Source organism: Lysinibacillus sp. NPDC093190, from assembly GCF_050280425.1.
In the GTDB taxonomy this organism is placed as follows: Bacteria; Bacillota; Bacilli; order Bacillales_A; family Planococcaceae; genus Lysinibacillus.
Map to the genome: position 1 here is coordinate 115,343 of NZ_JBNNVG010000001.1, position 115,343 is coordinate 230,685.

Genomic DNA, 115,343 nt, shown 5'->3' on the forward strand with positions numbered 1-115,343 from the left:
TAAAGTATGGCTTTTCTGCAAATCAACCAATTCACATGACATACCTTTTAACAAAATGACATCCAACTTTTTAGTTTTATCGAAACACTTTCAGGAATTATCGCCCAACTTTTTAAATTTATCGATAAACTTTCACGTTTTATCACCCAACTTTTAATTTTTATCGACATCCACCTTCAAAAGAGAAAAAAAGGATTCATACACAAGACTGTGTGTGAATCCTTTTACTTTATTATGTTGCTAGGAACGTAAAATAGCCTGGAACAAAAATCATCCTCATTTAAAGAGCTACAACAATCATAAAAGTTTCCTTGATATTTTTCAGGGTCTAAAAAATTAATTATGTTCGAATGTGTAAGGAAAAGATGTATTTTGTCAAAACATTTTAATGAATTGATGCGATTGTTTGACAATATTTGTGGGTGTAACATGCTAACTTTGTAAGTAGGAGGCGGCTGTTATGTATGGAGAATGGCTGGTGCTCATTAATACACTTTTTAATCTAGCGATACTCAAGTTTACGGCAAAAGTAACAGGGATTTTTGTAAAGAACACGAGATTATTAATGAGTTCTATTTGTAGTAGTTTTGTAGCTGTAATAGGTGGTCAAATGCTGTTGACGACGGTACTGAGCTTTATCTTACTAATCGGGATAGCTTTTCGCTTCAAGATTCGAAGCTTTCAAAAACAAGGACCGATCGTTTTAACAGCAACAATCATTATTGGTGGATTATTAACAGCATTACAACCGTATTTAAAGAATCTTTCTGTTGTCCATTTTATAATTATTTGCCTACTATTAGCTGTTGGTAATCTTGTTGCTTTTTATAAGCAATGGGGGTTTGTAAAGCTTGAGCGGTTAAGTGGTCAGTTTGTGTTTGCTACGACGTTAAAAATCTTTGATGTAAAGATACCACTCTCTGCATTTGTAGATACGGGGAATCAAGCGATTGAGCCACTATCAGGAAAACCAGTTCACTTTGTCTCTTATGCAGCATTACGCCCACATTTACCTGCAGCATTTTGCAAATCATTGTTAGAATGGCAAGAAACTGATCCGTATAATGTATCCATGTTTTCAGAAGATTATCAGCGTTATATTCGATTTATTCATGTCAATACAGTGCAACAGCAATCGGTTGTACTAGGTTTCCGCTTTGATGAGTGGCATATAAAGGGGGAGCACTCACAAGTGAAAACGAATGAATATATCGTTTTAACAAAAAAGGCTAAAAATTTTCCACATAGCACAGCAGCAATTTTACATTTTTCAGCGCTTTCAAATAACTCATAGAGGGGGAGAACTATTGCTTCTTAGGCTACTTGCTAGCTTGAAAAAATTTTGGAGTAAGTTTCGGAGTCGTGAAACGTACTATATAGGGGGAAATGATTCATTGCCAGTGCCATTAAGTCGAGAAGAAGAAGTTACAGTCATTGCATCCTTTATGAATGGTGATTTACGAGCTAGAGATACACTAATTGAACGTAATTTACGTCTTGTTGTTTATATTGCTAGACGTTTTGATAATACGGGAACGCCGATTGAGGATTTAATAAGTATTGGCTCTATCGGTTTAATTAAGGCGATTGAAACGTTCAATACTGATAAAAATATTAAACTTGCCACATACGCATCACGTTGTATTGAAAATGAGATTTTGATGCATTTACGTAAAACAAGTCGCATGAAGGGTGAAGTTTCATTAGATGAACCATTAAACTCCGATGCTGATGGAAACGAATTGTTATTGTCTGATATTTTAGGAACTGAAGAGCATATTATTTTAGACAATGTAGAGAAGAAAATTGAGCGTCAACATATGTTTCATGCCATTAATTTACTAGGTGCGCGTGAACGATATATTATGGAATGTCGTTTTGGTCTCAATGGAAAAATTGAAATGACTCAGAAAGAAGTTGCTGATCATTTAGGTATTTCGCAATCATATATTTCCCGATTAGAGAAGAAAATTATTCAAGATTTACGTGAAAATCTGAATCAGCCAATATCTTAGAGAGGGAAATTTACCCTACCTAAAATTGGTCGTAGCTTTTGTGCATATTCTTGTTTCTCTCGGACAAACTGATGTAACGGTTTAGTCAGAGAATAACATCCGGAGGAATCGAATATGCGAACTAAAGTAGATCTTTGCGGCTTAGATACATCGACTTTGCCAATTTTAAAGCACGAGGAAATGAAGGAACTATTCATTCGTTTACAAGCTGGAGAAACTGAGATTAGGGAAGAGCTTGTAATGTGCAATTTAAGGTTAGTGCTTAGTATTGTCGGTAGATTTGCCTACAGGGGTGAGCAGGCAGATGATTTATTTCAGGTAGGCTGTATTGGCCTCATGAAAGCCATTGATCATTTTGATTTGAAGCATAATGTACGATTTTCAACATACGCTGTACCGATGATCATTGGTGAAATTCGTCGCCATCTGCGTGATCATCATGCATTACGTGTTTCTCGTTCTCTAAGAGATATTGCGTATAAGGCGATGCAGGCAAAAGAGCAATGGATAACCGATAATTTACGAGAACCAACGATTGAAGAAATTGCTGAAATGATTGACATGAAAAAGGAAGATGTTTTATTTGCTTTAGATGCCATTCAAGATCCAGTTTCCTTACAGGAGCCCATTTATTCAGACGGTGGAGACGCTGTTTATATGATGGACCAATTACGTGATGATGATGTATCTGAAGATCAATGGGTTGCCTACGTATCGGTAAAGGAAAGTTTGCAAAAGTTAGATGATCGTCAACAAATGATTGTTGCAAAGCGTTTTTATTACGGTGAGACACAAACAGAAATTGCAAAAGAATTGGGGATTTCTCAAGCGCAAATTTCTCGTCTAGAAAAAAATGCAATTGAAACAATGCAGAAAGATTATAAGTAAAAAACAATGCGCATCCGAATTCTCGGTGCGCATTTTATTTATGTCAATTTTTGTGTATGAACCTTTTTTGCTCTTTGGAAGGTGGATGTCGATAAAAATTAAAAGTTGGGTGATAAAACGTGAATGTTTATCGATAAAATTTAAAAGTTGGGCGATAATTCCTGAAAGTGTTCCGATAAAACTAAAAAGTTGGATGTTATTTTTTAAAACGTATGTCATGTGAATTGGTTGATTTCCGTTCCGACTGGACGCCCCCAGGAAAGCGCCCAGTCGGAACGGAAATCAACCACACGTTTTGCCAAAGAGAGATTCCTTAATCATTTCATTTTCATTTAAACAACAATAAACACATAAATATATAGAGAAAACATAGTTTGTTGAGATAAAACGATGTTGAGAGTAATTGATTTAGGGAGGGATAAAATGCGTTTCTCAATGTTACAGCAAAAAGAAGTTATTGAAGCAGGCAATGGACGCTTTTTAGGATTTGTGGTAGATGCAGAGGTATCCAAAGAAACAGGCTATGTAACGGCTTTTATGATTGCAGAGCCCCGTAAATATCTAGGCCTTTTCCGCGGGGAAGAATCTGTTAGGAAAGTGTATATGAAAGATGTACTTGTAGTAGGAAAGGACGTCATTTTAGTAAAAGCTTTATCCTAAAGAGCAAAATTTCTATGCATATTAAGCAATTTTAAAGCGTTGGTGGGGTAAAATGTACTTTCACATAGGTCAGGCTATTCATTGATAATTCAAGCATTGCTTGTTACAATAAAAGAAACTATTGTTGTAAAGTTGGGAAAAACAGTGACGAAAATTTTAACAAATTTGAAGAAAATTAATGATCTTATACTAGAAGCAAAAAAACGTGCAAATCGTGAAGCTGAGAATGTCCAAATTATTGCAGTGACAAAAGAAGTTTCTGTAGAAAGAACACAAGAAGCAATTGATGCGGGGCTTATTCATTTAGGAGAGAACCGTCCTGAAGGCTTAAATCGTAAAATTGAGGCGATTCAAGCTGATGTACATTGGCATTATATCGGATCTTTACAAACACGTAAGGTCAAACAAGTTATTAACAGTATTGATTATTTACATGCATTAGATCGTTTGAGTTTAGCGCAAGAAATTGAAAAAAGAGCAGACAAACCTGTCAAATGTTTTGTACAAGTTAATGTATCAGGCGAAGAATCAAAACATGGTTTATCGATTGATGAAGTCCTGCCTTTTATTGAATCATTAAAGAGTTTTACAAAAATTCAAGTTGTTGGTTTAATGACAATGGCACCAAATACAGATGAAGAAACAATTATTCGCTCTGTTTTTAAGCAATTAAAACAATGTCAACAGCAAATAGCCGAGCAAGGATTCGCACACGCACCTTGTACCGAGTTATCAATGGGCATGTCTAATGACTTTGAAATTGCGGTAGAAGAAGGGGCTACATTTGTTCGAGTTGGAACGGCTCTTGTTGGAAATGAAAGAGGGGAACAGGATGAGCATGAAAAATAAAATTAAAAACTTCTTTTATCTAGAGGAAGAACTAGAAGAAGAAATCACGCAAGCTCCTATTCAACAGCAACAACCCGTACAACAACAGCAACAGATTCAATCAGTGAAGCCTAAAAAAGTTATGAAGGAGCGAAAGGCACCGGTTCAGGAGATTTTTCCGCAGAGTACAACACCTACAAACAACATTGTAAGTTTGCAGGCAGCAATGAATTCAAAAGGTGCAAAAGTTGTATTAGTTGAACCTAGAGTTTATGCCGAAGCTCAGGACATTGCTGAACACTTAAAAAATAAGCGTGCAACGATCGTCAATTTACAACGTATTGAACGAGAGCAAGGAGTACGGATTATTGATTTTTTAAGTGGTACAGTTTATGCACTTAGCGGTGATATTCAAAGAATCGGTAAAGACATTTTCCTATGCACACCTGATAATGTAGAAGTGTCTGGCGAAATTTCGAATTTTATTTTAGACGATAATTAATAGCGAGGATTGTAGTTTATATGACTTTTTTATTTATTTGGCAATATGTGTCAATAGCATTTTATGTTTATTCACTAATGTTAGTAGCATATGTGTTAATGTCTTGGGTGCCTGCTGTTCAAAATTCATCAGTTGGACGTATATTAGCAAAATTATGTGAGCCTTATCTCGGGATTTTTAGAAAATTTATCCCACCAATTGGCATGATTGATATTTCACCTATCGTAGCAATATTTCTCCTTAATTATATTCAAAAAGGGCTTTTTATTGTTATTTTTAAAATATTCGATATGTTTGCTTAAAAGAAATCCTCACGAACGGTGGGGATTTTTTATTTATGGGGAATACTAAATATAAACAATTTAGTGGTGATTCCCAAGAATTCATAAGCATGAGTAGTACTATGTATAAAGTTGATTGGAGTAGAGGCTGGGCGACTCCTTGGGATCAGCAATAGAGGAACGAAGGCTAAAAGCATCACGTCCTGTGATAACGCCTTCGTGACCAACATCGTGTTAGCCCGACGCCCCCCAGGAAAGTGCGCAGCCGGAACGGAAATCAACCCCACTTATTTTTTATAAATCCTTAAAATACCAATGAAATTGTACAAGTAAAAGAGAGATAATAGAGGTGGAGTTACATGGAGCATTTAATACAGCATTTTAGGAAAGATGAACAGCCTTTTATTGAACAGGTTGTGGGCTGGCAGCATGAGGTAGAGGATCGATATGCTCCAAAGCTTACTGATTTTCTAGATCCTCGACAGCGCTTCATTGTTGCATCGATAATTGGACAGTATGACACTTTAAAAATAGCTAGTGCTGGGCTCTTTGAGGATGCAGAAAGACAACGCATGCTTATTTATCCTACTTATTATGAGCCTATGGAGGAAGATTTTCAGCTTACAGTATTTACAATTCAATATCCTGTGAAATTTGTCCAACTACGACATCCAGATGTTCTTGGAGCTTTATTATCTTTAGGATTGGATCGTGGCAAATTCGGTGATATTCGTGTCAATAACTATCTAGTACAATTTGTAGTAGCGAATGAGGTAGCGGAATATGTGCGCTTACATTTAACAGGCATCGGCAAAGTAAAGGTACATGTAGAATCGATTAAAGAGACGGAGCCATTGCTTCAAAACGAGGAAGAGTGGCTAGAAGAGTCTCATACTGTTTCTTCTATGCGTTTAGATGTTATTATTTCCACTGTTTTAAAAATTTCTCGTCAGAAGGCACAAGCATTAATTACAGGTAAAAAGGTACGTATCAATTGGACTGAACGGGATACAGTTGCTTTTGAATTACAAGAAGGGGATATTTTATCTGTACGCGGTAGCGGTCGAATAAAAATTATGATGACTGAAGGCCGTACAAAAAAAGATAAAATTCGTTTACAAATCGGTCGATTGACTCAAAAAAGCTGAAAATCAAGTAAATTTCATTAATTTTTACTGCTAAGTTGTTGGAACAATTGTATAATAGAAAGTACGAATTTACATGTAAAGGAGAGAAGGATCGTATGCCATTATCACCTATTGATATACATAATAAGGAGTTTACTAAATCCTTCAGAGGTTATGCTGAAGATGAAGTAAATGAATTTTTAGATCAAATTATTAAAGACTATGAAATTTTGTTACGTGAAAAAAAGGAAGTAGACAGACAATTAGAAATTTCTTTAGAGCAAGCAAGACATTTTAACTCATTAGAGGAAACGTTACAAAAATCAATTGTTGTTGCACAAGAGGCAGCTGACGAAGTGCGAAGAAATTCCCAAAAAGAGGCTAAACTCATTGTAAAGGAAGCAGAAAAAAATGCTGATCGTATCATCAATGAGGCTTTAACAAAGGCTCGAAAAGTGACAATTGAAATTGATGAGCTGAAAAAGCAATCAAAGGTATTCCGTAATCGTTTTAAAATGCTTGTAGAGGCACAGCTGGATTTATTAAATGCAGACGATTGGGACCATTTGCTACAATATGATATTGACCTTACTGAAATCCAAACATCTGTTGAAGAAGCACAGGAAGCCGATCAAGTTTAATCGCTATTATGTAGACATTGGAACGCAATAAGTGAAGCTTGACGTGATTGTTTGATTTTCATATACTATGGTAATAGTAATTATTTTGAACACATATGCAAACAGGCAGAGACGAAGACAGTATTTGTTAGGCGTAGTTAAGCGATTTGGGGATAGTGTGAGCCCAAACAAGCAAATAACAATGAACATCACTTCGGAGCTAAATAACTGAATGAAGTAAGTTATTTCGTGACGCACAACGTTAACGTGCTTTAAGTGGTAGTACATTTTTGTGCTACAATTAGGGTGGTACCGCGAGTATAAGCTTCTCGTCCCTTTTTGGGATTGAGAGGCTTTTTTATGTTCAAATGGCGGAAGACTTCCGTTTCTATTCGTGTGAAATGGATAAATTCTATGATTGAACTACTTCCGTTATTAAAACGTGTTGATTTTGCTAATAACTAGAACTCGAGGGTGGTGACTCCTCGGGGATTAGCGTCTCATCGGACGCCCCCCAGGAAAGCGCTCAGTTGCAACCCTACGTTATGGTGATAAGCCTAATAACTGTCTTATGTGAATGTGCGCCTAAGTGCATATGTTCTTTGTTTGTAAAATAAAGGAGGAATTGAAAAAATGGTTGAGTATAAAGATACTTTATTAATGCCAAAAACAGATTTCCCAATGCGTGGAAACTTACCGGCAAATGAACCGAAGATGCAAGAAAAATGGAATGAAATGGACATTAATAAATTACAGATGGAGCGTACAGAAGGACGCCCTGAGTATGTGTTACACGATGGCCCTCCATATGCAAATGGTGATATCCATATCGGCCATGCTTTAAATAAAGTGCTGAAAGATATGATTACTCGTCATCGCTCTATGACTGGCTACCATGTAAACTATATTCCGGGTTGGGATACACATGGTTTACCAATTGAGCAAGCACTTACGAACAAAGGTGTAAAGCGCAAAGAAATGTCTGTTGCTGAATTCCGTAAATTATGTGAAGAGTATGCTTACGAGCAAATCGACAACCAACGTACTCAATTCCGCCGTTTAGGTGTTCGTGGTGATTGGGAAAATCCATATATTACATTAAAACCTGAATTTGAAGCACGCCAAATTGAAGTATTCGGAAAGATGGCTGAAAAAGGCTATATTTATAAAGGTTTAAAACCAGTTTACTGGTCTCCATCATCTGAATCTGCACTTGCAGAAGCAGAGATTGAATATAAAGATATTAAATCACCTTCTATTTATGTGAGCTTTGCGATTAAAGATGCTAAAGATGTTGTCCCAGCAGATACTAAAATTATCATTTGGACAACAACTCCTTGGACAATTCCAGCAAACTTAGGGATTTCTGTAAACCCTGAATTTATCTATGTGGTTGTTGCAGTTGCCGATAAAAAATTCATCGTTGCAAAAGAATTATTAGAAACAGTTGCTAACGAACTTGAATGGGAATCGTATGAAGTTGTTCAAGAAGTTAAAGGTGAAGCATTAGATCGAATTGTTGCACAGCATCCATTCTATGACCGTGAATCTCTTGTGATGGTTGGAGAGCACGTAACTGCTGAAGCGGGAACTGGCTGTGTTCATACAGCACCAGGACACGGGGAAGATGACTATCATATTAGTAAGCAGTATGGTCTACCAATTCTTAGCCCTGTTGATAATAGCGGCTGCTATACAGATGAAGCACCTGGTTTTGAAGGTGTATTCTACAATGATGCAAACAAATTAATCACAGAAAAATTAAAAGAAGTAGGCGCATTAGAAAAGCTTAACTTCTTTACACACTCTTATCCACATGACTGGCGTACGAAAAAACCAGTTATTTATCGTGCAACACCACAATGGTTTGCGTCAATAGATGCATTCCGTGATGAGTTACTAGACGCAGTAAAATCAACGACATTTACACCTGCTTGGGGTGAAACTCGTCTTTATAATATGATTCGTGACCGTGGAGACTGGGTAATTTCACGTCAGCGCGCATGGGGTGTGCCAATTCCAATTTTCTATGCTGAAAATGGTGAACCAATTATTACACCAGAAACAATTGCTCATATCTCTGCATTATTCCGTGAACATGGGTCAAATATTTGGTTCCAAAAAACAGCAAAAGAATTATTACCTGAAGGCTTCACACATGCAGGTAGCCCGAACGGTGAATTTACAAAAGAAAACGATATTATGGACGTTTGGTTTGACTCAGGTTCTTCTCACCAAGGTGTGCTAGTAGAACGTGGTATGAAATATCCAGCTGATTTATACTTAGAGGGCTCTGACCAACACCGTGGATGGTTCAACTCATCATTAATTACTTCTGTAGCTATTAATGGCTATGCACCATATAAGGGACTATTAACACATGGTTTCGTGCTAGATGGTGAAGGTCGTAAGATGAGTAAATCTTTAGGGAATGTAATTATCCCGAAAAAGGTTATGGATCAATACGGAGCAGATATTCTTCGTTTATGGGTTGCTTCTGTAGATTATACAGCTGACGTTCGTATTTCAATGGATATGTTGAAGCAAGTATCTGAGGTTTATCGAAAAATCCGTAATACATTCCGTTTCTTACACGGAAATGTAGCTGATTTCGATGCAACGAAAGATCGCGTAGCATATGAGGATCTTCGTGAAATGGATCAGTACGTTTATATGCGCCTACAGGATGTATTAAAAACTGTAAGTGCTGCATATGATCGCTATGATTTCGCAGCTGTTTATCATGCAGTGAATAACTTTGTTGCAGTAGAATTATCTTCATTCTATTTAGATATTGCAAAAGATGTTGTGTACATCGAAGGCCATGACAACAAAGATCGCCGTGCGATGCAAACAGTTATTTATGACACATTAATGACATTAGTAAAAGTAATGTCACCTATTATCCCTCATACAAGTGACGAGATGTGGTCTTACTTACGTGCTCAAGGTGTTGTAGAAGAGGTATCTGTACAATTAACAGACTTCCCAGAGGTAGATGAACATGAAAACTTCGAAAGTCTACGTGCAAAATGGGTGAAAATTATTGATGTTCGTGATGATATTTTAAAAGCATTAGAGGAAGCTCGTAATGCAAAAACAATCGGTAAATCACTTGAAGCGAAAGTGACAGTTTATGCGAAAGAAGATGTGGCGGCATTATTAAATGATGCAAGCATTGATTTTGCACAGCTTTCAATCGTTTCTGCCTTTGAAGTAGCATCAATTGAAGCTGCACCTGCAGATGCTTTAGCTCTAGAACATGCATCGATTATTGTAGAAAAGGCAACAGGTGAAAAATGTGAGCGTTGCTGGTCTATTTCTGAAACAATCGGCTCAAATGAAGCACATCCAACAGTGTGTGCGCGTTGTGCAGAAGTTGTAGAAAAGTATTACGTTTAACTTCTTTCAGCAAAAGTCTTTTGTACCGAAAGCGTAGCGACAGGTACAGTAGTCGCCCACCTCTATAGGTGATGAGATGAATGGGTTTTTTTTAAGTCACTTTTCTGCGGGTGTCCAAACATCCGCTGAAATAGAGGAACTCAGTCTAAGAGCGCCACGTCCTGTGGCAACGACTGAGTGGCCAACTTCGTGCTGCTGCCGCTGCGTTAGCACTACGCTTTCGCGCAAAAAACATCTGTTGGCCTAAAGCCGATTCCGGACGCAATTATGCCTCGGCATAATTGATAAAAGCAAACAGTAATGCAAACTAAAAATAAGAATCTGTATTCTATGTAATTAATAACGCAAGCTCCTGATGATGGGGGCTTGCGTTGTTTACTTTGTCATGAGGTCAGTAGATTCTTTTTTTGTAATGGAGTGACTTTTTCAGTTGAAAGCGACTGATAGAGAGGCCAAGGCGACGGATAGAAGGACGAAAGTGACGGAAAGAAGAGTCAAAGTGACGGAAGAAAACCAGAGCGACGGAAAGAAGAGTCAGAGTGACGGATAGAAGGACGAAAGCGACGGAAAGAAGAGTTAAAGTGACGGATGAAAACCAGAGCGACGGAAAGAAGAGTCAGAGCGACGGATAGAAAGCCGAAAGTGACGGATAAAAAGTCAAAAACAACGGATAGCTCAGCAAACGCCCAAAAGAAAGCGCCGAATCGGAGCAAAAATCACCCCTACATATTGGTGTTGAGCCATATTTTCATGCTATATTAGTTATTCTGAGATGGGCTGTTATGGTAGAATAGGTTAGATGTTGAGCGAACGGAGGAGTGTCTGTGTATAAATATTATGGATTGGCCGCATTCGTGGTTATTTTAGATCAATGGACAAAATGGCTAATTGTGAAAAATATGGAGTTTGGTGAACGAATTTCAGTATGGGATCCGTGGTTTGGGATATTGTCTCATCGCAATAGGGGAGCAGCATGGGGAATGTTAGAAGGACAAATGTGGTTATTTAGCATTGTCACGATAGGCGTTATTTGTGCCATCCTATACTTTTATCATAAAGAAGCTAAGGGTAAACCTATTTTTCAAGTTGGCTTAATGCTTTTATTAGGCGGAGCTGTAGGTAATTTTATTGACCGTATATTTAGAGGTGAAGTGGTCGATTTTGTAAATGTCTTAATTCCAGTAATTAATTATGATTTCCCAATCTTTAATATTGCGGATGCAGCTTTAACATTTGCGGTAGTAATATTAATGATTGGCTTAATCGTTGAAGATAAAAAAGGAAAGAAACAGGTGAAACAATGACGCAAGTATTATATACAATGGAAGAACAACAACAGGGAGAGCGCATTGATAAGGCGCTTTCAAGTGTGCAATCAGAGTGGTCGCGTACACAAATTGGTAATTGGATTACCGAGGGCATTGTCAAAGTAAATGGAGAGACTGTAAAGGCGAAGTATAAGGTAAAAGTGGGAGATATTATAGAAATCGATGTACCTGAAGCAGAGCCATTAGATGTTATTGCGGAAAACTTAGACCTTGATATTGTTTATGAAGATGCAGATGTCCTTGTTGTGAATAAACCGAAGGGCATGGTTGTCCATCCAGCGCCTGGACATATGACAGGTACTCTTGTAAACGGCTTAATGTATCATTGTCAGGATTTGTCAGGCATTAATGGCGTTATGCGTCCGGGAATTGTCCATCGTATTGATAAGGACACATCAGGATTATTGATGGTTGCAAAAAATGATGCAGCTCATGAATCGTTAGTGAATCAGCTAGTCAATAAAACAGTAACACGTAAATATACTGCGCTAGTTCACGGGCATATTGCACATGATAAAGGAACAATTGATGCACCGATTGGACGCGATCAAAAAGATCGTCAAAAACAAGCAGTTGTCGATAAAGGGAAGCATGCAGTAACTCACTTCCAAGTTATCGAACGCTTTGGCGAATTCACTCTTTTAGAATGTCGTTTAGAAACAGGACGAACTCATCAAATTCGTGTGCATATGAATTATATTGGCTACCCTCTTGTTGGTGATCCAAAATATGGTCCGAAAAAGACAATAGACTTTGGTGGACAAGTATTACATGCAGGAATTTTAGGATTCGATCATCCTACATCTGGCGAATATATGCAGTTTGAAGCACCAATTCCTGCTGATTATGAACAATTATTAAATGATTTAAGAAATATGCATTGACGTATAGTAAAAGAAGGTCTATACTAACGAAAGTGAATGAACAACTTAACTAAATATTCACCTTTAATGACAGTCCAGAGAGGCTGAGAAGGTACATGTGAATGTGTTGCAAAAAATTTGTGCTGCAAATTTTTCAACATACTATTTAAACACGTATATAACCCTCTCAGGCCATTCGCCTTGAGAGGTTTTTTTATGGACACATGACCAACAATAAATAAAAGAGAGGAGGAAACTTACATGGCACAAAATGAGCTATTAGATGGCCCATCTATGGCAAGAGCGTTAACACGCATTGCACACGAAATTATTGAACGCAATAAAGGAATCGATGAATGTATTTTAGTTGGTATTAAAACACGAGGTGCCTTTCTTGCAAGACGCCTAGCAGAACAAATTGAAAAAATTGAAGGCAAACCAATCCGTACGGGGGAGCTAGACATCACCCTCTATCGAGATGATTTAACGACAAAGCATGATAATGAACAGGCACATGTTGAGCAAGTAGATATTGATTATGTGGTCGTCAATCAAAAAATTATTTTAGTCGATGATGTACTTTACACAGGGCGTACAGTACGCGCAGCACTTGATGCAGTAATGGATTTAGGGCGACCTGCACAAATTCAACTTGCAGTCCTGATCGATAGAGGCCATAGAGAACTGCCAATAAGAGCTGATTATGTTGGCAAAAATGTACCAACATCTGGAACAGAGCGTATTGTCGTAAATTTACAAGAGGTAGACGGAGAAGATTGTGTCATCATTTTTAAAGAAGACTAACTATAAAGTGAGGAAACATTATGTCAAATGCAGTATTAGATATTAAGGATAAACCGACCCCAGTCCAACTAGTGACATTAAGTTTCCAGCACATGTTTGCCATGTTTGGGTCAACGATCTTAGTTCCTCAGTTGGTAGGTCTTAGTCCAGCGATTGCCCTTTTAACAAGCGGAATTGCTACACTGTTCTTCTTATTAATTACGAAATTTCAGGTACCAGCATATTTAGGTTCATCCTTTGCCTTTATTGCACCGATTTTACTTGTAGCAGGTGGTTTAAATAAAGATGGTTCAAGTGTAAATCCAGGTCATGCGATGATTGGTGCTATGGCAGTCGGGATTACATATGGTATCGTATCCCTTATCATCTGGAAAAGCGGCTATAAATGGATTATGAAAATTTTACCGCCGATTGTAGTAGGACCTGTCATTATGGTAATTGGTCTTGGATTATCAGGGACAGCGGTTAATATGGCGATGAATGTCAATGACAAATATAGCTTTTTACACTTCTCAGCAGCGTTAGTGACATTATTTACAGCTATTATTTTCACGATTTTCTTTAGAGGTATTTTAAGCACAATGCCAATCTTAATTGGCTTAATCGTAGGATATATTTACTCAATGATTATCGGGATTGTAGATTATTCACCAATTGCCGAAGCAAAATTCTTTGCAAAGCCTGAGTTTTTAATCCCAGGTGTTCACTATAACTTTGAAATCACAACAAAACTACTCCTAACAATGGTGCCAATCGTTATCGTAACTATTTCAGAGCATATTGGTCACCAGTTAGTATTAGGTAAAGTTGTTAATCGAGATTATATTAAAGAGCCGGGATTACACCGTTCACTTTTAGGGGATGGAATCGGAACATTTATTAGTGCATTAATCGGTGGTCCACCGAAAACAACTTACGGTGAAAATATTGGAGTTCTTGCTATCACTCGTGTATACAGCGTATACGTTATTGCAGGAGCAGCAGTCGTAGCAATTTTACTATCATTCTTCGGGAAAGCAATGGCAGTTATTGCAACAATTCCAACAGCCGTACTTGGTGGGGTTTCGATTTTACTCTTCGGTATAATTGCAGCAAGTGGATTACGAATGTTAGTTGATAATCATATCGACTTTGGGAATAGTCGTAACTTGGTCATTGCCTCTGTTATTTTAGTCATTGGTATCGGTGGTGCGAAGTTCGTTATTTCAGAATCACTAAGTATCGAAGGTATGGCATTAGCAGCGATTATCGGTGTTCTTTTAAATGCCATCCTACCAGGTAAAAAAGAAGCGAAAATACCAGTACCGTACAATCAAAATAAAGATTCATAGAAGTACCTTTTAATGAATTGTCCAGAGAGGCAAAGAAAGGGAAGTTGTAGACAGGCTAAAAGTAGGAGCGTATCCTGCTGTAGTTTGTCGAGCCTCCTTATGCCTCGTTGATGACATCAACGGGGCTTTTATTTTTACAAAACGTTACAAAACGTTACAAAACGTTACAAAACGTTACAAAACGTTACAAAACGTTACAAAACGTTTATGAAACACACCCTGCGGAGGTTACAATGAAGAACTTATTATCGATGGAACATTTAACAATTGAAGAAATTAACCACATTCTAGATCGTGCGCAAGCTTTTGAGAATGGTGAAGCATCATCGTTATCTCGTCCATACAACGTCGCAAATTTATTTTTTGAACCAAGTACGCGCACGAAGACAAGCTTTGAAATGGCAGAGCGTAAAGTTGGCTGTATCGTTATCCCATTTGACGGTAGCTTTTCGAGCGTCTCTAAAGGGGAGACATTGTACGATACGGTAAAGACGTTAGAAATGATTGGTATGGATGCAGTAGTCATTCGCGCAAAGGAAGATGCCTATTACAATGAACTACTTGAAGGCATCAATGTATCCATTATTAATGGAGGTGACGGCACTGGTCAGCATCCGTCTCAATCATTATTAGATCTTTATACAATCAAAAAAGAGTTTGGTTCTTTTGAAGGGTTAAATGTGACAATCGCTGGAGATATATGCCATAGCCGTGTAGCGAAATCGAATGCCTTAGCGTTACAGCAATTAGGGGCAAATGTTCATTTCCTTTGTCCAGAAGAGTGGGCAGGCAGTTTTGAAGCGCATCATTCTTGGGATGATTTAATCGAAATAAGCGATGTGATTATGTTACTTCGTGTGCAGCATGAACGTCATAAGGTAAATAAAAGCTTCTCAAAAGAGAGCTATCATGAAGAGTACGGTTTAACAATTGAACGTGAGAAACAAATGAAAGAAAAGGCAATTATCATGCATCCAGCACCGGTCAATCGTGATGTAGAAATTGCTTCAGAGCTAGTAGAATGCGAGCGTTCTAGAATTTTCGAGCAGGTTCGTAATGGTGTATATACACGGATGGCTATTGTTGAAACAATTTTAAAGGGGAGAGAGTAACATGACAAAGGTTCTTCAAAATGTACAAATGCTAAATGAACAAGGCGAGCTACAAACAGTAAATATAGCTATGGCGGCTGGCAAAATTACTGCAATAGGTCAAAACGTAAATGTAGCAGGCGCAGAAATAATCGAAGGAAAAGGTTTAGTTGTTGCACCAGGCTTTGTCGATGTTCACACACATTTACGTGAGCCAGGCTTCGAACATAAAGAAACAATTGCTACAGGTTCAGCATCAGCAGCAAAGGGCGGTTTCACAACAATTTGTGCGATGCCAAATACAAAACCAGTGCCAGATTCAGTAGAAAATATGCAGTTGATTAACGGTCTTATTAAAGAAAGTGCAGTTATTCGAGTACTTCCATACGGCTCATTAACAAAAGATATCTCAGGTGAGGTTCGCACAGATATTGCAGAATTAAAAGAACATGGGGCTGTCGCATTTTCAGATGATGGTGTTGGGATCCAGCTTGCATCAACAATGTATGAGCAAATGAAGGAAGCAGCACAGCACGATATGGTAGTTGTCGCACACTGCGAAGATAACTCATTAATTTACGACGGTGTGATGCATGAAGGGAAGCGTAATAAAGAGCTTGGTTTACCAGGAATTCCATCGATTTGTGAATCCGTTCAAATTGCACGTGATGTTCTACTAGCCGAAGCAGCTGGAGCACGCTACCACGTATGTCATGTATCAACGAAGGAATCTGTACGTGCAGTACGTGACGCGAAAGCAGCAGGAATTCGTGTCACTGCAGAAGTTTGCCCACACCATTTATTACTTGAAGAAATGGATATCCCATCGGATGATGCAAACTGGAAAATGAATCCTCCATTACGTGGAGCAGATGATAAAGACTCACTTCACGCAGCTATGCTAGATGGCACAATCGATTGTATCGCTACAGATCATGCTCCACATACAGTAGAAGAAAAATGCTGTGGTATGGTTGGTGTTCCATTTGGCATTGTAGGCTTCGAAACAGCGTTCCCACTGCTTTACACACAGTTTGTAGAAACAGGAAAATGGACGTTAAAACAGTTGATTGACTGGATGACTGTAAAGGCAGCTCAAATTTTTGATTTACCATACGGCACATTAGAAGTTGGTGCTTCGGCAGATATGATCTTAATTGATTTAAATAAAGAGCAAACAATTGATGCAGAGGGCTTTGTATCAAAAGGACGTAATACACCATTCAATGGTTGGGCTGTAAAAGGATGGCCAGTTCTTACAATTTTTGAAGGTAATATCGTATACCAGGAGGCAGAGTAATGAAAAAACGTTTACTTATTTTAGAAGATGGCACAGTATTTACAGGTACAGCGTTCGGTAGTGAGCGAGCTTCACAAGGCGAGGTTGTATTCACAACTGGGATGACAGGTTATCAGGAAACCATTTCAGATCCTTCATTCTACGGACAAATCGTAACGTTAACTTACCCTTTAATCGGTAATTACGGTATTAACCGTGATGATTTTGAATCGATCACACCTGCTATTCGTGGGTTTGTAGTTCGTGAATTAGCAAAAACACCTTCAAACTTCCGTTGTGATTTAACGGTAGATGAGTACTTAACTTCAAAGGATATCCCGGGCATTGAAGGGATCGATACACGAAAATTAACACGCATTATTCGTAGTAAAGGGTCTGTAAAAGCTATTTTAACAGCGGCTGATGAAGAAGTGAATGTGGATGAAATCGTAGCAAAATTACAGGCAACACCAGCGATTACAAACCATGTTCGTGAAGTATCACCGAAAGCAGCTTACCCATCACCAGGTCGTGGCAAACGCGTCGTATTAATTGACTATGGTATGAAGCACGGTATTCTTCGTGAGTTAAACAAACGTGATTGCGATGTGCTTGTAGTCCCTTACAATACTTCGGCAGAAGAAATATTAGCGTGGCATCCAGATGGAATTATGCTGTCAAACGGACCAGGTAACCCTGAAGACGTGGCAGAAGGCATTGAAACCGTACGCGATTTAATCGGAAAAGTGCCAATGTTCGGTATTTGCCTTGGCCACCAAATCTTCTCGCTAGCATGTGGTGCACAAAGCTTCAAATTACCATTCGGTCACCGAGGTGGTAACCATCCGGTAAAAGATTTACGCACTGGTCGTACAGACTTAACATCTCAAAACCATGGTTATGCAATCGATATTGATTCATTAAAAGATACAGATTTAGAAATAACACATATCGCATTAAACGACGGCACTTGTGAAGGTGTACGTCACAAGAAATATCCAATCTTCACGGTGCAATATCACCCAGAAGCATCACCAGGACCAGAGGATTCAAATTACCTATTTGATGAATTTATCGAAATGATGGAAGTAGAAGCAGGGAAGGGGAAACAACATGCCTAAACGTACAGATATTGAAACTATTTTAGTAATCGGATCAGGTCCAATCGTTATCGGACAAGCAGCAGAATTTGACTACGCAGGAACACAAGCTTGTCTTTCTTTAAAAGAAGAAGGCTATCGCGTTATCTTAATAAACTCAAACCCGGCAACAATTATGACAGATACAGAAATTGCCGACAAAGTATATATTGAACCAATTACACTTGAGTTTGTATCACGAATTCTACGTAAAGAGCGTCCAGATGCCATCCTACCAACACTTGGTGGTCAAACTGGTTTAAACATGGCCATTGAATTAGATAAATCAGGAATTCTAGATGAGCTTAGTATTGAAATTCTTGGAACAAAATTAGAAGCGATCCATAAAGCAGAAGACCGCGATCTATTCCGTAATTTAATGTATGAGCTAGGTGCTCCAGTTCCTGAATCAGATATTATTCATAACTTAGACGAAGCGAAAAACTTTGTAGCGAAAATTGGTTACCCAGTAATCGTTCGTCCTGCTTTCACACTTGGTGGTACAGGCGGCGGTATTTGCTACAACGATCAAGATTTAGAGGAGATCGTTACATCTGGTTTAAAATACTCCCCTGTAACACAATGTTTACTAGAAAAATCAATCGCTGGTTATAAAGAAATCGAATATGAAGTAATGCGTGATGCTGCCGACAACGCAATCGTTGTATGTAACATGGAGAACGTTGACCCAGTTGGTATTCATACAGGTGACTCTATCGTAGTGGCACCTACACAAACACTTTCAGATCGAGAAAACCAAATGCTACGTAATATTTCATTAGATATTATCCGAGCATTAAAAATTGAAGGTGGCTGTAACGTACAGTTAGCACTTGATCCATATAGCTTTAATTACTATGTGATTGAAGTAAATCCTCGTGTATCACGTTCATCAGCGTTAGCTTCAAAAGCAACAGGCTATCCAATTGCAAAGCTAGCAGCAAAAATTGCGGTTGGTTTAACATTAGATGAAATCAAAAACCCTGTAACAGGTTCTACGTATGCTTGCTTCGAACCAGCTCTAGACTACATCGTGGCGAAAATTCCACGCTGGCCGTTCGATAAATTCGAATCAGCAAAGCGTAATCTTGGTACACAAATGAAAGCGACTGGTGAAGTAATGGCACTTGGTCGTACATTTGAGGAAGCTATGCTAAAAGCAGTGCGTTCTCTTGAAACAGGTCAAGTTCACTTAGAGCTAAAACATGCAGAAGAAAACTCTGATTCTTGGATTGAAAAACGTATCCGTAAAGCAGGTGACGAGCGTCTATTCTTTATCGGAGAAGCACTGCGTCGTGGTGTAACAATTGAGCAAATCCATGACTGGTCTGCAATTGACTTATTCTTCTTAAATAAATTCAAAAACATCGTAGATATGGAGCAAACACTTGCTGACCATAAAAACGATAAAGATATGTTACGTACAGCAAAACGTCTAGGCTTTGCAGATAAGAAAATTGCTGAACTTTGGGAAACAACACCAGAAGAAGTATATGCATATCGTAAAGAAAATGGCATTATCCCTGTATATAAAATGGTTGATACATGTGCAGCGGAGTTTGAATCTGAAACACCATACTTCTATGGCACATATGAAGATGAAAACGAATCGATTCAATCAGACAAGCCATCAGTTATTGTACTTGGTTCTGGTCCAATCCGCATTGGTCAAGGGGTTGAATTCGACTACGCAACAGTACACTCAGTATGGGCAATTCAAGAAGCGGGCTACGAAGCGATTATTATTAACTCGAATCCAGAGACAGTATCCACTGACTTCTCGATTTCAGATAAATTATACTTCGAGCCATTAACAATCGAAGACGTTATGCATATTATCGACCTTGAGCAACCAATTGGAGTAGTTGTACAATTCGGTGGCCAAACAGCTATTAATCTAGCTGATAAATTAGCTGCCAATGGCGTGAAAATCCTAGGTACATCTCTTGAAGATATCGACCGTGCAGAAAACCGTGACAAATTCGAGCAAGCATTACGCGACTTGAACATACCGCAGCCACTAGGTCAAACAGCTGTATCAGCGGAGGAAGCACTTGCTATTAGTGAACGTCTAGGCTTCCCAGTACTAGTTCGTCCTTCATACGTACTAGGTGGACGCGCAATGGAAATTGTCTACAACGAAGAGGAATTACAACACTATATGGAGAACGCAGTAGAAGCATCTCCGGATCACCCGGTATTAGTAGACCGCTACTTAACAGGTCAAGAAATTGAAGTAGATGCCATTTGTGACGGTGAAAATGTCTTAATTCCAGGTATTATGGAGCATATCGAGCGAGCAGGGGTTCACTCTGGCGACTCTATCTCTGTATACCCGCCACAAAAATTAACACAGGCACAAAAAGATACGTTAGTGGATTATACAACTCGCCTTGCAAAAGGTCTTGGTATCATAGGCTTAATGAACATTCAATATGTAATTTCACAGGGCGAAGTATACGTTATCGAGGTGAACCCTCGTTCATCTCGTACAGTACCGTTCTTAAGTAAAATTACAAACATTCCGATGGCAAATATTGCAACGAAAGCGATTCTTGGTAAATCAATCGTAGAACAAGGCTATCCAACAGGCTTAGCGCCAGAACAAAAAGGTGTCTTCGTGAAAGTGCCAGTATTCTCATTCGCTAAATTACGTCGTGTTGACATTACACTAGGGCCTGAAATGAAATCAACAGGTGAAGTAATGGGGAAAGATGCAACATTAGAAAAAGCACTTTACAAAGGCTTAGTTGCAGCAGGTATGGAAATTCGTACAGAAGGCACAGTATTATTCACTGTGTCCGATAAAGATAAAGAGGAAGCAATTGCACTTGCAAAACGCTTCTCAACAGTAGGCTATCGTATTGTCGCAACTGAAGGTACAGCTAAAGCGTTTGAAGCTGCAGGCGTACGCACAGATATAGTTGGCAAAATCGGTGCAAAAGGTCAAACATTAATCGATTTAATTCAAAACGGTGAGGCACAACTTGTTGTCAACACTTTAACAAAAGGCAAGCAGCCGGCACGTGATGGCTTCAGAATTCGTCGTGAGTCTGTAGAAAATGGCGTACCTTGCTTAACTTCATTAGACACAGCGGAAGCGATGGTCCGAGTTATTGAATCAATGACATTCACAGCAGAACAAATGCCAAAAGCGGAGGTAGTACATTAATATGATTCGTCAAGAGAAAATGACGGTCGTCTCTCAAAAGCAAATTGCGACAAACATTTTCGAATTGACACTTCGTGGAGAACTGGTTCAGGATATGACACCTGGCCAGTTTGTCCATGTAAAGGTGTCAGATTCATTGGAGCCGCTTTTACGTCGACCAATAAGTATTGCAAACATAGATAAAGACAACAACGAATTTACAATGATTTATCGTGCGGAGGGTCGCGGAACAAAAGTGTTAGCGACAAATCGAGAAGGGCAGCTTGTCAATGTTCTTGGTCCAATCGGTAATGGGTTCCCGGTAGAAGCAGTAAAAGAGGGAGGCACAGCCCTACTAGTTGGTGGAGGAATCGGAGTACCTCCTTTACATGAGCTTTCCAAGCAATTGAACGCAAGTGGTGTTAAAACAATTCATGTGCTAGGCTTTCAATCGGAAGATGTATGCTTCTATGAGGAAGAATTCTGTGCCCTTGGAGAAACACATTATGTAACGGTTGATGGCTCTAAAGGAACAAAGGGCTTTGTCACAAATGTTTTAGAGTCACGAGCACCTGAATTCGATGTCTTTTATTCTTGCGGTCCACTACCAATGTTAAAAGCACTTGAAGGCTTTTATCCAGAAAAAGAAGGTTATTTATCATTTGAAGAGCGTATGGGCTGTGGGATCGGTGCTTGTTTCGCATGCGTATGTAAAACAACAGATCAAGTGGCAAAAGACTATGTCAAAGTATGCTCTGACGGTCCAGTTTTCCCGAAAGGTACGGTGGCATTATGAGTCGTTTAACTATCCAATTACCAGGCTTAGATTTAAAAAATCCAATAATGCCTGCTTCCGGCTGCTTTGGCTTTGGACGCGAATATGCACAGCTTTATGATTTATCAAAGCTCGGCGCTATTATGATTAAAGCTACGACTGTGGAAACACGTCCCGGCAATCCAACTCCCCGCGTAGCAGAAACAGCAGCAGGGATGTTGAATGCAATTGGTTTACAAAACCCTGGCATTGAAAAAGTAATGAATGAAGAATTGAAGTTTTTAGAAACATATGATGTGCCAATCATTGCAAATGTTGCTGGTACGGAAACAGAAGATTACGTGGAAGTAGCACGTCGTATTTCAACTGCACCAAATGTTAAAGCATTAGAGCTTAACATTTCTTGTCCGAACGTTAAATGTGGTGGTATTCAATTTGGTACAGACCCTGCAACTGCACGTGAGCTAGTTAAAGCTGTTAAAGCTGTTTCTGAAGTACCTGTATACGTGAAATTGTCGCCTAACGTAACGAATATCGTAGAAATTGCACAAGCTGTTGAAGCAGGTGGTGCAGATGGCATTACAATGATTAATACACTAATCGGTATGCGTTTAGATGAGCGTACAGGTAAACCAGTGATTGCTAATGGTACAGGCGGTTTATCTGGTCCTGCCGTAAAGCCAGTTGCGATTCGTATGGTTTATGAGGTGTATAAGGCTGTCAATATTCCGATTATTGGGATGGGTGGCGTGACTGACGCGCAGGATGTTATAGACTTTATGTCGGCTGGCGCATCTGCAGTTGCTGTTGGAACAGCAAACTTTGTCGATCACTTCGTTTGTCCAAATATTATCGATGAACTACCAGCAAAGCTCGATAAATTAGGAGTAGAGCATATTTCAGAAATTATCGGAAGGAGCCATCGCTCATGAATACAAAACCAATACTTGCACTAGATTTCCCTGGAGAAGCAGAAGTATTTAACTTTCTAAAGCACTTTAATGAGCCTCTTTTCGTGAAAATTGGTATGGAGTTATATATGCAGGAAGGACCGGATATTGTACGCAAGGTAAAAGATCTAGGTCATGATATTTTTCTAGATTTAAAATTACACGATATTCCTAATACAGTTGGCTCTGCTATGAAGGGCTTAGCAAAATTAGGGGTAGATTTAGTTAACGTTCATGCGGCGGGCGGACGTCCAATGATGGAGGCAGCGCTTGAGGGGCTTGAAGCGGGTACTCCGGCAGGACGTGAACGTGCGGCATTAATTGCCGTAACACAGCTGACTTCTACAACAGAAGAGCAAATGCAGGCAGAGCAAAAAATTGCTTTATCTTTACAGGAGTCTGTATTACACTATGCAAGCTTAACAAAACAAGCTGGTTTAAATGGTGTTGTCTGCTCCGTACATGAGGCAAAAGCTATTGCTGAAGCATGCGGTGAAGATTTCTTACGTGTGACACCTGGTATCCGATTAGCAGGTGGCGACGCACACGACCAAAAGCGCATTGCAACACCAGACGGCGCAAAACGTGACGGTTCTTCGTTAATTGTCGTTGGACGTGCCGTTACAGGTGCACAAGATCCAGTAGCAGCATATAAAATCGTAAGTGAATTATGGGAGGCATAAATATGACATTACAAAATGAAATCGCACACGCTATGTTAAAAGTAGGAGCAGTAGAATTAAATCCAACAGAACTATTCACATGGGCATCAGGCATTAAATCCCCAATCTACTGTGATACACGTCTGACAATTTCTGACCCTGTAATTCGTAAGCAATTAGCAAACGGTCTAGCATCTCTTATTAAAGAAAACTTTGGTACAACTGAAATCGTAGCAGGTACAGCAACAGCGGGCATTCCACATGCAGCTTGGGTAAGTGATATTTTAGAATTACCGATGGTTTATGTACGCTCTAAAGCAAAAGAGCATGGCCGTGGTAACCAAATCGAAGGAAAATACGCAGCAGGCCAAAAAGTCGTAGTAGTAGAAGACATCGTTTCTACAGGTGGCTCATCCATTACAGCTGTAGAAGCCTTACGCGCTGCAGGCTGTGAAGTACTAGGCGTTGTTTGCGTTTACACATACAACCTTCCACGTGCTGAACAAGTATTTGAAGAGGCAGGCATAAAATATGTATCTCTAACAAATTTCGATTATTTAATTGAAGCAGCTAATGAATCAGGCGCTATTCAAGAAGGAGACATTCCGTTCTTAAAAGAATGGCATGGAAAATTAAAAACAGGAGAGCTTTAACTTATTTCAGCGGGTGTCCAAACACCCGCTGAAATAAAGGAACTCAATCTAAGAACGCTACGTCCTGTGGCATTACCGAAATGACCGACATCGTGTCGGCCCTCGTGCAGGCCTAAGCACAAAGCCGATTCCGGACGCAATTATGGCGAGGCATAATTGATTTAAAAAAGAGGCTGGGACATAACTAATTAGCTCTTTGTGAAAGCCGAATTACTTTCAAATAAATTAAGCACTATATTTAGAAAATCCGAACAATGGCAAAACACCGTATGAGTGTCTTGCAAATTTGTTCGGGTTTTACTTTAGCTAAAATACTTTTGTCCCAGCCTCTTTCATGTTGTTGTAAAACTATTGTGTCAAATTAAATAAAGTATGGCTCTTCGGCAAATCAACCAATTCACATGACACGTTTTAACAAAATGACATCCAAACTTTTAATTTTTATCGAAACACTTTTAGGAATTATCGACCAACTTTTAAATTTTATCGATAAACTTTCACGTTTTATCACCCAACTTTCACATTTTATCACCCAACTTTTAATTTTTATCGACATCCACCTTCCAAAGAGCAAAAAAGGATTCATACACAAAACTGTGTGTGAATCCTTTTACTTTATTATGTCGCCTAGTCTCCACGCTCATCAACCAATTCATTTCAGACTGTAAACAAACTCGAAAAAAATATTGAGTCTGTTTACAGTCTTTTTATTCATTTACAGTAGAGGAGAAATGAGTCGCATAAGAGATTCAAGCATGCGTTTTTGAATACTTCGCTTTTGAAATGACTCCCATGTAATTTCTATGGATTCTTTAAAATCTTGTTCAAAATCATTTTTTATATCCAAAACCGTTTTAGATTCATATAGGATCGCAATGATTTCATAATTAAGCTCAAAACTACGAATATCCATATTTGCTGTACCAATTGATGCAACTTCTTCATCAACAAGGACAATTTTAGCGTGCATAAATGCATCTTTATAACGATAAATGGAGACACCTGCTTTTAGGAGTGGTGTAAAGTATGATTGGGATGCTTGATCACTAATGATACTATCACCTTTTCCGGGATATAAAATACGGACATCTACTCCGGAAAGTGCACTCAAACGTAATAATGTTAATGTTTCTTGATCGGGAATGAAGTATGGAGTGGCAATCCAAATTGACTTTTTTGCAGAGCCCATAATTTTCAATAAAGCATTCCGAATACTTGTATCATCTGAGCTAGGTCCACTTGCAACGATTTGTACGGCACCTTCTGCCTGATGAATTCCTTGACCTGGAAAGTAAGTTCTATCCATAAATTGATTCCAAGAATACGCATTTAAACTGCTAGTGGCATAAAGAAAATCTTCTAGGAAAATGGCCTGCAGTTTATATAATGCTTTTCCTTCTATTTTTAAATGACTATCACGCCAAATAGGAAACTTCTTCGAACGACCAAGATATTCATCCCCGACATTGAGTCCACCTGTAAAACCAATCGTCCCATCTACAATTACAATTTTACGATGGTTACGATAATTGACGGTTTCTAATAGCCAAGGTGAAAGAATAGAATCAAATTCAACTACCTCAATCCCTGCTTCTTTCATTGGTTGTAAGAAACGCCTACGTAATTTACTACTGCCAAGTCCATCGTAAAGAAAGCGTACGATCACACCAGACTTTGCTTTCTTTATTAAGGCATCTCGAATTGAAGTACCGATTTCATCTGAGCGATAAATATAGTATTGAATATGAATATGATGTGTAGCATTTTCAATCGCTTGTAGGATTTCAGTAAATGTTTCATCTCCGTTTGTTAAGAGTTTTGTTGCTGTATCATTAGCAACAGGACCACCGCCAAACTTTTGTATAACTTGGGTCAAATAGGTGGATCGTTCATTTAAAGGGGAAGAGGGTTCTAAATTAAAACTTCTTCCTGCTAAAATTTCACGGAATAACTTCCTTTTTTCTTCTGAACGATATAAATGTTTCTTTCTTCTCCAACGACTTCTTCCGAATAGTAAGTACAGAAGTACACCGATAACAGGGAGAATAGCTAATACTAAAAACCAAGCCAATGTACTTTGTGGGGAACGATTTTCAATAAAAATAACGAAGGAAATCCCTATAATTGTGATAGGCAATAGTATGCCGATTAAGGTATATAAGGAAATGACGGACTTATTTAAGACTATGAGCATAATTGCTGCAATTGTAAAAACAAATAGTAATTGAACAACGCGATTTTTCATATGTACATTTCACCTATTCTTTCTATAAGTCTTATAAGAGGAAGTTGTACTTTAACAGTTTTATGATAAATTGTTTTCTTTTTTTTTACAATAAAGACATTTCCGCATCAATGTATATTGTTACGTTTCTAGTAATGAGCAAATTAATATCGCTAATTGGAGATATTTACTAATTAATTTCTTCTATAGAAAATCAAGGTTCTTAAATACTTCCCATTAAATTAACTATTATTCTGTGTTAATAGCCTTTTATTTGAAGTTTTTAGAATATATTACCTGTATTGTTGCATATACTATTTAAAAAGCAAATTATTTTTTTCGAAAGAATAAAATGCAGAAGTACGTAAATGATTAGGGAAAAAGAAATAAAAAAGTTACTTTTTTAATATATCAAAATTGTTATTAAGTTTTTAACACTTTAAACGAGAAAACTATTTACTTAAAACAAATATATAGAAATTAAATATATTTATAAGAATAAGGATTTAAAGTTATGACCTGTTAAATAGAGATAATCTAGGCGTTTAAATATTATTTTAGTAATAAAAGTAAGATATTAATGATTTTTATATTTAAATAATAAAAATAGCAGAGTTTAGATAGAAGGTTGAAAAAAGGACAAACAATTAAGTAAAGAAAAAATTAAGTTTAGAAAATTATTTTGTAAAGATGTATGGAGAAATTTGTTTGCAGCTTTGTAATATTTAGAAAAATACACTTGATTTAATGTATTATTTCCAGATAAAATAATATCACAGTTAATTTTCAGATAATTCAATCAGTATTTCGGTTTTCTGGAAAAGTAAAAAAAAAATTAATTTGTTTATAAATGTAAATGGAGGTGTAAATGAATTTTTCAATAAAAAATATAATTCTGAAATAAATTTAAAAGGTAAGTATAATTATTTTTCAGAATATTGAATATAGGAGGGGGAGATTGTTTGAATACAGCAAATGACCTATTAACAATTAGAAATCTAACTACAAGTTTCCGCATTAAAGAAACTTACCACGCTGCTGTAGAGGATGTCTCACTTTCGCTTAAAAAGAATGAAGTATTAGCAATCGTTGGGGAATCGGGTTGTGGTAAAAGTACGTTAGCAACTAGTATTGTAGGCTTGTACAATACTGTAAATACAAAAGTTACAGGTGAAATCTTTTATAATAATCAAAATTTGACGCAACTAAATGACGAACAATTTAATAGTTTGCGAGGCAATCATATCGGTTTTATTTTCCAAGATCCCCTTTCAGCTCTTAATCCATTAATGCGGATTGGAGAACAAATTGCAGAGGGATTAATGTACCATACAAAGCTCACAAAGCAACAGCGCGAGAAGAGGGTACTAGAATTATTAAATCAAGTAGGTATCGCTAAACCAGAGCGTGTAGCAAGACAATTCCCACATCAATTGTCCGGAGGGATGAGACAGCGTGTTGTGATTGCCATTGCATTGTCGTGTAAACCTTCTATTTTAATTGCCGATGAACCGACAACAGCTTTAGATGTAACGATTCAAGCTCAAATACTTGACCTATTAAAAGCACTGCAGTCGGAAACAGAAACAGGTATTATTTTAATTACCCATGATTTAGGCGTTGTGGCGGAAATTGCTGACCGAGTTGCAGTGATGTATGCAGGTGAGGTAGTAGAAGAAGCACCTGTTCAAGAATTATTTACGAACGCTAAACATCCTTACACGCGTTCTTTATTGAATTCTATTCCACAAACACATAGTGAAAATGACAGACTTGAAGTTATTCAAGGTATGGTGCCATCGCTGATGAATTTACCTCGGGAAGGATGCCGATTTTCAGCGCGAATACCGTGGATTGATCCATCTGCACATGAAAGCAAAACACAATTACACGAAATTGCACCAGGACATTTTGTTAGATGTACCTGCTGGAAACACTTTCATTTTGAAGGTGAAGAAGGAGGCGGGACTGTATGAGCTTTATGCAAATTAGCGATTTAAACGTTCATTACCCAATTCGAGGAGGCTTTTTTAATACAGTAATCGATAAGGTATATGCGGTTGATGGAGTCACAATGGAGTTTGAAAAAGGAAAAACATACGGTTTAGTAGGAGAATCAGGTTCTGGAAAATCGACAACAGGGAAGGCTATTATTGGTCTGGAAAAGATTACCTCGGGTCAAATTTTCTATGAAGGTGAGAATGTTACAAACCAGCGCAGAAAACGTGATTCAGCATATAACAAAGATATTCAAATGATTTTTCAAGACTCCCATTCAAGTATGAACCCTAGAAAACGTGTATTAGACATTTTAGCAGAGCCTCTTCGAAATTTTATGAAGCTTAGTGATCAAGAGGAACGTAAGCGCATTAAAGAGTTACTAGCAATCGTAGGTATGTCTGAAGATGTATTGTTAAAGTATCCACATGAATTTTCAGGTGGTCAAAAGCAACGTCTTGGAATCGCGCGTGCTGTTGCTTGTAATCCCAAAATGATTATTGCTGATGAACCTGTATCTGCACTAGATTTATCTGTACAAGCTCAAGTGCTAAATTTTATGAAAGATATTCAGAGTGAATTTGGGCTCAGTTATTTATTTATTTCGCATGACCTAGGTGTCGTGAAGCATATGTGTGATCACATAGCTATCATGTACAAAGGACGCTTTGTTGAAACGGGTACTCGAAATGATATATACATGAATCCACAACATATTTATACAAAGCGCCTATTATCAGCTATTCCAAATATTGAGCCAGAAACACGTTTGGAGCGTAAAATAACACGTCAAGATGTCGAGGCCAATTATCAAAAAGAACAGCATAAATATTATGACGAGCATGGCAAAGTATACCCATTAAAATCCATCTCGGATACGCATAAAGTAGCGATGTCTGACATTGAACGGGAGGGTATATAAAATGTGGAAAACAATTGTTAGACGTGTATTAGTGATGATTCCTCAGCTTTTTGTATTAAGTCTTTTTATCTTTATATTGGCAAAACTAATGCCAGGAGATCCATTTACAGGGCTTATTACACCAGAGACAGACCCTGCAAGGCTTGAGGAGCTTCGTATACAAGCCGGTTTCTATGACCCTTGGTATGTTCAGTATTACCACTGGATTACAAACGCTTTTCAAGGTGATTTTGGACGAAGCTATACATATAAAATTGCAGTGTCCACACTTATTGGTGAGCGCGGATTAAATACATTTTGGCTTTCATTACTCAGTGCAATTTTTGTATATTTGATTGCGATTCCACTAGGGGTGTTGGCAGGTCGCTATCAAGATTCAATATTAGATAAATCTATCACCCTATATAGTTTTATCAGTTATGCCATACCAACTTTCGTATTATCACTAATTTTCGTTTTTATTTTTGGCTATAAACTCATGTGGTTCCCAACTAGCGGGACAGTTGATGTAGGGGCTGATCCAGGTACAATGGCATATTATTGGAGTAAAATCTATCATTTGCTACTACCTGCTATTACGTATGCTATTTTAGGTACAACCGCTATTATTCAATATTTACGCTCAGAAATAATAGATGCAAAAACACAGGATTATGTGAAAACAGCTCGAAGCAAAGGTATCCCAATGCGAAAAATCTACACTAGACATATTTTCCGTAATTCCTTACTACCAATCGCAGCTTTTTTAGGATTTACAATAACGGGTTTATTAGGTGGCTCTATTTTCATTGAAACAATTTTCGGTTTCCCTGGAATGGGTCAGTTGTTTATCCATTCGATTATGAGTCGAGATTATAGTGTTATTACGGCACTAGTTATGCTTTATGGCTTCTTAACATTATTAGGTAGTCTATTGTCTGATATTATTATGAGCATTGTTGATCCACGTATCCGCATAGACTAACTACTAAAATAATGTTTAAGGAGAGGTGATTTCAAATGGAACAACACAATAATGAAATAGTCAAATTTGATAGCTCTCCGCCGACGGGAATACAAGTCGTTTTACGAGAGTTTAAAAAAGATAAAGTAGCAATGCTGTCCTTTTTTGGGATAACTTTTCTTATCGTTGTAATTTTAGTTGCTGCAATGTTTTTAAATCAAGAAGAAATATTAAAGATTAAACTATTAGAGCGTTTCACTGAGCCAGGTGTAAATGGTTATAGACTTGGAGCAGATGAAGCAGGTCGTGATATGCTCGGTCAGTTAGTGATAGGGGCAAAGAATTCGATTTTAATTGCATTTGCCATTACGATCATTACTAGTGTTGCTGGGATAGCTCTTGGCATTATTATGGGTTATTACGGAGGATTTATTGATAATTTGTTTATGCGAATTATTGATTTCTTTATAACATTACCTACTCTAATGATTATTATTGTTTTTGTAACTATAATATCAAAATATGGTGTTCTTGAATTGATATTGATCATAAGTTTATTTCAATGGATGAGTACCGCGCGTTTAGTTCGGAGTAAAGCCCTATCGGAGGGACGAAGAGATTATGTGAGTGCATCTAAAACAATGGGGACTAGTGATCTCGCTATTATGTTTAAAGGAATTTTACCAAATTTAAGTTCTATTTTAATAGTTGAAGTAACTTTGAACTTTGCTGGTAATGTTGGTATCGAGACAGGGTTGTCCTTCTTAGGCTTTGGTTTACCACCATCAACTCCGAGTTTGGGAACTCTTGTAAACTATGCAACAAATCCGTTAGTACTATCAACAAAATGGTGGGTATGGTTGCCCGCATCAATATTAATTTTAATCTTGATGCTTGGTATAAATTATGTCGGTCAAGCACTTCGTCGTGCAGCTGACGCAAAACAAAGAATTGGATAAAGGGGAGGATTTACTATGAAAAAAAATTGGTTATTACTATCAGTTATTTTGGCAGTGATGTTTGTATTAGCAGCCTGCAATAATGATGGTAAAGATGCAGCAAAAACGGATGATGGTAACAAAGATAAACCGAAACAAACAGAAGATACTAAAGTGGATACAAATACGCTTCCTATGGAAGTTACAAATGAAGGGGATGTTATTAAAGGCGGTACTTTAAAGGTAGGTCTTGTAACAGATTCGCCTTTCAAAGGTGTTTTCTCTTGGGAATTGTATGACGATAACTACGATTCAGAAATAATGAAATATGCAACAAATGTTCTTTTTGAAATGGATGGAGATTTCCAGGTTAAAGATACAGGTATTGCAAAATTAGAAGTCGATAAGGACAATAAGAAAGCAAAGATTACCATTCAGGGGGACGTAAAGTGGTCTGATGGTACACCATTAACGGCTGACGACTTAATCTATCCATATGAAATTATTGGTCATCCAGATTACGACGGAGTACGCTATGATGACGACTTCCAAAATATCGTTGGTGTACAAGAATATCATGATGGAAAAGAAAAGACAATTTCTGGTATTAAAAAAATTGACGAAAAATCAATTGAAATTTCGTTGAAGAAAGTGTCGCCAGCTATTTATTCACTTGGTGATGGATTATGGGGTTATGCAGCACCGAAGCATCAACTAGAATCAATTCCTGTTAAAGATGCCTTAATTGCTTCAGATGCAGTTCGTAAAAATCCTGTAACACTTGGGCCATTTAAATTTGACAAGATTAAAAATGGAGAGTCTGTTCAGCTTGTAGCAAATGAATACTACTATAAAGGTAAACCAAAGGTAGATAAAGTGGTTATCGAAGTTGTCCCTTCAAGTTCAATCGGTGAAGCTTTGAAAACGGGAAAATATGATATCGCAACTTCGTTCCCAACAAATCAATATGATAGTTTGAAAGGACTTTCAAATGTAGCGATTCTAGGTCGTCCTGAGTTAGCATATTCTTATTTAGGGTTTAAAGTAGGGAAATATGATAAAGCAAATCGTAAAAACATTTTTAATGAGAAATCAAAAATGAATGATGTAAATTTACGTCAAGCGATTGGCTTTGCAATGGATATTGAATCTGTTGGAGAAAGATTCTATCAAGGTCTACGTGTAAGAGCAAACTCATTAATTCCACCAGTGTTTGCATCTTACTATGATAGTACGTTAGAGGGTTATCACTATGATCCTGAAAAGGCTAAGGAATTACTAGATAAAGCTGGCTATAAAGATGTAGATGGTGACGGATTCCGTGAAGATAAAGACGGCAAGAAATTCTCTATTCGTTTAGCAGCAATGGCTGGTTCAGATACAGATGAAGCGATTGTTGAGTACTATCGTCAAAACTGGAAAGAAGTTGGATTAAATGTTGAACTGACTACTGGTCGTTTAATTGAATTCAATAGCTTCTACGATAAAGTAAAAGCCGATGACCCAGAAATCGATATGTTTATGGCTGCATGGGGAACAGGTACAAATCCATCTCCAGCAGGTTTATATAGTGAGGGTGCAGAATTTAACATGAGCCGTTTCGTTTCTGCGGATTTAACAAAAATGTTAGAAGATATTGATTCTGATAAAGCCTTAGAAGATATGGATTCGGATAAACCTAAGGAAGAAAAATACCGTTCAAAAGCATTCCGTACATGGCAAGAATATATGAGCGAAACAGCAACGACAATACCAACGATGTTCCGTACGGAAATCATTCCAGTAAACAAACGTGTGAAAAATTACAATGTTGATTACGCAACTGAAACAGAGCTTCAAACTATTGAATTAACAGCAGATGCTCCATTAAAATAAGCTAATTACTGAAAAAACAGTCTTTCTTCACATATGGGAAAGACTGTTTTTCATAACTGATTAGTTATAAGCCCATTCATTACGAAGGGTAGGGGATGATATTTGTTAAAGCATGTGCAATGTATTTAGGTTGTTTGGAGTGGAAACTGGATACTCCTTGAGGATTATCACGATTACCTTGTAGCGAGCAGAGAAAAGGTATTATATCGTGTGATAATGCCTTCTTGACCAATGCTCCAAGTTTCTCATCGGAATCCTAGAAAAGCACTCAGTCGGAACGAAATCAACTCTACGTTATTTGTGATAAGCTTTTTTTCATACAAAAAATCCACCCATTGGAAAAACCAATGGATGGATTTATAAATTATTATCGATTAGCAATCCAAGTTTTCACAAGATCTGCAGTACCATAAACGTAATGCTGATCACCAACTTCATGGTATGTTGCGCTATCGTCAACCTCTGTATGCTTGTACGGAATACGTTGACGGCGTTTTTCTGACATTGGGTCAGGAAGTGGAATTGCCGATAATAATGATTTTGTATACGGATGAACAGGGTGATTGTAAATATCATCTGCTTTACCGATTTCCATGATTTTACCACGGTACATAACAGCGATACGGTCACTGATATACTTAACCATTGATAAGTCATGGGCAATGAAAAGATATGTTAAGCCACGTTCTTTTTGCAGTTCTTTTAATAAGTTAACAACTTGTGCTTGAATCGATACGTCAAGTGCAGAAATTGGTTCATCGGCGATAATAAACTTAGGATCTAAGCTTAGCGCACGAGCGATCCCAATACGTTGACGTTGACCACCGGAGAATTCGTGTGCATAACGGTTTGCGTGCTCTTTGTTTAAACCAACAGCCTCTAGTAGTTGATTAACTTTTTCACGACGCTCTTTTTTATCCTTGTAAAGACCGTGAATATTAAGGCCTTCACTAATGATTTCTCCAGCTGTCATACGAGGGTTTAATGAAGCGTATGGATCTTGGAAAATCATTTGCATTTGACGATTAAATTTCTTTAATTCATTTTTAGATTTCTGCCCATGGACGTTCTCACCATCGAAAATAATTTCACCATCTGTAATGTCGTACAGGCGAATAATGGAACGACCCGTTGTTGATTTACCACAGCCTGATTCTCCTACAAGACCGAGTGTTTCACCTTCGTATACATCGAAGCTAATACCGTCGACAGCTTTAATAGGGTTACTTGGTGAACCGAAATGCTGCTTTAAATTTTTAATTTCAAGAACTTTTTTTGCGCCTGTTTTAGTCATTTGATTGTGCCTCCTTTGCTAAATATCCTTCAATACGTTTAGCAACCGCATCTGGAAGCGGAATTTTTGGTGCATCAGGATGCATCAACCAAGTTTTGGCAAAGTGTGTTTCACTTACTTGGAACATCGGTGGCTCTTGCTCATAGTCAATAGCCATTGCGAATTCATTACGAGCAGCAAACGCATCGCCCTTTGGAGGGTTCGTAAGATCTGGTGGTGAACCAGGAATCGTGCGTAATAGCTCATCAGTATCGTTATCTAAGTCTGGCATTGAACCAAGCAGACCCCATGTATAAGGATGCTTAGGATTATAGAAAATATCATTAACAGTACCATATTCAACGATTTGACCTGCATACATAACTGCAACACGGTCGGCAACGTTTGCAACGACACCTAAATCGTGGGTAATGAAAATGATAGATGTTTTCGAAGTTTTTTGGATTTCTTTCATTAGCTCTAAAATTTGCGCTTGAATTGTAACGTCTAATGCTGTTGTTGGTTCATCGGCAATTAGAAGCTTAGGATCAGCTGCAAGTGCGATGGCAATAACAACACGTTGACGCATACCGCCTGAAAATTCATGCGGGTATTGGCTATAACGTTTTTCAGGGAAGGGGATACCTACCTGCGTTAAAAGTTCGATTGCACGTTTTTTAGCATCAGCTTTTGATACTTTTTTATGTTTTAAAATAACTTCAGTTATTTGACGTCCGACCTTCATAGTCGGGTTTAAGCTTGTCATTGGATCTTGGAAAATCATTGCAATTTCATTTCCACGTACTTTTGACATTTCTTTATCGCTTAAAGGAACTAAATCGCGACCGTTAAATAAAATTTGTCCCGACTCATAAATACCAGGTGGCTGTGGAATTAGTTTCATTAATGCGTTACTCGTAACACTCTTACCAGAACCTGATTCACCAACGATTGCGAGTGTTTCACCTTCTTTTAAGTCAAAGTTTACACCACGAACGGCATGAACAAGACCTGCATAAGTTTTAAAGTTTATTTTTAAATCTTTTACTTCTAAAATTGTTTTACTCATTTTCGGCCACCTCCTTATTTACGTAGTTTTGGATCTAATGCATCACGTAAGCCATCACCAACTGCGTTAAACGCAAAGATTGTTAGTGAAATGAATAATGCAGGGAATATTAAACGCCAAGGAGCATTTGCAATCGCGCCATTTCCTTCAGAAGCCATTGTTCCCCAAGAGGCTTGTGGAGCAGGAACCCCAAGACCTAGATAACTAAGGAAAGATTCTGTAAAAATAGCAGATGGCACTGTTAATGTCATTGTTACTAAAATCGCACCAAGTGCATTTGGCACTAAATGTTTTAGTATTAAATGTCCTGTTCTTGCACCTAAAGTACGAGCCGCTAAAACATACTCTTGATTTTTAATAGATAATACTTCACCACGTACAATACGGGCCATATTGATCCAACCTGTAATGGATAATGCGATAATCATTGGTATAATACCTTGTTCTAATACTACTAAAAGTACGATTACAACTAAAAGGTAAGGAACAGCTGTTAAAACATCGGCAATACGCATCATAATATTGTCAACACGACCGCCTGCTAAACCAGAAATACTTCCCCATAATACGCCAATGATCAAGTCAATAATGGCAGCAGCAAACCCGATGAACAAAGAAATACGAGCGCCGGCCCATACTCGAACGAAAATATCTCGACCTAAATCATCTGTACCAAACCAAAATTCTGATGATGGTGGGGCATTAAAAGCACCTAATTGATCACTATAGTGGTATTGTGAAAACATCGGCACAAATGTAGCCATTAAAACAATAACTATTAAAGCGATTAAACCGAAAATCGCCATTTTATTATGGGAAAAACGAATAAATACTTCCTTCCAAAAGGAGACAGATTTATCTGCTAATTTTTCAGTGGCTTCGTGATTTCCGCCAACAATTTTAAACTTATCTTTTTCGATTTGTTGCTGTGACATTACTTTTTCGCTCCTTTCAGTCTAATTCGCGGATCGATCACGCTGTATAAAATATCTACGACGAATACCGCAAATAAAAGAATGATTGAGTAGAACACGGTTGTCCCCATGATAACTGTATAATCACGGTTCGTAATACTTTGCACAAAGTGTTTACCTAATCCAGGAATCGCAAAAATTTGCTCTACAATGAAGCTACCTGTAACAACAGCAGCAGTTAATGGACCTAAATAAGTAACGACTGGTAAAAGGGCATTACGTAAAGTATGGCGGAAGACAACTGTCCATTTGCCTATACCTTTTGCACGAGCCATTTTTACATAATCACTATTATTTTGTTCAAGCATACTTGAACGTGTCAATTTAGCAATAAAGCCCATATGCGTTAATGCAATAGCGAAGGCTGGCAATATACTATAACTAAAGCCTTGCCATCCACTAATCGGGAATAACTGAAGTTTATATGCAAGGAAATACTGCATGAGTCCAGCTAATATAAAGGATGGAACGGAAATTCCAAGCACCGCAAAGGTCGTTGCCAAATAATCTGGGAACTTATTATGATAAAGCGCTGCAATTACACCGATTAATACACCAAACCCAATTGCTAGCAGCATCGCTTCAATTCCTAAGGTTAAAGATACAGGGAAGCCTTCTGCAATCATATCATTAGTAGAACGCGCTTTATATTTCATAGATTCACCGAAATTAAAAGTGGCCGCATCGATTAAATAATCTTTGTACTGAATATACCAAGGGTTATTTAATCCATACGTTTCGTTTAACTTTTCCTCTATTTGAGGAGGGAAATTACGTTCAGATGCAAATGGGTTACCAGGAGCAAGACGCAATAGGAAAAACGTAGCCGTTACGATGACGAAAAGCGCGAGAAGTATATACATCAGCCTTTTCAAAATATATTTAATCACATAAAACTCCTCCTTCTATTTATCAATTATCTGACAAATAAGTGCCTTCGTATTTTAAAAAGAGCTGACTCGCGCCGTAGTGGCTACGAGGCAGCTCTCCGCTTAGAGCTTAAAAAGAAATTGTTACCAAATTATTTAATCTGCAATCTTTACATCTTTAAGGTGAATATCACCTGTTGGATTTGGCTCTAAGTTTTCAATACCTTTTTTAACTACTGATAAATTAGTGTAGTAGTAAATAGGTGCAACTGGTAATTCTGTCATAGCCACTGCTTCTGCTTGTTTTAAATAATCAAGACGTTTAGCTTCGTCTACCTCAGCTACAGCTTTGTTCAATAAATCTTTGTATTGAGCATTTTCCCAACCTGTTTGGTTGTTACCGTTTTTAGCCGTATCGAACATTTCAAGGAATGTATAGGCATCTTTATAGTCAGCTACCCAGCCCATACGACCTACTTGATAGTCACCAGTTCTTAATTTTTCTAAATAAACTTGCCATTCAGAATTATCTAATTTAGATGAAATGCCAAGTTTTTTGCTCCATTCTTCTTGAATGTACTGAGCGATTGCTGCATGTCCTTCAGAAGTGTTAAATGAAATGTTAACTTTAATATCTTTAGGATCTTTAATACCAAGTTCTTTCATCCCAGCTTCAAGAGCAGCTTTTGCTCCATCAACATCATTATCTTTCATGTAACCACGGTCATTTTCAAATCCAGGAATTACTACCGGAACCATACCTGTAGCCGGTTTTTGTTCACCTTTAGTTACGTTGTCAATTAATGTTTGACGATCGATTGCTAGAGTAAGAGCTTTACGGATATTTGCATTTTTCATAATTTTATCTTTTGTATTGAATTTATACCAATAGATACTTGCTTCATCCTTGATTTTTAAAGAACCATCTTTTTTGAATTCATCAATTGCATTAAGATCTACTGTTTGGAATGGTTTACCGATATAGTCAAGCTCTTTGCCTTTAAACTTAGTAGCAACAGTAGCTTCTTTTTCAACCATAGCAATATTTACAGTATCAACATCAACATTTGATGCATCCCAATAATCTGCATTTTTCTTAAGAACGATAGAATCGTTATGTTTCCAGTCGCTTAATTTATAAGGACCATTCGTTACGAAATTTTCACCTGCGTCTGCGAACCATTCTTTATTGGCCTCAGTCACTTTTTGGTTAACTGGTAAATAAGTTTTGAATCCTGTTAATTCTAGGAAATACGGAGTTGGATTTTCTAAAGTTACGACTAAAGTTTTGTCATCTTCAGCTTTGATACCAACGGCATCAACAGAACCCCCGCCTTCGTTGTATGCTTGAGCCCCTTTAATTGGGAAGAAAATAGAAGCATACTCGGAAAGATTTTCTGGATTTAATGCCCATTTCCAAGCATATTCGAAGTCGCCAGCTACAACTGGATCACCATTTGACCATTTTGCATCATCACGTAAATTGAAAGTATAAGTCTTTTTATCATCACTGATCTTCCAATCCTTGGCCATACCTGGAGTAGCCTCACCGTTAGCGTCTGAAACAGTTAGACCTTCAAAAACGTTAATTAAGATTGCACTAGATGTAGTATCTGTTGCAAGTTGTGGGTGTAAAGATGGTGGTTCTGAAGTAATTGCTAATTTAAGTTCTTTAGCTTTTGAACCAGAATCTTTGCCGTCTGAAGATGAAGAATTATCAGACTTATCACCACCGAAGCCACATGCAGCTAGTACTAATGAAAAGACTGCAAGGACAGTTAATAATAAAAACTTTTTGTTTTTAATCATGTGAATCCCCCTTATACAATTTATAAGCCTTTTTTGAAGCTCTTATTTAATATACCAAAAAAATCATTTGCACAAAATAAAAAAGATTCAAATTTATATAGTATTATCTGACATTTAAGAAGATAATAATTTTTTTCTATTTATCACATTAAAGAATGAAAGCACTTTCATAGTAATAATTTGATGTTTTTTTGTTCTGGATATCAAAAATAAAATAAAAATAAAAAAATGACTTATTATACCGAAAATTCATATTCTTTAGATAATATTATTGTTATTTTAAAAATGAGTCTAAAGTCACATATGTGATGCTATAAGATATTTGTATAGATTTGTAGAAAATCATTGTAAAACTGAGTGATTTAGATTCTGAGTCATATATTTTTTGTAATTTATAATCTCAAAGAATGAATATTTTTATCTATTATTGATATATAAGAAACTCGTTTTGTATTTATCTAAGATTAACTAGTATAAGAGAGAAAAAAGAAGAATTAGAGTGAAATATGCTTTCCTTAAAGAAAAAATGCACGGTATTTTAGTAAAATATGTTTTTTTGAAATAATTTACACATTACTTGAATATACAGCAATGTATAAAAAAACAGTGCATTGAATCAATTATATGTATGAAGGATTAGGAATATAGCAAATGGAAAAACATACCTGATTTTAGGTGTTTCTATGATGTTGTTTTTTGGAGAAATTCATTTGTCTCACTTAGGAGGAAAGCTTCTACATAAAGTTACTAAAATATTGTGTGAGTAGAACTTAATGAGTAGAAAATTACTTAAGTTCTTCATATGGTCGATTTTACCATATTTTAATTACTAAGTGGTAGTTTTCTAAAAATAAAGCTCATCACCAAAACGTTCAACTGTACGATTATCGTTATTCGCCAATGCAGTTGTAGTCACTTCGCTTTGGTGAAGTTGTTGAGTTGCTTCAGCTATACGCCTGTACACCTATTGCTGTTCCTGCGGGGCTTTACGCGCAAGCTCATCCCGCAGGAGTCGCCACTCTCCGTGAAAAATCAACAGCTCCTCATCATTCGTATAAGTAGACAAGCTGATCCAAAAAAGTATTATGATTAAAATACTAAAAGGTCCAGCCTATAGGGTATGTTTGATTATTTTTCATCAAGGTAAGCCTTACCATAGAGAAGACAAGACGTTTCGACGATCCTCATAAAATGCTGAATGTCGGAGTTTTACGATCAAATCGTTATACAAATTTATGCAATTCAAAAGTTTGTCTACAGTCTGAGAGGCTGGGACATAAGTGTATATTTTCAAAGCACAATTAAAAAAATTCGCATCAGAAAAGCGCGAGAAATCAACATTTTTAAAATTGATTTCTCGCGCTTTTTAAGATTTCGACCAATTATTTTCTAGCTTTAATCTTTAAGACTGTTTTTTTAATTGTAAAATGACAGCTTCATCTGGATCGATGTATACAGTCTTTTGTTCAAAGTAAATCACAAAACCAGGTTTAGCGCCATTTGGCTTTTTTACCTGACGTATTTCTGTGTAATCTACTGGAACAGAGGAAGAGTCTCTTGCTTTTGAAAAATAGGCAGCAAGTGTTGCAGCTTCTCGTAATGTTGTTTCGTCAGGTTCACTTGTATGGATGACAACATGTGAGCCTGGGATATCCTTCGTATGCAGCCAGATATCTGTGCGTTTAGCTAGTTTAAATGTAAGCATGTCATTTTGTTTGTTATTTTTCCCAACAGAGATCGCTACACCTGTAGAAGAAACATAACGTTCAGGTTCAGGCTTCGCTTGTTTTTTCTTTTTTCGTGCATGACGTAATTTTAAATAACCTTGTTCTGCTAATTCTTCGCGAATTTCTTCTATATCTCCAGGAGCAGCTTGTTGTACCTGCTGAGCAAGCATTTCGAAATAGGCTATTTCTTCCTTCGTTTTTTCTAACTGTTCTTGAACCATAATAAGGGCATTTTTTGCTTTTGTGTATTTTGTGTAATAGCCTTGAGCATTTTCAACAGGTGTTTTACGTTCACTCACTGGAATGGTGATTTCTTCATCTCCAGTTTCACTATAATAGTTAGTGACAGTTACTTCCTTTACACCTTTTTCAAACGCGTAAATATTCGCCATCAGTAATTCTCCATATAATTGGAACTGATCTAGCTTAGATGCGCGTTCGTAGTCTTTATTTAACTTTTTAGTTTTTAAGATAAGCTTGTCAATTTCATTTTGTAGCCATCGCTCCAAATCACCTGCCTGCTGTTTAACACGATCACGCTCAGCTCGAGCAAAGAATACGCGGTCAAGTAACTCATGTACATTTGGATAAATCGTTACATCACCTTGTAAATGTGTTAGAGCGATTGGTGAGAAGTACGTTTTATTATTTGCGAGTACATACATCGGCTTTGTTCCACCATTATTAAAGGAAGCTATAAAATTTTTAAAGCAATTTACACGATCATCTGTGTCTGTTAATCGGAATAATAATTCCTCAGCATGTATAGGTGAGAAACCAATAAATTGTGAAACTACTTCCTTAGCCGTTTTGGGTTCAGAGAAAAACAGTGTAAGCTGTTCGTCGGTCACTGCTAGAGGGTGCCATTTATTCTGTGCGGGCGGTGCGATATAAGGCTGCCCAGGTAAAACTGTACGAAAACTATTTACGGAAGGTGGTAAATGCTTTAAGCTGTCGACTATTTTTCCCTGTTCCTTATCTATTAACAACAGGTTACTGTGACGGCCCATAATTTCAGTATGTAACTCCCTTACAATAGGGTCGCCAATCTCATTTTTACTTTCAATTTCTACTATTATAATGCGATCAAAATCGTGCTGTTTAATAGAAGAAATAAAACCACCCTCTATATGCTTTCTCAACAGCATACAAAACATAGGGGGTTCTGCTGGATTGTCAATAGATTGCTCAGTGAGGTGAACACGTGCGTAAGAAGGATGAATCGAAAAAAGTAATTTTTGATTGCTTCCGTTCGCACGGATATGTAGAACAACCTCCTGAGCGTTTGGTTGATGTATTTTAGTGATTCGACCTGTTACTAATTGTTGTAGGTCGGCTGTCATTGAGTAAGTAAATAAGCCATCAAATGCCATATGAATTCCTCTTTCCAAAGATATAAGCATCTTGGTACTTTCCTATTTATTATTTTAATAGTGTAGCAAGCTTTTCCGCCAGAGTGTGTGGTTGATTTCCGTTCCGGCTGGGCGCTTTGTTGCTGACGCTTCGCTTTCGCACAGATAAAACATTTGTTGCTGACGCTTCGCTTTCGCACAGATAAAACATTTGTTGCTGACGCTTCGCTTTCGCGCAGAGCAGAGCTTCCTGGAGCGTCCGATGAGCCGCTTCACTCGCGCTGCTCGCTCCAGAGTCTCATCTGTGACGCTGATCCCCGAGAAGTCGCCCAGCCTCCACTCCAATCAACTTATTTGCATGACATACGTTTTAGCAAAATGTCATCCCTAAATTCCGATGATGGATCAATTTGTTAGATTTGCTGCCGCTACGCTTTCGCGCAAAAAACATCTGCAGGCCAAAGCACAAAGCCGTTTCCGGACGCAATTATGTCGAGGCATAATTGATCAGGTGTATTGATTAACCACTTTTATCTTCTCAAATTATTTAGAGTGCAACTGAATTAATTTGAGAAGAAATGTTGATTAGAAAACATTGTTTTGAGCAATTAAAGGGTTTTTTGTTGATATTTTGCTTATAAGTGCCCATTTTTAGCAGATTGTAGTGAAGGGCTACTTGACTCCCGCGGGAAAGCGAGACAGACGAGACCCTGCACGAAGCGGCTCGACGCTCGCCCGCAGGAAAGCAAGTAGCCCGTAACGGAAATCGGCTTCCCCAGATGAGTCGCCTGTTCTTCACTTTAATCAACTTCTAGACATGGCATACATTTTAACAAATGTCATCTCTATGCTTTGCTAATGAGTTTTTTCTTATGTTTATCATAGCATTTTTTAGGTGAATATTAAAATATAGCTTCAATTGTGGTAGAATTAGCTTTTGCTCTATGTAATTTTTTACGTCAAAAACGACAGAGCTTATGTTATAATAATCCCAGTATGCAAAGAAAGGTGTGACGAACCTTGGTGCGTAGTATGACTGGTTTTGGCAGAGGTGTCACAACAACAAGAGACTTTCAATTAACCGTAGAAATGCGCTCGGTCAACCATCGATTTTTAGAAATTAATGCAAAATTCCCGAAAGAATGGCTTGAAGCAGAAATTTTTGCAAAGAAATTAATTTCGCAAGCTTTGTCACGTGGCAAAATTGATGTGATGGTTTATGTTAAGGATTTAGATAACGTCGAGCAATCTATTGAAATTAATTGGTCATTAATTGAAGCGTATCGTAAGGCAAAAGAGCAATTAGCAAGTAAAGTACCACTAGAAGAAAAATGGACGATGCAAGAGCTGCTATCGCTTGAACAAGCGCTTGTACAGGAAAAGCCACAGCTTACACCTGAGGATTTACTCGGTGCTGTTGAAAAGGCTATTACGCAAGCACTTGAACAGCTGATTCAAATGCGTGAGCGTGAAGGGCAAGAATTGCATGATGTTGTTGTACAATATAAAGAACAGTTAATAGAACAAGTGAACCACATTCGTTCATGCGCCTCTCTTGCTGTTGAAAAATATCGTACACGATTATTGGAACGAATTACTGAAGTAGCGGATGGAGCGTTGTTAGAAGATCGACTACTTGCTGAAGTAGCGATATTTGCAGAACGTGTGGACATCACCGAAGAATTGGACAGATTAGATAGTCACTTTAATCAACTGAAAGAAACATTACAAGAAACGATTTCGGTTGGCCGTAAATTAGACTTTTTAATGCAGGAAATACACCGCGAGATCAATACGATTGGTTCAAAAAATCAATCAACAGAGGCGGCCATTGTGGTAGTTCAGGCGAAAACTATTTTAGAAAAGATGCGCGAGCAAGTTCAAAATATCGAATAGCTTGCATGTATCTGTTATAAATTAAGGGAGATAAAGAGAATAAATGATAAAAGAACGTGGATTATTAATTGTTCTGTCTGGCCCATCTGGTGTAGGTAAAGGGACAGTGCGAAAAGAATTATTTTCTCAGCCGAATACGAATTATGAGTATTCCATCTCGATGACAACACGAAATCCTCGCGAAGGTGAAGTAGATGGTGTAGACTATTTTTTCAAGACACGTGAAGAATTTGAAGCGTTGATTGAACAGGGTGGCTTATTGGAGCATGCTGAATTTGTAGGAAATTATTACGGAACACCGTTAGCCTATGTAAATGAAACACTTGATGCGGGACGTGATGTGTTTTTAGAAATCGAAGTGCAAGGTGCTGCACAAATCCGCGAAAAGGCACCAGATGCATTATTTATTTTCTTAGCCCCACCAAGCTTAACGGAATTAAAAGACCGTTTAGTTGGTCGAGGGACGGAAACAGCAGAGGTTATTGCAAAGCGAATTGCAACTGCAAGTGAAGAGCTCGAAATGATGAGCCTTTATGATTATGTAGTTGAAAATGATGAAGTGACAAATGCCTGTGATCGTATAAATGCGATTATTAAAGCCGAGCATTGTCGTAGAGAACGTGTTGAAAAAAGATATTTGTCAATGTTGAGAGGAGAATAAACCTATGTTATACCCATCAGTAGATGCATTAAAAAAAGAAATCGATTCAAAATACTCTTTAGTAAGTCTAGCATCTAAACGTGCTCGTCAAATGCAAGAGGAACAAGACACTGAACGCTTACACAAGTACGTTTCCTATAAATACGTAGGGAAAGCACTTGAAGAAGTAGCGGCAGGTGTACTTACGAAGGTATCACAGGATGAGTCAACTGTGTACGAAGACGAAATCTAACATTGGTGTAAATAAGCTTTTGCTAAATTAATGTTAAAGTTTGCAGTGGATTTTTGATTATACAGAATGCCGAAAGCTCCCGAGGAATTTTCCTTTGGGAGCTTATCATTTGAAAGGACGATTGTGCATGAATAAAAATATTTTACTTTGTGTTTCAGGTGGTATAGCGGTTTATAAGGCTGTCGCTCTAGTTAGCAAGCTATCTCAGGCAGGGGCAAATGTAAAGGTTATCATGACAGCATCAGCAAGACAGTTTGTGAATCCGCTGAGCTTTCAAGTTATGTCCAAAAATGATGTTTTTTTCGATACTTTTGATGAAAAGGATTCGAGTGTTATTGCCCATATTGATTTGGCGGATTGGGCAGATTTAATTTTAGTTGCACCAGCTACCGCAAATGTCATAGGGAAACTGGCTAATGGAATTGCAGACGATATGGTAACGACGACCTTGCTAGCAACAACTGCCCCTGTATGGCTTGCACCAGCGATGAATGTACATATGTATGACCATCCAGCGGTAAAACGAAATTTGGCTCAATTACAATCTGATGGCTATCAATTTATTGAGCCTTCAGAAGGCTTTTTGGCATGTGGTTATGTTGGTAAAGGTCGTTTAGAGGAGCCAGAAAAAATAACGGCGATCGTGCAAGAATTTTTTTCGGAGAAGGTTAAGCCATTAGCTGGTAAAACAGTAGTGGTTACAGCTGGAGCTTTCTATGTACCATTGGACGAGCACCATGTTATTAGTACACAGTCGAACAGTAAAATTGGTCAGGCAATAGCAAAAGAGGCAAAAACACTGGGGGCAAATGTAATCCTAATAGATGAGAAAGAAACAAGCGTGTATAAACTCTTTGAACAGCTTGAGGATTATAAAAAACAATATCCATCTGCATTTTTTATCCATGCAGCAAATACGCCTATAATTGAAGGGGCACCGATACTGTCCGTAGAAGGAATGACCGCAATAACCTTTGGACAAAAAGTTATTGGTGAACCAATGTTAACAATTATGTCTGACACGTGGATTGATTTTAGTGACACGGCAGAAGTAAATGGTCAATTGTGGGATACGACAAATGCCACGCAGTTTGCGCAAGCATTTTGGACATATGTATTACAGGGTGAGAAGCAATGAGTTTGTTGATTGCAGAGGTAATAGTGGATGTTTCAACATACCATGTAGATCGTCCGTTTGACTATGAAGTACCTACAGAATGGGCACATATTATAGAGATGGGCAGTCGTGTAAAAGTACCGTTTGGGCCGAGAAATGTTCTAGGCTTTGTGGTCGGATTAAAAAATGAAACAGATGTACCATCTAATAAATTAAAGTCTATTGCGCAAATTTTAGATATAGAGCCAGTATTAACCGAAGAAATGCTGTTAATGGCAAAGTGGCTGAAAAACGAAACGATTTGTTATGAAATTGATGCCTTACAGGTCATGCTCCCATCAGCGCTTCGAGCGAAGTATGAAAAAATCATAACGCTACTAGAGGAGAAAAGCGCTTTGCCAGATGAGGCTCAAGCTATTTTTGGTAAGCGACAACAGGCTAATTTCAAAGAATTCGAACGTGCAGAATTACTTCCTTTATTAAAACAGCTTATCACTAATAAAATTGTAAAAATTGAAAATGTTGTGAAGCAGCAAGGGAATGTGAAAGAAATACGGATGGTCAAAATTTCAGATCATCAGCAAGATATCGATAAGGCAATGGAAGGTGCAGCGAGAGCAGCCAAGCAGCGCCAACTGATTGAATGGATGGGTAGACACCGTGGAGAGATCCTTTTGCCACAGGAAATTTATGAGGAAACAGGCACATCTACCGCGGTATTACAGTCAGTTATTGAAAAAGGAGCCGCTCATTTTATACAAGAAGAGGTGTATCGAGATCCCTTTACGAAGGAGGTTTCCCGTACGCAATCTTTACAATTGACGGAAGAGCAGCACATAGCACTTAAGGCTATTAATGGGTCGATGGAAGAACAGACTGCGAAAACTTTTTTACTACACGGCGTCACGGGAAGTGGTAAAACTGAAATATATTTGCAAGCGATACAAAAGGTGTTAGATGAAGGTAAGGAAGCCATTATGCTAGTGCCTGAAATATCATTAACACCACAAATGACAGAGCGTTTTCGTAGTCGTTTTGGTGAGCTTGTTGCTGTCATGCATAGTGGCTTATCTGTCGGTGAAAAGTATGATGAATGGCGTAAAATTCAGCAAGGAAAGGTAAGCGTTGTTGTTGGGGCTCGTTCTGCGATTTTCGCACCTTTTACAAATTTAGGTCTCATTATTCTAGATGAAGAGCATGAATCAACATACAAGCAAGAGGATTCACCGCGTTATCATGCTAGAGATGTAGCGATTTGGCGAAGTGAATTTTACAAATGTCCAGTTATATTAGGTAGTGCAACGCCTGCACTTGAATCATTTGCGAGAGCAAAGAAGGGCGTATATAGTTTGCTATCATTAAAGCAACGTGCTTTGCATCAACCGTTACCAACTGTTTTTATTGCCGATATGCGAGAAGAACTTCAAAAAGGGAATCGTTCTATGTTTTCGGAGCAACTTATTGATGCTATACGTGAAAGGCTTGAGAAAAAAGAGCAGATGGTGCTGTTTTTAAATCGTCGTGGCTATTCTTCTTTTGTGCTTTGTCGTGATTGTGGAACGGTTGTACAATGTCCGAACTGTGATATCTCGTTAACGTATCATCGAACAACAGAGAAATTAAAATGTCATTATTGTGGTTATGAGGAGCGTGTTCCTCAAATATGTCCACAATGCCAGAGTGAGCATATTCGTTATTTTGGTACGGGGACACAAAAAGTCGAGGAAGAAATTTATAAGCTATTTCCTGAGGCGAGGGTTCTCCGAATGGATGTTGATACTACAAAGCACAAAGGTGCACATGAAGAAATTTTACAGGCATTTGGGGAAGGACAGGCAGATATTTTGCTAGGGACGCAAATGATTGCTAAAGGTCTTGATTTTCCTAATATTACGCTTGTTGGTGTACTTAGTGCTGATACATCTCTCCATCTACCCGATTACCGTGCAGCGGAGCGTACATTTCAATTATTAACGCAGGTTAGTGGTAGGGCTGGACGTCATGAAAAGCATGGTGAGGTTATTATTCAATCGTATACGCCAGAACATTATGCAATTGAATTGGCCAAAATACAAGATTACGAGCCATTTTACGAACGTGAAATGTTTTTACGCCGCCGCTCTAGCTATCCACCGTATTATTATGTAGCACTTGTTCAAATATCCCATGAGGATGTCATGATGGCGGCAGAGTATGCTGGACGTGCAGCGGATTGGCTAAAGGAAAACTTATCAAACCGAGTAGCAATTATTGGACCAACAACTGCAAGTATTAGTCGTCTCCAAAATAGATATCGCTATCAATGTTTGATAAAATATAAAATTGAACCTAATCTCATTCCTGTATTACAGCGCCTTCTAGCGATGTATCGAGCGGAATGGATTAAACAAGGGATATTAATGACGGTAGATTTAGATCCGTCAACTATATAAAACGCTCCATCACCAGATTAGACATGACATTTTGTTGAAATTTATGCCATACGAATAAGTTGATTGGAGTGGAGGCCGGGTGACCCCTCGGGGATTAGCATCACAGATGAGGCCATGCAGCGAAGCGTCAGCAATAATGTTTTCTGTGCGAAAGCGTAGCGACAGCAACAACAAAGCGCCCAGTTGCAACTGAAATCAAGACCAAGTTTAAATGATGAGCTATTCAAGTGGAATTTCTAATAGACTTTGTCCTATCACTGAAAGTTTGGGATGACATTTTGCTAAAAAGTATGCAATGTATATAAGTTGATTGGAGTGGAGGTTGGGCGACTCCTCGGGGATTAGCGTTACAGATGAGACCCTGCAGCGAAGCGAAGCGGCTCATCGAACGCCCCCAGGAAAGCGCCCAGCCGGAACGGAAATCAACCTTACATTATGAAGTGGCGTTACAATTAGACAAGGTCCTAAGCCTTAAATATAGAAATGAGGAACATAACATGGCAATTAAAAAAGTTGTAGAACATCCAGCAAAGGTATTATCAACACCATGCGCGGAAGTAACAGAAATTAATGAAGAAATTATTACATTACTAGATGATTTATATGACACAATGGTTGAATACGATGGCGTTGGTATTGCAGCACCACAAATAAATGTAGGATTACGTGTTGCGATTGTCGAGCTTGGCGAGGAACGAGATATTTTAGAAATGATTAATCCAACTGTTATTGAAACGGATGGAGCTGAAGTAGATATTGAAGGATGCTTAAGCTTCCCGGGATTATACGGTGAGGTTGAACGACCTGACTATGTAAAAATTGAAGCGTGTGACCGTGAAGGGCGTGTATATGAGCTAGAAGCGGGAGGCTTTGATGCAAGAGCAATTTTACATGAAATCGATCATTTAGATGGCGTGCTATTTGATTCAAAAATCAAACGTATTCTATCTGAAGAAGAGCTTGAAGCAATGTATGCTGAAGAGGAGGAATAATATGACTTCAATAATTTTTATGGGGACACCTGATTTCTCCGCGCCAATTTTGCGTATGCTACATCATGAAGGTTATGATATTAAAGCTGTAGTTACACAACCAGATCGTCCAGTTGGGCGTAAGCGTGTGCTAACACCACCACCTGTTAAAGCAGCAGCGATGGAGCTAGGTTTACCTGTTATTCAGCCTGAAAAGCTCCGTGGTTCTGAGGAATTACAGCAAATTATTGCTTTACAGCCTGACTTAGTTGTAACGGCTGCTTTTGGACAAATTTTGCCAAAAGAATTGCTAGATGTACCACCGCTTGGTTGCATTAACGTCCATGCGTCACTTTTACCGAAGTATCGTGGTGGAGCACCTATTCACCAAGCAGTTATTGATGGTGAAAAAGAGACAGGTGTAACGATCATGTATATGGAACAAAAGCTAGATGCCGGTGATATCATATCTCAAAAGGCTATCCCAATTGAAGAGAAAGATCATACAGGTGGACTATTTGATAAGCTAAGTATTGTAGGCTCCGAATTATTAAAAGATACACTTCCTTCTATTATAAATGGAACAAATAACCGTACCGTGCAGGATGAAGCGCAAGTAACCTTTGCAAGCAATATTTCACGTGAACAAGAACGTATCGATTGGACAAAGGATGCTACAACTTTATACAATCAAGTGCGTGGTCTGCATCCATGGCCAGTTGCCTATACAACATTTGAAGATGGTAATTTTAAAATTTGGTGGGCACAGGTTGGTAGCACAAAGCATGATGCTATACCTGGTGAGGTGGTCGCGATTTCGAAGGATCATTTTGAAGTTGCAGCAGGAAATGGTACAACACTTGCCCTGTATGATGTCCAACCAGCTGGTAAAAAACGCATGACAGCAGAAGAATATTTGCGTGGTACAGGTTCTAAATTACAGATCGGGGACCAATTTAAATGAGTAAAAAAAGCGTAGTAATTTGGGATGGAAATGTGCGTGATGCTGCACTTTCTATTCTGTTAGCAGTAGATAAAAATCAAGCCTATAGTAATTTGCTTTTAAATGAAACGATAAAGCGCCATAAAATTGAAGCGAAGGATCGTGCGCTTTTAACAGAAATTACGTATGGCACTCTACAATATAAAATGACACTTGACTACTATTTAGAGCCATTCATTCATGGCTCAGTGGATCATTGGGTGCGCTGGCTTTTACGTTTATCTTTATATCAAATGCATTATTTAACGCGTATACCACCACATGCAGCGGTAAATGAAGCTGTAGAAATTGCCAAGCGTCGAGGTCACCAAGGTATTGCTTCAATGGTCAACGGTATTTTACGATCTATTTTACGTCAGGGTGTAGCTTCTACTGATGACATTAAAGATCCAATTGAGCGCCTTGCTATTGAAACGAGTCATCCCGAATGGTTAGTGCAGCGCTTTGTCGATAACTACGGTATTGAAGTAGCAGCTGAAATGTTACATGAAAATAATGTACCTCCGGTGCAGACTGTACGTGTAAATACGACGAAAGCAAGCGTTGAGCAAGCTATTGCCAGCATAGAAGCGGAAGGTTTATCAGCGAAAAAAAGTGACTTGATGCCTGAATGCTTACATGTAACAAATGGTCAGCCAGCTCGAACAAAAGCATTCCAAGAAGGGCTTATTACAATTCAGGATGAAAGCTCCATGATTCCTGCGAATGTTTTGCATCCATCTCCTGGCATGCGCGTCTTAGATATGTGTGCAGCTCCAGGTGGAAAGACAACACATATAGCTGAGATTATGAAAAATGAGGGTTCGATTTTAGCTACCGACCTTCACCCTCATAAATTAGATTTAATCGACCATAATACGGATCGTCTTGGGATTGATATAGTAGAGACTGCTCCGGTTGACGGACGTAAGGCACCGGATTTTCTACAACTAGAATCATTCGACGCTATTTTAGTCGATGCGCCTTGTAGTGGTTTAGGTGTTATGCGCCGCAAGCCAGATATTAAATATACAAAACGTGAGGAAGATTTAGAAAACCTCCAAAAAATACAATTGGCGCTATTAGATGCTGCAACAAAAGTATTGAAAATAGATGGTAAGCTTGTGTACAGTACATGTACAGTCGATAAAAGGGAAAACGAAGGTACTGTAGAGGCCTTTTTAACAACGCATCCAGAAATGGAAGCTATACAACTAGAATCTTTACCAACAAAATTAGCGGAAAAGCAAGCAGATGGCATGCTTCAAGTCTTTCCACAAGACTTTGGCAGTGACGGTTTCTTCGTTGCCGCCTTTCGTAAAAAAGGAGGATCCAACTAATGGTGGATCAAGATAAATTTAATGAGCGTATAAGCGACTTAGTTGAAGAAGCAGAAGACAAGCCTGTTCGACGCGCAAAAAAAGAAAAACCAAATTTAAAGGAATCGGTATACTCATTACAGCCGAAACAGTTAGAAGAATGGTTAACGGAAAATGGTGAAAAATCGTTCCGTGCAGCACAAATTTTTGATTGGCTTTATAATAAACGAGTAAAAACATTTGATGAAATGTCTAACCTTTCAAAGGGATTACGTGAAAAGCTTGAAGCAAGTTTTGCATTGACGACATTGTCAACAATTATTCAACAGGAATCAAAAGATGGTACTATCAAGTTTTTATTTCAATTACAAGATGGCTATTCTATTGAAACTGTATTAATGCGTCATGAATATGGGAACTCTGTTTGTGTGACGACACAAGTAGGCTGCCGAATTGGCTGTACGTTTTGTGCGTCAACTTTAGGTGGTTTAAAACGTCACTTATTAGCAGGGGAAATCGTAGAGCAAGTTGTCAAAGTACAACAAACTTTAGATGAATTGGGCGAACGTGTGTCACATATCGTCATTATGGGTATTGGAGAACCTTTCGATAATTATGATGCGATGATGAACTTCTTAAAAGTCATCAACCATGAAAAAGGGTTAAATATTGGTGCTCGTCACATCACTGTATCAACATCAGGAATTGTTCCTAAAATTTACGAATTCGCTGATGAACAGCTACAAATCAACTTTGCAGTATCCTTACACGCACCAAACCAAGAGGCTCGTCAAAAACTAATGCCAATTGCTCGTGCTTATAAGTTGGATGAATTAATGGAAGCCGTTCGTTACTATACCAAAAAAACTGGCCGACGTGTTAGTTTTGAGTATGGTTTAATGTCTGGTGAAAATGATTCAGTTGAAATTGCAGAAGAATTATCTGCATTAATAAAAGGAATTAAATGCCACGTGAACTTAATTCCTGTAAACTACGTACCAGAACGTGATTATGTTCGTACATCCCGTAGTCAAATCTTTGCCTTTGAAAAAACATTAAAGAAAAATGGTATTAACGTAACGATCCGCCGAGAGCAAGGTTCTGATATTGCAGCTGCGTGTGGTCAATTACGTGCGCAAGAGAGATCTGAAGAGACGAGGTGACCAGTGTTGGAATACACAGTCGAAAGTGATATTGGGTTAAAACGAGCAATTAATGAAGACCGTGCTGCATTTTTTAAACGTCCAGACGGGCTTGCGCTAGCACTTGTAGCAGACGGCATGGGTGGTCATAATGCTGGCGATGTAGCGAGTGATATGGCAATGAAACAGATAGAGTCCGTTTTTTTACAGGCAGAGGCACATCATTTTGCATCAACAACAACAAAAAAAGAGTGGTTATTACAAGCAGTCAAGCAATTGAATAAAAGTATATACGACTATTCTTTATCACACGAAGACTGTAAAGGAATGGGCACGACGTTTATTGCAGTGTTAATTGAAGAAAATCATTGCTATATCGCACATGTTGGCGATAGTCGTGTGTATTATTTCTTTGATGATGGTGCACAACAAATAACAAGAGATCACTCCTATGTAAATGTTCTGGTTGAAAATGGTGAAATTAGTGAAGAGGAAGCATTGACGCATCCGAAGAAAAATTTCATCTTAAAAGCTGTTGGTACAGAAGAAACAATTGAACCTGACTTTTATGAAGTTGATTTAGCATCAGAATCGTATTTACTCATTTGCTCTGACGGTTTAAGCAATAAACTTACAGTGTATGAAATGGCATCAATTATTACGTATCCTGATTCAATAGAAGAAAAAGGACGAAAACTTGTAGAATTAGCAAATGCAAGCGGGGGAGAAGATAATATCTCCCTCGTGCTACTCACAAGGCAAGATGAGGAGGTGTAAGTATGCTTGTAGGTAAACGAATTAGTGACCGCTATAAAATTATAGAGCTTATTGGTGGCGGTGGTATGTCCAATGTTTATTTAGCACATGACATGATTTTAAACCGTGATGTAGCGATCAAAATATTACGCTATGATTTTACCAATGAGGATGAATTGCATCGTCGTTTTCAACGTGAAGCACTTTCTGCTACAAGCCTTACACATCCAAATATCGTTAGTGTTTATGATGTAGGTGATGATGGTGATCTACATTATATTGTGATGGAGTATGTCCAAGGAAAAACATTAAAGCAGTACATACAGGAATTTGCACCGATTTCTCCAGCCAGAAGTGTGCATATTATGAAGCAGTTAACATCAGCAATTGCCAATGCTCATGAAAATCATATTATCCATCGTGACATTAAACCTCAAAATATTTTAATGGATGCTGAAGGCAATGTGAAAATAACTGATTTTGGCATAGCGATGACGCTTAGTGCAACGTCATTTACACAAACGAACTCCGTGCTAGGAACGGTGCATTATTTATCACCAGAACAGGCTCGTGGTGGTACGGCAACAAACAGATCTGATATTTATGCACTTGGCATTGTTTTATATGAATTATTAACTGGAGAATTGCCATTTTCAGGCGAGTCAGCAGTTTCGATAGCGCTTAAACATTTACAATCAGAGACACCGTCAGTTCGTGCATTCGATGCTACAATTCCACAAAGCGTGGAAAATGTTGTGCTAAAAGCTACAGCAAAAGATGCTGCTCATCGTTATTCAACTGTAGAAGAAATGCAAGCAGATTTAGAAACAATTTTATCGCCAAATCGTATTAATGAACCGAAGTTTGTCATACCGGAAGATAATGATGTGACAAAGGCTATTCCGATTATAAGAGAGCCAGTTATACGTAAAGACGGAGATTTAACGAAGACAAGAGCAATCGAACCAATTGCACAATCAAAGCCGAAACCCGAGGCTAAGAAGCCTGTTGAAAAGACAGCACCTGTAAAGAAAAAGAAAAAATGGCCAATATATGTTGCCGGACTACTAATATCAGCAATCGCCATTTTCCTATTCATTTTCTTTGCCACAGATGTATTTAGCCCGAAAAAAATACCTGTACCTAGTGTGGCTGATCTTACAATTAAGGAAGCTACTAAGAAATTAGTGGCTGAAGGCTTTGCTGTTGGTGAACATCAAGAGCGCTATGATGAGAATGTTGAAAAGGATAAGGTTATTGAAACAGATCCTGCGGAAGGTACAGAGCGTGTAAAAGGTACGGAAATAGACTTAATCGTCAGTCTTGGAAAAGAAACGACGAAATTGGAAGATTATACTGGTCGACCATTTAGCCAAGTCGAAGCATTGATAAAGGACAAATTTGCCGATGTAAAAACTGAAAGTGTGCACTCACAAGAGCCTGAAGGTCACATTATTAAACAAGTACCAGAAGCAGGTCAAGACGTAATTGCTAAAGAGACAACTGTTATTTTTACGGTAAGCGCAGGTTTACAAATGGTTACCGTAGATAGTGTTGTGAATTACACGAAGGCTCAAATGGATGAGTATGTAAGTAGAAATGGCTTAAAATGGCGTATTGCTCGTGAAGACTATAATGATACAGTAGCTGCTGGAAGTGTTATTTCTCAATTGACAAAATCTGGGACTATGGTTGAAGCAGGATCTACAATAGCTGTTGTCATAAGTAAAGGACCTGCAGCAAAGCCTGATAAAACTTTGATTAAAACTGTGCCAATTGAATATAAACCAAATGAGGAAGGTTTAGAGCAAACTATTCGAATTGATATTCAAGATAAAAACCATAAAATGTTAGAAACAATTGAAACATTTACTATTACGGCTGATACAGAATATCGAATACAGCTTGTTATTGGAGATGGTCAGGAAGCGGCCTATAAAATTATTCGTGATTCAGAAATTATTGCTGAAGACAGATTCAACTACGATGATGTCAAATAAGGGGGAATTAGATGGCGCAAGGCCAAATACGTAAAGCATTAAGCGGTTATTACTATGTATATGATGGAGAACAACTAATACAATGTCGAGGACGTGGGGTATTTCGCAATCGCGGGGAATCCCCACTCGTTGGCGACAATGTAGAATATACTCTGGAAACAGAGGGATCAGACGGTACTATTCAAAAAATTATGGAACGCCAAAATGAATTAGTACGTCCTCCAATAGCCAATATTGATCAAGGAATTCTGGTATTTTCTGTAAAAGAACCTAATTTTAATACAATTTTACTGGATCGTTTCTTAGTTGTTTTAGAGTCATTTCATGTTCATCCAATTATTTGTTTAACAAAGATGGATTTGCTAGAAGATCATAAACGTGAGGAATTGCAAAGCTATATAGCAGATTATGAAAGTATGGGTTATACAGTGCTACAAACCTATAAGGATGAGGAAGAATTAGTTGATCGTCTACAACCTATTTTAAAGGGAAAAACTTCTGTATTAGCAGGGCAATCTGGAGTTGGGAAATCCACACTACTAAATACATTGATTCCAGATTTAAATTTAAAAACTGGAATTATTTCACAAAGTTTAGGGCGTGGAAAACATACGACTCGCCATGTCGAATTAATTGAGGTATGTGACGGTTTATTAGCAGATACTCCAGGATTTAGTTCATTTGATTTTGATGATATAGAGAAAGAAGAATTAGGCGCATGCTTCCCTGAAATGGCCCGTATGGCAGATGATTGTAAATTTAGAGGCTGTTTACACTTAAAGGAACCAAAATGTGCAGTAAAGGCAGCGGTGGAAGCTGGAGAAATTCGTGACTATCGTTATAAACACTACGAACAATTTATGCAAGAAATTATGGATCGAAAGCCGAGGTATTAATGATGATACAAATAGCACCATCAATTTTAGCAGCTAACTTTGCTAAATTAGGAGAAGAAGTAAAGGAAGTAGAAAAGGCGGGAGCACAGCTTATTCATATCGATGTTATGGATGGTCATTTTGTGCCAAATATTTCTTTTGGTTCTATCGTATTAGACGCCATTCGTCCTTTAACTGATTTACCGCTAGACGTTCATTTAATGATCGAAAATCCAGATCAATATATTGAACAATTTGCCAAAGCAGGAGCGGACTATATTACGGTGCATGTAGAAGCTTGCCGCCATTTACACCGTACGATTCAATTAATTCGTTCATATGGAGTCAAACCTGGTGTTGTATTAAATCCACATACACCAATAGAATCTATTCAACACATTTTAGAAGATATTGATATGGTGTTGTTCATGACAGTGAATCCAGGGTTTGGTGGACAAAAATTCATTCATTCTGTTGTGCCAAAAATTGAAGCGTTAGCAACTATTATTAAAGAACGCAATCTAGATATTGCTATAGAGATCGACGGTGGCATTAATGCAGAGACAATTATTCCTTGTGCAAAAGCAGGAGCAACAATTTTTGTAGCTGGTTCTGCTATTTATAGTAAAGAAGATCGTTCCGCGGCCCTACAAGAAATTTTAGCCGCTGGTGAGGCAGCGATTCAAGGATGACAGTAGCCGTTGTTTGTGCAGGTGGACCAAGAGAGGAACTCTGTTCATTTAGTCCATATAAAGAGCAAAGTGATGTGTTATTTATCGGAGCAGACCGAGGAGCACTATACTTAATCGAACAAGGAATCACACCACATGCCATAGTAGGGGATTTTGACTCACTATCGGAAGAAGAATACGAGCTGGTGATGGCACATACAAATGATAGACAACGATTCCAGGAAGAAAAAGATGAAACAGACACGGACTTAGCGTTATTAAAAGCCTTGACCTATACACCGCTTGAAATTGTACTTACAGGTGTTACAGGTGGGCGTTTAGATCATTATGAGGCAGCAGTTCGTTCGATTTATCGTTTACAAAAAGAGCATCCGCAGGTAGTATTGAAGATTATTAATCATGCAAATATGATGCAATTTTTAATGCCAGGCAAGCACATCATTGAAGCAGACGAGCAATACCGTTATTTGTCTTTCTTTGCACATGAAGAGCCGATTAAAGATGTGACATTAAGGCATGTAAAGTATGAAACAACAAAAGAAGAAATCTCTCTCGGTACATCTCGCTTTACAAGTAATGAAATAATAGGCAATTCAGGGTCTATATCTTTCTCGCAAGGCATATGTTTAATGATAAGAAGCATAGATTAGCGTAAGGGGGAGAGAGTCCTGAAAGTATATACATTTCAACTACCGAAATTTGTAAGTAGTATTACGCGTACGTGTATCAACATATTTAAAAAAGAAAAGAAAGTAAAAAAATCCGACTAACACTAGTCGGATTTTTACTGTTTTTGAACAATAAATATGTCCATGAAATTAATGTGATATGTAAAAAATATGGTCTTGGGCAACAAGCAACGGCAGGATGTTGGTCATGAAGGCGTTATAGTTGATAAAAACCGAAATTGTTCCGATAAATCTTCAAAGTATTCATATACAAAAAATAGGCGATTTTTTGTGCGGGACTGCTATATGTAAAGAAAGCCACAAGTAATTACGTTTCCTTGTAATTGCTTGTGGCTAAGTCATTTTATTGTATTTATGGTCGTTCATTAGACTGATGATTAAATACAACTTCTACATTTATATAAATATTTACAAAGGCGGTTGGTAGTTTGCCCAGTTAATAAGACAGAAAAAAATCGATTTGCGCCAAATGCGAAATCGATTTTTTGGAAGCAACGATTAAACGCGCTCGATTTTACCTGATTTTAATGCACGAGCAGAAACCCATACACGTTTTGGTTTACCGTCTACTAAGATACGAACTTTTTGAAGGTTAGCACCCCAAGTACGTTTGTTAGCGTTCATAGCGTGGGAACGGTTGTTACCAGTACGAGCTTTACGTCCAGTGATTACACATTGTTTTGGCATGTTGTATTCCCTCCTTACTGTTGATGCTGAAAGATTATTATTTCAGTTCGGTATTTCACATACCATAATAATTTAACATACGATGACGTTCAGTGCAATAGTTTTCACATAACCTTTCAAGAAAAAAACCTTTACAGACAAAAAAATCTTGTTAAATAATGGTTGTTAATTACTAGGTAATACAAATCTTGGTATATATTAGTTCGAATTTAACCCGCATTAACTAATTAAACAGTGGGGAATGAAGAAAACACCTGATTAAAGCTTCACTTTATTTCCCTCGGTAGCCAAACTTCATAGAAACACGTTTACCAGTTTCCACTAAACGCTCTGTAAGGGTATTAATACGTTCTGCTGAAACGTTAAAGCTAACAAATCCTATACTTACTGCACCAACTACTTCATTGAAACCATTTAAAATAGAAACTGCAATGGAGGATGTTCCTGCTGTTCTTTCACCATGACTAATGGCAAATCCTTGTAGTCTTATTTGCTCAAGTTGTGCCTCTAATTCAGCGATTTCTTCATGAGAAATAAGCTGTTTAATAATTTCCCTTGCTTGAGAAAATGGAATTGTGGCTAATATTGCTTTATTTGCAGCCCCAATATGCATCGGTATACGAATTCCTAACTGATCGTAAATACGAATTGGATTAGCTGCACTGTCTATTCTTTCGATAATAATTGTATCTAAACCAGCAGGCTTACTTAAATAGACACTTTCCTCGACTTCTCTTGCTAAACGCTCTAATTCTGGTCTAATTTTACTAATGTAGTCCATCGTATCATACACTTGTAAGCCAAGTTCCATCCATATTGTACCGAGTCGATATTGTTTAGTTTGATCGTCTTGTTCAATCATTCCTTCCTTAATCATCGCTTTTAAAATTCTATGTAATGTACTAAGTGGTAAATTGCATGTTGCCGAAAGCTCTGAAATGGACAAGCTGTTTTCGCTTGCAGAAGCTAAAACTTTTGCGATTGTCATTGCTCGTTCTAATAATTGCATCGATGTCCCACCTCTCCTTCATTTATTTTATTTTTAATCCTTGTCTACGTCTAGCTACATACTCGTGGATCTCTATTTCATTACGCTTCCTATTTTTAAAAAAGAATGAATATAGAAATTTTTCTAAATATATTGACAGTATACCTTAAAACACATATATTTTTCATATAAACTTTCCTCTTGACGGAAACGTTTTCCACTACACGGAAAAGGGGGTGAAAGGAATGCATTATTGTTCATCAATGTATGCACCTTTGAAACACGTAATAGTAAAACATCCAAAAGATGCTTTCCGAAGCCAAGAGCATCTTAGCGATGAATGGAAAACATTTAACTACTTATCAGAACCTAACTATGATGAGGCTCTGAAAGAATATGCTGAATTTATGAGCATTCTAGAAAAGTATGTTGAGAAAATTGATTTTTTACCAGAATCAGATGAAATAGGGTTGGATTCGCTGTATGCACATGATCCTGTAAAATTCACACCAAATGGTGCCATTATCTTGAAATCTGGCAAAAAATTAAGACAGCCAGAAGCAGCGGCTTATAAAGCCTTTTTAAAGGAAAAGGGTATTCCACTTATCGGAGAATTGACTGAAGAGGCTGTATCAGATGGTGGCGATATTGTTTGGCTTGATGATCGTACACTTGTTGTAGGTCGAGGTTATCGAACGAATGATGAAGCTATTCGACAGCTAAAGGACATGACAAAGGATATTGTCGATGAATTCATTGTTGTACAGCTACCGCATGATTTAGGGGAAGCAGAATGTTTACACTTAATGTCCTTCATTAGTATGGTGGACAAGGATTTAGCGGTTGTACATTCACGATTAATGCCGGTATTTTTCCGTCAGCTTCTAATCGAACGAGGAATTCAATTAATCGAAGTACCGAAAGATGAGTATGATGCGCTAGGCTGTAACGTGTTAACACTTGCACCCAGAGTATGTATTATTCCAAATGGAAATCCAATTACAAAGCAACAATTACTTAATGCAGGCGTAACGGTTTATGAATATGAAGGTAATGAAATTTCGATAAAAGGAACAGGTGGACCAACATGTCTAACTTGCCCAGTAGTAAGAGGATAAAAGGAGATGAAGTAAAATGTTTAAAAATGTTATTGTAAAAAATCCAGGAAATAGCTATGTAAATGGTTTAACGACTAGTGATTTAGGAAAACCGATTTTAGAAGAATTATTTGAGCAGCATGAAAAATATATAGAAGCTTTAAAGAAATGTGACGTAGAGGTTACACAACTTTCAGCGAATGAAGGTTTCCCTGATTCAACATTCGTAGAGGATACAGCTGTTTTAACACCTGAATTTGCCATTATTTCAAATCCAGGTGCAGAAGCTCGTAATCGTGAGATTGAGGAAATCGAACCAGCAGTTAAACAGTTCTATGAAAAATTATACTATATCAAAGGCCCAGGAACACTTGATGGTGGAGATGTATTACAGGCAGAAAAGAAATTTTATGTTGGCATCTCTGACCGTACTAATGAAGAAGGAGCTCGACAATTTAAAGAAATCGTTGAAAAAGAAGGCTATGAGGCAACAATTATTCCGTTAAAGGAATTTTTCCATTTAAAAACGGGCATCGCATATGTTGGTGATAATCGTATGGTGCTAGCAGGAGAGTTCATCGATCATCCTGCATTCGAATCCTATGAAAAAATTATTATTCCAAAAGAGGATGAGTATTCAGCAAACTGTATTCAAGTAAATGATTATGTCATTATTCCAGCGGGCTATCCAGAAACAAATCGTAAATTAAATGATTTAGGCTACCAAACAATTGAGCTTGAAATGTCTGAATTTAGAAAACATGATGGTGGGCTAAGCTGCTTGTCTTTACGTTTTTAACTTCTTTCAGCGGGTGTAAAAACATCCACTGAAATAGAGGAACTCAGTCTAAGAACGCCACGTCCTGTGGCAATTTATCTGTGCGAAAGCAACAACAACACACGACTGAGTGACCAACATCATGTTGCTGCCACTGCGTTAGCACTACGCTTTCGCACAAAAAACATCTGTTGGCCTAAAGCCTTCGGCGGATGTCACAAAATCGGAAAGTAGTTCACATAGGATGTTAGACTAAAATCATCGCATCCATGCGATAACGGCTAACTGACCTGCATCGGTAATGTGGCATTACCGAAATGACCGACATCGTGTCGGCCCTCGTGCAGGCCTAAGCACAAAGCCGATTCCTGACGCAATTATGCCGAGGCATAATTGATTTCAATGTAAAAATACCCAATCAATTTAAATAGGATAAATTGATTGGGTACTTTAGTAAATTTGATATCAGAATATTCGATATATTAATAACAACTAGAGAGTGGGGATGGATGTTGAGTAAAGGGGAACAACGGCAAGATAATCAATTAAACCGTTCAATGAAGAGTCGTCATTTATTAATGCTATCGCTCGGTGGAGTTATTGGAACAGGACTATTTTTAAACGTTGGCTATACAATTAATCAAGCAGGTCCTGGAGGAGCATTAATTGGTTATATATTTGGTGGCTTAATATTGTACATGGTCATGAATTGTCTTGGAGAATTAGCTGTTTACATGCCTGTAACTGGTTCTTTCCAAACCTATGCAACACGTTTTATTAGTCCTTCAGCAGGATTTTCTTTAGGATGGATGTATTTTGTCGGGTCAGCTGCCACAGCGGGGGTAGAATTTACTGCAGCGGGAATTTTGATGCAACATTGGTTCCCTCAAGTCCCTATTTGGATATGGTGTGCCGTATTTATGGTGCTGTTATTTACTTTAAATGCATTGACAACTAGAGGCTTTGCAGAAGCAGAATTTTGGTTTGCCAGCATTAAAGTCATTGCGGTGATTGCATTTATCGTTATAGGAGTTGCAGCAATCTTTGGATTGATTCCGTTAGCTGATCGACCAACACCACATTTTACGAATTTAGCACCGTCTGGATTATTCCCGGCCGGTATAACGATTATATTTGTCACAATGATGAATGTTATCTTTTCCTATCAAGGTTCTGAACTTGTCGGTATTGCAGCAGGAGAAACTGAAAATCCAGAAAAAAATATTCCTCGGGCAATAAGAACAATTCTATTTAGAATTATTGTTTTCTATATCGCTTCTATAATTGTTTTATCTGCGATATTCCCGTCATCGGAGCTTGGACTACTGGAAAGTCCTTTTGTCACATTGATGAATTTAGCTGGCGTTCCATATGCTGCTGGTATCATGAACTTTGTTATTTTAACAGCGATATTATCAGTAGGTAATTCATGTCTATATGCTTCAACACGTTTATTATGGTCGATGTCAAAAGAGGGAATGGCTCCTAAATTATTTGGACGACTAACGAAAAATAAAGTGCCATTAAATGCACTCATTTTCACGATGCTTTTTTCGCTACTTTCTTTATTAACGAGCGTGATGGAAGCAGATGCAGTATTTGTTTTACTCATGTCTATTGCAGGAATTTCTGTAACAATTTCATGGATGGGAATTTGCGCATCTCAATTGATGTTCCGATATCGTTTTGTGAAAGCAGGTGGAGATGTAGCTAACTTAAAATTTAAAACGCCATTTTATCCATTGATTCCAGTGTTCTGTATTAGTTTTTGCATGCTAATTCTTGTCTTTTTAGCATTCGATCCAACACAAAGAGTTGGTTTACTATATGGTATTGGATTCTTTATCGCTTGCATGATTTTCTATAAATTAAAATTGAGTAAAACAAATACAGTTTCTTCTGAGATCAGCTCATCACCATAACGTGGGGTTGATTTCCATTCCGACTGAGCGCTTTGTTGCTGACGCTTCGCTTTCGCACAGATAAAACATTTGTTGCTGACGCTTCGCTTTCGCACAGATAAAACATTTGTTGCTGACGCTTCGCTTTCGCGCAGAGCAAAGCTTCCTGGGGGCGTCCGATGAGCGGCTTGGGCCAACACGAAGTTGGTCACGAAGGCGTTATCACAGGACGTGATGCTTTTAGCCTTCGTTCCTCTATTGCTGATCCCCAAGGAGTCGCCCAGTCTCCACTCCAATCAAAAATTATATACATGGCATACGTTTAAAAAAATGTATCCCAACTTTTAATGATGAATTGAAATTGAAGTAAAAAATGTGGAATCATTTGATATACATTGAAATGAAATGCAATTGATTTTGAGAAAATAAAGGAGAATTTTTATGAATGTTTATCTTTGGAATACATCTGAAAAGCTACGTGCATTATTATGTGAAATTGTCAGTTGGGAAAGTAGGACATTAACAAAAGGTGAACATGAATTTGCCTATAAATTAAAAAATAAATTGCAAACGCTTTCTTATTTTCAGAAAAATCCAGAATTTATTGAATTACATGATGCGGGCCTTGAGCGCAATGCTGTGACTGCTTTGTATAAGCACCCATCTGCAACAGAAACGGTTGTGTTAATTAGTCATTTTGATACGGTCCATACTGAAGAATATGGTGAGTTGGAGCCATTAGCCTTCTATCCTGAAGAGCTGACAAAAAAGCTAATGGAACCTAAATACAAAAAGGATTTACCTGAAGCGGCAAGAATTGATTTGGAATCAGGTAATTATTTATTTGGTCGTGGGACGATGGATATGAAAATGGGGCTTGCTTTGCATATGCAGTTGATTGAAAAGGCAAGTATCGAAGAATGGCCAATCAATCTTATTTTAACGGCTGTGCCAGATGAAGAAGTAAATTCTGCTGGCATGCGTGCAGCGGTTGTTGAGCTTGTCAGACTTCGTGAACAGTATGGACTCTCTTATAAACTATTTTTAAATAGTGAGCCTTCTTTTTCACAAGGCCCAGCTGATATCAATGAATATATTTATTCAGGAACTATCGGTAAAATTATGCCTGCTACCTTATTTTACGGAAAAGAGACACATGTGGGTGAGCCATTAAAAGGAATGACAGCGAATTTTATTGCTTCATACATGACGCAGCATATGGAGTGGAATCCAATTTTCCGTGAAACAGATCTTGGTGAAAGTACACCATTACCAGTATCCTTACAATTAAAAGATTTGAAAATGGAGTATTCTACACAAACACCATATCGTGCAGCAGCCCTTTACAATGTGTTTTTATTAAAGCGCACAGCATCAGAAGTAATGGATATTTTTGAACAAGTGGCATTGGAAGCAATGTCAGCTTGCAATGAACAATATAAACGAATTTGTGAGCGAGAAAAGGTACATGGCGTAGGTGAAGTAAAAGTACTTCGTTACGAGGCACTTTTAGAGCATGCGATCAATAAATTAGGCACTGAGGAAGTAAATGTAATAAAAAGTCATGTTCTTGGAAATAGTGCATGGGATGATCGTGAGAAATCTATTCGCATCGTGGATCAGCTAATGATTCGTTGCCAGGAACTTACACCGGCGACAGTGCTGTTATATGCACCACCTTACTATCCGGCGATTAATTCATCCGATCATCCGCTTGTCATTCAATCGATTGAATTAATGAAGAAAACAGCAAAAACATTTAATATTGAAGTGGAGCAAATTCACTATTTTAATGGTATTTGTGATTTGAGCTATGTCAATTATTCGGATGACTCAAACGAATGGACAGCATTCGAGCGCAACACACCGGTATGGGGAGACACGTATAGTATTCCATTTGAAGAAATGTCCGCATTACAGGGCCCTGTTTTAAACGTTGGACCTTTTGGCAAGGATGCCCATCAAAAGACGGAAAGATTACATGTGGATAGCGCATTTAAGGAAATGCCAGTGATGCTTGATACGCTTATAAAAAGCCTGTTTTAATTAAAAAAGTGATTCAAATGAATAGGGAAACCCGTTTTATCGTTCGTTTCTACGTTAGCATTTCAGTTTTGACTACGAAAACCTGCCAAGCAATATGGCGGGTTTTTTGAGCTTTTTTAAAAGGTGGAGATTATTTCGTTCATTCTTAACTTCTTGTGCATTCACAAAGCCGATTCCGGACGCAACTATGCCTCGGCATAATTGATTAATAATTTTGCAAAGCCTACTTGTATTTTTAATTATTTAGACGATAAAAATAGGACAAATTATTGCAAGATTGTTATTAGGAGCGGAAGTTATGGAAAATCAAGAAAAGCTAACTCTCTCTATTCAAATAGAAATGATTCAATTTAATTTAATGCGAATGCGAACAGTAGCGTGGACGTTGATGTATGTAACAGCCATCATTACAATTATTCATTATGGTGAGGTCTTCTTTACAAAAACAGAAAGAGCGATGGTGCCAGCTTATATAGGCATTCACATTATATTGTTTTATATAGATTTAGCGGTGTTATTATTTGTGAAGGAAAAGAGGATTAAGGTTACAACTCTTAATTTACGAAAATACGAATCTATCTTACTTGCTTATATCTATACAATATTATTATTAATTACTGTCATAACCGTAATGGACGTTTATTTTTTTAAGCATGTGGCTCTTTATGAGGTGCTATTTTTAATGATTTGTACTTTTTTTTCTCTACCTTTCCGAAAATTTTTTTGGATTATGTTATTAACAGTACCACCCATTTTGATAGGTGGTTACTTGAGTGTCGGGATATCTGGTGAAAGTATTAAAATATTTTTACCGATGTCCCTTATTATTCCGATGGGGCTAATTATTCAGCGTCATACATTTAAAATAAAAAGACAATTTACGAAACAACATATTTTATTACAAGAAGAAATGATAAAATCCAAGAATTTGTCGAAATTATTAGCTGAGAAAAATAATGAACTATCAGAGCAAGCACTTCGGGATACGTTGACAAATTTGCCTAATCGACGAGCTTTTAATAATAAATTGACACAAATAGGGCAACAACTTAAACCAAAATCTTTGTCTGTCATGATGATTGATATTGATTTCTTTAAAAATTTAAATGATTATTACGGTCATTTACAAGGTGACGAAGCATTGATAAAAGTGGCAGCTCTAGTAGATGAAATTGCAGAAAAGTATAATGCATTTGCAGCACGGTGGGGAGGCGAAGAGTTCGTAATTGTTAGTCAGCATGCCGCAAAGTTTTCAGAGCATGTTTGTGAGGAAATTTTAGAGGAAGTACGCAACTTAAACATTCGTCATGAACGTTCAAAAGTAGCTGATATTGTAACAGTCAGCATCGGGATGTGTCATGCTAAAATCTCGAATAGCGAGCAATTGAGAACATGCTGTGAATTAGCTGATCAAGCACTATACACAGCAAAACAAAACGGTCGTAACAATTTTTACAGCAAAAGTGGAAATTTCGGTGAAGATGTATGTTTACCTTAATAATGTCAGAAAACGTTGATACAGAGCGCTTTCTTGCCTTCCAAGGTTGCTTAATGCATAACGAAAGTGTTACAATATCATTTAGTCAAAAAGAGCCAAGGGGGCATTTCTATGTCAATTGAATTAAACAATGAATTCGGCCAAATTGATATTTCAACAGATGTACTTGCACAAATAGCTGGTGGCGCTGCTGTAGAATGCTACGGTATTGTTGGCATGGCATCTAAACATCAAATTCGTGATGGTCTAACTGATATTTTACGTAAAGAAAATTTTGCAAAAGGTGTTGTTATTCGAAAACAGGACGACGATTTACATATTGATATGTACATTATTGTTAGTTACGGGACAAAAATTTCGGAAGTTGCTTATCAAGTACAATCGAAAGTGAAATATACAGTGGATAAAACATTAGGTATGAGCGTAAAATCTGTCAATATTTTTGTGCAGGGCGTTCGTGTAGCGAATTAAGAGGAGGAACAAAATCGAATGCAGTCTTTAGACGGAATAAAGTTTGCAGAAATGGTGCAAATGGGTGCCCATCACCTATTCCAAAATGCAAATTATGTTGATTCATTAAATGTATTTCCAGTACCAGATGGTGATACAGGAACGAATATGAACTTATCGATGACATCTGGGGCAAAGGAAACGGAGCTTCATGCATCAGAACATATCGGCAAAACAGCTCAAGCTTTATCAAAAGGTTTACTAATGGGGGCACGTGGAAATTCTGGCGTTATTTTATCGCAGTTATTCCGTGGCTTTGGTAAGTCTATCGAAAAAGAAGCGACAATTGATGCCAAGGGCTTTGCCGGTGCCTTCCAAGCAGGCGTAGAAACTGCTTATAAAGCAGTAATGAAGCCAGTTGAAGGAACGATTTTAACGGTTGCACGTGAAGCGGCGAAAAAAGGTGTAGAAGTGGCAGAAACTGAAACCGATATCATTGCAGTGATGGAAGCATTTACTGCTGAAGCACAGGCTTCGTTGCAACGTACGCCTGAACTTCTCCCTGTTCTAAAAGAAGTCGGTGTTGTAGATAGTGGCGGTCAGGGTCTTCTATTTGTGTATGAAGGATTTTTAGCATCTTTAAAGGGCGAGCCATTACCGGTGAAAAATGAAGCAACTTTAGATGATTTAATTAATGCAGAACATCATAGAGCACAAGATTTCATGAATACTGTGGATATTGAATTTGGTTATTGTACAGAAATCATGGTACGTTTTGAAGAAGGAAAAGAGCCATTTAGCGAAGAACAATTCCGCAATGAATTAAATCCTCTAGGTGATTCTTTACTTGTTATTTCAGATGAAGAAATTGCAAAAGTGCATATTCATTCTGAACAACCAGGCGCTGTTTTAGCAATGGGTCAAAAATATGGTAGTCTTATTAAAATTAAAGTCGACAATATGCGTGAACAGCATTCTGCCATTGTTGGTGAGGATCATAAAGCTCCTTCTTCAGCTAAAAAAGTAGAAAAGCACCCATATGCAATTGTAACGATTGCAATGGGCGAGGGAGTTGCTGAATTACTTCGTTCAATTGGTGCCTCTTATGTTATTGAAGGCGGTCAAACAATGAATCCTTCAACTGAAGATATTGTAAAGGCAGTACAAGAAATTGGTGCTGAAAAAGTATTGATTTTACCAAATAACAAAAATATCGTGATGGCAGCAGAACAAGCAGTAGAGCTTTTAGATATAGAAGCGGCTGTAGTTCCGACGAAAACAATCCCTCAAGGTATGGCAGCGATTTTATCGTTTAATCCAGAGGCGGCAGTTGAAATGAACCAAGCAACAATGACAGAAGCCTTTGTAAATGTTAAAACTGGCCAAGTAACGTATGCAGTTCGAGATACATCAATTGATGGTGTGGAAATTCATAAGGACGATTTCATGGCTCTTGCTGAGGGGAAAATTGTATTATCTACTCCAGCATTAAAAGATGCTGCTGAGAAGGTCATTACTGATTTAGTGGATGAAGATGCAGAAATTGTAACAGTCATCTATGGTGAGGATACAACGAAAGAAAACGCCTCAGAATTAGTGAAATTTATTGAAGAGAATTATCCAGAGGTTGAAGTAGAGTTATTTAATGGTAAGCAAGGATTGTATCCATATATTATTTCAGTAGAATAATTTGATGCTACTTTCCATGTAAGTAGACAAAGCAGTGCACAAGCCGTGTACTGCTTTTGTTTATGGTACAAGGAGAATAGGGTATAAGAAACTATAAAATTAGCTGAAAATAAATGATTTGATGTATGTATCCAGAGGACGATAAATTTGGAAATACTGGAATGTCAGCGTTTTGAAATCATTGTGTTTACGGAGTAGACAAAAGTTAATCAATATTTCCATTATGTAAATTATAGGCGTGTAAATTTTCTGAAAGTTGATAAAGAAGTGCTTTACTTTTATAGTAACTATCAAGCATGATATAAGTAAAAAAACGATAATATTATATGGATAGAATAGAGGGGTGTTATTATGAAGTTTACTTCAGTATTTGATATTATTGGACCAGTGATGATTGGGCCTTCTTCTTCTCATACGGCAGGTGCCGCACGGATTGGACGCATTGCCAGGGATTTATTTGGGAGACAACCAAAGTGGGCGAAAATCCACTTATATGGTTCGTTTGCTGAAACGTATAAAGGACATGGAACAGATGTAGCTTTGGTAGGGGGCCTATTAAATTACGATACATTCGATGAGCGGATTAAAACAGCTTTTGCCGATGCAGAAAAGGCAGGCTTAGAATATGAGTTTATCCCAGAAACAGCAAACATGGAGCATCCGAATACAGCTCGCCTTGTAATTGGCGATGATGAAGGAGAGATGTCTGTCGTTGGTATTTCTATCGGTGGCGGTAAAATTGAAGTGAGTGAGGTTAATGGCTTCAAGCTACGTTTAACAGGTGGCATGCCAGCAATCCTTGTTGTACATGATGATCGTGCTGGCTGTATTGCCAATGTGGCAAATTGCTTAGCGATGCATGCTGTCAACATTGGACATATGGAAGTTTCTCGTATTGAACGTGGTTTAACGGCTCTTATGGTGATAGAAGTCGATCAAAACATCGAGAATAAAGTATTACAACAAATTTCTTTAATACCACATATTTCGAAGGTTTCTAAAATTAATAACTAAGGAGGTGCCCCAATATGGACGTATTGTTTCATAATGTTCGTGAACTTGTTGAACGAGCGGAGCAAGAAGGAAAACTAATTTCTGAAATTATGATTGAGCAGGAAATGTTAATTACAGGACGCACAAGACCAGAAATTATACAGCAAATGGACACTAATTTAACGGTGATGGAAGAAGCTGTTGAAAGAGGCTTAAAGGGTGTGAAATCTGTAACGGGTTTAACTGGTGGTGACGCAGTATTGCTTCAAAACTACATTGCGCAAGGCAATTCATTGTCGGGAGATTTATTATTAGATGCGGTGAGTAAAGCAGTTGCAACAAATGAGGTTAATGCGGCTATGGGTACGATTTGTGCTACCCCAACTGCAGGCTCGGCTGGGGTTGTACCAGGGACACTGTTTGCAGTGAAGAACAAGCTAAATCCGACACGTGAGCAAATGATTCGTTTTTTATTCACATCAGGTGCTTTCGGCTTCGTTGTTGCCAATAACGCTTCGATTTCAGGTGCTGCTGGTGGCTGTCAAGCGGAGGTTGGTTCAGCGGCTGGTATGGCAGCGGCAGCGATTGTAGAGATGGCTGGCGGTACAGCACAACAATGTTCAGAAGCATTTGCCATTACACTCAAAAATATGCTAGGGCTTGTTTGTGACCCGGTAGCTGGATTAGTAGAGGTTCCTTGTGTTAAGCGAAATGCTATGGGAGCGGCAAATTCACTAGTGGCAGCGGATATGGCACTTGCAGGGGTCACAAGTCGCATCCCGTGTGACGAAGTGATTGGTGCGATGTATCGCATTGGACAATCTATGAGTCCGAATTTAAAAGAAACTGCACGTGGAGGCCTTGCTGCAACACCAACAGGTAAAGCTATTAGTAAAGCCATTTTTGATAATGGCAATTTAGAAAGTATCAAGTCACTTCAAAAATAAAAATATTCAACACGCTTTCCTAAGTGGAAGGCGTGTTTTTTTGAGGTTCTACATGGTGTAGGTGAAAATGAAAGGCATAATGGTGAAATAGTTCGGGAGGGTAGTTTGGACAAAGAGAATTTTCCTAACAATATTCATTTGTTCTAGTTTATGATTTACAACAATCAATAACCCTCTTCATAATTGAATTAGGTCATTTTTTAATTGATTGTTGCTAAAATATTGGACACTCTCTAAAAAGTAACTTTCTCGCATTCATCTCACCACTTATAGAGGTAGGAGACTTTTGTAACTGTCGTTTCACTTACGTTACATAAAATATTTGTACTGTCGCCACGCTTTCGATACAATAAGCATTCTCTGAAAGAAGCTAAAATGTACACTGTATATATAAGTTGATTGTAGTGGAGGCTGGGCGACTCCTTGGGGATTAGCGATAGAGGAACGAAGGCTAAGAACATCACGTCCTGTGATAACGCCTTCGTGACCAACATCGGTGCTGCTGCCGCTTCGCTTTCGCGCAAAAAACATCTGTTGGCCCGAGACCCTGCAGCGAAGCGGATGTTTTCTGTGCGAAAGCGTAGTGCTAATGTAGCGGCAGCAACAAAGCGGCTCATCGGACGCCCCCAGGAAGCTTTGCTCTGCGCGAAAGCGAAGCGTCAGCAACAAATGTTTTATCTGTGCGAAAGCGAAGCGTCAGCAACAAAGCGCCCAGCCGGAACGGAAATCAACCACACGTTATTGTGATGAGCCTAGAATAGGTAGTATCAGCTAGAAAATGTATTAGGATGAAAAAGTGATTATTCATTCGAAATAATTAACTATTAATCAATTGAATTGCTATCTTACTGAAAATGAAAAGTTATATAATGATATTAAAATGCTTAGTATGATTTATTCAAAAGTGTTAAATGTAAACAACATTATTATGAAAGCTAAGAGTAATCGTAAGAAAGGGGAAAACTCATATGCTGAAAAATAGTATGGTTATACGAATGACTATAGGTAAAGTACTGGCGGTGAAAAAAATTGGGGGAGCTGTCGTGCAAGGTGACTGATTTAACGAGTCCCGTGACTGATTTAAAGGGAATCGGGAAAGAAACAGCAGGACATTTAGAGACGTTGGGCATCGAGACGATCGCGGATTTGTTATGGACGTTTCCGCATCGTCATGAGGATTTTCGCTTAAAGGATTTGGCACAAACACCACATAATGAACGTGTCACTGTTGAGTGTAAAGTGGAACGTGAGCCGACAGTATTGTTTTTAGGCCGCAATAAATCACGATTACAAGTCACGGTGCTGGCAGGTCGACATTTAGTTAAGGTTGTTTTTTTTAATCAAGGCTATTTGAAGCAGAAGCTTGTACCGGGAGCTATTATTACCGTTACAGGTAAATGGGACCGCGGCAGACAAGTTATCAATGGGACGTCTGTTTCGTTTGGTCCGAAAACAGATCAGGTCGACTTTGAACCTGTTTATAGTTTAAAAGGTTTGATTCCGCAAAAACGTTTTCGTAAATATATGCGACAAGTGCTAGATGAGTTTGGTACAGAGATGCCAGATGCAGTTCCACATCGTTTACAGGAAGATTATAAGCTTGCTTCAATGCGTGATGGGCTTGAGGGAATTCATTTCCCTGTTGATGCAGGACATGCAAAGCAGGCTAGAAGACGCTTTGCCTATGAAGAGTTGCTAAACTTTCAACTACGTATACAAGCGTTACGTAAAATTCGCAAGGACAGTGAGCGCGGTACTGTTATACAGTTTGATTTGCAAAAGTTGCGTGCCTTTATTGCATCGTTACCATATGAATTAACAGGTGCACAAAAACGCGTCGTCAATGAAATTTGCAAAGATTTGAAAGAGCCACATCGTATGAACCGCTTACTTCAAGGTGATGTTGGGTCGGGGAAAACTGTTGTTGCGGCAATATGTTTATATGCGGCTGTAACTGCTGGTTTTCAAGGGGCGTTAATGGCGCCGACAGAAATTTTAGCTGAGCAGCATGCTGAAAATTTACAGGAATGGTTTGAGCCATTTGGTGTACGTGTAGCTTTACTATCAGGATCGACGAAAGCAAAGGAACGTCGTTTACTTTTAGAAAAACTGGCAAACGGAGACGTAGATATTTTAATTGGTACACATGCGCTAATTCAGCCTGATGTCGTTTTTTGCAAGCTTGGTTTTGTTATAACGGATGAACAGCATCGTTTTGGTGTAGAGCAGCGTAGAATATTGCGTGATAAAGGAGAAAATCCAGATGTGCTCTTTATGACGGCGACACCAATACCGCGTACACTCGCGATTACAGCGTTCGGAGAAATGGATGTTTCGATGATAGATGAAATGCCAGCAGGGCGTAAGCAAATTGAAACACATTGGATGAAAAAAGAGCAATTTGGCTCTGCTATGTCAAAACTAGAATTAGAGCTTGCTGCTGGTAGACAGGCTTATGCTATATGTCCACTAATTGAGGAATCAGACAAGCTGGATGTACAAAATGCAGTAGAAATCTATGAGCAGCTTGCAGCATATTTTAATGGGCGTTACAATGTCGGATTAATGCATGGTCGCCTATCCGCGGATGAAAAAGACGCTGTCATGCGAGCCTTTAGTGAGGGAACTATTCATGTGCTCGTGTCTACAACTGTTGTTGAGGTTGGGGTTAACGTACCGAATGCAACTTTTATGATTATTTATGACGCTGAACGCTTCGGCTTAGCTCAGTTGCATCAGCTACGTGGGCGTGTTGGACGTGGTGAACATCAGTCATATTGTGTGTTGCTAGCCGATCCAAAATCCGATGAAGGTAAAGAGCGAATGCAGTCGATGACGGAAACGAATGATGGCTTCCGCCTAGCTGAAAAGGATTTGGAACTACGTGGTCCAGGTGATTTCTTTGGGCGTAAACAAAGTGGTTTGCCTGATTTTAAAGTAGCGGATTTAGTGCACGATTATCGCATACTAGAGACTGCGAGAAAAGATGCAACGGATATGCTTAAGACGGATGCTTTTTGGCATGATGATGAGTACAAATATTTACGTGAAATGCTTGAAAATTCAGGTGTTTTACAAGGGGACCGCTTCGATTAATTGAATATTTGTTGCTCAATCAAGAATGTAGGCACTTGTTTTTAAAACAAGTCTTGCATTCTTTTTTTATACTATATATACTGATATTAGTACCAAGTGCTAATAACAACTAAAAAAGGTGGCGAATGATGTTGAGACGAACGAAAAAAGAGCGACAGCGACTATTATCCGAAACGATAGCTGATAATCCATTCGTCACAGATGAACAGCTAGCAACACAGTTTCAGGTTAGTGTCCAAACAATTCGTTTAGATCGTATGGAATTAGCGATTCCAGAATTACGAGAACGAATTAAAGATGTTGCTTCGAAAACTTATGAAAATGAAGTGAAATCACTACCGATTGATGAAGTAATCGGAGAAATAATTGATATTGAATTGGATAATCGTGCATTATCTATTTTTGACGTAAAAGAAGAACATGTTTTTCAGCGCAATGGCATCGCACGTGGACATCATTTGTTTGCGCAGGCAAACTCATTAGCGGTAGCAGTTATTGACGACGAACTAGCATTAACAGTACATTCTAACATTACCTTTGTGAAACCTGTTAGAGCTGGAGATCGTGTTATTACAAAAGCAATCGTTATCGGACGTGATGAAAAAAGTCATCGTACAAAAGTAGAGTTAACGTCCACTGTTAACGGTGAAACAGTTTTTGTTGGTGAATTTGATATGTACCGCACGAAAGGTAAAGGTGAACAACAATGAAATTAGCGCTTGATGGAATGGGTGGAGACAACGCACCAAAATCAGTTATTGAAGGTGCTTTATTAGCATTAGAGCAAATCCCAAATTTAGAAATTCAATTATATGGTCAGCAGCAAAAGCTTGAACCATTTTTAAAAATACATGATCGATTAACTGTAGTACATTGTGATGAGGCTGTGGAAGGAACAGACGATCCAGCACGCGCTGTTCGTCGTAAAAAGGATTCATCCATGGCACGCATGATGGATGCAGTTGAAGAAGGAAAGGCGGATGCTTGTCTTTCAGCAGGTAATACAGGTGCTTTAATGGCAGGAGGCTTATTTAAAGTAGGACGTATTGAAGGAATTGCTAGACCTGCTTTAGCCACTACACTGCCTACTTTAGATGGTAAGGGCTTTTTAATGCTTGATTTAGGGGCAAATGCAGACGCGCGACCTGAGCATTTATTGCAATATGCGATTATGGGTGATATTTATGCGAAAAAGGTAGGCGGTTTACAAAAGCCACGTATCGGCTTGTTAAATATCGGTACTGAGGATAAAAAAGGAAATGAATTAACGAAGGCAGCTTTCGGATTATTAAAAGAAGCGGATTTAAACTTTGTCGGTAACGTTGAAGCTCGAGATTTACTTGAAGGGGTAGCGGACGTTGTCGTAACAGATGGGTTTACAGGTAATATGGTGCTGAAATCGATAGAAGGTACTGCTGGTGCGTTATTTTCAATGCTAAAAGAGGCGTTTATGTCTTCAACAAAAACGAAAATTTCGGCAGCGCTTATGAAAAACAATTTGCGTGACCTAAAAAATAAAATGGACTACACAGAGTACGGTGGTGCAGGCTTGTTTGGTTTACAAGCACCTGTGATTAAGGCACATGGCTCATCCAATGCCAAAGCAATATACAGTGCAATTCGCCAAGCAAATACGATGGTTGAGCATACAGTCATCTCGACGATTACAGATACAGTACGTCACTTAGAAATTGATTGAAAAGGGGATTAATAAAAAATGACGAAAATAGCATTTATTTTTCCAGGTCAAGGTTCTCAAGTAGTTGGAATGGGGCAAGAGTTTATCGAGAATGCGGCAGTAAGTAAAGCATTTTATGAACGTGCAAATCAAGCACTTGGCTTTGAGCTATCTAAGCTTATGTTAGAGGGGCCATCTGAGGAGCTAACATTGACTTACCATGCACAGCCGGCACTCTTAACTACTGGTGTGATGGTTGCAGAAAAATTACGTGCAGCAGGTATTACGCCGAATTATGCAGCTGGACATTCACTTGGAGAATACGGTGCATTAGTAATCGCTGGTGTGCTATCGTTCGAGGAAGCAGTTTCTGTTGTGCATAAGCGTGGGCTTTATATGAATGAAGCTGTACCTGCAGGGCAAGGTGCTATGGCAGCTATTCTAGGGATGGAGCTTGAGGCACTGCATGAAGTAACTGAAAAAGTATCTGCAGCAGGTGAACCAGTTCAGGTAGCGAATATAAACTGTCCAGGGCAAATCGTTATTTCTGGTACAAAAGAAGGCGTTGAAAAGGCTTCTTTAGCGGCAAAGGAAACTGGTGCAAAACGAGCAATTCCTTTAGTTGTTAGTGGTCCATTCCATTCAGAGTTAATGCGACCATCATCTGAAAAATTAAAAGAAGCGTTGGCTGATTTATCATTATCAGCTCCACAAATCCCTGTAATCGGCAATGTAATGGCGAAAGAATTAGAGGATGTTTCAGCTATTCAACATGAGTTAGTAGAACAAGTATATAGCGCCGTGCAATGGGAGGCATCTGTGCGTGAAATGATTGCACAAGGTGTGGATGTCTTTATTGAGTGTGGCCCAGGCAAAGTATTAAGTGGATTAGTGAAAAAAATCGATCGATCTGTTACGACTTACTGTGTTTATGATGAGGCATCATTGGAGGCTGTACTAGAAGCGGCGAAGGAGTGGACGATTAATGCGTAAATTAGAAGGTAAAGTAGCGGTTGTAACTGGTGCTTCACGAGGAATAGGGCGATCTATTGCCTTAAAGCTTGCTGATGAGGGTGCTAAAGTTGTCGTAAACTACAGCGGGTCACAGGCGAAGGCAGAAGAAGTTGTCGCGACGATTCAAGAGAATGGCGGCGAGGCTATAGCCGTACAAGCGAGTGTTTCCAAAACAGAGGAAGTTACAGCATTAATGGATGCAGCGGTGAAAACATTCGGCTCGCTTGATATTTTAGTTAATAATGCGGGTATTACGCGTGATAACTTGTTAATGCGTATGAAAGAAGATGAATGGGATGATGTGCTAGATACGAACCTAAAAGGTGTTTTCCTTTGTACGAAAGCAGTAACACGTCAAATGATGAAGCAACGTGCAGGCCGTATCATCAATATTTCATCGATTGTCGGTGTAGCTGGTAATGCAGGGCAAGCTAATTACGTAGCTGCAAAAGCAGGGGTTATTGGGCTAACTAAAACTACTGCAAAGGAATTAGCATCACGTAATATTTTAGTAAATGCGATTGCACCAGGCTTTATAGAAACTGAAATGACTGAACAACTACCAGAAGATCTAAAGCAAGGCATGCTTACGCAAATTCCTCTAGCAAAACTTGGGCAGCCTGAGGATATCGCAAAGGCAGTAGCTTTTCTAGCTTCAGATGATGCTAACTATATGACAGGTCAAACGTTACATATAGATGGCGGCATGATAATGTAATTTCAATTAGTCATAGATAATGATTTTTTGTATAATCATTTGAGGGGAGGTGAATGTTTTGTCTACAGTATTAGAACGCGTAACAAAAGTAATCGTGGACCGTTTAGGTGTTGAAGAAAGTGAAGTTACTCTAGAAGCTTCTTTCCGTGATGATTTAGGTGCTGACTCATTAGACGTAGTTGAGCTTGTAATGGAGCTTGAAGACGAATTCGATATGGAAATTTCTGATGAAGATGCTGAAAAAATCTCAACAGTTGGTTCTGCAATTTCATACATCGAAAGTAAATTAAACTAATTCGTTTAACTTTATTTAGCATAGATGAATCACCTCTACTGGTGCTGACATGAATGCGGTCATTATACAATAAGTGTTTATGATTGAATAAAGTTAAAGCCTTTGGCGGAATTACTCCTGCTTTTCTTAAGTGTGAGGAGTAGATATTATGCTGAGGTGTGTTTAAAAAGGGGACGCAATGGTTCGTTTAACGAACTGTGAACGTCTCCTTTTTGATTTTGCAAAATAAAAATTTCCAAAACATTGTATTTAAGCCGAAATACTTTTGCATAAATGCCTTGAAAAAGGTACACTTAAACGGTAGAAACTATTAGGAAGGCAGATTGTTCAATGGCTATGAAAAGAAAAGGAACTATGCAGAAATCTGGCGTGCTTCCTGAAAAAGTACGCAATCAATTCGAGCTTTTACAGCATGAATTAAATATCACATTTAGTAATAAAAATTTATTGTATCAAGCATTCACGCATTCATCTTATGTGAATGAGCATCGCCGTAAACTGTTTACGGATAATGAGCGTCTTGAATTTTTAGGAGACGCAGTACTTGAACTGTCTGTTTCTAAATATCTTTTTGAGAAATACCCTCATATGAGTGAGGGTGAGCTGACGAAGCTACGAGCATCCATAGTATGTGAGCCGTCACTTGTTATCTTTGCAAATGAATTAGGTTTTGGTCGCTTTGTATTACTTGGAAAAGGTGAGGAATTAACAGGTGGACGGGAACGCCCAGCACTACTTGCAGATGTATTTGAGTCATTTGTAGGTGCCCTTTATTTAGATCAAGGCTTACAAACGGTTGTGTGTTTTTTAGAACGAATCGTATTCCCGAAAGTAGAAATCGGTGCTTTTTCGCATGTGATGGATTTTAAAAGCCAATTGCAAGAAATGGTACAGCAAGCAAATAACGGCCTTCTTTATTATGAAATTATTGATGAAAAGGGTCCTGCACATAACCGTACCTTTGTATCGAGCGTACTATTAAATGGACAGGAGCTTGGTATTGGTCGTGGGAAATCAAAAAAAGAAGCCGAGCAGCAAGCTGCGCAATGTGCAATGCGTTCAATGCGTGAGCAAACTGCAAAAGAGGAGGCTTAATAGATGTTCCTAAAACGACTCGAAGTGATTGGCTTTAAATCTTTTGCGGAGCGCATTGGAATTGATTTTGTACCCGGTGTTACAGCAGTGGTTGGACCAAATGGCAGTGGAAAAAGTAATGTCATTGATGCCATTCGTTGGGTACTTGGGGAGCAATCGGCAAAGTCGTTACGTGGGGCAAAGATGGAAGATGTTATTTTTGCTGGCAGTGACTCACGTAAGCCACTAAACTTTGCAGAGGTAACATTAATTTTAGATAACACTGATGAACAGCTTGCTTTTTCATATACAGAAGTTAGTGTAACAAGACGCGTATACCGTTCAGGTGATAGTGAATATTTACTAAATAACCAGCAGTGTCGCCTGAAGGATATTACGGACTTGTTTATGGACTCAGGACTTGGGAAAGAGGCCTTCTCTATTATTTCACAAGGCCGTGTCGATGAAATTTTAAATAGCCGACCTGATGACCGTCGCTCAATTTTTGAAGAAGCAGCTGGCGTGTTAAAGTATAAACTAAGAAAGAAAAAGGCAGAGCATAAACTTGTTGAAACAGATGAAAATTTGTATCGTGTTTTAGATATTTTACATGAGCTAGACAGTCGTCTGGAGCCGTTAGAAATTCAGGCATCAAGTGCAAGAGATTATGTGCAAATGTCAACAGAGTTAAAGGATTTTGATATCGCTATCCTTGTGCACGATTTAAAAAATTGTGCACAATCTTTGCATGCTCTGAAAACTGAGTATACGGAGCTATATGAAACGGAGCAAAAACAAGCTCATCATATTTCTTCGATAGAAAAGCAAACTGCAAGTATTCGGAAGCTTTTAAAAGAGCTAGATGACTTTTTAGATACAACTCAGGCTGAGTTTGTTAATGCAACGATGGAGGTAGAGCGTTGGGATGGTCGTAAAGCGTTAATGGCTGAAAAGCGACAAAATGCATCTAATCAACTACTTCAATTGAATACGGCATTACAAGAAGCAAAAGGTGAGGTTGAGGCTCTTATAGCTCAAGAGCAAGAGAAAAAAGAATTGTTCACTGAAAAACAGCAAGAAGTATCAGAGCTGAAACAAAGTATTAAGCAATTAGAACAATCTTTAAATCGCTCAGTTTCTGAGATTGAACAAGAAATTGAAGAACAAAAAAACCGATATATCGACTCCTTAAATGAAGAAGCAACAGTTAAAAATGAATTAAAAAATATTGAACAACAGTTAGCACAGCAAAAAGCGATGGCGACAAGAATGTCAGATCAAACTGATGAAATCGGGCAAGAGCTTGCGCAAATTCTAGCTGAAAAAGAGAAGCTAGTTGTTGCTCATACTACAACATCTAACGAATTGCAGAGAAAACTTGAGCAATATGAAGCATTGCAAATACAGCTGAAGAACGTCAATGCATCGTTTAATGAAAAGCAAGATATGCTTTATAAAGCTTATCAGCATCAGCAGCAACTAAAAGCTAGAAAAGATACGCTAGCTGAGCTTGATGCGGATTTCTCAGGCTTTTTCCATGGAGTAAAAGAAGTATTATTAGCACGTGATAAAGGGGAATTAGCTGGGATTGAAGGAGCCGTTGCTGAGTTAATTCAAGTGGATGGGAAATATTCTCAGGCTATTGAAACAGCATTAGGGGCAGCCTCTCAGCATATAGTGACAACTGATGAGCGATATGCTCAACAGGCAATTCAGTGGTTAAAACAAAAGAGAGCTGGACGGGCAACATTTTTACCTAAAACAGTTATCAAGTCACGGAAAATTAATCTATCTACAGTTCAGCTAGCTACTGAGCACCCGGCATTTGTCAAAATGGCTGATGCACTTGTAACGTTCGATGAAGACAACCGCACAATTGTCGAGAACCTTCTTGGCAATGTCATCGTTGCATCAAGTTTAGAAGGTGCAAGCCAAATTGCCCGATTATGTGGGTTTAGATATCGTGTTGTAACACTTGAAGGTGATATCGTCAATGCAGGCGGTTCATTAACTGGTGGTGCAATGAAACAACAATCTTCACTCTTTACAAGAAAAGCGGAATTAGATGGTTTAATAGTAAAGCTAGAGTCATTAGAGGTGTCTATTTATAGTGCTGAACAGGCTGTCTCAACTGAAAAAGAGAAGCTTGCAACATTGCGAGACAAAGTAGAGCAATTGAAGCTTGACAGTGAGCAACTACGAAAAGATGAAATGCAACAGGCGAGTAGTATACGCGAGCTAGAGGTTGGCGAGAAAAGCTTATCTGCACGAGTATCTTTTGCTTCTAATGAAACACAAGATGTAAAAACACGCGAAGAAGCATTGTTAGCTCAAAAGGAAGCGGCTACGGAGCGATTAACGGCATTAGCAACAGAACTGATAGAGATAAATGAAACAGTGGAACAACTTAGTAAGGTGAAGCTACAAAGTGAATCGGAGAAAGATGTACTTCGTGAGCAGTCAGCAGAAAAACGTTCGCAGTTAGCGGTAATACAAGAGCAAATGTCACAAGTACAAATTGCTACAGCAGAGTTAGCCCTACAATTAAACAAAGCTCGTCAAAAAGTTGATAATATTTCTCAGGAAATAATCTGGCTTCAATCGGATGAATCGACAAAACTTTTAAGCGATGAAGAAGTGGCTGAGCAGGTTGCTACGTGGAAAGCGAGAAGAGATTCGCTGCAAGACACGATTTCACAGAAAAAAGATGGAAAAATAGCACAACAACAAGAGCTTACTACTTTAGAAGAACAGCTGAAGGAATTGCAACGTACACATAAAGGCTACCTTGAAGCGATACGTGCAAATGAATTGAAGCGAAGTCGCGTAGAATTTGAAATCAATAATTTCAATGAACAGCTAGAAGAAAACTATCAGCTAACATTTGAGGAAGCTGAGGAGCTTGCCCCTGCAATTGAAGATGAAGAGCATATGCGACGTCGAGTGAAATTACTGAAGAAATCTATAGAGGAGCTAGGTCCTGTCAATTTGAGCGCCATTGAGGAATACGATCGGGTACTTGAACGCCATTCATTTTTAACAGAGCAGCGTGAGGATTTACTTGCTGCACAGGAAACATTACATGAGGCTATTAAAGAAATGGATGAAGAAATGTCGCTGCGATTTAGCGAAACCTTCTATGCCATTCGAGAGCAATTTAAACGTGTATTCCGTGAGTTGTTTGGTGGAGGACAGGCAGATCTAGTGTTATTAGATCCTCAAAACCTGCTAGAAACAGGTATAGAAATTGTAGCACAACCACCAGGTAAAAAATTACAAAATCTAAGCTTGCTTTCAGGTGGTGAACGTGCACTAACTGCAATCGCTTTATTATTCTCCATCCTAAATATTCGACCTGTGCCATTTTGTATTCTCGATGAGGTAGAGGCGGCTTTAGACGAGGCAAATGTTGTTCGTTATAGCCAATATTTGAAGAAATTTAGCCATGACACGCAATTTATTGTGATCACACATCGTAAAGGCACGATGGAGGGAGCGGATGTGTTGTATGGTATTACAATGCAGGAATCTGGTGTTTCTAAACTTGTATCAGTAAAATTAGAAGATGAACCCGTACTTGCGGAGCAAAGGAGCGAACAAGCATGAGTTTTTTTAAACGTTTAAAAGATAAATTGATGGGCAATGAGGATGAAAAAGTAGTAGCGATCAATGAAGAAGAAGCTGCTGAACAGAAGCAAGACGAAGCCCAAGACGAAGCAACAGAGCCTGCTCAAATTGGAGAAACTGTAGATGAAATAGAAAAAGTTGAGGAAGTTTCTGTAACGGAAAGCTCAATTGAAACAGAAATTCCTGTAGCAATTGAAGATCAAGAGCAACAAGAAGTACAAGAGGTCGCAATAGTGGAAGAACCTGTAGGGGAGAAAAAACCTTCTGCATGGTCTATTACACAAAAGTTCAAGGCTGGACTTGAAAAAACGCGTAATTCATTTACTTCTAAAGTAAACGATTTAGTTGCGCGTTATCGAAAAGTGGACGAAGATTTCTTTGAAGAATTAGAAGACTTATTATTACAGGCAGACGTTGGCTTTGAAACAGTAATGGAGCTAATGGACAAATTACGCTTCGAGGTTCAGCGTAAAAATATCAAAGATACAAACGGTATTCAAGCGCTTATTTCTGAAAAACTTGTGGAAATTTATGAGCAAGGAGAAGCGGATTTAATTGAGCTTAATATGCAACCTAAAGGTGAACTTACTGTAATTCTATTCGTCGGGGTAAACGGTGTTGGGAAAACGACAACAATCGGTAAACTTGCCCATCGTTTAAAATCACAAGGTAAAACGGTTGTTTTAGCGGCAGGTGATACTTTCCGTGCTGGTGCCATCGATCAATTACAAGTTTGGGGAGACCGCGTAGGCTGTGAAGTGATAAAACAATCGGAAGGCTCAGATCCAGCGGCAGTTATGTATGATGCAATTCGTGCGGCGAAAAACCGTAATGCAGATGTGTTAATTTGTGATACAGCAGGGCGCCTACAAAACAAAGTAAACTTAATGAATGAACTTGAAAAAGTTCATCGAGTAATCTCTCGAGAGGTACCGAATGCTCCGCATGAAGTACTATTAGCTTTAGATGCAACAACAGGTCAAAATGCACTTGTTCAAGCACAAACATTTAAGGAAGCTACAAATGTAACAGGGATCGTTTTAACAAAGCTTGACGGCACTGCAAAAGGTGGTATTGTTCTTGCTATTCGTAATAAATTACACATTCCTGTGAAGTTTGTTGGTCTTGGTGAAAAAATGGATGACTTACAGCCATTTGATGCAGAGCGCTATGTGTATGGTTTATTTGCGGATGGTTTAGATAAAGAATTACAAAATAGTGAGGATTAGGTTCATCACCAAAAGTTGTGGATGACTTTTGTTAAAACGTATACAATGTAAATAAGTTGATTGGAGTGGAGGCTGGGCGACTCCTTGGGAATTAGTGATAGAGGAACGAAGGCTAAAAGCATCACATCCTGTGATAACGCCTTCGTGACCAACATCGGTGCTGTTGCTGTCACTTCGTTGCACTACGCTTTCGCACAGAATGAAACCCTTTTGCTGCCGTTTCGCTTTCGCGCAAAAAACATCTGTTGGTCCGTGACCCTGGAGCGAGCATCGCGAGTGAAGTCGGCTCATCGAACGCCCCCAGGAAAGCGCCCAGTCGGAACGGAAATCAACCACACGCTTTGGTGATGGTCGAGGATTAACATTTAAGTAAGTAAATTTGTAATTGCGCTCGTCTATGCAGGGGAATCGCATTGTTTAAAAGGGAAATACTAGCTATAGGTGAAAAACGCCTAAAAAGCAGTTAATTAAAGCTTTTAGACAAGGAGATTACCTTGACACAGACGGGCGCTTTTCGTTATGATACAAATGACTAATAACGGGAGGAGAAACATTCGATGCTACTTGAAAAAACAACACGCATGAACTTTCTCTTCGACTTTTATCAAGCATTATTAACAGATAAGCAACGAAGTTATATGGAGCTCTATTATTTAGATGATCACTCACTTGGAGAGATCGCTGAATCGTATGGAGTTTCACGCCAAGCTGTTTATGATAATATTCGTCGAACAGAAGCGATGCTTGAAGAATATGAAGAAAAACTATGTTTACTTGAAAAATTTCAACAACGTACACAAATGCTTGCGCAGCTAACAACAGGGATGACAGAACAAAGTATGACAGTTGAAGAGCAGCTAACGCTTATAGAACAGTTGAAAGAATGGGATTAGGAGGCGAAAGCAATGGCTTTTGAAGGATTAGCGGAACGACTCCAAGGAACGATCCAAAAGATTAAAGGTAAAGGTAAAGTATCGGAACAAGACGTTAAAGAAATGATGCGAGAAGTCCGATTTGCTTTAATCGAGGCGGATGTTAACTTAAAAGTAGTCAAAGAATTCGTTAAAAAGGTCAGTGAACGTGCTGTCGGTGTAGATGTTATGCAAAGCTTAACACCAGGTCAGCAAGTTATTAAAATCGTACAAGAAGAATTAACAGAATTAATGGGTGGCGAGCAAAGCCCAATTAAATTTAATACAAAGCCACCAACTGTTATTATGATGGTCGGCTTACAAGGTGCAGGTAAAACGACAACTACAGGTAAATTGGCAAATGTGTTACGTAAAAAATATAATCGTAAGCCATTACTAGTTGCTGCAGACGTTTATCGTCCAGCGGCTGTTCAGCAGTTACAAACATTAGGAAAGCAGTTATCCCTACCTGTTTTTGCGTTAGGAACCGATGTATCTCCAGTAGAAATTGCACGTCAGGCAATTGAATTGGCAAAAGAAGAACATCATGATGTCGTTATTATCGATACAGCTGGTCGCTTACATATCGATGAAGAATTAATGCAAGAATTAAAAGATATTCGTGCGTTAAAAGAACCGGATGAAGTATTTCTAGTTGTAGACGCTATGACAGGTCAGGATGCTGTCAACGTGGCAGAAAGCTTTAATGAAGCAGTCGGTATTACAGGAGTTGTTTTAACAAAGCTTGATGGTGATACACGTGGTGGTGCGGCGCTATCAATTCGTTCCGTTACACAGAAGCCTATTAAGTTTGTCGGTATGGGTGAGAAGATGGATGCGCTGGAACCTTTCCATCCAGAGCGTATGGCTTCTCGTATATTAGGAATGGGTGACGTTTTATCACTTATTGAAAAGGCTCAGGCAAATGTTGACGAAGCAAAGGCTAAAGAACTAGAGGAAAAATTTAAAACCCAGACCTTTACGTTTGATGATTTTATTGAACAATTGCAACAAGTGAAGAAAATGGGTCCTCTTGATGAAATTTTAAAAATGTTACCAGGTGCCGGCAAAATCAAAGGCTTAGACAATGTTAAAGTTGATGATAAGCAAATGGGTCGCGTAGAGGCGATTATTTATTCGATGACACCTGCTGAAAAGACGAATCCAGAAATTATTAACGGTAGCCGTAAAAAGCGCATAGCGAAGGGTTCTGGGACATCAATTCAAGAGGTAAATCGACTATTAAAGCAATTTGATGAAATGAAAAAAATGATGAAGCAAATGACAGGCATGGCAAGTGGCAAAGGCAAGAAAAAGATGAAACTACCAGGCTTCGATTCATTGTTTAAATAATAATTTATAGGTGTTAAGAAAAAACACTTTACAAACAACCTAAACATTGATAATATACTATCTTGTGTGAAACTTATTCGGAGGTGCTATTAAAATGGCAGTTAAAATTCGCTTAAAACGTATGGGAGCTAAAAAATCTCCTTTCTATCGTATCGTAGTTGCAGACGCTCGTTCACCACGTGACGGTCGTCAAATCGAAACAGTTGGTACTTACAACCCACTAACTCAACCAGCTACTGTAAACATCGATGAAGAGAAAGCTCTTAAATGGTTAACTGACGGTGCAAAACCATCAGATACAGTGCGTAACTTGTTCTCAGAACAAGGTATCATGGAAAAATTCCATAACCAAAAATTCAGTAAATAATCGGGGGCGACGTCTTTGAAGCAGCTGATTGAAGCAATCGTTTTACCGTTAGTCGATTATCCAGAAGAAGTTCGTATAGAGACGGATGAAAATGCAAATCGAATTGTTTATAAACTTTTTGTTCATCCAGAGGATCGAGGGAAAGTCATAGGCAAGCAAGGGCGAGTAGCGAAAGCGATTCGTACAATTGTTTATTCAGCGGCGGGTAGTCACCATCAAAAAAAGACCTACGTCGATATATTGGATTGATAGAAAAGATTTTCACGCTCTTTTACATGCAACAAGCACTGGAGAGTCCTGATCGGTATGTTTACATGCGCTTAGGAATTCAAAGTGGCTCTGAGGTAAAGCGTAAAATCTGGACTAAAAGGAAGGAGCTTGCCGGTTCCTTCCTTTTTTCATTATCATAATTATATTGAGAGGTAATTGAACATAATGACATTGAGGAAGACTGGTCAACGTCATAGCTATAACACCGTCCACCAAAAGTTAATCTGCTTCTTTAGGTGAAAGTGAGAGATGGTTACTTTTGATCTGGCTAGCTAGTAGCTTGACGTGGATGAGTTTATTTAGCATTTTTATACGAGGTGAGATTTGAATGGAATGGTTTAATGTAGGTCGTATTGTCAATACGCATGGTATCCGCGGTGAGGTGCGTATATTATCAACAACAGATTTTGAGGAAGAGCGCTTCGCAGTAGGAAATAAGCTTGCAGCGTTTAAAAAAGACGATAAAAAGCCAACATGGGTAACAATTGAATCAATGCGTCGTCATAAGAACTTTATTTTATTAACTTTTGAAGGAATGCATAACATCAATTTTGTGGAGCCTTTCAAAGAAGGCATGCTTAAAATTACGAAGGATCAATTGTCAGATGATTTATTAAAGGAAAATGAATATTTCTTCCATGATATAATTGGCTGTTCAGTTGTTTCTGAAGAAGGCGAAACAATCGGAGCAGTGACTGACATTCTTCAAACAGGTGCAAATGATGTGTGGGTAGTCAAAGGCGCTAAAAAAGAGCATTACATCCCGTATATCGAAGACATCGTTAAGGAAATTAATATTGATGAGAAGAAAATTGTGATATACGTAATGGAAGGCCTGCTATGATGAATATTCATGTGTTAAGTTTATTTCCTGATATGTTTACAGGTGTCTTTGGTGCATCAATATTAAAAAAAGCACAAGAAAAAGATGCTGTAAAGCTAGAAGTAACTGATATCCGTGAATATTCGGGTAACAAGCACAATCAAGTAGACGATTATCCGTATGGTGGTGGTGCGGGAATGGTGTTAAAACCAGAGCCGATGTTTAGCGCTGTCGAGGCCATTACTGAAGGGAGAAATCCCCGTATCATTTTGATGTGCCCACAAGGTGAGCGTTTTACTCAGAAAAAGGCAGAAGAGCTAGCGCAGGAAAAAGAACTAGTGTTTTTATGTGGCCATTACGAAGGCTATGACGAACGCATACGTCAGCACCTTGTCACAGACGAGATTTCAATTGGAGATTTCGTATTAACTGGTGGTGAGCTAGGGGCTATGACGGTTATAGATAGCGTTGTACGACTTCTTCCGGGGGTTTTAGGACAAGCGGATTCCCACATACAAGATTCGTTCTCAACAGGTCTTCTAGAGCACCCACATTATACAAGACCTGCTGAATTTCGCGGAATGAAAGTACCTGATGTTTTACTGTCGGGCAATCACGCAAAGATTGAACAATGGCGTGCGGAAGAATCGCTGAAAAGAACATTCGAGCGTCGTCCGGATTTATTCAAGAATTATCCATTAACAGACAAGCAAAAAATGTATGTAGAAAAACTTAAAAATAACAATAAAGATGCTTGATTGCTATCTATATTTATGATAACATCTATTCTGTACTTCTATGTGAAGTGCTGAATTACGGTGTTCCGCTGTGGCATAGATTGCGTGCAAGAGCATCTGTCTAAGGAGAGAAAACAATGTCAAACATTATTACAGAAATTACAAAAGCTCAGCTTCGCACTGATCTACCAGCTTTCCGTCCTGGTGATACTGTTAAGGTACACGTGAAAGTAGTAGAGGGTACTCGTGAACGTGTCCAAGTATACGAAGGTGTAGTAATTAAACGTCGTGGTGGCGGTATTAGCGAAACTTTCACAGTTCGTAAAATTTCTTATGGTGTAGGTGTTGAACGTACATTCCCTGTACACACACCAAAAATCGCTAACTTAGAAGTTGTACGTCGTGGTAAAGTACGTCGTGCTAAACTTTACTACCTACGTAACCTACGTGGTAAAGCTGCTCGTATTAAAGAAATTCGATAATTATGACTTGAAAGTGAGGGGCTTGTGTAACAAGCTCCTTTTCTTTTTGCTTGTCATCTTAAATAACTATCAACTAAAATGAGGATAGACAAGGGGGCATATCTCGATGGAAAAACAGGTGAAGGAAAAGAATGAACTATGGGAATGGACAAAGGCACTTCTAATTGCATTTGCGATTGCAGCGATTATTCGTTATTTTTTATTTACACCGATTGCAGTAGATGGCCAATCCATGATGCCAACCCTTGAAGATGGCGACCGTATGATTGTGAATAAAATTGGTTATAAAATAGGTGAACCAAAACGCTTTGATATTGTTGTATTTCATGCTCCTGAGAAGAAAAACTATATTAAACGTGTTATTGGGCTACCAGGAGAGACTTTGGAATATAAAAATGACCAATTATACATTAACGGTGAACCGATAGACGAGCCTTATTTAGATAACTATAAATCGAAAATTACAGAAGGTACTTTAACCGAGGATTTTACATTAAAAGACATTGATGTAAACCTAAAAGATAATGTAATTCCAGAAGGCTATGTTTTCGTTATGGGGGATAATCGTCGATACAGTAAGGATAGTCGTATTATTGGAGTCGTCGATCAGAAAGAGATTATTGGTAATACAAGTCTGATTTTCTGGCCGTATAGTGATATTAAAATTGTAAAGTAATTCTTGAAAGGGAGGGCTAAACACTCCCTTTTTCTTTTAGTGTAGGAGGTATAGATATGACGATACAATGGTTTCCAGGGCATATGGCAAAGGCCCGCAGAGAAGTAACAGAAAAATTAAAGCTCGTTGATATTATATTTGAATTAATAGATGCACGTTTACCTCTATCTTCCCGAAATCCGATGATAGACGAAGTGATTAATCAAAAACCGCGTCTTCTTATCTTAAATAAGTCAGATATGGCAGATGAGCAGGAAACACGTAAATGGGTTGAATACTTTGCACAAAGGGGTCATAAGGCAGTAGCCATCAATTCTCTTGAAGGCAAAGGATTACAGCAGGTTACAAAGGCTGCTCAAGAAATATTAAAAGAAAAATTTGAGCGTATGAAGTCACGTGGGATGAAGCCAAGAGCCATTCGTGCAATGATTGTCGGAATTCCGAACGTAGGGAAATCGACGCTAATTAATCGCCTAGCAAAGAAAAATATAGCAAAAACAGGGAATACTCCAGGGGTAACTAAGGCTCAGCAATGGATAAAGGTTGCGAAGGAGCTTGAATTACTCGATACGCCAGGTATTTTATGGCCGAAATTTGAAGATCAAGAAGTAGGCTATAAATTAGCCTTAACAGGTGCCATAAAGGATACTATAACGAATATGGAGGATTTAGCTGTATATGGCCTACGCTTTTTATCCGTTCATTATCCGGCAAGAATGGAAGAACGCTATGGCTTCCAGTTTATACATGAAGATTTAGTTGAAACTTTTGATCATATTGGGAAACTTCGACGTGTTTTTGGTCCTGGAGGAGAAATTGATTATGATCAAGTAGCTCAACTGATCGTTCGAGATATTCGAGGATTACAATTAGGTAAACTAACCTTTGACTTTGTTAATGAACAGCTTGAAAAGGAAGCACAGCAGTAATAAGAAAAAAACTGTCATACTCACTTGAGAAGGTTGTGAGCATGGCAGTTTTTCTTTTAGGAATACTTCTTCTTGCCGATAAATGATATAGAGCGAGAAATTTATTAGATTGTATAGTTGTCTATTGAAAAAAAGGAATACATATTTTACGAGACGGTCCTCTATTCACTAAGACAAAAACTGATCGGCTTCGTCAATAATTTGAGTAGAATGCTCAAAAGCAATTAGCAAAGATATATTAGAACGCAAACATTGGCTACGAACTGTTGATGTAGAACCAAAAGGGAGTAAGTAATATGAAAACAATTAAAGAGATTACAGCAGCATTGAAAGAAGCGGAGGAATGGCAGGATTGGATGACCACTGTAGCAACCGACAAACGAGCGGGAGTGCAAAAAGCTTGGCAAAGTTGGGAAAAGCGTCAGGAGAAAAAACAACAACTAGTAAAAGAACATCAAGCGAAAGTAGATTTTGACCAAAGTTATGGAGGGATAGGGGCACTCATTGCAGGGGTAGACGAAGCGGGGCGTGGACCGTTAGCAGGACCAGTAGTAACAGCTGCTGTTATTTTACCTGCAAACTGTGAGGCTCTAGTCGGATTAAATGATTCAAAGCAATTATCAAAAGATAAACGCAATGACTATGCTGCTTTAATAAAAGAGCATGCATTAAGTTATTTTATCCATTTCCAATCAGCACAACAAATTGATGAATTAAATATTTATGAAGCGACGAAGCAATCGATGAAAACAAGTGTAGAATCGTTATCTATTAACCCTAATTATGTACTAGTTGATGCTATGACGCTGCCAATCTCTATTCCGCAGGATTCAATCATTAAAGGGGACGCGAAAAGCTTGGCTATTGCTGCTGCATCAATATTGGCGAAAACGGCTCGAGATGGTTATATGGATCAATTGGACGAAGAATTCCCTATGTATGGTTTTGCTCAGCACGCAGGGTATGGAACAAAGCAACATTTAAAAGCACTTGAAGAGTTCGGTCCAACTACTCATCATCGCAAGTCATTTGAGCCGATAAAGTCAATGCTTTAACTTGTTTCAGCAATGTTTTATGTAGCGAAAGCAAAGCGACAGCTACAAATATTTTATGTAGCGAAAGCAAAGCGACAGCTACAAATATTTTATGTAGCGAAAGCAAAGCGACAGCTACAAATGTTTATTGTGCAAACATCCGCTGAAATAAGTTAATGCTCCGCGGATGTCATTTTGAAAATATAAAAGCAAATAAAAAATAAAAGGCACATCAGCAAAAGTTAGAAATGACATTTGTTAAAACGTTTATCATGTGGATAAGTTGATTGGAGCGGAGACTGGGCGACTCCTTGGGGATCAGCAATAGAGGAACGAAGGCTAAAAGCATCACGTCCTGTGATAACGCCTTCGTGACCAACTTCGTGTTGGCCGAGACCCTGGAGCGAGCAACGCGAGTGAAGCGGTTCATCGGACGCCCCCAGGAAGCTTTGTTCTGTGCGAAAGCGAAGCGACAGCAACAACAAAGCGCCCAGTCGGAGCGGAAATCAACCCCACGTTAAAAAAATGAAGCCAATTACGCCAAGGAGTAATTGATGAAAGGGGTACGTATATGACAGCCGCATCTTTTAATCCGATTCAAATGCAACAAACTGCTTTAACCTCAGCTAATCAACCACTTACTTTAAAACAAGGACAAGTATTTCAAGGAACAATCAAACAATTATATCCAGATCAAATGGCGGAAATACAAGTTGGTCATCAGAAGTTTATTGCTAAACTCGAAGTTCCACTAAAGGCAGGCGATGCCCATTTCTTTCAAGTAACTGGTACAAGCCCACAAACAGAACTAAAAGTTGTTACGGGTCCCATGGCGCAAACGGCTTCCCAAAGTCAACAAATTAATCAGTTACTTGAATCAATGAATTTGCCAAAAACAACTGAAATGCAGCAGCTTTTAGCTCATTTTATGAAAGCGCAGCTACCGATTTCAAAAGAGCAGCTGATGCAGGCGGAAATGTGGTTAAAGGCATTACCAGAAGGCATTACTAAAATGGATGCCCTGCAAGCCATTCAAAAAATGGTGGAGCTTAAAATGCCGATGACAAATGATGTTTTTCAAGCTCTTATGAGTGGACAAAAAACTAATGGCATGATTTCCGTAATGGAAAACTTTACGCAACTTTTAACGAAGGATATAGCTTTACCAGAAAACCTTAAGCAAAATCTAATGCAACAGGTACAGGCAATTGCAAAGCCTTTTGAAGTAGAAACAGGTAGTTTAGTACTTGCCAAGTCCATACAAATATTAACGAATAATGCGGCTTCTATGAGTGACAAGATTCAAGCCATGAATATTTTAAAGGAGGCAGGGATACTTCCTCAGCAGGCGAACTTGCAAAACTGGTCAAGCCTTAGCGATGTAAAGTCTATCCAGCCAAATCAGCTTCAACAGGCTGGAGAAGTTATTCAAACCATTATAACGACAAAATCTGACAATATAAATCATCTTGTTGACCAGCTTAAATCATGGACAGCAAATCAAAGTTTGTTAACCGATGGACAAAAGCAGTCATTAAATCAACTTATCGATCGATTTAATCAGCTACCAGCAACTAAACAAACTCTAGAGATTTTTGCAAAACAGATGCAAGAACAACTTATAAAAGCGTTTGCAGAAAATTCTACGGAGCGTTTGTTTACAAAAGACGCCAATGCTCTTTCAGTGAAGGACCATTTATTATCCCTGTTAAAGCATGAAGCAACTTCTCCGCTACAAAACGAAGCATTCATGCGAAGTCTTATGAAAAATAGTGTTGAATCCCCGCAATCAATGATTCAGCAGATTGTTACGCAAGCAGATGCTCATGTACAAAATTCTATGGACAGTAAAGCAATGGAACATGCACTTAAAACGGTATTAAAAAATCTAGGAGTTAGCTATGAAGCGACACTTAGTAATAAGTCAGCAGATTTACAGCAGATTGCACATCAGTTAAAACCGCAGCTACATACATTATTGCAGGAAACACACGTTACTCCTCAGCTGAAGGAAGCTGCCGAAATGTTAATGGCACGTATGAACGGCATGCAGCTAGCATCAGGGGAGAATGGCCATCAGCATCAGCTTATTATGCAAGTACCATTGGAATTCTTCGGCAAGAAAATGGATGCAACATTACAGTGGAATGGACGCATGAAGGAAGATGGTAAAATTGATGCCAATTATGCGCGTATATTATTTTATTTACAAATGGAATCTATGAAAGAGACGGTTATTGATATGCAGGTTCAAAATCGTGTAGTTTCTGTGACAGTATTTAATGAAAATAATGATATTATTCCGCTTGCAGAACCACTAAAAGCAGCATTAAAAATAGGACTAGCTGAAAAAGAGTATCAACTTTCAGGTGTTTTTATTAAGCAATTTGAAAAAGTCCAACCTGAAAAAAAACCTGTAGTAGAACAGCAGGAGGAACATAGTGGGGTGGATTTTCGCATATGAGTGAAGAAAAATTTACTCGAAAAGAGGCTATCGCTCTCACGTATAAGTTAGGACGTTTTGATAGTCCAACAGTCGTAGCAAAAGGAAAAGGGAAAATAGCAGAAAATATATTAGCACGCGCGAATGAGCACGATGTCCCGATTTATGAGGATCCTAACCTTGTTCAATTACTTGGACAATTAGATTTAAATGAGTCAATTCCAGAAGAATTGTACGAAGCTGTCGCTGAGGTATTTGCATTTATATATCGATTAGATCAACAACATGCGCAAAAATACAGAAAAAACAAAGAATTCTGATTTTCGTAAAACTCTGTTTTAGTACACGAAACAGAAGAAAATGTCATATTAAAAGATAAAAAATGAATAAAAGACAAAGTGTAGACTTTATCAGAATCTTTAGTTAGAATAGATTATGTTAGTAAAACAATTTTATGCAAATGTTTGATGGGAGGATGTATTATGAATATCCATGAATATCAAGGGAAAGAGATTCTTAGAAAATATGGTGTAGCTGTACCAAACGGAAAAGTTGCTTTTTCCCCTGATGAAGCAGTGAAAGTAGCGAAGGAACTTGGCTCTAACGTGACAGTAGTTAAGGCGCAAATTCATGCAGGTGGACGCGGTAAAGCGGGTGGCGTAAAAATCGCTAAAAACCTTGACGAGGTGCGTACATATGCAAAAGAATTACTAGGTAAAATTTTAGTTACTCATCAAACAGGTCCTGAGGGAAAAGAAATAAAACGCTTATATATTGAAGAGGGTTCTGATATTCAAAAAGAATACTATTTAAGTTTAGTATTAGACCGCGCAACATCCCGTGTAACAATGATGGGGTCTGAAGAGGGCGGCATGGATATTGAGGAAGTAGCGGAATCACATCCAGAAAAAATCTTCAAAGAAGTTGTGGATCCTGTTATTGGGTTAACAGGTTTCCAAGCACGTCGTATGGCGTTTAATATGAATATTCCAGCTAACCTAGTAGGGAAAGCTGTTAAATTAATGCTAGGCTTGTATCAAGCATTTATCGACAAGGATGCTTCTATTGTAGAAATAAATCCACTTGTTGTAACTGGACAAGGTGAAGTTTTGGCATTAGATGCTAAATTTAATTTCGATGCAAATGCGTTGTATCGTCATAAAGATATTGTCGAATTACGTGATTTTGATGAAGAAGATCCAAAGGAAATCGAAGCATCAAAATATGATCTTAGCTATATTTCACTAGATGGTAACATTGGCTGTATGGTTAATGGAGCTGGTCTTGCTATGGCTACAATGGACACAATTAGCTATTATGGCGGAAGCCCCGCTAACTTCCTAGATGTAGGTGGCGGTGCAACGGCTGAAAAAGTAACAGAAGCTTTCAAAATTATCCTTTCTGATCCACATGTAAAAGGCATTTTCGTAAACATTTTTGGCGGAATTATGAAATGTAACATTATTGCTGAGGGTGTTGTAACAGCTGCCAAAGAAATTGGCTTAGCTGTGCCGTTAGTTGTACGTTTAGAAGGTACAAATGTAGAACTAGGAAAAGAGATTTTAAATGCATCTGGTTTAAACATCGTTGCAGCAGATTCAATGGCTGACGGTGCACAAAAAATTGTGGGACTAGTAGGCTAAGGAAGGCAGGGAGAACAATGGCTGTATTTATTGATAAAGATACGAAGGTAATTGTACAAGGGATTACGGGCGAAACAGCACTTTTCCATACGAAGCAAATGCTTGAGTATGGTACTAAAATTGTAGCTGGTGTAACACCAGGTAAAGGTGGTCTTGAAATCGAAGGAGTGCCTGTATTTAACACTGTAGTGGAAGCTGTAGCTGCAACAGGCGCAACAACTTCAGTTATTTATGTACCTGCTCCATTTGCGGCAGATGCTATTTTAGAGGCTGTTGATGCTGAATTAGAATTAACAATCTGTATTACTGAACATATTCCTGTCCTTGATATGGTTAAGGTTAAACGTTATATGGAAGGTAAAAAGACACGTCTAGTAGGTCCAAACTGTCCAGGTGTTATTACGGCAGATGAATGTAAGATTGGTATTATGCCAGGTTATATCCATACGAAAGGGCATGTAGGAGTTGTTTCTCGCTCTGGTACGTTAACATACGAAGCCGTACACCAATTAACACAAGCTGGTATTGGTCAAACTACAGCTGTAGGTATCGGTGGAGACCCTGTCAATGGTACAAACTTTATCGATGTTTTGGAAGCGTTCAACAACGATCCAGAAACATATGCAGTTGTGATGATTGGGGAAATAGGAGGTACTGCTGAAGAAGAAGCGGCTGAGTGGATTAAAGAGAATATGACGAAACCTGTCGTTGGCTTTATCGGTGGACAAACAGCGCCTCCAGGAAAACGTATGGGTCACGCTGGTGCTATTATCTCAGGTGGTAAAGGAACAGCGGCAGAGAAAATTAAGGTAATGAATGCTGCTGGTATTGAAGTAGCAGAAACGCCATCTGTCATTGGTGACACACTTATTAAAGTAATTAAAGAAAAAGGGCTATACGAAAAGTGTAAAACCCATTAAAATGGAAGATGTAGCACATTGTGGCTACATCTTTTTCTTTAACTTCTTTCAGTGGGTGTTTGGACACCCACTGAAAGAAGTTAAAGCCTCCGGCGGATGTCATGGAATCAGAAAGGAGTTCTTTGTGCAAGCACAAAGCAGATTCCAGACGCAATTATGCCGAGGCATAATTGATTTAGACATGGCTTTACTATTAATGGAATTGTGTCAAAAGATAAAATTTCTAACTCCTACTTACTTTTAAAAGGACCTTTCCTAAAAAAAGCTGTGTCATTAAAAATGCGGTCATTTAATTTCTTCTATATAAAAGGAGGTTTTTAAATGATTTTTTCAGTCGATACACAGAGATTACTAGCTTTACATTATATATACCCATTACCACTTCAAAAACTTCAGCAATTATTATCCCCGGTGGATATACTGAGTTATTTTGAAGAAGTGCCCCCCTACGAGATTGCAAAAGCACTGCAAATATCATCACACAAAGCATTAGAAATATCTCGTAGTTTTCGACAAAATATGACATTGTCGTTTGAAAAAGCTTATGAACGGGCCGATATTTCCCCTATACCTTTTCATCATCCTTTTTACCCGGCGCAATTATTTGAAATATCCAGTCCACCTACTGTATTGTATGTGAAAGGTCGGTATTCTCTATTAACGAACGACAAACAAGTAGCTATTATAGGCTCTAGAAAGGCTACAGCTTATACAAAAACTGCGATGGACCTAATTGTTCCGCCTCTTGTTGAAGACGGATATACTGTTGTAAGCGGGCTTGCAAGAGGGGCGGATACAATAGCTCATGAGACAACTATAAAAGTTGGAGGTTCAACAATTGCAGTGCTTGGACACGGGTTTAATTATATATACCCTAAGGAAAACCAGTCTCTTGCTGGGCATATGGCGGAGCATCAGTTACTTGTCACAGAGTATCCTCCGTATATGAAGCCTGAGAAATGGCATTTTCCTATGCGTAACCGAATAATTAGCGGGTTGTCCAAAGCTTTAGTTGTAACCGAAGCAGCATTAAGAAGTGGAACACTTATTACAACAGAATATGCATTAGAACAAGGAAAAGATGTATTTGTTGTACCGGGTCCAATTAATGCGGAGCAATCAAAAGGCACAAATAAACTACTATTAGAAGGAGCTATTCCAGTGTGCAATGGTCACGAAATCGTTGAAACACTTGCGCTCTTTTCTAACAAAAATTGAAAAAAAGTTGCATTATCTTAAAATCTGTTATACATTTTGCAACAGGTAACTTAAAAAATTAGCAATAGACCTCGCTAAGGGGGAGACATAGATGGCGGATTATTTAGTGATTGTAGAATCACCAGCAAAAGCAAAAACAATTGAACGATATTTAGGGAAAAAATATAAAGTAAAGGCGTCTATCGGGCATGTTCGTGATCTACCACGTAGCCAAATGGGTGTTAGTCCTGAAAATAATTATGAACCTAAATATATTACGATTCGTGGTAAAGGGCCTGTTTTACAGGACTTAAAGTCTGCGGCTAAAAAAGTGAAGAAAGTCTTTCTAGCAGCCGATCCAGACCGCGAGGGAGAAGCGATTGCTTGGCACCTTGCGACTGCGTTAAATATTGATATTCATTCAGATTGTCGTGTCGTTTTTAATGAAATTACAAAAGATGCGATTTTAGAATCTTTTAAAAATCCACGTCCAATTAATATGGATTTAGTAGATGCACAGCAAACACGTCGTATATTGGACAGACTTGTTGGTTATAACATTAGTCCGATTCTTTGGAAAAAGGTTAAAAAGGGATTATCAGCAGGACGGGTACAATCTGTAGCACTACGCATGATTATTGATCGTGAAAATGAAATTAAAAACTTCCAACCGGAAGAATATTGGACAATTGAAGGTTCATTTGAAAAAGGTAAGAAAACGTTCGATGCACTTTATTATGGTGATGGCAAAGAAAAAATTAAATTAACAAATGAAGAACAAGTAAAATCTATTTTAAAAAATGTTAAAGGTACAAGTTTTGAAGTAGTCAATGTATCCAAAAAAGAACGTAAACGAAATGCAGCACCTGCTTTTACAACATCTTCTTTACAGCAAGAGGCCGCACGTAAGTTAAATTTCCGTGCTAAGAAAACGATGATGCTTGCGCAACAATTATATGAAGGTATTGATATTGGTAAAAAAGAGGGAACAGTCGGTTTAATCACGTATATGCGTACCGATTCTACACGTATTTCGGATACAGCAAAAACAGAGGTAATTGCCTATATTGAATCCAAATACGGCAAAGAATTCATCTCCACAGAGACGAAGCAGGCTAAAAAAGCATCGAACGCACAAGACGCCCATGAGGCCATTCGTCCAACTAGTACGATGCGAACTCCAGATGAATTAAAAGCAGTGCTTAGTCGCGACCAATTGCGTTTATATCGTTTAATTTGGGAGCGCTTTATCGCTAGTCAGATGGCGCCGGCCGTACTTGATACAGTTGCTGTTGATCTACAAAATGGTGATGTTTTATTCCGTGCAAACGGCTCACAAGTTAAATTTGCGGGCTTTATGAAGCTATATATTGAGGGTACAGATGATCAAACAGAAGAAACAACCAAGCTTCTACCTGAAATGGAAGTTGGCGATCAAGTAAAATCTCTTGAAATTGAGCCAAAGCAACATTTTACACAGCCACCACCACGTTATTCAGAGGCGCGTCTTGTGAAAACAATGGAAGAGTTAGGTATAGGGCGCCCGTCCACATATGCACCGACCCTCGATACAATTCAGCGCCGTGGCTATGTCGTATTAGATGCAAAGCGATTTATGCCGACAGAGCTAGGAGAAATCGTGCACCAACTCGTACTTGAGTTTTTCCCTGATATCATAAATATCGAATTCACAGCACAAATGGAGCAAGATTTGGATGATATTGAAGAAGGCGATCGTCAGTGGAAAGAAGTTGTACATGAGTTTTATAAGGATTTTGAGGTCCATGTAAAATATGCAGATGAGGCTATGGAAAAGGTCGTTATAAAAGATGAACCGGCTGGCGAGGATTGTGAGCTTTGTGGATCTCCAATGGTCTTTAAGCTTGGACGATATGGGAAATTTATGGCTTGTTCAAACTTCCCAGATTGCCGTAATACAAAAGCTATTATGAAACCTATTGGCGTAAAATGTCCTTCCTGTGAAACAGGCGAAATTGTAGAACGAAAGAGTAAAACAAAGCGTTTATTCTATGGTTGCAATCAGTATCCTGAGTGTGAATTTGTTTCTTGGGATAAGCCAATTAGTCGACCATGTCCGAAATGTAGTGCATTATTAGTAGAGAAAAAAATTAAAAAAGGTGTGCAAATTCAGTGTACGAAATGTGACTATGAAGAGACACCTACTCAATGATAGAAAGATGGTAAGAACATGACTGAACAAGTAGTAAATGTAATAGGCGCAGGTCTTGCAGGCAGTGAGGCTGCTTGGCAAATTGCTCAACGTGGTGTGAAAGTTAGACTTTATGAAATGCGCCCAGTAAAGCAAACACCAGCTCACCATACTGATAAATTTGCAGAGCTTGTTTGTTCGAACTCACTACGTGCAAATGGATTAACAAATGCCGTAGGCGTGATTAAAGAAGAAATGCGTATTTTAGATTCTGTTATTATGAAGGCAGCAGATGCATGTTCAGTACCAGCAGGCGGTGCATTAGCAGTGGATCGTCATGAGTTTGCGGGCTATGTGACAGACTCAGTGAAAAATCATCCTCTTGTGGAAGTAATTCATGAAGAAGTCACTGAAGTTCCAGAAGGTATTACGGTTATTGCCACAGGTCCACTAACATCGAAAGCTTTAGCTGAAAAAATTCAAGGCTTAACAGGTTTAGATTATCTATATTTCTATGATGCAGCAGCACCAATTATTGAAAAAGATAGCATCGATATGGAAAAGGTTTATTTAAAATCTCGTTACGATAAAGGGGAAGCAGCTTATTTAAACTGTCCTATGACAAAGGAAGAATTTGATCGTTTCCGTCAAGCGTTAATCGAAGCAGAGGTTGTGCCATTAAAAGAATTTGAAAAGGAAATTTACTTTGAAGGTTGTATGCCAATCGAAGTAATGGCTGCTCGCGGGGAGAAAACAATGTTATTTGGACCGATGAAGCCAGTAGGTCTAGAGGATCCAAAAACAGGAAAACGACCTTATGCTGTTGTCCAATTACGACAAGATGATGCAGCAGGAACTCTTTACAATATCGTTGGCTTCCAAACACATTTAAAATGGGGACCACAGAAAGAAGTATTGCAATTAATTCCGGGATTAGAGAATGTTGAAATCGTTCGTTATGGAGTAATGCATAGAAACACGTTCATTAATTCGCCGAAGGTTCTAGAGAAAACTTATCAGCTTCGCGAGCAAAAAAATATTTTCTTTGCTGGTCAAATGACAGGTGTCGAAGGATATGTTGAATCAGCTGGTAGCGGATTAATTGCTGGTATTAATGCGGCTCGATTAGCATTAGGACAAGAACAACTTATCTTCCCATTCGAAACGGCTTTAGGAAGTATGGCGCGTTATATAACAGAAGCACAATCGAAAAACTTCCAGCCAATGAACGTTAACTTCGGAATTTTCCCTGAACTACCACCAGGACGTCGTTCGAAACCAGAGCGTGCAGAGATGCATGCTACACGCGCAATAAGTACAATTCGTAATTTTGTGAATTCACAAACAATTTGATTGCAAAAAGCCTCTAAAAGTTGATATACTCTTAGAGGCTTTTTCTTTTTTGTAGGCAAAATGCTAATTTACACGTATTTTATTATTTTGTATGGAGATTTTCTCAAAATATAAACATTTACACTTGCTATATGATGAAGATAGGTATAGTGTCAGTATGTATGTTTATCTACATTAACGATACCCAAAGTGACACACTAAAGAGGATAAACGAAATTGCACATCCTTTTATTGGCAAGTGTAAGTAATTTTGGCTCATCAACCGTAATTTGAGAAGGTAATTAATTATCATTTGGTGGTGAATCTTTTAATGTTAGTTTCGTCCCAAGATGCACTTGAGCAGTTTATGCTTTATATTCAAATTGAAAAAAACTTCTCTGTTCATACAGTGCGAGAATATGAATCAGACCTACTAGATTTTTTAGCGTTTTTGCAAGCGGAAGGTGTAAATGATTTAGCTAGTGTTGAGTATATACATGCACGTCTTTATGTAACAAAGTTGTACGATGAAAAGAGAGCAAGGTCATCTGTATCAAGGAAAATCTCCTCAATACGCTCTTTCTTTCGCTTTCTAAATAGACAGTACGGATTAGATGATGGGGCATTTCGATCACTTTATCACCCCAAAAAAGAATCGCGCTTACCAAGTTTTTTCTACGAAGAAGAATTGAAGCAGCTATTTGATGCGAATGTTGGCGATGATTTGAAATCATTAAGAAATACGGCTATATTAGAGCTGTTATATGCGACAGGTATTCGTGTAAGTGAGCTTACCTCAATTCAAGTAGAAGATGTTGATTTCCATTATTCAATTATTAGGGTAATGGGAAAAGGGCGAAAAGAACGTATTATTCCATTCGGGCAATTTGCGAGTTTAGCTATGCAGGATTACATAGAGCAAGCTCGTCCACGATTGATGAAAAACACAAGTCATCAGCAATTGTTTGTCAACATGCGCGGTGGGGAACTTACTCCTCGAGGTGTACGTCATATTTTAACTGAAATGATTGACAAGGCCTCGCTCCATACGAAAATATATCCACATATGCTTCGCCATACTTTTGCTACACATTTATTGAATAATGGCGCAGATTTACGTACGGTGCAGGAGTTATTAGGCCACGCTCATTTAACTTCTACACAAGTTTACACACATGTAACAAAAGAGCATCTTCGTCAAACATATATGAATGCTCATCCAAGGGCATAATAAGCTAAGGAGGAAGGCAAATGGGACAAATTCATGCGACAACGATATTTGCAGTTCATCATAATGGAGGTTGCGCTATGGCAGGTGATGGTCAAGTAACCCTGGGGAATGCGGTTGTAATGAAGGGTACAGCAAGGAAGGTCAGACGTCTGTTTAATGGGCAGGTGCTTGCTGGATTTGCAGGATCGGTTGCCGATGCTTTTACACTTTTTGAAATGTTTGAAGGAAAGTTAAATGAATACAATGGTAACTTACAACGTGCAGCGGTAGAAGTTGCAAAGCAATGGCGCGGTGATAAAATGCTACGTCAATTAGAGGCCATGCTACTTGTAATGGATAAAAGTACACTCCTTCTTGTTTCAGGTACTGGAGAAGTGATTGAACCGGATGATGGAGTTTTGGCAATTGGTTCTGGGGGTAATTATGCATTATCAGCAGGTCGTGCTCTGAAAAAATATGCGGGTGATACAATGTCTGCTCGTGAAATTGCAGAGGCAGCGTTAGAAACCGCTGCTGAAATCTGTGTGTTTACGAATCATAATATTATCGTGGAGGCGCTTATCTAATGACAAAAAATAATTTAACGCCAAGACAAATTACTGAGCATTTGGATCGTTATATCGTTGGACAAAATGAAGCGAAACGAGCGGTAGCTATTGCGCTACGTAATCGATATCGTCGTTCGCTGTTAAGTGATGAGATGAAGGCTGAAGTAATTCCGAAAAATATTTTGATGATTGGACCAACAGGTGTCGGAAAAACAGAAATTGCTCGAAGAATTGCAAAGCTAACAAATGCACCATTTGTGAAAGTAGAAGCAACGAAGTTTACAGAAGTAGGGTATGTTGGACGCGACGTAGAATCAATGGTACGTGATGTAGTAGAAGCTTCTCATCGTCTTGTAAAAGAAGAAATGATGGAGTCTGTGAAGGACCAAGCAGAAGAATTAGCAAACGAAGCTATCGTTAAGTTATTGGTTCCTTCTTTACGAAAAAAACAGTCCATGCAAAATCCATTTGAAATGTTATTTGGTGGGAAAGAACAGCAAGCCAATGACGATTCCTCTGAAGAAACTGAAGTACGCTCCAAACGTGCGCAAATCGCTATCGATTTACGTAATGGTAAATTAGAAAATGAATGGATTACAGTTGAAGTAACGGAACAAAATTCTTCTATTTTTGATGCGTTACAAGGAACGGGCATGGATATGTCTTCAAACAGTGGCATGCAGGATATGCTATCTAGTTTGATGCCTAAAAAGCAGAAGAAACGCCGTGTACAAGTGAAAGACGCGCGCCGTATTTTAACAATCGAGGAAGCGAATAAGCTCATAGATGCAGATGAAGTTGCACAGGAAGCCATTACAAGAGCTGAACAGTCAGGCATTATTTTTATTGATGAAATTGATAAAATCGCTAGTAAGGAAGGTAACTCTTCTGCGAATGTATCACGTGAGGGTGTACAACGCGATATTTTGCCAATCGTTGAAGGCTCTACTGTAACGACGAAGTACGGTGCTGTAAAAACAGACTTTATGCTTTTCGTTGCTGCTGGAGCATTTCATATGTCAAAGCCGTCAGATTTAATTCCTGAATTGCAAGGTCGATTCCCGATTCGAGTAGAGCTTGAAAAATTAACGAAACAAGATTTTGTACGTATTTTGAAAGAGCCAGATCAATCACTTATTTTGCAATACAAGGCATTATTAGAAACAGAAGGCGTTGAAATAAACTTTACAGAAGACGCGATTGAGCGAATTGCAGAAATTGCAACCGAGGTTAATCAGGAGACTGATAATATTGGAGCTCGTCGTTTGCACACAATTTTAGAACGTTTATTGGAAGAATTATCGTTTGAAGCTGCAGAAATTGCACCTGCAAATATTCCGATCAATGCTGCATATGTAGATCAAAAGCTTGCGGGTATAGTAAAAAACAAAGATTTGTCACAGTTTATATTGTAAGATAAGGCTGAATAGTTTCATTCAGTTGTAAAAAACTTTAGAATATTAAGTAAATACTCTTCGGATTATTTATAGGAGGAACATATAATGAATTTATTAGAAAAAACACGTAAAATTAACTCGATGCTTCAAGCATCTGCTGGTAAGCCAGTAAACTTTAAAGAAATGGCAGATACATTAGGAGATATTATAGACAGTAATGTCTATATTGTAAGCCGTAAAGGGAAACTTTTAGGCATTTCAATTCACCAACAAATTGAAAATGAACGTATGAAAAAGATGTTCGAAGAGCGTCAATTCCCAGAAGAATATACACATAGCTTGTTTACAATTTCTGAAACATCTTCAAACTTAGATATTCATGACGAACATACTGCTTTCCCAGTTGAAAACAAAGAGTTATTCCAAAATGCATTAACAACGATTGTACCGATTGTTGGTGGTGGTGAGCGTTTAGGTACATTAATTCTTGCTCGTTTATCTTCACAATTCGAGGATGATGATTTAATTTTAGCTGAGTATGGTGCAACAGTAGTTGGTATGGAAATTTTACGTGAGAAATCTGAGGAAATTGAAGAGGAAGCCCGTAGCAAAGCAGTTGTACAAATGGCAATTAACTCTCTTTCATACAGTGAGTTAGAGGCTATTGAACATATCTTTGAAGAGCTTGACGGACATGAAGGCTTACTTGTTGCTTCTAAAATTGCAGACCGAGTTGGCATTACACGTTCAGTAATCGTAAACGCATTACGTAAACTAGAATCTGCAGGTGTAATCGAATCTCGCTCTCTAGGTATGAAAGGTACTTACATTAAAGTGCTAAACGATAAATTCTTAAATGCATTAGCTGAAATTAAAATGAAATAATATAAAACGTCCTTTTTGGAACGGTGTAAGGCATCTGGAATAATTTTGTTCCAGATGCCTTTTTAACTTCTTTCAGCGGCTGTCCAAACATCCACTGAAATAGAGGAACTCAGTTTAAGAACGCCACGTCCTGTGGCAATGACTGAGTGACCAACATCACGTTGGCCCAAAGCCTCCGGTGGATGTCACGAAAATGGAAAGGAGTGCTTAGAGGAATTTCATAGGTAACATGTAGGCAGCTGGAATATTTATGTTTCGGCTGCCTTTTTGAACTTTTTCATAATTCGATGAAAATTCGACAAAATTTTCAGCTGATTGACATTGCATCTAATTATGTCAAACTATGATATAGTACTAAATAGTGGGGAGAATCATCTATGTTTTATTCTTTTTCTTCATCTCCTGTAGGTAAGATTTCAACCATCATAGACGCTATTATTATTGCTTTCTCCCTAGATTAGATTTTTAGAATACACATTACTTATTGCATAAATCAAAAAAACAGATACTCCTATTGTTACTTATAAGACAGTCTAGAATCGCTATTCAGAATTTTTTGCTATATTTTAAGCTCAACTATAAGTAGTAAAAAGGAACTCTAATTTAGACACTGTGTCTACTGTTGTTTTGTTAATAAAAGGAAAAAAACCAATCCCAAAACCGTAAACACTATCGAAATAGTGTAAAATGACTAGAAGTGAGTTTGGTTGCTCGAAGCCATGCGGCACAAGGGATACAGAAGTATTGTCCTGGTTATTTGTGAATAAAAATAGGGCATATATACTACTAAAAAATGACAAAAGACAATAGACACTACGTATCATCTTAATTACAATTGTATTATTGGATAAAATAAGAAGTACATAAATGAGGTGAATGTTTTGGATTTGTTTGGAGGAACTATTAGTAGCCTGGAAAACGGACTTTCCTATGCAACTTTGAATCATAAAACAATCGCTAATAACATTGCGAATGTCGATACGCCGAACTATAAGGCGAAAAGTGTAAGTTTTAAAGATATATTGGAGAAAGAACAACAAATGTCAATTTCGGCATATCGTACTGATAGTAGACATTATGATTTCGAGATTCGACAATCTACGCCTGGTGTGAATAATATTAATGGCTTACGTTATCGAAATAACGGTAATGCCGTGGATATGGATGCTGAACAGGCGAAGCTTGCGGAAAATCAAATTTATTACAACGCATTAATTGAACGTATGAACGGTAAGTTAAACACATTAAATACTGTTATTAAAGGAGGTAGGTAATAGATGTCTATTTTTCATGGAATGAATACCACTGCCTCAGCTTTAACAGCACAGCGTTTACGAATGGATGTCATTTCTTCAAATATGGCAAACATGGATACAATGCGTGCTAAACAAGTGAATGGGCAGTGGGAACCATATCGCCGGAAGTCTGTGACATTTACAGCGCAAGAGGGACAGTTTTCAAAGTTCTTTAATGTCGCACTTGGTAAAAACGCAAAAAGTAGCGTTGGCAACGGCGTAAAAGTTACACAAATAAAAGAAGATACAGAAACACCTTTCAAACTTGTGTATGATCCAACTCATCCAGATGCAAATGCAGATGGTTATGTAAATATGCCAAATGTAGATCCGTTAAAAGAAATGGTAGATTTAATGTCAGCCACTCGTTCCTACGAGGCAAACGTAACTGTATTGAATGCAAATAAATCAATGCTGACAAAGGCTTTAGAGCTTGGAAAATAAATAAGTAGAAAGGAAGATACATAATGACAATTTCGTCCGTTTCACAAATGACACCTATGCAGGTTGTAAATGAAACAAATAAACTTAACACGACACCTTATGAAGCACAACAGAGCTTTGCGAACTCGTTAAAAGAAGCAATATCGAAAGTTAATGATCAACAAATTACTTCTGACAAACTTACTCAAAAGTTAATTAATGGTGGAGATGTAGAGTTGCACGACGTGATGATTGCATCACAAAAGGCGAGCATTACATTAAATGCAACAATTGAAGTTCGCAATAAGGTGATTGAAGCTTACCAAGAAATAATGCGAATGAGTGTCTAACTTTATTTGAACTAGTGATACATTCACTATTGCAATAAAGAATATATCCCATAATTTATACTTTTTTAATGAACGATTGATGTATAGGCTAGGTGACTCCTTAGGGGTCATGTTACAGATAATACCCAGTAGCGAGACGATAGAGAAATGAAGGTTAAAAGCATTACGTCCTGTAATAATATCTTCGTGACCAACATCCAGATGGCCCCAAGTGGCTATCGGATGCTCCCAGGAAAAAGCCTAGTCGAAACAGAAATCAACCCGTTATGGTGATGATAATGATTGAATGTTATGGGATATCACTGTTTTCGCGAATTATTAGATGGATAGGTTATTCACTATAACCGGAGGATTCATAATGAATGAACGATTGACGAAAATAAAAAACGACACCAGCCAATTTTGGACAAGTCGTAGTAAAAAACAAAAATTTGTAATGCTTGGTTCAGTAGTAGGGGTTATAGTACTTGCTACCGTTATTACACTTTTTGCTACAAAAATTACATATGTACCACTTTATAAAGATTTATCGACAAGAGAAATCGGTCAAGTGAAGGAAACGTTGGACTCCCAAGGTGTAAAATATGAAATTGCACCAGGAGGGACATCGATTTTAGTACCTGAAGATCAAGTAGACTCATTGTTAGTGCAGTTGGCTTCACAAGGATATCCGCAATCAGGATCGATTGATTACTCTTTTGCCAATAGTTCTGGGTTTGGTATGACAGATAATGAGTTTAATCTATTAAAAAAAGCAGCGACTGAAACAGAAATTGCAAAGCTCATTAAAAATCTAGATGGTGTAAAAGATGCAAAGGTAATGATCAACGTTCCAGAAGAGGGAGTTTTCTTAAAGGATGTTAAAGAAGAAGCGACAGCATCTATTGTTTTGAATACTGATCCTGGCTATAAATTTACAGAGCAACAAATTGCCACTATGTACAATTTAGTAGCAAAAAGTGTTCCAAATTTAAACACGGATAATATTGTTATTTCTAACCAGTTTTCTGAATTCTTTGATCTGCATGCTGCTACTACTGATGGCATTTCAACAGCAACAGCTGAAGGTCAGTTACAAGCGAAGAAATTGGTTGAGCGTGACCTACAGCGACAAGTTCAAAGTATGCTAGGTACGCTTATGGGACAAGACAAAGTAGTAGTTTCTGTGACAACAGACATTGATTTCAAAAAAGAAAATCGTGAAGAAAAACTAGTTACGCCGGTTGACGAAGAGAATATGGCGGGAATAGAAATTAGTGCTCAACGTATTACAGAGCAATATTCTGGAGGGGCTGCAGCTACTGGTACACCTGAAGCTGAAACGACGACAGATAACTTCACAACTTATAACGAAGGTGTAAATGGTAATGGAGAATCCGAACGTACTGAAGAAACAATTAATAATGAAGTAAATCGTATACGTAAAGAAATCCAAGAGGCACCATATAAAATTCAGGATATGGGTATCCAAGTAATCGTTGAACCGCCAACAGCAACTGACGCAGGAACGTTACCAGATGGGGTTCGTGAGGATATCCAGAAAATTTTAAGTACTATTGTTCGTACGACGATTTCTAAAGATGTAGCAGCAGAACTTACTCAAGATCAAATCGATGAAAAAGTAGCTGTTTCAGTGCATCCTTTAAATGGTAAAGCAACAGAGACAGCTAGCGAAAAATCTGTTATTCCATGGTGGGTTTGGGTAATCGGCGGCATTTTACTAGCTGTAATATTATTGCTTGCATTCTTCATTATCCGTTCACGTAAACGTGCGCAGGAAGAAGAAGAACTTAGTATCCTAGATGAACAAGAAGAACTAATGATTGAAGATATTAATGAAGAAATTGAAACGGAAGCTACAATGCGTCGTAAGCAGCTTGAAAAAATGGCAAAAGATAAGCCAGACGATTTTGCGAAGTTACTGCGTAGTTGGATTGCGGAAGACTAACTAGGAGGTTCGACTGTGTCCAAGAAAGATAAAGAATTAACCGGAAAACAAAAGGCTGCTCTCTTGTTAATTTCATTAGGGCCTGAGGTTTCAGCTTCTGTCTATAAACATTTAACAGAAGAGGAAATTGAACGTTTAACATTAGAGATTTCAAGCGTTAAAAAAGTAGAAGCAAATGTTAAAGAGGAAATTATTGAAGAATTCCACAATATTGCACTTGCGCAAGATTATATTACACAGGGTGGTATTGGTTACGCGAAGACAGTATTGGAAAAAGCACTTGGTGTAGAACAGGCGCAAACAATTATTAATCGTCTAACATCTTCTTTACAAGTGCGTCCATTTGACTTTGCGCGTAGAGCTGATCCAGCACAAATTTTTAACTTTATTCAAAATGAACATCCACAAACAATTGCCCTTATTCTATCTTATTTAGAGGCAGGGCAAGCGGGCGTTATTTTATCTTCATTGCCACAGGAAGTACAGGCTGATATTGCTAAACGTATAGCCGTAATGGAATCAACTTCACCAGAAGTTATTAGTGAAATTGAATCTGTTTTAGAGCGTAAATTATCATCAACTGTTACACAGGATTACACGGAAACGGGTGGCATTGATGCAGTTGTTGAAGTGTTAAATGGTGTAGACCGACAAACGGAAAAAACGATTCTCGATGCACTCGAAATTCAAGATCCAGAGCTTGCAGAAGAAATCAAAAAACGTATGTTTGTATTCGAGGATATTGTTACGCTCGACAACCGCTCGATTCAACGTGTTATTCGTGATTGTGAAAATGAAGACTTACTGCTTTCAATGAAAGTTTCAAGCGAAGAAGTAAAAGATATTATTTTCCGCAATATGTCACAACGTATGGCTGAGACATTTAAGGAAGAAATGGAAATTATGGGACCTGTACGTCTGCGTGATGTAGAGGAAGCGCAATCTCGAATTGTTGCGGTTATTCGTCGCTTAGAGGATGCTGGTGAGATTATTATTGCACGTGGTGGAGGAGATGACGTCATTGTCTAGAATCATCCGTTCTGTATATACACAGTCCAATGGCGATCATGTCAAAAAGATTCAAATTCGTGACATGTTTGAGATGCAAGAGGTAGAAAACGGAGAAATTCCACCTCAAAAACAAATTACTATCGAAGAAGTGCTAGAAGAGCGTGATCGTTTACTTGCAGAGGCTAGAGCTACTATACAGGCTGAACGTGAAACTTATGAACAAGAAAAGCAAATGTTCTTTCAGGAAATTGAACATTTAAAGCAAGGTTGGGAAGAAGAACGACCTAATCGAGTGCAAGGAGCGTATGATGAAGGATTTGGTCAAGGTTATGAGGATGGGACGAACAAAGCTAATGAAGCGATGGCCCAATCTCTCCAAACGGCCAATGAAATAATTATTCATGCGAGGGAGAATGCTCGAAAATATATTGAAGATCAGGAATCGATTGTTTTAGAGCTAGGCTTAACCGCAGCAGAGCGAATTATTGATGCATCTTTAGAGCGAGACAATGAATTATTTGTTTCAATCGTTCGTAGAGGACTTAAAGAAGCGAGAGAAATGAAAGAAATAAAAATTTATGTTTCACCTATCTACTATGCATTAATTACTTCCAATCGAGATGAACTGGCTGAAATGTTCCCAACTGACGTACCATTTATGATTTTTGTAAATGAGGATTTAGAAAATGAAACAGATTGCTATATTGAAACAAATCATGGCCGTATTGTAGTAAGTATTGATGAACAATTAAACGAACTAAGATTGAAGCTATATGAAATATTAGAAAGTAAGGAATGATCTAGATGAAAACGGCTCAATTAATCGAACAAATTCCTCAAATACCAACCTTTAAAAAATTTGGTAGAGTAACTAGAGTTGTCGGCTTGATGATTGAGTCGCAAGGTCCAGATAGTTCTATTGGTGATGTTTGTAAAATTCATGTGGAAACTTCCAAAAACGGCCATCAAATCATCTTAGCAGAGGTTGTAGGATTCAAAGATGAAATTGTTGTCTTAATGCCTTTTACCTCTCTTCGAGAAATATCAATTGGCTGCCTAGTCGAAGGTACAGGGGCACCACTTGAGGTAAAAGTAGGTCCCGAGCTAATCGGTAAAGTACTTGATTCCATGGGAAATCCAATAGATGGAACTGTATTACCGAAAGGATTAATGTCAGTTCCGACAGAGCAGGACCCACCGAATCCGCTAACACGCCCACCTATTAATGAAAGACTTGAAGTAGGTGTTAAAGCAATTGATGGCATGTTAACAGTTGGTAATGGACAACGTGTTGGTATTTTCGCTGGTTCTGGGGTCGGGAAAAGTACATTGCTCGGTATGATTGCGCGAAATACCCAAGCGGATTTAAACGTAATCGCGCTAATTGGAGAGCGTGGTCGTGAGGTTCGTGAGTTTATAGAGCGTGATTTAGGACCAGAGGGTTTAAGTCGATCTATAGTTGTTGCTGCCACTTCTGATCAACCTGCATTAATGCGAATTAAAGGAGCCTTTACCGCAACAGCAATTGCCGAATATTTTAGAAACCGCGGCTTAAATGTCATGTTGATGATGGACTCTGTGACCCGTGTTGCTATGGCACAGCGTGAAATCGGTCTTGCGACAGGTGAACCGCCAGCTCAAAAAGGATACACACCATCTGTATTTGCGATTTTACCTAAACTATTAGAACGCACAGGTACTAATGAGAAAGGCTCTATTACTGCCTTTTATACAGTATTAGTAGATGGTGATGATATGAATGAGCCAATTGCAGATACTGTGCGAGGGATTTTAGATGGTCATATAGTCCTTGATCGAAACCTTGCCAATAAAGGTCAATATCCAGCTATTAATGTATTAAAAAGCGTCAGCCGTTTAATGAATCATGTAGCAGAGCCAGAGCACAAAAAGGCTGCAGAACGATTAAGGGAGCTCTATTATACATATGACAAGTCAGAGGATCTAATTAATATCGGTGCTTATAAGAAAGGTACATCAAAAGAAATTGATGAAGCAATTTACTATGAACCTCTCATTACCGCATATTTAAAGCAGGGCTATTTAGATAAAGTGACCCTTGTGGAAAGTATGAATGAGTTAATTTCATTATCGAACGGTGGTGGAAACTAGGATGGTCAGCTATATATATCGTTTTGAAAAAGTGTTAACCATTCGAGAACAGGAAAAAAATGAAACTGAAATTGCCTATAAAGAATCTGTACGTTCTTTTGAAGAAGTAGCAACTAAGCTATATGATTTGTTAAAAAAGAAAGAAGATTTAATAGAGTTTCAGCAGGAGCGTTTAGCTGTAGGCTCATCAATAGAGGAGGTTCATCACTATGCACGATTTATTGATAGCCTCGAAAAAACAATTGTTGATGTACAGCAGAAAGTTGTTCAAGCGCGTGCAAAAATGAATTGGCACGAAGAAAAATTATTAGAAAAAAACTTGGAAGTACGTAAATTTGAAAAAATGCGAGAAAAAGATTTTAAAGAATTCCAGCAAGAGCAGGATCGTATCGAAGGCATTTTTTTAGATGAGATTTCATCACTTACGTACAACAAGAGAGAAATCAGGTGATTTCATGGCGAAAAAAGACAATCGACTTAAAACGGAATTAGTAGAACAACCGCCTAAACGTAAATCAGGTGGCATTCGAAAGTTTTTTACTTGGTTTGTAATACCTATCATGTTTGTGGCGGCAGTTCTACTTGTTGTTGCAACCCTCATGAATACGAATGTCTTTAATTTAGGGAAGAAGGCAATTGAAAGCTTACCATTCGTTCCTTCAGAAGAACAACAAGCAAAAGATGCTGTAGTTAATAATGATTCGAAGGTTGTAAATTTACAAGCTGAAGTACAAGAAAAAGATGCGGAAATCGTACAGCTGCAAAAGAAAATGGATACGGCAACAACTGAAAAAGAAAAGTTAACGACAGAAAATGAACAGCTGAAATTTGAAATTGAAAAATTAAATAGGGAGCAAAGTGACGTAAAGCGTGACTTTACTGATATTTTAAAAACATTTGATAAGATGTCCCCTAAAGCAGCAGCGCCAGTTCTTATTAAAATGAGCGATACTGAAGCATTGCGTATTTTAACAAACTTAAAACCAGATAAATTAGCAGCGATTCTAGAAAAAATGAATCCACAAGATGCAGCGAAATATACAGAAATGATGACTAAACAATAAGAAAATCTGAAAGGAGGTGAAACATGATGGATGTGGCGATGATGCAAATGATGTCTAAGGCTATACCAACTAAAACGGTGGCTACAAAACCTGTAACACCAGGCGATTCCAATGTTAAAGCAAATGGACCGTCGAACAAAGAGAATTTAGCAACGTTTGGGTCTGTTTTTGGACAAATTATTTCTTCTTCAAATCAAATGCAACAGCCTACACAGTCAACTGATACAAAAGATATTTCTGATGTAGCGGCAGTTTTAAATGCTGATTCTATAGAAGACGTACTAGATTTATTAGGGATTCCACACGACGATGGCTTGTTAATGCTTCAAATTGGTGAAGAAGGCAAAGCAGTCGCTATAGATGAAATGTTGAATCTTGATAATTTAATGAATGCATTGGGGATTAATACCGAGCAACTTCAGAAATTAGTGCAACAGTTGCTAGGAGAGGATAAAGAAGCAAGAGATGTATGGGAGCTTTTAGCACTAGTAGATGCTCAAGCACCGATGCTTCAAACTCAGATCGTAGCAGCTTTACAAGGTGAAGGACAAGTGACACCGAAAGAAGTAGCGCCATTGCTTCAAGTGTTAAAGTTAGCACAGCTAGTTGGACAAAAGACGGACTTAACAGCTTCACAAGAAAAATTGCTAACTAACATAAAGAGTCTTTTGACAACGATGCAAACACAAGTAGAGACAATTCAATCTGAACAGCAAGTAACAACTAAAACAACAATGACACTTCCGTTACAAGGCTTTCAGAAAGTAGTCCAACAAGTCCAAGTTACAAAACAGACAGACACAAGTGCTAATGAAATGGTGACTTCCAATACAGTCCAAACAAAAGCAGATACGTTCCAAGTGACACTACCCGCTGCAAAACCAGCGCAGTCAGAGGCATTATTAAAAGAGATGCAAGCAATTATCAATAGAGCCCAAGTCTCGAATGCACAAGGTATTACACGTTTAACATTGAAATTGTATCCAGAAAATTTAGGAACAATTCGTATCGAGCTTGTGCAAAATGACGGTGTCCTCACAGCCCGTCTGCTAGCTTCGACAGCTCATGGACGTGAATTACTTGATAGTCAGGCGCATCAATTAAAGCAAGCCTTTGTTCAGCAAAATATTCAAGTTGATCGACTCGATATTGCTCAATCATTGCAAGACGCAGATCGCCAACAACGCGACCAAAGCTTCTTCAATAATTTCTTTAAGCAACAACAGGAAGATGAGCAGGAGCAAAAAAGCGAAGAAGACGATGAAGGCCAATCGTTTAGTGATTATTTAATAAGTGAGGAGGTGTAAAGATGGCAGATACAACGACTGATAAAATGACTGGAAAAATAACGGATGATTTTTATTACTCAAATTATCAGAAACCAACAAAGCAAACAGGCAATAGTGAACTTGGTAAGAATGCCTTTCTTCAATTATTAATTGCACAATTAAAAAATCAGGATCCAACAAATCCAATGGATGACCGAGAGTTTATTTCGCAAATGGCTCAGTTCTCTTCGCTTGAGCAAATGCAAAATATGACAAAGACAATGGAATCATTACTGCTTTCTCAGGAACAAACACAGATGATGAGCTATTCAAGCTTTATTGGTAAGGAAGTAAAGTGGCATGAGGTAACAAATGAGAAGGATGAAAAAGGTAATTTTGTAATCAATGAAGGAACAGGTATTATTGAATCATTAAAATTTGTTGATGGCAGTGTAGAGTTCTTATTAGCTGATGGTAAGAAAATAACACCTGGCAATATCTCAGGAATTTTAGGTAGCCCAGGAACGAATTCAAATGGTAATTCAGAAACGCCACTTGTACAGGCTAGTAAGTTAATTGGTAAAAATGTTAAGTATATGGACGATGAACAAGAAC

General features: G+C 38.3%; 102 protein-coding genes and 1 other annotated feature (1 of these 103 cut by a window edge). Of the genes, 93 read left to right on the top strand and 9 right to left on the bottom strand.

Features of this window, described 5'->3' with window-relative positions; genetic code table 11:
- Positions 1–460: 460 nt before the first annotated feature.
- The 22 genes from ACQKOF_RS00575 to pyrE all read left to right on the top strand — a co-directional run bounded on the left by ACQKOF_RS00575 (position 461) and on the right by pyrE (position 24,349).
- On the top strand, positions 461–1,294 hold the full coding sequence (locus ACQKOF_RS00575) for a sigma-E processing peptidase SpoIIGA (RefSeq protein ID WP_427552671.1): 834 nt from the start codon (positions 461–463) through the stop codon (positions 1,292–1,294).
- A 13-nt stretch (positions 1,295–1,307) separates the two neighbouring features.
- On the top strand, positions 1,308–2,015 hold the full coding sequence (sigE, locus tag ACQKOF_RS00580; RefSeq protein ID WP_049668349.1) for an RNA polymerase sporulation sigma factor SigE: 708 nt from the start codon (positions 1,308–1,310) through the stop codon (positions 2,013–2,015).
- A 114-nt stretch (positions 2,016–2,129) separates the two neighbouring features.
- Positions 2,130–2,903 (top strand): RNA polymerase sporulation sigma factor SigG, encoded by a 774-nt coding sequence (sigG, locus tag ACQKOF_RS00585; RefSeq protein WP_049668350.1) that lies wholly within the window; start codon positions 2,130–2,132, stop codon positions 2,901–2,903.
- Between the two features lie 423 nt (positions 2,904–3,326).
- Positions 3,327–3,563, top strand: coding sequence for a PRC-barrel domain-containing protein (locus ACQKOF_RS00590; protein ID WP_053594630.1), 237 nt, complete (start codon positions 3,327–3,329; stop codon positions 3,561–3,563).
- Between the two features lie 144 nt (positions 3,564–3,707).
- Positions 3,708–4,412 (top strand): YggS family pyridoxal phosphate-dependent enzyme, encoded by a 705-nt coding sequence (locus ACQKOF_RS00595; RefSeq protein ID WP_427552673.1) that lies wholly within the window; start codon positions 3,708–3,710, stop codon positions 4,410–4,412.
- A complete protein-coding gene (locus ACQKOF_RS00600) occupies positions 4,396–4,893 on the top strand; it encodes a cell division protein SepF (protein ID WP_427552675.1) in 498 nt (165 codons plus the stop codon). Before ACQKOF_RS00595 ends, ACQKOF_RS00600 begins: the two co-directional genes overlap by 17 nt.
- Before the next feature lie 20 nt (positions 4,894–4,913).
- Positions 4,914–5,195, top strand: a complete 282-nt coding sequence (locus ACQKOF_RS00605; protein ID WP_427552677.1) for a YggT family protein — start codon at positions 4,914–4,916, stop codon at positions 5,193–5,195.
- A gap of 338 nt (positions 5,196–5,533) precedes the next feature.
- The gene (locus ACQKOF_RS00610; RefSeq protein WP_427552679.1) at positions 5,534–6,322 is read left to right on the top strand and encodes an RNA-binding protein; all 789 of its coding nucleotides are present in this window, start codon (positions 5,534–5,536) and stop codon (positions 6,320–6,322) included.
- Positions 6,323–6,417: 95 nt separating this feature from the next.
- Complete coding sequence (locus ACQKOF_RS00615; protein WP_053483381.1) at positions 6,418–6,942, top strand: DivIVA domain-containing protein; 525 nt, start codon at positions 6,418–6,420, stop codon at positions 6,940–6,942.
- Between the two features lie 99 nt (positions 6,943–7,041).
- Positions 7,042–7,261: a binding site (T-box leader), on the top strand.
- A gap of 293 nt (positions 7,262–7,554) precedes the next feature.
- Positions 7,555–10,323 carry an isoleucine--tRNA ligase gene (gene ileS, locus ACQKOF_RS00620; protein ID WP_427552681.1) on the top strand — a complete coding sequence of 923 codons (2,769 nt, stop codon included), beginning with the start codon at positions 7,555–7,557 and terminating at the stop codon, positions 10,321–10,323.
- A gap of 824 nt (positions 10,324–11,147) precedes the next feature.
- A complete protein-coding gene (lspA, locus tag ACQKOF_RS00625) occupies positions 11,148–11,627 on the top strand; it encodes a signal peptidase II (protein ID WP_427552683.1) in 480 nt (159 codons plus the stop codon).
- Entirely contained in the window at positions 11,624–12,535 is a 912-nt protein-coding gene (locus ACQKOF_RS00630; protein ID WP_427552685.1) for an RluA family pseudouridine synthase, read from the top strand. The genes lspA and ACQKOF_RS00630 overlap by 4 nt, the downstream gene beginning before the upstream one ends.
- Positions 12,536–12,775: 240 nt before the next feature.
- Positions 12,776–13,318 carry a bifunctional pyr operon transcriptional regulator/uracil phosphoribosyltransferase PyrR gene (gene pyrR, locus ACQKOF_RS00635; RefSeq protein ID WP_427552687.1) on the top strand — a complete coding sequence of 181 codons (543 nt, stop codon included), beginning with the start codon at positions 12,776–12,778 and terminating at the stop codon, positions 13,316–13,318.
- Positions 13,319–13,338: 20 nt separating this feature from the next.
- Positions 13,339–14,649: a solute carrier family 23 protein gene (locus ACQKOF_RS00640; protein ID WP_427552689.1), complete on the top strand. Its 1,311-nt coding sequence runs from the start codon at positions 13,339–13,341 to the stop codon at positions 14,647–14,649.
- A 233-nt stretch (positions 14,650–14,882) separates the two neighbouring features.
- Positions 14,883–15,761 (top strand): aspartate carbamoyltransferase catalytic subunit, encoded by an 879-nt coding sequence (locus tag ACQKOF_RS00645; RefSeq protein WP_427552692.1) that lies wholly within the window; start codon positions 14,883–14,885, stop codon positions 15,759–15,761.
- Between the two features lies 1 nt (position 15,762).
- On the top strand, positions 15,763–17,040 hold the full coding sequence (locus ACQKOF_RS00650) for a dihydroorotase (RefSeq protein WP_427552695.1): 1,278 nt from the start codon (positions 15,763–15,765) through the stop codon (positions 17,038–17,040).
- The gene (locus ACQKOF_RS00655) at positions 17,040–18,140 is read left to right on the top strand and encodes a carbamoyl phosphate synthase small subunit (protein ID WP_427552697.1); all 1,101 of its coding nucleotides are present in this window, start codon (positions 17,040–17,042) and stop codon (positions 18,138–18,140) included. The genes ACQKOF_RS00650 and ACQKOF_RS00655 overlap by 1 nt, the downstream gene beginning before the upstream one ends.
- Positions 18,133–21,330 carry a carbamoyl-phosphate synthase large subunit gene (gene carB / locus ACQKOF_RS00660; RefSeq protein WP_427552699.1) on the top strand — a complete coding sequence of 1,066 codons (3,198 nt, stop codon included), beginning with the start codon at positions 18,133–18,135 and terminating at the stop codon, positions 21,328–21,330. The genes ACQKOF_RS00655 and carB overlap by 8 nt, the downstream gene beginning before the upstream one ends.
- Position 21,331: 1 nt before the next feature.
- Positions 21,332–22,105, top strand: a complete 774-nt coding sequence (locus tag ACQKOF_RS00665) for a dihydroorotate dehydrogenase electron transfer subunit (protein WP_427552701.1) — start codon at positions 21,332–21,334, stop codon at positions 22,103–22,105.
- A complete protein-coding gene (locus ACQKOF_RS00670) occupies positions 22,102–23,016 on the top strand; it encodes a dihydroorotate dehydrogenase (protein WP_427552703.1) in 915 nt (304 codons plus the stop codon). Before ACQKOF_RS00665 ends, ACQKOF_RS00670 begins: the two co-directional genes overlap by 4 nt.
- Positions 23,013–23,717, top strand: a complete 705-nt coding sequence (gene pyrF, locus ACQKOF_RS00675; RefSeq protein ID WP_427552706.1) for an orotidine-5'-phosphate decarboxylase — start codon at positions 23,013–23,015, stop codon at positions 23,715–23,717. The genes ACQKOF_RS00670 and pyrF overlap by 4 nt, the downstream gene beginning before the upstream one ends.
- A 2-nt stretch (positions 23,718–23,719) precedes the next feature.
- Entirely contained in the window at positions 23,720–24,349 is a 630-nt protein-coding gene (gene pyrE, locus ACQKOF_RS00680; RefSeq protein ID WP_427552708.1) for an orotate phosphoribosyltransferase, read from the top strand.
- Between the two features lie 715 nt (positions 24,350–25,064).
- On the opposite strand, the gene ACQKOF_RS00685 is transcribed toward pyrE, so the two are convergent.
- The gene (locus ACQKOF_RS00685; protein ID WP_427552710.1) at positions 25,065–26,594 is read right to left on the bottom strand and encodes a cardiolipin synthase; all 1,530 of its coding nucleotides are present in this window, start codon (positions 26,592–26,594) and stop codon (positions 25,065–25,067) included.
- Between the two features lie 941 nt (positions 26,595–27,535).
- Here ACQKOF_RS00685 and ACQKOF_RS00690 point away from each other — a divergent pair.
- Genes ACQKOF_RS00690 through ACQKOF_RS00710 form a run of 5 tightly spaced genes read left to right on the top strand, consistent with a single transcriptional unit; the run spans position 27,536 to position 33,249 of the window.
- On the top strand, positions 27,536–28,549 hold the full coding sequence (locus ACQKOF_RS00690; protein WP_427552712.1) for an ABC transporter ATP-binding protein: 1,014 nt from the start codon (positions 27,536–27,538) through the stop codon (positions 28,547–28,549).
- The gene (locus ACQKOF_RS00695) at positions 28,546–29,493 is read left to right on the top strand and encodes an ATP-binding cassette domain-containing protein (RefSeq protein WP_427552714.1); all 948 of its coding nucleotides are present in this window, start codon (positions 28,546–28,548) and stop codon (positions 29,491–29,493) included. Before ACQKOF_RS00690 ends, ACQKOF_RS00695 begins: the two co-directional genes overlap by 4 nt.
- A gap of 1 nt (position 29,494) precedes the next feature.
- Positions 29,495–30,457, top strand: coding sequence for an oligopeptide ABC transporter permease (gene opp4B, locus ACQKOF_RS00700; RefSeq protein ID WP_427552716.1), 963 nt, complete (start codon positions 29,495–29,497; stop codon positions 30,455–30,457).
- A 35-nt stretch (positions 30,458–30,492) separates the two neighbouring features.
- Positions 30,493–31,395 (top strand): ABC transporter permease, encoded by a 903-nt coding sequence (locus tag ACQKOF_RS00705; protein ID WP_427552718.1) that lies wholly within the window; start codon positions 30,493–30,495, stop codon positions 31,393–31,395.
- A gap of 15 nt (positions 31,396–31,410) precedes the next feature.
- Positions 31,411–33,249, top strand: a complete 1,839-nt coding sequence (locus ACQKOF_RS00710) for an oligopeptide ABC transporter substrate-binding protein (RefSeq protein WP_427552721.1) — start codon at positions 31,411–31,413, stop codon at positions 33,247–33,249.
- 367 nt (positions 33,250–33,616) lie between these two features.
- Here the strand turns inward: ACQKOF_RS00710 and ACQKOF_RS00715 are convergent, their stop codons facing one another.
- From ACQKOF_RS00715 to ACQKOF_RS00740, 6 genes are all read right to left on the bottom strand, one after another.
- Positions 33,617–34,543: an ABC transporter ATP-binding protein gene (locus ACQKOF_RS00715; RefSeq protein WP_427552723.1), complete on the bottom strand. Its 927-nt coding sequence runs from the start codon at positions 34,541–34,543 to the stop codon at positions 33,617–33,619.
- Complete coding sequence (locus tag ACQKOF_RS00720; RefSeq protein WP_427552725.1) at positions 34,536–35,591, bottom strand: ABC transporter ATP-binding protein; 1,056 nt, start codon at positions 35,589–35,591, stop codon at positions 34,536–34,538. Before ACQKOF_RS00720 ends, ACQKOF_RS00715 begins: the two co-directional genes overlap by 8 nt.
- Positions 35,592–35,605: 14 nt before the next feature.
- Entirely contained in the window at positions 35,606–36,526 is a 921-nt protein-coding gene (locus tag ACQKOF_RS00725; RefSeq protein ID WP_427552727.1) for an ABC transporter permease, read from the bottom strand.
- Positions 36,526–37,455 carry an ABC transporter permease gene (locus ACQKOF_RS00730; RefSeq protein WP_427552729.1) on the bottom strand — a complete coding sequence of 310 codons (930 nt, stop codon included), beginning with the start codon at positions 37,453–37,455 and terminating at the stop codon, positions 36,526–36,528. The genes ACQKOF_RS00725 and ACQKOF_RS00730 overlap by 1 nt, the downstream gene beginning before the upstream one ends.
- A 135-nt stretch (positions 37,456–37,590) precedes the next feature.
- Positions 37,591–39,243, bottom strand: coding sequence for a peptide ABC transporter substrate-binding protein (locus ACQKOF_RS00735; protein ID WP_427552731.1), 1,653 nt, complete (start codon positions 39,241–39,243; stop codon positions 37,591–37,593).
- 1,402 nt (positions 39,244–40,645) lie between these two features.
- Positions 40,646–42,343, bottom strand: coding sequence for an Rqc2 family fibronectin-binding protein (locus ACQKOF_RS00740; RefSeq protein WP_427552733.1), 1,698 nt, complete (start codon positions 42,341–42,343; stop codon positions 40,646–40,648).
- A gap of 999 nt (positions 42,344–43,342) precedes the next feature.
- Here ACQKOF_RS00740 and ACQKOF_RS00745 point away from each other — a divergent pair.
- The 15 genes from ACQKOF_RS00745 (at position 43,343) to spoVM (ending at position 58,167) form a co-directional block, all read left to right on the top strand.
- On the top strand, positions 43,343–44,218 hold the full coding sequence (locus ACQKOF_RS00745) for a YicC/YloC family endoribonuclease (protein ID WP_427552735.1): 876 nt from the start codon (positions 43,343–43,345) through the stop codon (positions 44,216–44,218).
- 43 nt (positions 44,219–44,261) lie between these two features.
- On the top strand, positions 44,262–44,879 hold the full coding sequence (gene gmk / locus ACQKOF_RS00750; RefSeq protein ID WP_370042915.1) for a guanylate kinase: 618 nt from the start codon (positions 44,262–44,264) through the stop codon (positions 44,877–44,879).
- A gap of 4 nt (positions 44,880–44,883) precedes the next feature.
- Positions 44,884–45,111 carry a DNA-directed RNA polymerase subunit omega gene (gene rpoZ / locus ACQKOF_RS00755; protein WP_370042914.1) on the top strand — a complete coding sequence of 76 codons (228 nt, stop codon included), beginning with the start codon at positions 44,884–44,886 and terminating at the stop codon, positions 45,109–45,111.
- Between the two features lie 127 nt (positions 45,112–45,238).
- Positions 45,239–46,249 carry a bifunctional phosphopantothenoylcysteine decarboxylase/phosphopantothenate--cysteine ligase CoaBC gene (coaBC, locus tag ACQKOF_RS00760; protein ID WP_427552738.1) on the top strand — a complete coding sequence of 337 codons (1,011 nt, stop codon included), beginning with the start codon at positions 45,239–45,241 and terminating at the stop codon, positions 46,247–46,249.
- Positions 46,246–48,660, top strand: a complete 2,415-nt coding sequence (gene priA / locus ACQKOF_RS00765) for a primosomal protein N' (RefSeq protein WP_427552740.1) — start codon at positions 46,246–46,248, stop codon at positions 48,658–48,660. The genes coaBC and priA overlap by 4 nt, the downstream gene beginning before the upstream one ends.
- A 497-nt stretch (positions 48,661–49,157) precedes the next feature.
- Positions 49,158–49,652 carry a peptide deformylase gene (gene def, locus ACQKOF_RS00770; RefSeq protein ID WP_427552742.1) on the top strand — a complete coding sequence of 165 codons (495 nt, stop codon included), beginning with the start codon at positions 49,158–49,160 and terminating at the stop codon, positions 49,650–49,652.
- Position 49,653: 1 nt separating this feature from the next.
- Positions 49,654–50,595: a methionyl-tRNA formyltransferase gene (gene fmt / locus ACQKOF_RS00775; protein WP_427552745.1), complete on the top strand. Its 942-nt coding sequence runs from the start codon at positions 49,654–49,656 to the stop codon at positions 50,593–50,595.
- Entirely contained in the window at positions 50,592–51,953 is a 1,362-nt protein-coding gene (gene rsmB, locus ACQKOF_RS00780; RefSeq protein ID WP_427552747.1) for a 16S rRNA (cytosine(967)-C(5))-methyltransferase RsmB, read from the top strand. The genes fmt and rsmB overlap by 4 nt, the downstream gene beginning before the upstream one ends.
- Positions 51,953–53,095 carry a 23S rRNA (adenine(2503)-C(2))-methyltransferase RlmN gene (gene rlmN, locus ACQKOF_RS00785; RefSeq protein ID WP_427552749.1) on the top strand — a complete coding sequence of 381 codons (1,143 nt, stop codon included), beginning with the start codon at positions 51,953–51,955 and terminating at the stop codon, positions 53,093–53,095. Before rsmB ends, rlmN begins: the two co-directional genes overlap by 1 nt.
- 6 nt (positions 53,096–53,101) lie before the next feature.
- Positions 53,102–53,851 carry a Stp1/IreP family PP2C-type Ser/Thr phosphatase gene (locus ACQKOF_RS00790; protein WP_053483343.1) on the top strand — a complete coding sequence of 250 codons (750 nt, stop codon included), beginning with the start codon at positions 53,102–53,104 and terminating at the stop codon, positions 53,849–53,851.
- A gap of 2 nt (positions 53,852–53,853) precedes the next feature.
- Positions 53,854–55,830 carry a Stk1 family PASTA domain-containing Ser/Thr kinase gene (gene pknB, locus ACQKOF_RS00795; RefSeq protein ID WP_427552751.1) on the top strand — a complete coding sequence of 659 codons (1,977 nt, stop codon included), beginning with the start codon at positions 53,854–53,856 and terminating at the stop codon, positions 55,828–55,830.
- Between the two features lie 11 nt (positions 55,831–55,841).
- The gene (rsgA, locus tag ACQKOF_RS00800; protein WP_427552753.1) at positions 55,842–56,726 is read left to right on the top strand and encodes a ribosome small subunit-dependent GTPase A; all 885 of its coding nucleotides are present in this window, start codon (positions 55,842–55,844) and stop codon (positions 56,724–56,726) included.
- A gap of 2 nt (positions 56,727–56,728) precedes the next feature.
- Entirely contained in the window at positions 56,729–57,397 is a 669-nt protein-coding gene (rpe, locus tag ACQKOF_RS00805; RefSeq protein ID WP_387081476.1) for a ribulose-phosphate 3-epimerase, read from the top strand.
- Positions 57,394–58,047, top strand: coding sequence for a thiamine diphosphokinase (locus tag ACQKOF_RS00810; protein ID WP_427552755.1), 654 nt, complete (start codon positions 57,394–57,396; stop codon positions 58,045–58,047). The genes rpe and ACQKOF_RS00810 overlap by 4 nt, the downstream gene beginning before the upstream one ends.
- A gap of 18 nt (positions 58,048–58,065) precedes the next feature.
- The gene (gene spoVM / locus ACQKOF_RS00815) at positions 58,066–58,167 is read left to right on the top strand and encodes a stage V sporulation protein SpoVM (protein ID WP_100544041.1); all 102 of its coding nucleotides are present in this window, start codon (positions 58,066–58,068) and stop codon (positions 58,165–58,167) included.
- 417 nt (positions 58,168–58,584) lie between these two features.
- Here the strand turns inward: spoVM and rpmB are convergent, their stop codons facing one another.
- Positions 58,585–58,773 carry a 50S ribosomal protein L28 gene (rpmB, locus tag ACQKOF_RS00820; RefSeq protein WP_004227417.1) on the bottom strand — a complete coding sequence of 63 codons (189 nt, stop codon included), beginning with the start codon at positions 58,771–58,773 and terminating at the stop codon, positions 58,585–58,587.
- 271 nt (positions 58,774–59,044) lie between these two features.
- Positions 59,045–59,782 (bottom strand): IclR family transcriptional regulator, encoded by a 738-nt coding sequence (locus ACQKOF_RS00825; RefSeq protein WP_427552757.1) that lies wholly within the window; start codon positions 59,780–59,782, stop codon positions 59,045–59,047.
- 224 nt (positions 59,783–60,006) lie between these two features.
- On the opposite strand from ACQKOF_RS00825, the gene ACQKOF_RS00830 reads away from it, so the two are divergent.
- The 51 genes from ACQKOF_RS00830 to flgD form a co-directional block, all read left to right on the top strand.
- On the top strand, positions 60,007–60,879 hold the full coding sequence (locus ACQKOF_RS00830; protein ID WP_427552759.1) for a dimethylarginine dimethylaminohydrolase family protein: 873 nt from the start codon (positions 60,007–60,009) through the stop codon (positions 60,877–60,879).
- 16 nt (positions 60,880–60,895) lie between these two features.
- Positions 60,896–61,657 carry a dimethylarginine dimethylaminohydrolase family protein gene (locus ACQKOF_RS00835; RefSeq protein ID WP_427552761.1) on the top strand — a complete coding sequence of 254 codons (762 nt, stop codon included), beginning with the start codon at positions 60,896–60,898 and terminating at the stop codon, positions 61,655–61,657.
- 488 nt (positions 61,658–62,145) lie between these two features.
- Complete coding sequence (locus ACQKOF_RS00840; protein ID WP_427552763.1) at positions 62,146–63,558, top strand: amino acid permease; 1,413 nt, start codon at positions 62,146–62,148, stop codon at positions 63,556–63,558.
- 420 nt (positions 63,559–63,978) lie between these two features.
- Positions 63,979–65,583 carry a M20/M25/M40 family metallo-hydrolase gene (locus tag ACQKOF_RS00845; RefSeq protein ID WP_427552765.1) on the top strand — a complete coding sequence of 535 codons (1,605 nt, stop codon included), beginning with the start codon at positions 63,979–63,981 and terminating at the stop codon, positions 65,581–65,583.
- Between the two features lie 298 nt (positions 65,584–65,881).
- Positions 65,882–67,081 carry a GGDEF domain-containing protein gene (locus ACQKOF_RS00850; RefSeq protein ID WP_427552767.1) on the top strand — a complete coding sequence of 400 codons (1,200 nt, stop codon included), beginning with the start codon at positions 65,882–65,884 and terminating at the stop codon, positions 67,079–67,081.
- Positions 67,082–67,192: 111 nt separating this feature from the next.
- Complete coding sequence (locus tag ACQKOF_RS00855; protein WP_053483333.1) at positions 67,193–67,552, top strand: Asp23/Gls24 family envelope stress response protein; 360 nt, start codon at positions 67,193–67,195, stop codon at positions 67,550–67,552.
- An 18-nt stretch (positions 67,553–67,570) separates the two neighbouring features.
- Positions 67,571–69,220: a DAK2 domain-containing protein gene (locus ACQKOF_RS00860; protein WP_427552770.1), complete on the top strand. Its 1,650-nt coding sequence runs from the start codon at positions 67,571–67,573 to the stop codon at positions 69,218–69,220.
- Between the two features lie 351 nt (positions 69,221–69,571).
- On the top strand, positions 69,572–70,234 hold the full coding sequence (gene sdaAB / locus ACQKOF_RS00865; RefSeq protein ID WP_427552772.1) for an L-serine ammonia-lyase, iron-sulfur-dependent subunit beta: 663 nt from the start codon (positions 69,572–69,574) through the stop codon (positions 70,232–70,234).
- Between the two features lie 14 nt (positions 70,235–70,248).
- The gene (gene sdaAA / locus ACQKOF_RS00870) at positions 70,249–71,160 is read left to right on the top strand and encodes an L-serine ammonia-lyase, iron-sulfur-dependent, subunit alpha (RefSeq protein ID WP_427552774.1); all 912 of its coding nucleotides are present in this window, start codon (positions 70,249–70,251) and stop codon (positions 71,158–71,160) included.
- A gap of 423 nt (positions 71,161–71,583) precedes the next feature.
- Positions 71,584–71,907 (top strand): hypothetical protein, encoded by a 324-nt coding sequence (locus ACQKOF_RS00875; RefSeq protein WP_427552776.1) that lies wholly within the window; start codon positions 71,584–71,586, stop codon positions 71,905–71,907.
- Between the two features lie 303 nt (positions 71,908–72,210).
- Complete coding sequence (recG, locus tag ACQKOF_RS00880; RefSeq protein WP_427552778.1) at positions 72,211–74,256, top strand: ATP-dependent DNA helicase RecG; 2,046 nt, start codon at positions 72,211–72,213, stop codon at positions 74,254–74,256.
- A 131-nt stretch (positions 74,257–74,387) separates the two neighbouring features.
- A complete protein-coding gene (fapR, locus tag ACQKOF_RS00885; protein WP_049668746.1) occupies positions 74,388–74,966 on the top strand; it encodes a transcription factor FapR in 579 nt (192 codons plus the stop codon).
- Positions 74,963–75,955 (top strand): phosphate acyltransferase PlsX, encoded by a 993-nt coding sequence (plsX, locus tag ACQKOF_RS00890; RefSeq protein ID WP_427552780.1) that lies wholly within the window; start codon positions 74,963–74,965, stop codon positions 75,953–75,955. The genes fapR and plsX overlap by 4 nt, the downstream gene beginning before the upstream one ends.
- An 18-nt stretch (positions 75,956–75,973) precedes the next feature.
- Positions 75,974–76,927 (top strand): ACP S-malonyltransferase, encoded by a 954-nt coding sequence (gene fabD, locus ACQKOF_RS00895; RefSeq protein ID WP_427552782.1) that lies wholly within the window; start codon positions 75,974–75,976, stop codon positions 76,925–76,927.
- Positions 76,920–77,666 (top strand): 3-oxoacyl-[acyl-carrier-protein] reductase, encoded by a 747-nt coding sequence (gene fabG / locus ACQKOF_RS00900; protein WP_427552784.1) that lies wholly within the window; start codon positions 76,920–76,922, stop codon positions 77,664–77,666. Before fabD ends, fabG begins: the two co-directional genes overlap by 8 nt.
- Before the next feature lie 58 nt (positions 77,667–77,724).
- Positions 77,725–77,961 (top strand): acyl carrier protein, encoded by a 237-nt coding sequence (acpP, locus tag ACQKOF_RS00905; protein ID WP_036124798.1) that lies wholly within the window; start codon positions 77,725–77,727, stop codon positions 77,959–77,961.
- Positions 77,962–78,291: 330 nt separating this feature from the next.
- Positions 78,292–79,056, top strand: coding sequence for a ribonuclease III (gene rnc, locus ACQKOF_RS00910; RefSeq protein ID WP_427552786.1), 765 nt, complete (start codon positions 78,292–78,294; stop codon positions 79,054–79,056).
- A gap of 3 nt (positions 79,057–79,059) precedes the next feature.
- Positions 79,060–82,641, top strand: coding sequence for a chromosome segregation protein SMC (gene smc, locus ACQKOF_RS00915; protein WP_427552788.1), 3,582 nt, complete (start codon positions 79,060–79,062; stop codon positions 82,639–82,641).
- Positions 82,638–83,891: a signal recognition particle-docking protein FtsY gene (gene ftsY, locus ACQKOF_RS00920; RefSeq protein ID WP_427552790.1), complete on the top strand. Its 1,254-nt coding sequence runs from the start codon at positions 82,638–82,640 to the stop codon at positions 83,889–83,891. The genes smc and ftsY overlap by 4 nt, the downstream gene beginning before the upstream one ends.
- Positions 83,892–84,448: 557 nt before the next feature.
- Positions 84,449–84,784, top strand: a complete 336-nt coding sequence (locus tag ACQKOF_RS00925) for a putative DNA-binding protein (RefSeq protein WP_386845316.1) — start codon at positions 84,449–84,451, stop codon at positions 84,782–84,784.
- Positions 84,785–84,796: 12 nt separating this feature from the next.
- Entirely contained in the window at positions 84,797–86,155 is a 1,359-nt protein-coding gene (gene ffh, locus ACQKOF_RS00930) for a signal recognition particle protein (RefSeq protein WP_427552793.1), read from the top strand.
- Between the two features lie 94 nt (positions 86,156–86,249).
- Positions 86,250–86,522, top strand: a complete 273-nt coding sequence (gene rpsP, locus ACQKOF_RS00935; protein ID WP_010858419.1) for a 30S ribosomal protein S16 — start codon at positions 86,250–86,252, stop codon at positions 86,520–86,522.
- Between the two features lie 15 nt (positions 86,523–86,537).
- A complete protein-coding gene (locus ACQKOF_RS00940; protein WP_004269410.1) occupies positions 86,538–86,771 on the top strand; it encodes a KH domain-containing protein in 234 nt (77 codons plus the stop codon).
- A 349-nt stretch (positions 86,772–87,120) separates the two neighbouring features.
- Positions 87,121–87,636 carry a ribosome maturation factor RimM gene (gene rimM / locus ACQKOF_RS00945; RefSeq protein ID WP_427552795.1) on the top strand — a complete coding sequence of 172 codons (516 nt, stop codon included), beginning with the start codon at positions 87,121–87,123 and terminating at the stop codon, positions 87,634–87,636.
- The gene (gene trmD / locus ACQKOF_RS00950; RefSeq protein ID WP_427553145.1) at positions 87,636–88,373 is read left to right on the top strand and encodes a tRNA (guanosine(37)-N1)-methyltransferase TrmD; all 738 of its coding nucleotides are present in this window, start codon (positions 87,636–87,638) and stop codon (positions 88,371–88,373) included. The genes rimM and trmD overlap by 1 nt, the downstream gene beginning before the upstream one ends.
- 116 nt (positions 88,374–88,489) lie before the next feature.
- Positions 88,490–88,834 (top strand): 50S ribosomal protein L19, encoded by a 345-nt coding sequence (gene rplS / locus ACQKOF_RS00955; protein ID WP_139860434.1) that lies wholly within the window; start codon positions 88,490–88,492, stop codon positions 88,832–88,834.
- Between the two features lie 106 nt (positions 88,835–88,940).
- On the top strand, positions 88,941–89,510 hold the full coding sequence (gene lepB / locus ACQKOF_RS00960) for a signal peptidase I (protein WP_370042882.1): 570 nt from the start codon (positions 88,941–88,943) through the stop codon (positions 89,508–89,510).
- A 56-nt stretch (positions 89,511–89,566) separates the two neighbouring features.
- Positions 89,567–90,439: a ribosome biogenesis GTPase YlqF gene (ylqF, locus tag ACQKOF_RS00965; protein WP_427552797.1), complete on the top strand. Its 873-nt coding sequence runs from the start codon at positions 89,567–89,569 to the stop codon at positions 90,437–90,439.
- A gap of 296 nt (positions 90,440–90,735) precedes the next feature.
- Positions 90,736–91,494: a ribonuclease HII gene (locus ACQKOF_RS00970; RefSeq protein ID WP_427552799.1), complete on the top strand. Its 759-nt coding sequence runs from the start codon at positions 90,736–90,738 to the stop codon at positions 91,492–91,494.
- A gap of 550 nt (positions 91,495–92,044) precedes the next feature.
- The gene (locus ACQKOF_RS00975; RefSeq protein WP_427552801.1) at positions 92,045–93,937 is read left to right on the top strand and encodes a hypothetical protein; all 1,893 of its coding nucleotides are present in this window, start codon (positions 92,045–92,047) and stop codon (positions 93,935–93,937) included.
- On the top strand, positions 93,934–94,236 hold the full coding sequence (locus ACQKOF_RS00980) for an EscU/YscU/HrcU family type III secretion system export apparatus switch protein (RefSeq protein WP_053594193.1): 303 nt from the start codon (positions 93,934–93,936) through the stop codon (positions 94,234–94,236). The genes ACQKOF_RS00975 and ACQKOF_RS00980 overlap by 4 nt, the downstream gene beginning before the upstream one ends.
- Positions 94,237–94,398: 162 nt before the next feature.
- Positions 94,399–95,559 carry an ADP-forming succinate--CoA ligase subunit beta gene (sucC, locus tag ACQKOF_RS00985; RefSeq protein ID WP_427552803.1) on the top strand — a complete coding sequence of 387 codons (1,161 nt, stop codon included), beginning with the start codon at positions 94,399–94,401 and terminating at the stop codon, positions 95,557–95,559.
- 17 nt (positions 95,560–95,576) lie between these two features.
- The gene (gene sucD / locus ACQKOF_RS00990) at positions 95,577–96,479 is read left to right on the top strand and encodes a succinate--CoA ligase subunit alpha (RefSeq protein ID WP_427552805.1); all 903 of its coding nucleotides are present in this window, start codon (positions 95,577–95,579) and stop codon (positions 96,477–96,479) included.
- A 321-nt stretch (positions 96,480–96,800) separates the two neighbouring features.
- Positions 96,801–97,697 (top strand): DNA-processing protein DprA, encoded by an 897-nt coding sequence (dprA, locus tag ACQKOF_RS00995; RefSeq protein WP_427552808.1) that lies wholly within the window; start codon positions 96,801–96,803, stop codon positions 97,695–97,697.
- 91 nt (positions 97,698–97,788) lie between these two features.
- Positions 97,789–99,867, top strand: a complete 2,079-nt coding sequence (gene topA, locus ACQKOF_RS01000) for a type I DNA topoisomerase (protein WP_427552810.1) — start codon at positions 97,789–97,791, stop codon at positions 99,865–99,867.
- Positions 99,868–99,885: 18 nt separating this feature from the next.
- Positions 99,886–101,199 (top strand): FADH(2)-oxidizing methylenetetrahydrofolate--tRNA-(uracil(54)-C(5))-methyltransferase TrmFO, encoded by a 1,314-nt coding sequence (trmFO, locus tag ACQKOF_RS01005; protein WP_427552812.1) that lies wholly within the window; start codon positions 99,886–99,888, stop codon positions 101,197–101,199.
- A gap of 310 nt (positions 101,200–101,509) precedes the next feature.
- Positions 101,510–102,409 (top strand): tyrosine recombinase XerC, encoded by a 900-nt coding sequence (gene xerC, locus ACQKOF_RS01010; RefSeq protein WP_400721059.1) that lies wholly within the window; start codon positions 101,510–101,512, stop codon positions 102,407–102,409.
- 20 nt (positions 102,410–102,429) lie between these two features.
- Positions 102,430–102,975 carry an ATP-dependent protease subunit HslV gene (gene hslV / locus ACQKOF_RS01015; protein WP_053483307.1) on the top strand — a complete coding sequence of 182 codons (546 nt, stop codon included), beginning with the start codon at positions 102,430–102,432 and terminating at the stop codon, positions 102,973–102,975.
- A complete protein-coding gene (hslU, locus tag ACQKOF_RS01020) occupies positions 102,975–104,372 on the top strand; it encodes an ATP-dependent protease ATPase subunit HslU (protein ID WP_427552816.1) in 1,398 nt (465 codons plus the stop codon). The genes hslV and hslU overlap by 1 nt, the downstream gene beginning before the upstream one ends.
- An 87-nt stretch (positions 104,373–104,459) precedes the next feature.
- On the top strand, positions 104,460–105,239 hold the full coding sequence (gene codY / locus ACQKOF_RS01025; RefSeq protein ID WP_370042872.1) for a GTP-sensing pleiotropic transcriptional regulator CodY: 780 nt from the start codon (positions 104,460–104,462) through the stop codon (positions 105,237–105,239).
- Positions 105,240–106,120: 881 nt separating this feature from the next.
- Entirely contained in the window at positions 106,121–106,513 is a 393-nt protein-coding gene (gene flgB / locus ACQKOF_RS01030) for a flagellar basal body rod protein FlgB (protein ID WP_427552819.1), read from the top strand.
- 3 nt (positions 106,514–106,516) lie between these two features.
- Positions 106,517–106,978, top strand: coding sequence for a flagellar basal body rod protein FlgC (flgC, locus tag ACQKOF_RS01035; RefSeq protein ID WP_427552822.1), 462 nt, complete (start codon positions 106,517–106,519; stop codon positions 106,976–106,978).
- A 23-nt stretch (positions 106,979–107,001) separates the two neighbouring features.
- Positions 107,002–107,307, top strand: a complete 306-nt coding sequence (fliE, locus tag ACQKOF_RS01040; protein ID WP_427552825.1) for a flagellar hook-basal body complex protein FliE — start codon at positions 107,002–107,004, stop codon at positions 107,305–107,307.
- A gap of 358 nt (positions 107,308–107,665) precedes the next feature.
- Complete coding sequence (fliF, locus tag ACQKOF_RS01045) at positions 107,666–109,255, top strand: flagellar basal-body MS-ring/collar protein FliF (RefSeq protein ID WP_427552828.1); 1,590 nt, start codon at positions 107,666–107,668, stop codon at positions 109,253–109,255.
- Between the two features lie 15 nt (positions 109,256–109,270).
- Positions 109,271–110,284, top strand: a complete 1,014-nt coding sequence (gene fliG / locus ACQKOF_RS01050) for a flagellar motor switch protein FliG (protein WP_053594207.1) — start codon at positions 109,271–109,273, stop codon at positions 110,282–110,284.
- On the top strand, positions 110,277–111,065 hold the full coding sequence (gene fliH, locus ACQKOF_RS01055) for a flagellar assembly protein FliH (protein ID WP_427552831.1): 789 nt from the start codon (positions 110,277–110,279) through the stop codon (positions 111,063–111,065). The genes fliG and fliH overlap by 8 nt, the downstream gene beginning before the upstream one ends.
- Before the next feature lie 5 nt (positions 111,066–111,070).
- Positions 111,071–112,396, top strand: a complete 1,326-nt coding sequence (fliI, locus tag ACQKOF_RS01060; protein ID WP_053483299.1) for a flagellar protein export ATPase FliI — start codon at positions 111,071–111,073, stop codon at positions 112,394–112,396.
- Position 112,397: 1 nt separating this feature from the next.
- A complete protein-coding gene (gene fliJ, locus ACQKOF_RS01065) occupies positions 112,398–112,847 on the top strand; it encodes a flagellar export protein FliJ (RefSeq protein ID WP_427552835.1) in 450 nt (149 codons plus the stop codon).
- Positions 112,848–112,851: 4 nt separating this feature from the next.
- Positions 112,852–113,460: a MotE family protein gene (locus ACQKOF_RS01070; RefSeq protein ID WP_427553147.1), complete on the top strand. Its 609-nt coding sequence runs from the start codon at positions 112,852–112,854 to the stop codon at positions 113,458–113,460.
- 23 nt (positions 113,461–113,483) lie between these two features.
- On the top strand, positions 113,484–114,767 hold the full coding sequence (locus tag ACQKOF_RS01075; RefSeq protein ID WP_427552838.1) for a flagellar hook-length control protein FliK: 1,284 nt from the start codon (positions 113,484–113,486) through the stop codon (positions 114,765–114,767).
- Between the two features lie 2 nt (positions 114,768–114,769).
- Positions 114,770–115,343, top strand: partial view of a flagellar hook assembly protein FlgD gene (gene flgD, locus ACQKOF_RS01080; protein WP_427552841.1) — the 5' portion only. Its footprint extends 107 nt past the window's final position; 574 of the gene's 681 nt are visible here — the first part of the coding sequence; it begins with the start codon at positions 114,770–114,772; its stop codon lies beyond the right edge, outside the window.

Excerpts from the sequence above, each read along its gene's own strand:
- ACQKOF_RS00830 (WP_427552759.1), top strand. The coding sequence starts at position 60,007 with ATGCATTATTGTTCATCAATGTATGCACCTTTGAAACACGTAATAGTA.
- sdaAB (WP_427552772.1), top strand. The coding sequence starts at position 69,572 with ATGAAGTTTACTTCAGTATTTGATATTATTGGACCAGTGATGATTGGG.
- ACQKOF_RS00825 (WP_427552757.1), bottom strand. The coding sequence starts at position 59,782 with ATGCAATTATTAGAACGAGCAATGACAATCGCAAAAGTTTTAGCTTCT.
- ACQKOF_RS00650 (WP_427552695.1), top strand. The coding sequence starts at position 15,763 with ATGACAAAGGTTCTTCAAAATGTACAAATGCTAAATGAACAAGGCGAG.
- rpsP (WP_010858419.1), top strand. The coding sequence starts at position 86,250 with ATGGCAGTTAAAATTCGCTTAAAACGTATGGGAGCTAAAAAATCTCCT.
- ACQKOF_RS00610 (WP_427552679.1), top strand. The coding sequence starts at position 5,534 with ATGGAGCATTTAATACAGCATTTTAGGAAAGATGAACAGCCTTTTATT.
- sucD (WP_427552805.1), top strand. The coding sequence starts at position 95,577 with ATGGCTGTATTTATTGATAAAGATACGAAGGTAATTGTACAAGGGATT.
- ACQKOF_RS00640 (WP_427552689.1), top strand. The coding sequence starts at position 13,339 with ATGTCAAATGCAGTATTAGATATTAAGGATAAACCGACCCCAGTCCAA.
- hslV (WP_053483307.1), top strand. The coding sequence starts at position 102,430 with ATGGGACAAATTCATGCGACAACGATATTTGCAGTTCATCATAATGGA.
- ACQKOF_RS00810 (WP_427552755.1), top strand. The coding sequence starts at position 57,394 with ATGACAGTAGCCGTTGTTTGTGCAGGTGGACCAAGAGAGGAACTCTGT.
- plsX (WP_427552780.1), top strand. The coding sequence starts at position 74,963 with ATGAAATTAGCGCTTGATGGAATGGGTGGAGACAACGCACCAAAATCA.
- ACQKOF_RS00845 (WP_427552765.1), top strand. The coding sequence starts at position 63,979 with ATGAATGTTTATCTTTGGAATACATCTGAAAAGCTACGTGCATTATTA.
- fabD (WP_427552782.1), top strand. The coding sequence starts at position 75,974 with ATGACGAAAATAGCATTTATTTTTCCAGGTCAAGGTTCTCAAGTAGTT.
- ffh (WP_427552793.1), top strand. The coding sequence starts at position 84,797 with ATGGCTTTTGAAGGATTAGCGGAACGACTCCAAGGAACGATCCAAAAG.
- sdaAA (WP_427552774.1), top strand. The coding sequence starts at position 70,249 with ATGGACGTATTGTTTCATAATGTTCGTGAACTTGTTGAACGAGCGGAG.
- rimM (WP_427552795.1), top strand. The coding sequence starts at position 87,121 with ATGGAATGGTTTAATGTAGGTCGTATTGTCAATACGCATGGTATCCGC.
- lepB (WP_370042882.1), top strand. The coding sequence starts at position 88,941 with ATGGAAAAACAGGTGAAGGAAAAGAATGAACTATGGGAATGGACAAAG.
- ACQKOF_RS00645 (WP_427552692.1), top strand. The coding sequence starts at position 14,883 with ATGAAGAACTTATTATCGATGGAACATTTAACAATTGAAGAAATTAAC.
- ACQKOF_RS00980 (WP_053594193.1), top strand. The coding sequence starts at position 93,934 with ATGAGTGAAGAAAAATTTACTCGAAAAGAGGCTATCGCTCTCACGTAT.
- rlmN (WP_427552749.1), top strand. The coding sequence starts at position 51,953 with ATGGTGGATCAAGATAAATTTAATGAGCGTATAAGCGACTTAGTTGAA.
- smc (WP_427552788.1), top strand. The coding sequence starts at position 79,060 with ATGTTCCTAAAACGACTCGAAGTGATTGGCTTTAAATCTTTTGCGGAG.
- coaBC (WP_427552738.1), top strand. The coding sequence starts at position 45,239 with ATGAATAAAAATATTTTACTTTGTGTTTCAGGTGGTATAGCGGTTTAT.
- sigG (WP_049668350.1), top strand. The coding sequence starts at position 2,130 with ATGCGAACTAAAGTAGATCTTTGCGGCTTAGATACATCGACTTTGCCA.
- fliF (WP_427552828.1), top strand. The coding sequence starts at position 107,666 with ATGAATGAACGATTGACGAAAATAAAAAACGACACCAGCCAATTTTGG.
- def (WP_427552742.1), top strand. The coding sequence starts at position 49,158 with ATGGCAATTAAAAAAGTTGTAGAACATCCAGCAAAGGTATTATCAACA.
- ACQKOF_RS00600 (WP_427552675.1), top strand. The coding sequence starts at position 4,396 with ATGAGCATGAAAAATAAAATTAAAAACTTCTTTTATCTAGAGGAAGAA.
- fmt (WP_427552745.1), top strand. The coding sequence starts at position 49,654 with ATGACTTCAATAATTTTTATGGGGACACCTGATTTCTCCGCGCCAATT.
- ACQKOF_RS00855 (WP_053483333.1), top strand. The coding sequence starts at position 67,193 with ATGTCAATTGAATTAAACAATGAATTCGGCCAAATTGATATTTCAACA.
- ACQKOF_RS00840 (WP_427552763.1), top strand. The coding sequence starts at position 62,146 with ATGTTGAGTAAAGGGGAACAACGGCAAGATAATCAATTAAACCGTTCA.
- ACQKOF_RS00835 (WP_427552761.1), top strand. The coding sequence starts at position 60,896 with ATGTTTAAAAATGTTATTGTAAAAAATCCAGGAAATAGCTATGTAAAT.
- topA (WP_427552810.1), top strand. The coding sequence starts at position 97,789 with ATGGCGGATTATTTAGTGATTGTAGAATCACCAGCAAAAGCAAAAACA.
- ACQKOF_RS00715 (WP_427552723.1), bottom strand. The coding sequence starts at position 34,543 with ATGACTAAAACAGGCGCAAAAAAAGTTCTTGAAATTAAAAATTTAAAG.
- ACQKOF_RS00665 (WP_427552701.1), top strand. The coding sequence starts at position 21,332 with ATGATTCGTCAAGAGAAAATGACGGTCGTCTCTCAAAAGCAAATTGCG.
- fliJ (WP_427552835.1), top strand. The coding sequence starts at position 112,398 with ATGGTCAGCTATATATATCGTTTTGAAAAAGTGTTAACCATTCGAGAA.
- ACQKOF_RS00685 (WP_427552710.1), bottom strand. The coding sequence starts at position 26,594 with ATGAAAAATCGCGTTGTTCAATTACTATTTGTTTTTACAATTGCAGCA.
- ileS (WP_427552681.1), top strand. The coding sequence starts at position 7,555 with ATGGTTGAGTATAAAGATACTTTATTAATGCCAAAAACAGATTTCCCA.
- rpmB (WP_004227417.1), bottom strand. The coding sequence starts at position 58,773 with ATGCCAAAACAATGTGTAATCACTGGACGTAAAGCTCGTACTGGTAAC.
- carB (WP_427552699.1), top strand. The coding sequence starts at position 18,133 with ATGCCTAAACGTACAGATATTGAAACTATTTTAGTAATCGGATCAGGT.
- ACQKOF_RS00605 (WP_427552677.1), top strand. The coding sequence starts at position 4,914 with ATGACTTTTTTATTTATTTGGCAATATGTGTCAATAGCATTTTATGTT.
- fliI (WP_053483299.1), top strand. The coding sequence starts at position 111,071 with ATGAAAACGGCTCAATTAATCGAACAAATTCCTCAAATACCAACCTTT.
- trmFO (WP_427552812.1), top strand. The coding sequence starts at position 99,886 with ATGACTGAACAAGTAGTAAATGTAATAGGCGCAGGTCTTGCAGGCAGT.
- ACQKOF_RS00575 (WP_427552671.1), top strand. The coding sequence starts at position 461 with ATGTATGGAGAATGGCTGGTGCTCATTAATACACTTTTTAATCTAGCG.
- ftsY (WP_427552790.1), top strand. The coding sequence starts at position 82,638 with ATGAGTTTTTTTAAACGTTTAAAAGATAAATTGATGGGCAATGAGGAT.
- ACQKOF_RS00975 (WP_427552801.1), top strand. The coding sequence starts at position 92,045 with ATGACAGCCGCATCTTTTAATCCGATTCAAATGCAACAAACTGCTTTA.
- ACQKOF_RS00740 (WP_427552733.1), bottom strand. The coding sequence starts at position 42,343 with ATGGCATTTGATGGCTTATTTACTTACTCAATGACAGCCGACCTACAA.
- ACQKOF_RS01075 (WP_427552838.1), top strand. The coding sequence starts at position 113,484 with ATGATGGATGTGGCGATGATGCAAATGATGTCTAAGGCTATACCAACT.
- ACQKOF_RS00710 (WP_427552721.1), top strand. The coding sequence starts at position 31,411 with ATGAAAAAAAATTGGTTATTACTATCAGTTATTTTGGCAGTGATGTTT.
- ACQKOF_RS00670 (WP_427552703.1), top strand. The coding sequence starts at position 22,102 with ATGAGTCGTTTAACTATCCAATTACCAGGCTTAGATTTAAAAAATCCA.
- dprA (WP_427552808.1), top strand. The coding sequence starts at position 96,801 with ATGATTTTTTCAGTCGATACACAGAGATTACTAGCTTTACATTATATA.
- ylqF (WP_427552797.1), top strand. The coding sequence starts at position 89,567 with ATGACGATACAATGGTTTCCAGGGCATATGGCAAAGGCCCGCAGAGAA.
- pyrE (WP_427552708.1), top strand. The coding sequence starts at position 23,720 with ATGACATTACAAAATGAAATCGCACACGCTATGTTAAAAGTAGGAGCA.
- priA (WP_427552740.1), top strand. The coding sequence starts at position 46,246 with ATGAGTTTGTTGATTGCAGAGGTAATAGTGGATGTTTCAACATACCAT.
- ACQKOF_RS00925 (WP_386845316.1), top strand. The coding sequence starts at position 84,449 with ATGCTACTTGAAAAAACAACACGCATGAACTTTCTCTTCGACTTTTAT.
- pknB (WP_427552751.1), top strand. The coding sequence starts at position 53,854 with ATGCTTGTAGGTAAACGAATTAGTGACCGCTATAAAATTATAGAGCTT.
- rpoZ (WP_370042914.1), top strand. The coding sequence starts at position 44,884 with ATGTTATACCCATCAGTAGATGCATTAAAAAAAGAAATCGATTCAAAA.
- ACQKOF_RS01070 (WP_427553147.1), top strand. The coding sequence starts at position 112,852 with ATGGCGAAAAAAGACAATCGACTTAAAACGGAATTAGTAGAACAACCG.
- ACQKOF_RS00590 (WP_053594630.1), top strand. The coding sequence starts at position 3,327 with ATGCGTTTCTCAATGTTACAGCAAAAAGAAGTTATTGAAGCAGGCAAT.
- rsmB (WP_427552747.1), top strand. The coding sequence starts at position 50,592 with ATGAGTAAAAAAAGCGTAGTAATTTGGGATGGAAATGTGCGTGATGCT.
- ACQKOF_RS00970 (WP_427552799.1), top strand. The coding sequence starts at position 90,736 with ATGAAAACAATTAAAGAGATTACAGCAGCATTGAAAGAAGCGGAGGAA.
- codY (WP_370042872.1), top strand. The coding sequence starts at position 104,460 with ATGAATTTATTAGAAAAAACACGTAAAATTAACTCGATGCTTCAAGCA.
- fabG (WP_427552784.1), top strand. The coding sequence starts at position 76,920 with ATGCGTAAATTAGAAGGTAAAGTAGCGGTTGTAACTGGTGCTTCACGA.
- ACQKOF_RS00630 (WP_427552685.1), top strand. The coding sequence starts at position 11,624 with ATGACGCAAGTATTATATACAATGGAAGAACAACAACAGGGAGAGCGC.
- gmk (WP_370042915.1), top strand. The coding sequence starts at position 44,262 with ATGATAAAAGAACGTGGATTATTAATTGTTCTGTCTGGCCCATCTGGT.
- sucC (WP_427552803.1), top strand. The coding sequence starts at position 94,399 with ATGAATATCCATGAATATCAAGGGAAAGAGATTCTTAGAAAATATGGT.
- ACQKOF_RS00705 (WP_427552718.1), top strand. The coding sequence starts at position 30,493 with ATGGAACAACACAATAATGAAATAGTCAAATTTGATAGCTCTCCGCCG.
- trmD (WP_427553145.1), top strand. The coding sequence starts at position 87,636 with ATGAATATTCATGTGTTAAGTTTATTTCCTGATATGTTTACAGGTGTC.
- pyrF (WP_427552706.1), top strand. The coding sequence starts at position 23,013 with ATGAATACAAAACCAATACTTGCACTAGATTTCCCTGGAGAAGCAGAA.
- rplS (WP_139860434.1), top strand. The coding sequence starts at position 88,490 with ATGTCAAACATTATTACAGAAATTACAAAAGCTCAGCTTCGCACTGAT.
- ACQKOF_RS00860 (WP_427552770.1), top strand. The coding sequence starts at position 67,571 with ATGCAGTCTTTAGACGGAATAAAGTTTGCAGAAATGGTGCAAATGGGT.
- rpe (WP_387081476.1), top strand. The coding sequence starts at position 56,729 with ATGATACAAATAGCACCATCAATTTTAGCAGCTAACTTTGCTAAATTA.
- ACQKOF_RS00615 (WP_053483381.1), top strand. The coding sequence starts at position 6,418 with ATGCCATTATCACCTATTGATATACATAATAAGGAGTTTACTAAATCC.
- hslU (WP_427552816.1), top strand. The coding sequence starts at position 102,975 with ATGACAAAAAATAATTTAACGCCAAGACAAATTACTGAGCATTTGGAT.
- ACQKOF_RS00695 (WP_427552714.1), top strand. The coding sequence starts at position 28,546 with ATGAGCTTTATGCAAATTAGCGATTTAAACGTTCATTACCCAATTCGA.
- fliE (WP_427552825.1), top strand. The coding sequence starts at position 107,002 with ATGACAATTTCGTCCGTTTCACAAATGACACCTATGCAGGTTGTAAAT.
- ACQKOF_RS00725 (WP_427552727.1), bottom strand. The coding sequence starts at position 36,526 with ATGTCACAGCAACAAATCGAAAAAGATAAGTTTAAAATTGTTGGCGGA.
- rsgA (WP_427552753.1), top strand. The coding sequence starts at position 55,842 with ATGGCGCAAGGCCAAATACGTAAAGCATTAAGCGGTTATTACTATGTA.
- flgC (WP_427552822.1), top strand. The coding sequence starts at position 106,517 with ATGTCTATTTTTCATGGAATGAATACCACTGCCTCAGCTTTAACAGCA.
- ACQKOF_RS00735 (WP_427552731.1), bottom strand. The coding sequence starts at position 39,243 with ATGATTAAAAACAAAAAGTTTTTATTATTAACTGTCCTTGCAGTCTTT.
- ACQKOF_RS00655 (WP_427552697.1), top strand. The coding sequence starts at position 17,040 with ATGAAAAAACGTTTACTTATTTTAGAAGATGGCACAGTATTTACAGGT.
- opp4B (WP_427552716.1), top strand. The coding sequence starts at position 29,495 with ATGTGGAAAACAATTGTTAGACGTGTATTAGTGATGATTCCTCAGCTT.
- pyrR (WP_427552687.1), top strand. The coding sequence starts at position 12,776 with ATGGCACAAAATGAGCTATTAGATGGCCCATCTATGGCAAGAGCGTTA.
- rnc (WP_427552786.1), top strand. The coding sequence starts at position 78,292 with ATGGCTATGAAAAGAAAAGGAACTATGCAGAAATCTGGCGTGCTTCCT.
- ACQKOF_RS00720 (WP_427552725.1), bottom strand. The coding sequence starts at position 35,591 with ATGAGTAAAACAATTTTAGAAGTAAAAGATTTAAAAATAAACTTTAAA.
- ACQKOF_RS00850 (WP_427552767.1), top strand. The coding sequence starts at position 65,882 with ATGGAAAATCAAGAAAAGCTAACTCTCTCTATTCAAATAGAAATGATT.
- xerC (WP_400721059.1), top strand. The coding sequence starts at position 101,510 with ATGTTAGTTTCGTCCCAAGATGCACTTGAGCAGTTTATGCTTTATATT.